Raw genomic sequence first — 113,163 nt, 5'->3', positions numbered from 1 at the left:
GAACCCTCTGTCACGGACGGGGGCGTTCCAGGCGAGTTCGCCCTGGACCTCGTAGGCCACGCCGATCCCCTCCAGAAGGTCCTGGCCCGAGGCGTCGACGACCTCGCCACAGGCGACGACGCTGGCGACGTTGTCGCTGGGGTGTGGCGTCTCCCCGGGCGCGAGAAACGAGTCCATGTAATCGAGATAGCGGGTGAGCGCCGTGTTGTGCATGGCTGCCTGCGGCGGTGAGGCAGTTCCGCTTCGACCCCAGAGCCGACACGGCCCGTCTTCGTCGAGGTCGAGCACCGTCTCGGCGACGACGTCGACCGGGTCCGCACCGAGCGCCCCGATGGCGATCCCGACCGAATCGAGGACGCGTTTCTCCAGTTCGGTCACTGCCTCGTCGCTGAAGTCGTCGTACGTGACCGACGCCACGAAATCGGCCAGTTCTGCCGTCGTTGTCATGCACCCCCATACTACGAAGCGTCCCAAAAGGCTCCTTGCAGGTTGGTCAGCCGGTACTCGGCGTGCAGCGCCGGGTTCGCGGGGTTTTCAGTCGGTCGGCCGGTGATCGGGCGTCGCCGATTGCGAGTTCACGATTCCGTCGACCGTTGCTGACTCGGACGCATCGGCCGCGTCCGACGGCCCGGACCCGGCGTCGTCGGAGACGCGCGGGAGTTGCAACCTGACGGTAGTGCCGTCGTCGTCGTTCTCGAAGGCCAGACGGCCGCCGAACTGTTCGGCGACCCAGTTGACGACCCAGAGGCCGACGCCGCTCCCGTGTCGAAGCGCCGTCTCTTTGCCCTCCGTAAGCACTTCCAGCTCGTGGTCTTCGATGCCGGGACCGTCGTCGCTGATCTCGAGGACGGCGAACTGATCGCCCGGGTAGCCGACGACGGAGACGACCGGCTGGCCGTCGTTGTGTTCGATGGCGTTGACCAGGAGTTCGTGGATCGCCACCGCGACGGCCAGGCCAACGCTGACGTCGAGGTCCGACGGGACGTCGACCGTGACGCTGGCCTGGGGGTACGTCTCGCGGATCTGTTCGACCTGCTCGACGACCGTCGCTTCGAGATTCAGTTCCACCCGTTCGGGGTCGTCGAGCAGCCGCGCGGCCTGGCCGACCTTGTCGCTTCGCGCCGTGATCTGGGTGGCAGTCGATTCGATCTGGTCGATCCGCTCGAGGAGGTCGCTGTCGGTGAGTTCGTGCTCGAGGAGTTCGGCGTTGCCGGCGATGACGTTCATCTCGTTGCGGAGGTTGTGTCTGAGTAGTCGGTTGAGAACGTCCAGTCGCTGGCGTTGTTGCCGTTGCTCCGTAACGTCCCGGAGGCTCACCAGTCGCCCGGCAACCATCCCTCGCGCTCGGTTGAGCGGGGAGACGCGCACGTCGTAGTACCGGACGCCGTCACCGCTTTCGAGGGACAGTTCCGTCTGCGTTCGCCCTTCCGTCGCCGAGTCGAGCAGTGTCGCGACCGCCGGCAGCACGTCGTCGATCGGCTGGCCGATCGCCTCGTCTTCCGGACGGTCGAGTAGCTCCGCGGCCGCCGGGTTCAGATCGGCGATCCGATCGTTCTCGTCCGTGACGATGACCCGGTCGTCCATGTTCTCCAGAATCTCGTCGCGGGCCACGTCGCGTGCGACGGGGACGATCTCCAGTAACTGTCGCCGGAGGATCGTCGCCGCGATGAGGAACCCAGTGAGCAGGAAGCCGACGTTCGTCGGATCGAGCCCGGCGGGGAACAGACCGAACGTGTAGAGGACGTTCCCGAGCACGGGGACGGAGCCAGCGACGAGCAGCGCCGTCGCCTGTGCTCGGTACAGCCCTTCGGCGAGGAGAATGACGCGCAACAGGAGCGCACCGGCGACGAGTATCGTCACGTAGGAGTAAATGATGTGGACGTAGTACGCGGGCCCGAAGGTCTCGGTGATTACCCGGAACCCGTTGATCGTCGTCACGCCGAGTCCTCTTCGGACGAGGTCGGGAACGAGCCAGACGGCGGCCGCGTTCATCGCCGGCTCGACGAGCAACGCGCCGAGCGACCACGACCGCAACCACTCCTCGTTGCCGGTGTATTCGAGCACCAGCAACAGAAAGGAAAGCGGAACGAGCCCGGAGATCGCGAGCTCCATCTTCGTCCAGAACACCATCCCCGCCAGATCGGCGTGAGCGAGGTTCATGCCCTCGGCGAACGACCAGACGCTCGCGCTGATCATGAACAGCGCCAGCGGACGCGCACCGGTCCGGTCACGGTGGAAGAAGGCGAACAGCGCGACCCCGAGACCCACGACTGCGGAGAGAAACACCGGCGCCGTGTACGGGGTGTACTGGAGGGCCATCTACTGTCCGTAGTAAACCATAACGAGCTGTCACGAATAAGGATTCGGGCCGGAATCCCGAGCCTGAGAACGGAAAGCCCGAACGTGTCCAGCAGTCAGGCCAGCAGTTATCGAGCGCGAGAACGCACGGCGGACCAGACTGCGATGGTTCCGAGCAGGAACGCGGGGACCAGTGGCAAGACGAGATACGTGTGTTGCAGGCCGAGGCCGAGGCTGGCGACGGCCTCCTGGACCGTGGGGAGCACGTACAGCATCCCGGGAACGACGAGGAACGCCAGCACGACGGCTCCGACGAGCAGCCAGCCGCGCCAGTCGAACTCCGCGTCGGTCTCCGCCGGGGTGTTCCGCGGGTATTCGTCGCGTCGGTCGGGTCCATCGTCGTCGCTGTCGGCGTCGGACGAGTCGGCGGCCGTCCGACCGGCACCCGGTTCGTGGACGTATGTATCGTCGGTCACGGTCGTCAGAGTTCGCTGTCGGGGACGACGACAACTTTGCCGAAGCCCTCGCGGTTTTCGAGCATCTCGTGTGCGCGATCGATCTCGCTCATCGGCAGCACGTCGCGGACGCGGGGTTCCATGTGGCCCTCCCAGACGAGTTCGAGCACGTCGTCGACCTCGCCGGGCGTGCCCATCGTCGAGCCGAGCACGTCGAGCTGGTTCCAGAAGATGCGGTTGATGTCGGTCTCGGGGTTCGGGCCGGTCGTCGCGCCGCAGGTGACGACGCGGCCGCCCTTCGCGAGGCTCGCCAGCGACTGCTGCCAGGTCGCGGCCCCGACGTGGTCGACGACGACGTCGACGCCGCGCTTGCCCGTGATGTCGCTGACCTCGTCGGCGAAGTCGTCCGTCTCGTAGTTGATGACCTCGTCGGCACCGAGTTCGCGCGCGTAGTCGAGCTTCTCCTCGCTGCTGGCGGTCGCGTACACCTCGGCGCCGGCGTACTTCGCGATCTGGAGTGCGGCGTGGCCGACGCCTCCGCTGGCACCGAGCACGAGCACGGTCTCGCCGGGCTGGAGCTCTGCTCGCGTCATCAGCATCCGCCAGGCGGTCTGGAAGACCAGCGACGACGAGCCTGCGACCTGCCAGTCGACGTGATCGGGGACGGGGACGAGATTGTCCGCGGGCACGGCTGCCTGTTCGGCGTGGACGCCACGGACGTGCTCGCCGAGGATGTGGTAGTTGACACACAGCGTCGGGTCGCCGTCGCGGCAGAACTCGCAGTGGCCACACGAGACGCCGGCGGAGACGGCCACGTGGTCGCCCGGTTCGAACCGCTGGACCTCGTCGCCGACTTCCGTGACGACGCCGGCGGCGTCACTCCCCGGGATGTGTGGCATCTCCAGGTTGATCCCAGGCAGTCCGCGCCGAGTCCAGACGTCGAGGTGGTTCAACGCAGCCGCCTTCACGTCTACGAGGACCTCATCCTCGGCCGGATCTGGGTCCGGGAACTCGCCGTACTCTAAGACGTCGGTGTCGCCGTGTTCCGAGAATTGGACTGCCTGCATACCAGGGGTGTTCGCGCGCGCGTGCAAAACGCTGGCGAATCTCGTGGGTTGCGTCCGCAGCCGTGGCGGAAAATAGGAGGCCGCGTACGGGGACGCCTGGACGGAGTGCAGTTCGAGCGACCCGCGCCGGGGGACGGTTTACAAGCACGGCAGCGTAAGTCACCGCATGGTCGACTTCCAGTCACGCGACACCCGATTTAGCGACGACGACGATGGCGGCGCGGACGAACCGGAGGAGCAAACAGACGACGAGACGCCCGAATCCACCGACCTCAGCCACGACCACGGCCACGACCACACGGACCACGAGCATCACGCACACGACGTGGAGACCCTGGGCGTCGGCATCGTGACGATCTCGTCGACGCGAACGCGAGACGACGACCCTGCAGGCGACGTGATCCAGGCAGCCATCGAGGACGCAGGCCACGAGGTGGCGGTACGGGACGTCGTTCGCGACAACTACGACGGCATCCAGAACGCACTGGACGCGCTGGTCGGCCGCAGTGACGTCGACCTCGTCGTCACGAGCGGCGGTACCGGCGTCACCCCCGACGACGTGACCGTCGAAGCCGCGGAGCCGCTGTTCGACAAGGGCCTCCCGGGCTTCGGCGAGCTGTTGCGACTGCTCTCCTACGAGACGGTCGGCACGAAAGCCATCTGCACCCGTGCGACCGCCGGCATCGCCGACGGCGTCCCCGTGTTCTGTCTCCCGGGGAGCGAGAACGCCGCCAAACTCGGCATCGAGAAGATCGTCGTCCCCGAAGCAGGTCACCTCGTCGGCCTCGCGACCCGCGAGTGAGCGGCTCTCTTGCCGGGGGCTGTCTCATCAGCCGGGAGCACCAGTGACGCACTCCCCGAGCGAGCGCTGGTGGCTGAACCCACACCCGCTCCCCGGGACGTGAGTGAGCGTCGTCCGGAGTCCGCCCGCAGCCGCCCGTTGTATCATGAGTGACGAGCCCTCGTTCACGGTGACAGTCGTCGTGGTCGAGTCGGCGTTGCCAGCAGCGTCGGTCACGGTCACCCGCGGCGTGTAGGTCCGGGCTCTCTCGTACGTGGTCGTGATCGTCGGCGTCGTCGTGTTGCGCTCGGTGACGCCGTCGCCGTCGACGTCCCACTGGTACGAGACGACGCCAGTGTCGTCAGTGGCATTGGCCGCCGACAGCGTCACTCGCTGGGAGACGCCGATAGTCGAGCGGTTCGTCGAGATGGAGGCCGTCGGCGGCGTCCGGTCGCAGCCACCGGGCCGAATCGTGACGGGTTCGTCCAGAGCGAGCGTAGCGACCGGCCACCCACCGCCCGAGAGCAGCTGCCAGGAGTCGATCCGTCCCCCCTCGCTCCTGGGCTGCCACGTTCCCCACAGCGCGGCCTCCTCGTTGAACGACGGCTTGATGGTGATGCCCGACTGCCCGGCGGCGCCGAGTCCGCGGAACGCTGCACCGTCGGTCCGCTCGTCCTGCCAGACCCAGTCGATCGTGCTCCGCGAGCCACGGTGGGCGAAGTTGTCGTCACGGCCGGTGTAGTGGTCGTCCTCGACGGCCCACGTCCCAGCGGCGGGCAGCCCGGTGATCGTAAACGAGACGGCACCGCCGCCGGATTCGTCGTACTGGTCGTGGAGGATCACCAGGCTGTCGCCGTTCGCACCGTCGTAGACGAACAGTCGGCTCTCCTGGTTTTGCTGAATACGTCGCGTCCCCGCAGAGCTGAAGCTGAAGTTCGGGCTGTAGTCGTAGAACTGCGAGACCGTCTGTGACCCGTCGCCCAGCGCCGTCACCTCGTAACAGGTCCCGTTCTGTGAGACCGCGTAGATCCCGTCGGCCGCCGGTGATGCGACGTCACCATGAGTTGGCGAACTCTCTATCCCCCTGACGGGAACAGGGACGACCCCGGCAGTCGTGACTGCCGCAACCACCACCGCCGTCAGGGCGAGAGTGCGGAGTTCGAGCGCGAGGCCGAAGCGGCCCATCACGCGACACCATCCACGGGCGTGTCACTGTGCGGAGTGCCCAGCATGCTACTCACCCCTCTGTTCGACGGAGTGGGTCATTGTTATCCGAGCGTTTTGGCGGTAAGCAGCCGCTTCCAGTCGGCGTCGCCGATCGAAAAAAGAGACGCGTCGCGGGCAGTCCTCAGCGCTGACGGGTCAGCGCCGCCACGGAGAGCACCAGCGCGACCAGGCCACCGAGAACACCGAATCCTGGCCCGTCGGAACTCGTCGTGGACGCCTCAGTGACAGTGGCCGTGTTCGCGGACGCCCCGTCGTCGTCGGCCGGCTCTGAGGGAGTCGGTTCCGGCGACGTCTGCGCGGTCGTCGTCTGTCCGTCCGAGTCGCTGTCGGACGAGTCCTCGCCCGGATCGGGGCTCGTGATGACTTCGTCGTCGCGGACGACGAACGATTTACTCTGGTTGCCGATGAGCGCACGGTACTGTCCGGGGTCCTCGAACACCAGTGCCGACGACGTGACCGACCCCTGGCCGCTGGCGACGGGAATCTCGGTCTCGTTGACGACAGTCGCGTTGACACCGTCTTCGCCAGTCCTGACGACAGTCAGGTTGAGGCTGTACCCGTCGGGGAGCTCGTCGGTGTCTGAGAGCCAGACGGTCGCCGAGACGGGATCGCCCGTCGTCACCGAGGTCGTGTTCATCTGGACGAGCAGCGGCGTGGGGCGCGTCTCCGTCTCCTCGTAGAAGTTCACCGAGGACTGGGTGATTCCGGCCATCGGCCCACCGTCCGAGTCTCCGTAATTGACGTCCGACCCATCAGAATCGTCAGAGCCGTCGTTGCCGTCGTCGCCGTCGTTGCCATCGTTCCCGTCGTCGCCGTCGTCGCCATCGTTGCCATCGTTCCCGTCGTTGCCGTCGTCGCCGTCGTTGCCGTCCTTCGCGACGACCTGGAACGTCTTTGTCAGTTCGTTGGCGTTGCCAGCGCTGTCCCTGATGTCCAACGTGACGCTGTGCGTGCCGGTGGTCGTGAAGGTCTCTTCGAACGACCGGCCGTCGGGGCCTTCCACGCCGTCGACGTACCAGCAGACGTGTTCGATCTCGCTTTCGTCCGAGATGTTCGTCGCACGAACGGTGATTGACTCGTCGACGACCACTGGGTCGGGCACCACGATGGTCGCAGTCGGCGGCTCCGTGTCAGCGCCGTCCGAGCCGTTGCCACCGTCCGATTCGCCTGTCACCGACACGGTCGCAGTCGCCGCGTCGGTCTGTCCGTCGGCGTCGGTGACCGTCACTTCCGCCGTGTACTCGCCGGCAGCTTCGTACGCGTGCGTGACGGTCGGATCGTTCGTCCTGTCGTCGACGTAGCCGTCACCGTCGAAGTCCCACGCGTAGGTGTCGATGCCGCTGTCGTCCTCGCTCCCGCCCGCGTCGAAGCTGACCGCCTCGTTGACCGCCGCGTCCGACGGCGACGCCGTGAGCGAGGCCGTCGGCGGGTCGTTCTCGTCCGATTCGTTGGTCACGGTCACTGCTGCGCTCGCCGTGGCGGTCTGTCCGTCTGCGTCGGTGACCGTCACGGTCGCAGTGTAGTCGCCCGCGGTCTCGTAGGCGTGCGTGACGGTCGAACTCTGTGTGGTTTCGTCGATAGTACCGTCGTCGTCGAAGTCCCAGGCGTACTCGGTGATGCCCTCGTCGTCCTGGCTGCCGCTCGCGTTGAAGGACACCGATTGACCGGGCGCCGCGTTCGACGGCGACGCCGTGAGCGAGGCCGACGGCGGCTCACTCACGTCCTCGGTCACGGACACGGACGCGGTCGCCGTGTCAGTGTTGCCGTCGGCGTCGGTGACCGTCACTTCCGCCGTGTACTCGCCGGCCGCGCCGTAGGTGTACTCGACGTTCGAGTCCTGAGTCGTCCGGTCGGTGCTGCCGTCGCCGTCGAAGTCCCAGGCGTACTCGGTGATGCTGGCGTCGTCGCTGCTTCCGCTCGCGTCGAAGCTGACCGATTCGTTCACTGCTGGGTTCGATGGCGACGCCGAGAGCGATGCGGTCGGCGCGGTCCCACCACAGGGTCCGCGCGTGATGGTGACGTCCTGATCCATCTGCAACGTCCGGTTCTCGCCGTCGGCGGTGTACAGCCGCCAGGCTTCGGTTCTGTTCTGACCACCGGACCAATTCCAGTCTCCCCAGTGGTTCGCCTCCTCGTTGAACTCGGGATCGATCGTGAGTTGCAGGTCGTCAGTGGTCGTGAGCCCGCGGAACGCGCCGCCATCGGTTCGGTCTCGTTTCCACTTCCAATCGACGTGCGCGGTGGTCCCGCCAGTATTCCAGTCGTCGTCGGTGTTCTCGCCGTAGTAGTCGTCCTGCACCACCCAGTCCCCGCCGCTGGGCAGGCCGGAGAAGTTCATGGTGATCGTGCTCCCGTACGGCGCCACGCCGTGTTCGTCGTGAACGAGACCGAGACTGTAGCGATCGTTCGTGCCGTGGTAAATGAAGAGGGAACTCTCCTGATTTTCCTGTACCGCAGTGGTGTTGATCGAGCTGTAATCAGTTTCCCGTCCCTGGTAGTTGAAATAGTCATCCACGGTTTCGGTCCCGTCCCCGAGCGGCGTGACCTCGTAACACTGGTCACCCTGCCTGACGGCGAACGTTTCGTGCGACCCGTTGCCGTCGTGCTGCAGCGCGGTCGCCTGGGCAGTGGCCGACGAGCTCGCACTGACAGGGCCGGCCATGGCGACGAGCGACCCCACCACGAGCACGACCAGTGCGAGACTCCGGACGCGGTGGCGCGTCCCGCTCATGCGAGTTCGCCCCCAGTCCCGGTCGATTGAGTCACTCGCACGCGACCCGAAGACGGGCGGACCCGTCCCGGCGTGGCCACCCCCTCGGGCCATCGATGTGATCTCACGCTGACCATCGGATTACGAGCAGGTAATCCAGTCATGTAGTTCGGTCAGAGCGTCCACGTTCTGTCCCATTGTTATAGACAGTCTGCGGGTCGCGTTCGATTGGTTGCGGAAAGGCTCGACTACGGGAACGATTATGCGTCCGTTATTAGGCTTGTGGCCAGCTATGCGGGCGAAACTCGCGACGCTGAGAAAACGGTGTTTACCGGCGGGTCAGCGGTGTGATTCCGTCTCCCGCCGGAACAAAACGAGTGGTTGGTGCGGTATTTCGAGGAGTAGCCGCCGACTTACCCCGGCAGCGGACAGAGGCTCGCAGTCAGCACAGCGACCTCGTCGGTCTCGTTTCGCGCCCCGTGGGTCGCCCCGCGTTCGTTGAGAACGACGCCGGGCGCCGCAATCGTCGCTTCCTCGTCGTCCCGGACGACTGTGACCGTCCCAGCCAGGACGTGAAACACGTTGGTCGCGTCGGCGTGTTCGTGGGGCGCGAGTTCGGCGCCGGGACCGAGCGCGAACACCTTCACCAGCACGTCGTCGGTCACCGCCAGTTCGTCGTCGATGACCTCTCCCTCGGCGGGGTCGAGGTCGGGAAGTCGATCGAGCGTCATGCCCACATGTCCGGCCGACTCGGCCTTATCGGTTCGGGCGGCGGTCGCGACGACCTGCCGCCACACGTGGGTTTTAGCGGTTCCAGTCCCGAGCGGCCACATGGTCTCTGCACTCGGGGACGACGTCTGGTGGTACGACCTGCGCGGGGTGAACGCCTATCTCGTCGACGACGGCGGGACGCTCACCCTCGTCGACGCGGGCAATCCCTGGGACGGGCGCACTCTGATGCTCGGCATCGAGGACGCCGGCTACGCGCTGCAAGACCTCGATCGAATCCTCCTCACCCACTACGACTTCGATCACGTCGGGGCTCTCGGCCGTCTCCCCGGCCTGGACGCGACCGTCTACGTCGGCCAGGGTGACGCGCCGTTCGTGACTGGCGAGCGGACGCCCCCACTGCGCAACCACAAAGGACTCCTCCAGCGCGTGCTCGGCCCCGTTCTCAAAGCCCCGGAACTCCCCGTCGAGACAGTCGCCGACGGCGACGAGATCGGTTCGTTCACCGCCTACCACACGCCCGGGCACACCCCGGGACACGTCGTCTACGTCAGCGAGGCCCTCTCGGTGGCGTTTCTGGGCGATCTCGTCGTCGAGTCCAACGGAGCGCTGCAGACGTCGCCGTGGCTACTGAGTTACGACGCCGACGAGGTCGAGGAGAGTATCCGCGAGCTCGTCGGTCAAATGCCGCGAGTCGAGATCGTTGGCATGGGACACGGCGTCCCGTTCCGACACGGGGGAAGCGAGCGACTAGACGTGCTCGCGAAGGCGCTCTGAGACGGTCACTCGGCAGCCAGTTCCTCGGCGACGGCGTCGGCGCTGAACAGTTCGGGATCGAGGAGCATGTCGGCCTGGCCCTTGGCGAACTCCGGGAGCGAGTCAGTGGCGTAGACGACGACGTGCAGGTCGTCGTTTAAGTCCTTGGCGACGGGGATCGACGTCGCCAGTCCCGTGTCGGTGAGCACGAGCAGTTCCGCGTCGACGATTCCGGCCTCTTCGAGCGCGGGGCGGTTCGCTGTTCCCGCGGCTCGGGTAACGTCGATACCCGCTTCGTCCAGTGCCGCTCCCAGGTCGTGCTCGTCGGGACCGGCGATGACTGCGTTCATATATCACTCCCTGACGCCCCTGGGGTTTGGCTCTCACGGTCCGGGGCCGTCCTCGGCGCGTCGAAAACCACCCGCGCCGACGAAAAGAAACGGCGGAGCGCTTACTCGTACTCGATCGTCGCCGGCGGCTTGTGGGTCACGTCGTAGAGGACGCGCGCGACGTTGTCGTTCTCGCCGGTGATGCGCGACTGGATGCGCTGGAGCGTCTGCCAGTCGATCTCCTGGGCGCGAGCGGTCATGCCGTCGCGGGATTCGACCGAGCGAACCGCGACGACCCAGCCGTGGACGCGGTTGTCGCCCTTGACGCCCGTGGCCTTCCCGATGACTGCCGCGAGCGCCTGCCACGGCTCGTACTCTTCGAGTTCCTCCTCGACGACGTGGTTGGCCTCGCGCGCGACCTCGAGTTTCTCCTCGGTGACCTCGCCGATGATCCGGACTGCGAGACCGGGGCCGGGGAACGGCATGCGCTCGGAGATGATCTCCTCCAGATCGAGTTCGCGTGCGACCTCGCGGACCTCGTCCTTGTAGAGGTCTCGCATCGGTTCGACGATGCCCTCGAAGTCGATGACGTCGGGCAGGCCGCCGACGTTGTGGTGGGACTTGATGGTCCCCTCGCTCTCGATGCGGTCGGGATAGATGGTCCCCTGGACGAGGTAGTCCGCGTCGACCTCCTTGGCGACCGTCTCGAACTCGCGGATGAACTGCTCGCCGATGATGTGCCGCTTCTCTTCGGGGTCGGTCTCGCCTTCGAGCGCGTCGAGGAACCGGTCCTGAGCCTCGACGATGCGCAGCGAGTCCATGTAGTCGAACGTCTCGCGGATCTCGTCGGTCTCGCCCTTTCGCATCAGTCCCGTGTCGACGTAGACGGGCGTGAGTTGGTCGCCGATCGACTCGTACGCCAGTGCGGCCGCCGTCGAGGAGTCGACACCCCCGGACAGCGCGATGATAGCGTGTCCATCGCCGACTGCCGCTGCGATTTCGTCTTTCTTCTCTTCGATGAAGGAATCGACGTCGACCATCAGGCCTCCACCTCCTCTTCAGTGCGACCGCGCGCCTCGTCACCGTCGAGAATCGCCTCCAGCAGACCGACGAACGGCGGTGATGCCCGGCCGGGTCGCGAGCGGAACTCTGGGTGGAACTGCGTCCCCAGGAAGTACGGGTGGTCGGGGAGTTCGAGAATTTCCATGCGGTTATTGGTGTGACCGGAGAAGACTAAGCCTGCCTCTTCGAGGTCGTCGATGTATTCGGGGTTGACCTCGTAGCGGTGGCGGTGGCGCTCCGTACAGGAGGTGTCACCGTAGATCTCGTGGGCGACGGTCCCGGCGTCGATGTCCGTCTCGTGGGCACCGAGGCGCATCGTGCCGCCCATGTCTTCGAGGTCGTACTGCTCTGGCAGCAGGTCGATGATGGGATGGGACGTGTCGGGTTCGATCTCTGCGGAGTGTGCGTCTTCGAGTCCCAGGACGTTCCGGGCGAACTCGACGACGGCCATCTGGAAGCCGAGACAGAGGCCCAGGTACGGCACGTCGTTTTCACGCGCGTAGCGGACCGCTTCGATCTTTCCTTCGATGCCGCGGGAGCCGAAGCCGCCAGGGACGACGACGCCGTCGACGTCGTCGAGTTCGCCGTCGTAGCCGTCGGCGAGTTCCTCGGAGTGAACCCAGATCGGGTTCACGTCCACGCCGGCCTCCAGGCCGGCGTGTTTCAGCGACTCGTGGATCGAGATGTAGGCGTCTTCGAGTCCGTACTTCCCGACGAGTGCGATGTCGATCTCGCCCGTCGTCTCCCGGGTCACGAGTTCGCGCCAGCGGTTGTCCCGTTCGTCCGCGGGGAGCGCTTCGTCGGCCAGGTCGAGCCGTTCCATGACGTACTCGTCGAGGCCTTCCTCCTCGACCATCAGCGGGACGTGGTAGATGTCGTCGACGTCCGGGTTCGAGAAGACGGCGTCCGTCGGCACGTCGCAGAACAGCGCGATCTTCTCCTTGACGTCGGGGTGGAGTTTGTCTTCACACCGACCGACCAGGATGTCCGGTTGGAGCCCGATCGAGCGCAGTTCCTTCACGGAGTGCTGGGTCGGTTTGGTCTTCTGCTCGCCGTTTTTCGAGTAGGGGACGAGCGTGACGTGCGTGAAGAGGATGTCGTCCTCGTCCTGTTCGTGGGCGAACTGCCGGAGCGCTTCGAGGAACGGCATGCCCTCGATGTCTCCGATGGTGCCGCCGACCTCGACGATACAGACGTCGTGGCCCTCGGCCGCCTCTCGGATGCGGCGCTTGATGTCGTCGGTGATGTGCGGGATGATCTGGACGGTCTTCCCGAGGTAGTCACCGGCACGCTCTTTCTCGATGACGTGCTGGTAGACCTTCCCCGTGGTGACGTTGTGGTCGAAGGTCATGTCGATGTCGAGGAACCGCTCGTAGTTCCCCAGGTCGAGATCGACCTCGCCACCGTCTTTCAATACGTAGACTTCCCCGTGCTGGTAGGGGTTCATCGTCCCTGCGTCCACGTTGAGATACGGATCGATCTTGACGGCGGTCACGTCGAACCCGGCGTTAGACAGCAGCCGTCCCGTACTCGCGGCTGTGATGCCTTTCCCAAGCCCTGACATGACCCCGCCGGTTACAAAAATGAACTTCCGGCCCTTCGAGGGGTCGTAGTTCCGCTCTGGTTCCGTCGGCATACCGACGGTGCGCGCGCGCCAGTCAAAACGATTTCGGAGCAGTCCCCCCGTGGCACTCGCTGGCAGCCGCCTCACCCCCGTTCGCGAGTGCACGAGAGTTTCTGACAACGCGCCAACAAACTAGCCAGGTTTAAGTACGAAACCGCGGGAACACCAGTTCACACGGGTATGAAATCGGTTCTGGTGGGGATTATAGTCTTGGTTGCACCGCTTACGGGGGTATCTGCCGCGGACGTCGACAGCGAGTTGCCGCTCGCGGACGCGGGGCTGGACCAGCAGACGCCGGTGGGTGCCACGGTGCAGTTGGACGCCACCGGGTCGCGCGACCCCGACGGGACGATCGCCGCGTACAACTGGACGATCGAGACGCCGAACGGCTCGACGGTCACGCCAGCGTGCCGCTCCTGCGGTCGGACCTCGTTCCGGCCGTACCGCATCGGCCAGTACAACGTGACCGTCACGGTCACCGACGACGAGGGCCACACCCACGCAGACACGTTACATCTCACCGCCGAGCCGGGACGTGGTCCGACGGTCGACGTATCTGGACCTGAAAACCCAATTGTCGGCGCCAACACGACCTATACAGCGGACAGCACAGCCGGCAACGTGCCGTTGGACCGCATCGAGTGGCAGCGAAACGGGAGTACGGCCGTCAACCAGAGCCTCAGCGGCGAGCAACAGACCGTCGATCACGGCTTCTCGTTTAGCGAGCAGGGAGAGACCAACGTGACCGCGATCGTCGTCGACGTGGCCGGTCAGCAAGCGAACGCCTCGATGACAGTTGATCCCCGGACCGCGAGTCGTGGTGGGAATGGTGGCGGAAATGCGCCACAGGGATATTACCAACCAAATTTGGACGGTGGAACGTACTTAGAATCGGAGGGATCGAGCACGGCCGTGAGCCCATTCACTGGCGAGAGCGTGGGAACAGTGGTATGTTGCTCGTCCGGTGGCCCAGGCGATAGTTTCGGTTCTCATGTCGATGACGGATCAGATAATTCGGGTACTGATGGCGGCCACAGTAACGGCGGATACAATAGTGGAGACAACAGTAATACAGGCATCAGCCTCTTTTGATATGTTTACTACCAGATAGAATTATTTGCCAATTTGATCAGCTTCATAGGCAATTTCTTTCCGAATGATATCAAATATCTCTGATGATGGGTCTTTAGACGAGATTCTTTCAACATCGGTATCATTGTACATATGCCAAGTTCGAATATCATAGGTTCTCGGGCTGGAGCGATATCTTTCTTCTAAAAACACATCTGTTACTCTGGAATATTTATCACGGGTGAGCTCGCTCCCGATACTATCTATTACTTTATACATCTCAATAGCACGTGTTTGATTTAATTGTGGTGAGGTTGAAGTAGAGTAGTCGACGAAGAGGACCGAACCATATATTTCCGCTCGGAGAAGGGAGACATTTTGCGGTAGTTTTTGGTTTCTTATATCTTCGAATGGCTCCACATTTCGAGCAGAACTAATATCTTCATATGAGTCCGCTGTTGCAGTTATTGCTTTTATGATAGTCGAATCATCCCAATCCCTAGAAGTGTAATAGAGTGACCATGCTTCGTCAATGACTAAAAGACCACTTGGCCGCTCAGAGCTATGGTTTTCATATTCGACTGCTTTTATTTCATCAAATGAAATATTGTCAGGAGACATTATTGATTGGTTTGAAACATGATTGTAGACAATAGATATGACTCTAATTTCATTTAACCCTTTACTGGTGTTATAGTATTCCACGCGAAGCCGCGTATCGTTCGCTGTTCCGGAGCCGTATTCCTCGATCTCGATCGATTTGATCTCGACCATCCCCGAGTGGAGCGTGTTGTTGTCGGGCAGTGGGGTGTCGAGCGAGGCCATCCGAGTCGAGTTCGAGCGGAGAATCCGACTCAGCATCGCCACGTATTTCGGCTGATCGTCACTCGAATTGTTGCTCGGGGGACGCTGCGGCTCCGACTCGTTCTCGTCCGGCGTGGGTGTCGGCGTTGCCGTCGTATTGGGAACTAGCGTCGTCGGCGTCGCCGTGGTCGGCGTCGCCGTCCCAGTCGAATTGTTCGCGGGCGTCTGCTCACCGGTGAGCACGTACAACCCAGCGCCACCGGCCGCAGCGGCCAGAAACACGGCCAGAACGGCGAGTACAGTTCGATTCATCGACCCTTCCCCCGTGACCGGTTGCGGTCCGCCATCGTGTTCGAGAGAGTGAACGTCGTCATCACGCTGGGATACATCTTTTCTCCCACATATTGTTTCGGAAACGAAGAGCGTGAAGCGAAGGATCGCTCCCAGCGACTCCACAGACGGCGGACCGGTCCGACGTTACTCCACGGTGTCCCAGCGCACGTCGTTGTACTCACGTTGTTGGCCGCTGGCGAACGTCTCTTCGAGTTGTTGCTGGAGTGCCTGTTTCTCCTGGCGACTGATCCGCGCGAGTTCGTCGGCCTTTTCGACCGCCAGCGGTGGGCCGGTCCGAGCGGCGACGTCCGTGAGAATCTGCATCGTCAGGTCCTCGCGGAGGTCCTCGTCGCGGGTGAACGCGTAGGGGGCTTCGACGCGATAGATCAACTCCTCGCGGGGGTCGTAGATGACGAAGAAGGTGACTTCGTAGGCGTCGGGGTCCAGTTCCTTGTCGAGGTCCAGATCGAGGTCGCCAGCGGTCGAGAGCGCGCGGTTGGCCCCGCAGCGGGAGACGAACCAGTTGGTGAACGTCAGCGCGTCCGTCTTCGTCTCGCCGTCGTCGTCGGTCCGGCGGAGCAGTTGCTCGAAGAAGGCCGCGTCGTTCACCCAGGGCGCGTTGTGCTTGCGGCGGACCGCGCGGGTGATCGCCTTCGAGGCCGTGCTCTTGACGAAGCCGACGAGGGGAATCTCGCGGGCGACGAACGTCTCGACGAGGTCGACGTAGTTCTGGACGACGTCCTTGGGACGCTCGTCCTCGACGAGGACTTCCGCCAGTGTAGGGTCCTGGTTCGTCCACTTCAGGAGGCCGGTGGGGTAGATGGGGCCGTCGAGGATCAGCAGGTCGTCGACCACCTCGGCCTGGAGTTCGGCGTGGTGACTCTCGGCGAGGTAGAGCGCGAGCGCGTGGACGACGGTCTGCTCGAAGCGGTCGACGCGGGGCGCTTGCATGATGCGGCCGCGGCTGAACCCGCGGTCGAACATCGTCCAGTCGTCTTCGCCGACGGCGACCGTGGCGTCGTTTGAGTGGACGGTACTCACGACCGAGCGCGCGCGATGGAGTTCCAGCTCGGAGGGGACCGAAGCCATCGCGGCCTGGGCCACGTCGATGACGAGCCCGTTCTTGAACGTCGTGGGATTGATCGTGCCCGAGTCGAGGCCGTGCTGGGTGGGAAAGCGGGGTTCCATGAGCGCGGCGTCCTCGACGTCGACGAGACGGCGGCGCTGCTCGCCGAGCGGTTCGAGGACGGGCGTTCCGTCCTCGTAGAGGGGGTCGAGGAACTCTTCCCAGACGGTGTTGGCGAAGTCCCGGTGATCGCTGGCGTCGACGCCGCTCTCGATGCGGCCAGCGAGTTGGGCGATGCCGTCGAAGTGCACCGGGTCGAGGGTCATATCCTGCCATCGAAGGGGGTCATCAAAAACTTCCGGGAGGCAGGGCGACGGCGACGCTATCGGGTGCGGACGCTATCGAAAGAAAACGGGCGAATCAGTCGTCGCGGCCGGTCTTCTCGTTTAAGACTTCCGTGATGGCTTTCTGATAGGAGTTGAAGTCCCGGATGGTCGCGCCGTCGGTCGTCATGAACACGCCGTCGCGGTCGCTGGTCACGCGGAGGAGGAAGCCGTTCTCGAACACGCGGATGGTGTACTTGTACTCGCCGAGTTCGGTGCCGCGGTAGGCGTCGGTCGTGTTCTTGAAGCCGCGCCACTCGTGGCCGATGAAGCTATCGAGGTCGGCGTCCCGTTCGAGGTCCTCACGGAGGTACAGTTGCTCGAAGTTCGAGCGCGTGAAGTACGTGAGCGAGCGCAGGCTGTCACCGGCCGCCGTCCGTGCGGTGGTAACGAGTTTGTCCGCGAAGTCCTCGTCCACGATTGAGGTCACCATGGCTTCACACTGGCTTCCCCTATATATAACACCGGTGGTCTCCGGCACCTGCTGCCGGGGCCGACGACGGCTGCAGGGAGTCCGACGGCTCTTTAGGCCCCTGTGTCGTCCCCTGGGATATGCAGGTGGGCCTGATCATCCTCGACGGCTGGGGACTCAATCCCGACGCGGACGCTCGCGACGCCGTCCGCGCCGCGGAGACGCCGAACTTCGACCGCTACCGCGAACAGGGCGCGTTCGGGACGCTCGAAACCCACGGCCGCCGCGTGGGTCTCCCCGAAGGCCAGATGGGCAACAGCGAGGTCGGCCACCTCAACATCGGTGCCGGCCGCGTCGTCAAGCAGGAAGCGACCCGCATCAGCGACGACATCGCCGAGGGCACCCTCGCGGAGAACGACGCCATCGTCTCCGCGTTCGGGCACGCCCAAGCCAACGACGGGCGCGTCCACTTCATGGGACTGGTCAGCGACGGCGGCGTCCACTCATACCAGGCGCACCTCCACGCGCTCATCGAGATCGCCGCCGACCAGGGCGTCGACGCCGTCACCCACGCGTTCACGGACGGACGCGACACCTCGCCCACGGGCGGCGAGTCCTACCTCGCGGACCTCCAGGCCCACGCCGACGAGCAGGGGACGGGCCACGTCGCGACCGTCACCGGCCGCTACTACGCGATGGACCGCGACCAGAACTGGGAGCGCACGAAGCGCGCCTACGACGGCATCGTGAACCGTGAGGCCGACCACACGGCAGCGACGGCGGTCGGCGCGACAACCGAGTCCTACGAACGGGGCGACACCGACGAGTTCGTCGAGCCGACGCTGATCGAGGGCGGTCCCGCCCTCCAGGACGGCGACGCCGTCGTCTTCTTCAACTTCCGCTCGGACCGGGCGCGCCAGTTGACCCGGATGCTGGCCGACATCCGCCCCGAGTGGGAGTTCGAGACGAACCCACCGGAGACGCGAGTGGTCACGATGACCGAATACGACAGCACGTTCGAGGTCCCGGTCGCCTACCCGCCGAACCAACCCGCGGACGTCCTCGGCGAGGTGCTCGCGGACACCGACCACACGCAGCTCCGGATCGCCGAGACCGAGAAGTACGCCCACGTCACCTACTTCCTCAACGGCGGCCGAGAGGTGGAGTTCCCCGGCGAGATCAGGGAGATCGTCGAGAGTCCCGACGTGCCGACCTACGACCTGCAACCGGAGATGAGCGCGCCCGAGGTCGCCGACACGGCCAAGGACGTCATTCAAACCGACGACCCGGACGCGATGGTCCTCAACTTCGCGAACCCGGACATGGTCGGGCACACCGGCGACCTGGACGCGGCGACCGCGGCCGTCGAAGCCGTCGACGACCAACTCGGTCGACTCGTCGACGCACTCGAAGCCGCCGGCGCACACACCATCATCACCGCCGACCACGGCAACGCCGACGACATGGGGACCGAGGAGAACCCCCACACTGCCCACACGCTCAACCCAGTCCCGTTCGTCTATCTCGACCGCGACGGGACCAGTGGCGGGCGAACTGTCAGAGACGGCGGAACGCTGGCGGACGTCGCGCCGACGATCCTCGCACTGATGGACATCGATCAGCCGGCTGCGATGACTGGCGAGTCCTTACTCGAGTAGTTCGAGACCCATCAGGAGAGACGCGCCGAGTCCGGGCTTCGCTGGCCGATCACTCGACCGGGCGCCACGTCGTTTCGACGGCCGTCACCGAACAGCCGTCCGGCAGGAGTAACGCACGCTGAGCGGCTGGCAAGGCGTTCTTTCGTCAGACAGCGCGTTGCTAACTAAGCGCTCTGAGCTCCTATCCGCGGGGATGAAGTCGACAGGAGAGCCAGAGACCGAGCAGATCGAACACCTCCCGGAAGGTGACGAACAGACGCTCCGTGCCTCGCTTGCGGGGACTCTCGTCACACCGGAGGACGAGGCGTACGACGAGGCGCGGCAGGTGTGGAACGGGATGATCGACAAGTTTCCCGCCGCCATCGCGCGCTGTACCGGGACGGCCGACGTGGTCGCAGCCGTCGAGTTCGCCCGCGACCACGACCTCCTGCCTGCGGTCCGGGGCGGCGGCCACAACGTCTCGGGCAACGCGACCTGTAACGGCGGGCTCGTCATCGACCTCTCGGAGATGGACGGCGTGCACGTCGATCGCCGCGAGCAGACGGTTCGCGCCGAGGGTGGCGCGACGCTCGGCGACGTCGATCGCGAAACCCAGCTGCACGGGCTCGCGACGCCGCTCGGCGTGGTCTCACAGACCGGAATCGGGGGGCTGACCCTGAGCGGTGGCATGGGGCACCTGCGACGCGAGTACGGCCTGGCCAGTGACAACCTCCGGTCCGCAGAGGTCGTGACCGCCGACGGCGAAGTGCGGACGGCCAGCGAGGAGGCCGACAGCGACCTCCTCTGGGCGCTGAAAGGGGGCGGCGGGAACTTCGGCGTCGTCACCTCGCTGGAGTACGACCTCCATCCCATCAGTCCCGACGTGTTCGCACTGTTCGTCTGGTACCACGGCGACGACGGGCGCGACGCGCTCCACGGCTTCCGCGAGTGGGCCGCCGACGCACCCAGGGAAGCCAGCGTCCTGCCGTTCACCGCCCACGTGCCCGACATTGAGGAGTTCCCAGAAGCTGCCTGGGGTGAGCCAGCCGTCGTCTTCCTCGGCTGTTACGACGGGAGCGAGGACGAGGCGACGGAGACGTTCGAGCCGCTCCGGAGCCTCGCCGAGCCGATCGCCGACCTGAGCGGGGCGATGGACTACACCGAGTTACAGACGATGCTCGACGAAGACTACCCCGACGGGCTGCGCTACTACTGGAAGTCGGTCTTCCTCACTGACCTCACCGACGCGGTCATCGACCAGATGATCGACCACGGACTGGCGAGTCCGTCGAAGCTCTCGACGGTCGACGTCTGGCATCTCGGTGGCGCGATCGCCGATCCGGACCAGGACGAGACGGCGTTCTGGCACCGCGACAAGCCCTACCTGCTCAATTACGAGGCCAACTGGGAGGACCCGGCCGACGACGACGAGAACGTCGCCTGGGTTCGCGAGGGAATCGAGACGGCACGAGACCTGGCAGTCGCCGGCGGTCAGTACGGCAACTTCCCGGGGTTCAACGAAGACCCCGCCCAGATCCTCTTCGGCGACAACTACGCCAGGCTATCCGCACTCAAAGCACTGTACGACCCCGACAACCTGTTCCGACGCAATCAGAACATCACGCCAAACCAGTAACGCTGCGTGAAAATACCGTCAGGTAGCGCGAGACTACCGCGGGCGCTCCGTCGGTCTCGAACTCTGCACGAACGCGTACAGCAGGACTGCGACGAGCAGCACTTGCACGACTTTGTCGGCGACGCCGATCGTGAACTCGTCCATCCCGCCCAGCACCCACAGCGGGACCTGCACAGCGGTGAATCCGGCCCCCAGGAGAGAGAGGAGGCGCCGTCGCTTCTCGGTGAACAGCAGCAGGGCGATGCCGAGGAAAAAGCCGATTCCCGCGAGCAGGAACGGCACTGCCTCCCCGGGTTCGCCCCACTCCTCGAGGGCGAGCAAGAGATGAATTCCACCCGAAATCGCTGCGAGGAGGACAGCCCCACCCAACAGTCCCGGATTGGACGTGAGCGTGATCGGTCGCTCCAACATCTGATGTGACATACAGGTTCGAGTTGCCCGCCACCGTAATTGACGGTTGCTTCCCAATTGTCGAATTATCGTACGTTCGTCGGCTTATCTCCGGAGAATGGTAAAATAGTTCGGTAGTCACGGAAGAATACGTATAGCCAGGATATGGTCTGCCGAAGTGTCACGCCGGCCGCCGTCCCGTTCCGACGGGGGCGGGCCGGTCGGCGTGTTCGGGCACGTCGAGGGTGGCAATGCCGGCACCGATCGCCAGGATCGCCACGGGAAGTGCGATCGGCGGCTGGGCGAACAGCCCCTGAACGAGGACGAGCGCCGCGAGTATCGTCCCGATCGCCAGGAGCGCCACGCCCGTCACCGTCTCTTTGATTGTCGTCATCGTCGTCACCTCAGGTGTAACTACGTCGCCAGCCAACATGAAGGAGGGGCTACATTCCCGGGTCGTGGGAACGGCAACCGAAACCAGGCTACAGACGGGACGGAACGTCAGCCAGTCCGGAACGAGTAGTCCAGCGCGTCAGCCGAGTGCGTCAGCGACCCCATGGAAATCACGTCCACGCCCGTGCCCGCGTAGTCGGGGACGTCGGCGATGGTGATCCCACCCGAGGCTTCGGCGAGCACCGACGAATCGGCGTCTCGGAGCAGTTCGACCGCCGCCTCGGTCTCGGCCGGCGTCATGTTGTCCAGGAGGACGACGTCCGCGCCAGCCTCGACGGCTCGCGGTGCGTCCGCGGGCTGTTCGACCTCGACTTCGACCTTCGTCGCAAAGGAGGCCCGTTCTCGAAAGTGGGCGATGGCCGCCTCCATGCCCATCTCGGCGACGTGGTTGTCCTTGACCATCACCATGTGCGAGAGGTCGAGCCGGTGGGTGTCGCCGCCGCCCGCGACGACGGCTCGCTTCTCGATCCCCCGAAGGCCGGGCGTCGTCTTGCGAGTGCCTGCGATCGACACGTCGTCGCTCACACCATGTGCGGCGTCGACGGCCCGTCGCGTCCGCGTTGCGATGCCGGAAGCGTGACCCGCGACGTTGACCGCCACCCGCTCGCCGCGCAGGACGTCCTGTGCAGGACCGTCTGCCGTGAGTAGGGTGTCGCCGGCCCGGATTCGGTCACCGGATTCGACCTGCTGCTGGGCGGTGACGCCCAGATACTCGAACACGGCGACAGCGGCGTCGAGACCGGCGGCGACGCCGTCGTCCTTGGCGACGAGCCGGCCAGTCGTCTCACCGGGGACGAGGTTCGTCACGTCGTGGTGGCCCAGGTCTTCCCGCAGCCAGTCTTCGATCTTCGAGTCGGGAATCATCAGTCGTCGGCGTGTGGTTCGGCCGTCTCCTGATCCGGTTCGACCAGGTGGTGACAGCCGACGGATTCGTCGTTCTCGGCGGCCTGCCGCGCGATCAGCAGCGAGGTGACCGCAGCCGAGCGGAGTTCGTACAGCGACCGCGAGGTCCGCGTCCGGGTGTAGGCGTCGACCTCACCCTTGAGTCGACGCAGGACGGCCATCGCGCGGGTGAGGTCCTCGGGTTCGCGTTCGAGGCCGATGTACTCGTCCATCACGCGACGGAGGCGGTGGAACTTCTCGCGGGCGAACTGCTCTGGCAGTTCCGGGTCGCGCTGGAGCAGGTCCGGCGCTTCGATCGTCTCGACGGGGGTGCCGGCGGCGTCCTCGCCAGCGCGGAGTCCCCAGACGAGTCCTTCGAGAAGCGACGTGGAGGCGAGGCGGTTGGCACCGTGGACGCCCGTCCGGGCACACTCGCCGACCGCGTAGAGGCGATCCAGCGACGACTGCCCGCGGTCGTCCACCTCGATGCCACCACAGAGGAAGTGTTCGGCGGGTGCGACGGGGATGCCGTCTTCCCAGTCGACGCCGTGGTCCTCACACTTGGCTGCGAGGTCCGGGAACTCACCCTCGAAGTCGAGCGGAGAGACGTCCAGCACCACCTCGCCCGTCTCGTCGCGTTCGGTCTTGACTGCGCGCGCGACCACGTCGCGGGGCGCGAGTTCGGCGTCCTCGTGGTAGTCGGGCATGAACCGCTCGCCATCCCCGTTCTGGAGGACGGCCCCCTCGCCGCGAACAGCCTCGCTGACGAGGAAGGGGCTGTCGCGCTCCGCGGTTCCACCGCTCCGCTTCGAGGTGCTTCGCACCTCGCTATCGACGCAGACGGTCGGGTGGAACTGGATGTACTCCATGTCCGTCACGTCCGCCCCGGCCAGCGCGGCCATGGCGATCCCGTCGCCCGTAGCGCCGTCGGGATTGGTCGAGCGCGGGTAGAGGTCGCCGATGCCACCGGTGGCCAGGATCGTCGCGCCGGCGTAGTACGGCTCGAACTCGCCCTCGGATTCGAGGACGGCGCCGTAGACGCGCCCCTCGTGGCGGACGAGTTCGAGCGCGGCGGTGTCGTCTCTGATCTCGACGTTGTCCTGCTCGTCGAGGTAGTTCAGGAACGGGACGTGGACGTGCTTGCCCGTCGAGGCGTCGACGTGCAGGATTCGGTTCTCCGAGTGTGCGGCCTCGCGGCCGAAGTCGAACTCCGCGTCGCCGTCTGCTTCATCGAAGTCGACGTCCAGCGTCTCCAGCAGGACGTCACGGACTGCCTCGTTCGCGTGTTCGACCAGCACGTCGACGGCCTCGGGATCGGCCGTGTCGCTGGAGGCCTCGACGATGTCGGCCTTGAACTGCTCGGGGTCGTCCCGCGCGATGGCGATGCCGCCCTGTGCCCACCACGAGGAGGCACCCTCCGGGCGTTTCGCCTTCGTCGCGACGGTCACGTCGGCACCCTCGCGAGCGGCGGAGAGTGCTGCCGCGAGCCCCGCGATGCCGGACCCGACGACGAGGACGTCAGTAGTCTTCTCGCTCATGGGTTAGATCTCCAGCATCCGGTCGAGTGCGACCTGTGCGAGTTCTTTCTCCTCGGGCGCGACCCGGATGACGTTCCGTTCGCGGCCCTCGACGAGCTCTTCGAGGACCCACGCCAGGTAGTTGGGATCGATCTGGCGCATCGCGTTGCAGTCCATGCAGGCGTCACCGCACAGCGGCATGACGTCGACCTCGGGATGCCAGCGGCTGAGGTGGTTCGTCAGGTGAATCTCGGTCCCGATCGCCCACTGCTCGCCGGGGTCGGCGTCGGCGACGGTCTCGGTGATCGTCGACGTCGAGCCGACGACGTCTGCGGCTTCGACGACCTCGCGGCGACACTCGGGGTGAACGACGACGTTCACGTCGGGGTGTTCTTCGCGGACGTCCTCGATATGGCTCTCGCGGAACCGTTCGTGGACCTGGCAGTAGCCGTCCCAGAGGATGATGTCGTTCTCGGCGGCAGCGGCGGCGTCCTTGCTTTCTGGATCCCACGGGTCCCACTCGACGATCTCGTCTTCCATGCCGAGCCTGTGGGCCGTGTTCTCTCCCAGGTGCTTGTCGGGGAGGAACAGGACCTTGTCGCCCTTGTCGAAGGCGTACTCGAAGGCCTTGTGGGCGTTCGAGGAAGTACAGACCAGGCCGCCCTGTTCCGCACAGAAGGCCTTGAGGTCCGCGTAGGAGTTCATGTAGGTGATCGGGATGATGTCGTCGTCCGTCTCGGCCGTGATCTCGGCCCAGGCGGCGTCGACCTGCAGCGCTTCGGCCATCCCGGCCATCGGACAGGACGCCTCCATGCTCGGGAGGATCACCTTCTGGTCGTCGTCGGTGATGATGTCCGCCGATTCGGCCATGAACGTGACGCCGCCGAAGACGACGTACTCGGCGTCGGCGTTGGCAGCCTCCTTCGAGAGCTGGTAGGAGTCGCCGATGAAGTCGGCGTGCTCGACGATCTCGCGGCGCTGATAGTTGTGGCCGAGGATGACCACGTCGTCGCCGAGTTCGTCCAGCGCGGCCTCGATGCGTTCTGTGCGTTCGTCCTCGTCCAAGTCCCGGTACGCCGGTGGGAGCTGTTCTAAGTTGTCGTACTTGAAGAGACTGAGGTCAGTCTCGAATTGGGCTGTTTCCATTTCCGGCACGGTCGGCCACCTTGTTGAGTATTGGAATGAACGAACGCACATATTGAAAAGATTTTGCCTTCAATATTCGGCTATGGTGGCTGATCTGGCAGATGTTGCCGCAGTAATCGAGATTTAATCACCCATGGAGAGTCGAAAGTGGATTCCTGTCTTCGATGGCGTCAGCGCCCGTCGTAGACGATCTCGCCGTCGATGACGGTCATCGCCACGTTGATTTCGCCGATCTCCGCGTCGGTCACCGCCCACGGGGAGCGCTCCAGGACGGTGAAGTCAGCCCGTTGTCCGACGTCGACGGTACCCAGGCGATCCTCGTCGAATCCCGCGTATGCTCCGCCGCGAGTGTACGCCCGCACGGCCTCGGTTACCGAGAGTTGCTGGCCAGTACCGGGCGCAGTGACGGCCTGCTGGATCCCGAACAGCGGATCGAGGGGCATGCAGTCGCTGCCGAACGCCAGGTCCGCGCCCGCGTCTAGGAGGTCGCGAAAGCGGTTCGTGGCCTGCCGGCGGTCTCGTCCGAGTCGTCTGTCGTAAAGCCCGTCGTCGCGCGCCCACTTCAGGAAGTTCGGTTGGGCGGACACGACCAGGTCCGACGCACCGAGCCGTTCGACGAGGGGGTCCGTGAGCACCTCCGCGTGTTCGATGCGATGCCGAGCCGTCCCATCGGTCTCGACGAACCCGTCCAGCGTGGCCCCGATGGCCTCGTCGCCGATGGCGTGGACGGCCGCCTGCAACCCGGCGTCGTCGACGCGGTCGGCAAACGCCCGGAGAGCGTCGGGGTCCCGGAGCCACTGGCCGGCCGCGTCCCCCTCGCCAGCGTCGCTCTCCTCGGCATCGGCGTACGGAGCCGAGAGTTTCGCCGTGCGACTCCCGATGGACCCGTCGCAGTAGGTTTTGATCGCGCCCACGCGCAATCGGTCGCTCCCGTGATTGGGTGCCAGTCCGGTCGCCTCGACGGCGTCGAGGTAGTCGTCCCAGTAGTTCAGTCGAACGCGGAGCGTGAGGTCGCCAGCACGGGCGAGGTCGTGGTAGGCCCGCGGAATCGGCCGTCGGCGGACCATGTCGTGGACGGTCGTCACGCCGACCTCGTGGGCTCGCGCCTGGGCCGCCCGGAGCAGGTCCCGGGCCGCCGACCGCGTCAGCCCCACCGCCTCCCAGACGGCGTCGGTCCCTGCCTCGGTCACGACGCCCGTCGGCCCCCCGTTTCGAGTGTGGACGTTCTCGTCGCGGACCGCCTCCCGGACCCGTTCGAAGGCGACGGAGTTGAGGGAAACCAGGTGGAGGTCCTCGCGGAACGCCGCGACCGGTCGCTCGTCACTCACGGCGTCGAGGTCCCGACTGGTGAGGTACCGGCGGTCGTCCCAGGCACTCTCGTCGTAGCCGAAGCCTAAGATCCACTCCTCGCGGGCGTCGCCGACCGCGCGAAGCCGATCGACACACTCGGCTGGCGTCGCGGCCGGCGAGAGGTCGGCGTCCACCAGGTAGTGACCGACGAGCGCGAGGTGGGTGTGAGCGTCCACGAATCCCGGCAGGAGGACGCGATCCTCGAGATCGACCACGTCGGTGTCGACGCCCTCCAGAAAGGCAGTCTCGTAGGCGCTGCCGACGCGAACGATCGCGCCGTCGCGGACGGCGACGGCCTCCGCGCGCGATGGGGAGTCGGTCAGCGTGTGAACCCGGCCGTTCGTGAAGACGCGATCGGCTGCCCCGGTCATGTCCACGACAGCGGTCGGCAGCGACCTAACCGTTGGGGGGTAAACGGCGTTTACCGAACGCGGCCGCGATCGACGACGGCGGGACTGTCAGCTGCCGTACCCACCACAGTCTATTTTTGGATCGTAGCCGTACACTACCAGTCGATGGACGTGCTTCGCTCGCCGCCGTCGTGCACCGTCCAGCGCAGGGAACCAGGGTCGGACCACGGACCGATGAGTGCCGGCTCTCGCCATCCCGCTGAGGTGAACCCGTGACGGAGGAACCGACGGCTGATCGGCGTGACGTGCTGCGGTCCCTGGGTGGCGTCCCCACCGGCGCCGCGCTCGTCGACGCACTCGGCAATGACCCGTCGGGCCGGTCACTGCCCACGGAGTCGCTGTCGGGGGAACCGGAGCCGGTCGAACCCGACCCTGACGCCGACCGGGTGTTCCCGCAAGGCGTCGCATCCGGCGATCCGATGAGCGACGGCGTCGTCCTCTGGACCCGCATCGCCCCGGACGCCTACAGTAGCGGTGGTCAGCTGACCCTGCAGATGACCGCCGCCAGTGGTTTCCACGCGTTCGGGCCGCTGTGGTCGATCGAGACGGACAGTCTCCCGGACAGGGATTACACCGTCAAGGTCGATCTCGCCGGCCACCTCGAACCGGATCGGGAGTACCACTACCAGTTCGTCTACGACGACGTGTACGGGCCGATCGGCCGCTGTCGCACGCTCCCGCGGGCCGGATCGTCGCCCGAGAGCGTCCGGTTCGGCGTCGTCACCTGCCAGAACTACCGGAAGGGCTACTACGGCGCCTTCAACCACCTCGCCGCCGAAGACCTTGACTACCTGCTCCACCTGGGCGATTTCATCTACGAGTGGGCGGGCGACTCGACGCACGACGGACGGTCGATCACGCTCCCGAGCGGGCACGGGCTCGCGTGGAACCTGGCCGACTTCAGACACCTCTATCGGACCTACCGCTCCGATCGGTTCCTCCAGCAGGCGCTCGCGCGCTACGCGATGATCGCCACCTGGGACGATCACGAAATCGTGAACAACCGCTACTGGGACTACGAGGCGGGGCGACCGAAGGCGGGAAAGGGCGCACATCCGCGAAACGACGACGCCGCGTTCATGCGCCAGTTGTTCGCCGACGGCATCCAGGCGTGGTGGGAGTACATGCCGGTCCGCGTCCAGTACGACCCCGACGCGGCGCACTTACACGACCGCCTGCGTCTCTGGCGGTCGTTTCGCTTCGGCGACCTGCTCGACCTGGTCGTGACCGACGAGCGACTGTTCCGCTCCCAGTCCGACGAGGACCCACGGGTCGATGTCTCCGACGCCGCCCTGTCAGCACCGGGGAGCGTCGACCTCGACCACACCATGCTGGGCGCCGCCCAGCGCGAGTGGTTCGCCGACGCCGTCACCGACGACGCGACGACCTGGACGGCCTGGGCCAACGAGGTGTTGAACATGCACCTCGACACCGAGTACAACGGGAAAAAGCAGTTCGACAACGGCGACGCCTGGGACGGCTACGAGACCGAGCGCCGGCTCATCATGCGCTATCTCGACCGCCAGGACGTCGACAACTTCGTCGCGCTGACGGGCGACCTCCACACTGCCCTGGCGGGCTACATGCGCACGGACTACGACGAGGCGCCCGACCCCGACGCCCGCGTCGGCGTCGAGTTGATGACGCCGGCGCTCACGAGCATGAATCTCGCAGAGGCCGGCGACATCTCGGACAACCCGTTCGCCCAGGATCTCGCCCGGAGTGCCATCCTCCGGAACAACCCGCACCTGCAGTTTTTCGATAGCTTCCATCACGGCTACGCGGTCGTCGAGTTCACGCCCGACGCCTGCGAGTACACCGCCTACGCCGTGGACAAGACCGTCGACTCCACCAGCGCCAGCAAGCACAAACTCGCAGCCTTCAGCGTCCCCGAAGGAGAAGTCCGGCTGAATCGCAGCTAGCCGACCGCGGTTGTGCCACCGAGTCGCACGAACCGCAAGCCCTCAAGCCGACAGCGCCGCTCCGTACTGGTACGGCGACGGAGCGACGTGCCACACCCGTCGTCGTCTTGCACGCTCCGGTCACAGCAAAGCCGTACCGCCACGCCAACCCGCAGTTCTCACTCGACGCATCCGGTGTGGGTTCGTCCCACACCACCAGTTTCGACGAATCGGCAATTGTTAGGAGGGCTGGGTGTGACACCACGTCCAATGACAGACCCGAGTGCCCTCGCCGACCGCGTCCGCGACGGTGAGCTCCGGCTCCACGAACTGGAGGCCCACGCAGACCACGAGACGGCAGCCGCCGCCCGGCGGGAACTGCTCGAAGCCGAGACCGGCGCCGACCTCTCGACGGTCGGCGAGTACGCCTTCGACGCCGAGGCCGCCGAACCGAACATCGAGAACATGATCGGCGGCGCGCAGGTCCCGATGGGCGTCGTCGGCCCCGTCCCCGTCGACGGCGAAGCCGCCGACGAGGAACACTACCTCCCGCTCGCCACGTCGGAGGGCGCGCTGCTCGCCAGCGTCAACCGCGGCTGCTCGGCCATCCGAGAAGCGGGCGGCGCGACCGCTCGCGTCCTGAAAAACGGGATGACCCGCGCCCCGGTGTTCAGCGTCGCCGACGTGGGCGAGGCAGCGACGGTCGCCGCCTGGACCCGCGAGAACGTCGACCGCCTGGCCGAGGCCGCAGAGTCAACCACGAGCCACGGCGAGCTCACCGACGTGACGCCGTACGTCGTCGGCGACTCCGTCTTCCTCCGGTTCGTCTACGACACGAAAGACGCCATGGGGATGAACATGGCCACCATCGCCACCCAGGAGGCCTGCGACCTCGTCGAGGACGAGACGCCGGCCTCGCTCGTCGCGCTCTCGGGCAACCTCTGTACCGACAAGAAGCCAGCAGCCATCAACGCCGTCGAAGGGCGCGGTCGCACGGTCGCAGCCGACGTGCTCATCCCGCACGACCAGGTCGAGGCGAAACTCAAAACGACCGCGGACGCCATCGCCGAGGCCAACACCCGAAAGAACCTGGTGGGGTCGGCCAAAGCGGGCAGTCTGGGATTCAACGCCCACGCGGCCAACGTCGTCGCCGCGGCGTTCCTCGCGCTGGGGCAGGACATCGCCCAGGTCGTCGAAGGCTCCAACGCCATCACGACGGTCGAAGCCCGCGAGGAGGGGCTGTACGCCAGCGTCACGATCGCGAGCCTCGAAGTGGGAACGGTCGGCGGCGGGACGAAGCTCCCGACGCAGGCCGAAGCCCTGGACGTCGTCGGGGTCCGCGGGGGCGGCGACCCCTCCGGCAGCAACGCCGACGCGCTCGCGGAGGTCATCGCCACGGGCGCACTCGCGGGCGAACTCTCCCTGCTCGGGGCACTGGCGTCGAGTCACCTCTCCTCGGCCCACGAAGAACTCGGACGATAGCGGGCCTGGATTCACCCGACGTCGTCGAGCGGTTCCGCGGTCGGCACCAGTACCTCCTGCGCCTGTTCGTCGGAGACGATTCCCACGAGCAGCAGCGCCATCCCGATGACGAACAGGACGACGAGCCCCGGGATGAACAGGTCGCCGAGTTCCGCACCGAGCAGTCGGTCGGCGAACAGCAGTCCCCACCCAGCCGCCAGGAACGCGAACCCGAACGTGTACCGACGGTAGCCGAGTTGCGAGAAGCCGACCGCGCCGATCACGAACGCCAGGAAAAAGAACAGCTGCCCGACGCGGTGGAATCGGAGGCCGAGCACCGTCGGCCGGGACAGGGACACGTCCGTCAGGACCGCCAGCGTCCCCAGCACCAGCAGCCCCCACAGTCCGTAGATCGATACGCTCACGGTCGATCCCGTCTGCTCGTCCATGACTACTGGTCCACAGTTTCACCGATAAATGTCGCAGTCTGGCCAGTGAAATTTTCTATCGGACAATCATGTCGCTGCGATTCGGCTGAACGCGTCAGCGAACCAGAGAGTGAAGCGACTGCCACGGGCCGACCGCGGAACGACAGCCGATCAGAGCAGCCGATACGTGCCGTCGCTCCGAGTCACCTCGCCGCGGCGGGCGAGTTTGTCGAGGGCGTCTCGGACGTAGTCGGCGGGGACGCCGCGGTCGGTGGCGTATCCGACCACGTCGTCCTCGGTCGGCTGGTCGAGGTCCCGCAGCGCACGCACGACGAGATCTTTCCGGCTCTGCCCGCCGCCGCTCCCCTGTTCGACGCGCTTCCCGGCGGCGGCGACCTCGTCGGCGTCGATCCCCGAGCCTTCGAGGTACTCTTCGTCGTCGACGCCGACCTCGTCGACGTACGTGTCCATCTCGGCGAACGAATCCAGTTCGGCGAAGGCGTCCTCGTGGCCCTGTCGCTTGGCGAGCATCGCCGCGCGGACCTCGCGGGCGTGGTCCGGGTCCTCGGTGGTGACGAACTGCTTGCGTTTGGCGTACTGGCGAGTCGTCCCGCACTGGGGACACTCGCTGCGCTCGGGCCGTCCCTCGACGACCCAGAGCGCGCTGCATTCGCTGCACCCGACCACGGCGTACATGGCAGGGGCTGGGAGGTGACGCCCATTGAATCCTCCGACGAGAGGTCGGGGGGTCGCAGCTCCCGCGGAAGGCTTAGGTGGTCGCCGTTCGATGTGGCGCTCCATGGATACACAGACGCTGTCCGCGGGGAACACGGTCGAAGTGGTCGAGGGCGTCCACCTCACGCAGCTCGTGGCGGGCGACCGAATGAGCATCCAGCACTTCCACGTCGAACCCGGCGCGACGGTCCCCGAACACAGCCACGAACACGAACAACTGGGCTACGTGTACGACGGCACGCTCGTCTTCGAGGTCGCAGGGGAGGAGTTCGTCATCGGGGCGAACGAGTCGTACGCCATTCCGAGCGAGGAGCCACATGCGGCCGTCAACCGGGGCGACGACCCGGTTCGCGGGCTCGACGTGTTCGCGCCGGCGCGGCCCGACCCCGACTGGGCACAGTAACGGCTGGTGGTCGGTGGGACCGCGGCAAAAAATCGGGGCGTGATCCGGTCGGTTTAGGCGAGGTCGCGGATGTTGTCGGCAACGCGCTCGGCGTACTCGCTGCAGGCGAGCTTGGTGCCGTTCTGGATCTGGCGCTCGATGTCGTAGGTGACGTGCTTGGACTTGATCGTCTCCTCGACGGCGTCGACGACGAGTTGGCCGGCGTCCTTCCAGCCCATGTACTCGAGCATGAGCTTCCCGGAGAGGATCATCGCGGTCGGGTTCACCTTGTCCTGGCCCGCGTACTTGGGTGCGGAGCCGTGGACGGGTTCGGCCAGACAGCGGCCGTCACCGAAGTTCGCACCGGGTGCGATGCCCAGACCACCGATCTGGGCGCCACAGGCGTCGGAGAGGTAGTCGCCGTTCAGGTTCGGCAGGGCGAGCACGTCGTAGTTCTCCGTGCGCGTGAGGATCTGCTGGAGCATGTTGTCGGCGATGCGGTCGTTGACGACGACCGCGTCCTCGGGCTGTTCGCCGTCGCGCTCCTCCCAGAGCGTGTCCTCGGTGATGACTTCCTCGCCGTACTCCTCTTCGGCGACCTCGTAGCCCCAGTCGCGGAACGCGCCCTCGGTGAACTTCATGATGTTCCCCTTGTGGACGAGCGTCACCGAGTCGCGGCCGTTCTCGAGCGCGTAGTCGATCGCTTTCCGGACGAGGCGCTTGGTCCCGAACTCGGTGATCGGCTTGATGCCGATGCCGACCGGACCGTCGTGGATGGTGCTGTCGAAGCCCATCTCGTCTTCGACGAAGTCACGGACTTTCTCGGCGCCCTCGGTGCCGGCTTCCCACTCGATGCCGGCGTAGACGTCTTCGGTGTTCTCCCGGAACGTGACCATGTCCATCTGGTCCGGGCGCTTGACCGGAGACGGGACGCCCTCGATGTGATACGTCGGGCGCACGTTGGTGTACAGGTCGAGCTTCTTCCGGAGCGCGACGTTCAGCGACCGGAAGCCTGCGCCGACGGGCGTCGTCAGCGGCCCCTTGATCGCGACGTTGAACTCCCGGATCGCCTCGGTGGTGTCGTTCGGGAGGTTCTCGTCGTACTTCTCGCGTGCACTCTCGCCCGCGTACACGCGCATCCAGTTGATCTCGCGTCCGGTCGCCTCCGCAGCGGCTTCCAGCACCTGCTGTGCTGCCGGTCCGACGTCCACACCGATGCCGTCACCGTAAATGATGGGGATGATCGGGTTCTCCGGCACGTCGAGTTCGTCGTTGTCCGGGTCTACGACCTCGATTTTCTGGCCGTCCGCGGGCACATCGACCTTCTCGTAGGACATATGGCCGAACTTCACACGTCGGGCTAAAAGGCCTACCGCTTCTAGGGAAACTCTCGACAACTTTCGGGAAGATTATTTGCAATGCGACCGACGACGCGGCGCATCCGACCAGTTTCCGCGTGGGCACCGACCCGTCGCTGCCGGCCGGAACCGCGCCGAACACAAGTCCTTTGCCGCCCTTCGCCGAACGAGCGTGTATGACAGACGTGGACCTCGACGCCGAGCAGTACGAGAAAAACCGGGAGGCCGGTGAGATCCTCGCGCAGGTACGCAACGAAGCCGTTGAGAAGGTCGAAGTCGGTGCCAGCCACCTGGAGGTGGCCGAGTGGGCCGAGGACCGCATCCGCGAACTCGGCGGCGAGCCGGCGTTCCCGGTCAACATCAGCATCGACGAGGAAGCCGCCCACGCCACGCCGAGCATCGACGACACCAGCACGTTCGGCGAGGACATGGTCAACCTGGACATCGGGGTCCACGTCGACGGCTGGCTGGCCGACACCGCCGTCACCGTCGACCTCTCCGGGAACCCCGAACTCGCAGAGGCCAGCGAGGAGGCGCTCGAGGCCGCCCTCGATACGGTCGCACCCGGCGTCGAAACCGGCGAGGTCGGCGCGGTCATCGAGGACGTCATCGAGGGCTACGGCTACAACCCCGTGGTGAATCTGACTGGCCACGGCCTCGGCCACTGGGAGCAGCACACGCCACCGAACATCCCGAACCGCGCGGTCGATCAGGGCATCGAGTTCGAGGTCGGTGACGTCGTCGCCATCGAGCCGTTCGCCACCGACGGCGCCGGGAAGGTCCGCGAGGGGAGCGACGAGGAAATCTTCGCCCTCGAAAACGACGGCTCGGTCCGCAACCGCCAGGCGCGCCAAGCGCTCAAGCAGATCACCGACGAGTTCCGGACGCTCCCGTTCGCGACCCGCTGGCTCGACACCTCGCGCGCGGAGATGGCCGTCCGCCGCCTGAAACAGCAGAACATCCTCCACGGCTACCCCGTTCTCAAAGAAGAGGACGGCTGTCTGGTGAGCCAGAAAGAACACACGATCATCGTCACCGAGGACGGCTGTGAAGTGACGACGGAGTTATAATGCGGCTGACGAGCAGCCACGGACCGTCCGCTATCGAGTCACACGGTGAGTCAACGATTTCGATGAGGACGGTAGTTGCGTAACGAAATCGCAACAGGGAGACACGGTAATCGGCGACCTCAATCTACCGATCGCGTTTCGGCTGACGAGTGTTCTTCCGGGACACTGTCGGTTTGCTCTCGGTTGAGAATCCGTCTCGGCCCCGTCCAATCGAGGTCCCTGCGAAGGCAGACCTCGAGGATGCTCTTGAAGACGAGCAGGTCGTGGAAATGTTTGTAGCCGATAACGAACAGCGGTGAGAGCGCTGACAGCGACAGGTCGTCCCGCTCGACGCTGACTGCGAAGACGGAGATGGCCAGGACCACGCTGGTGTAGACCGCGAACATCGCCACTGTTCTGACCACGTCGCCGGCGAGGAGACGTTGAACGAGAACGCCGAGGATAATCCAACTCGCCAGCGGCAACACGAACATTTCGACGACCTGCATCGGGTACGAGATTCGGTGAAGGTAGCCGTATCGGTGGTCGAGTGCAACACGCCAGTGTTTCAAGAGCGTCATGACGTTTCCCCGGTACCAGCGCATCCGCTGGAGATACAGGTCGTACCAGGTATCCGGTGCTTCAGTATACACGGTCGCCTCGCTCGTTCGAACCGACCAGCCAGCGCGCAGCAATTTCACGGTGAGATCGAAGTCCTCAGTGAGCGTCTCGGGGTCGTAGCCAGCGACGTCTTCGATCGCCTCCCGGCGAAAGGCACCGAGACAACCGGGAACGATCGGGACAGTCCCGAACGAATCGAGAACGCGCCGGTAGACGTTCAGGCCGACGATGTACTCCAACCGCTGCAGAGCGAGGATCAGCGATCCGCCGTTTTCGATCTTGACCCTCCCGGCGACGGCACCGATCGACTGATCAGCCAGTAACGGCGAGACCGCAGCTTTGAGCGCCGAGTCGGCGATGACGCTGTCGGCATCGACACAGACGACGACGTCGCCCGATGCGAACAACAGTCCGTAGTTGAGTGCTGAATACTTCCCGCCGTTCTCCTTGTGAACGGTTTGGACTCGTTCGTCACTGATTGAAAGGGCCTCCGAGAGTGTGTCGTCGGTGCTCCCGTCGTCGACGACGACGACCTCGACTTTTTCGGCCGGATAAGAGGCGTTGAGGATTGCCGACACGGTTCGTCTGATGTACCCGACTTCGTTGTACGCCGGAACGATGACGCTAATCGTCGGCAGTTGCTCGTCGGCGTCGAACGCGGTGTGGCTGGTGGTGGTGTGGATCGTCGCCAGTGGGAACATGAACCAGAGTGACGTCAGGACGAGAAACAGCGCCAGGAAGTGAACGAGGCCGGCAGCAGTTGTCGGAAGCCACCCGAGCCAGGCAGTGGTGATGCCACACCCGACGAGCGCGACGACGAGATGCGGGAACGTGAACAGACCCTGTAGTCGTCGAGTGTAGCGGACGACCACATACGACCAGATCAGGTACCCGATTAACAGTCCAGTGAACACGGCGAGTGCGAAGACGACGCGACGGTCCGTCTCTGCCAGCAGGAGCCAGCCGAGTATGATTAACGGCACGCTCACCACCAGTGAGGCCCAGTCGATGCGGTCTCTCCAGGTCCGAAGTGAGGCGAGAGAGCTCTCCATCCGGATCACCCCGCAGCCCCGGACCTCACAGTACGGTCACAGTCTGCGGTGCACGGAACGATCCACCCATCGTCGACGCGACGGATCGTCCCACGCTGAATGCCGTCTGTATACTGATCGACCGTCATGAACGCGACGCCCTCTTTCGACTGCATGTAGTCGATAAACTGGCGCAGTCGCTCCCGCTTGGCCGGAGTGTCGAACGTCGGATAGTGGATCATCTGTACATAGACAGTCCCGTTGCGATACGCGCGGTCGAAGTCGTCAGTGAGTTCGGTGTCGTTCCGAAATCGATTGGTCGACCAGTCTGCGACGAACGACGCCGAGTTCGGGACGTGGGACACTCCGTGTGCCCGGAACGGCGACGTCTTCCCGTAGTACTCGCGGGTGAACCAGCTACCACCAGAGATCGTTTGATAGCCGACCTGAGCGACTTTCTTCGCCGTCGTATTATCGTAGGTGTTCATTGGCGGGACGAACGTCTCTGGTCGCTCGCCAACACACTGCTTGACGATTTTCGTCCCCTTTTGGATGCGCTCGAGTTGGTTTCGGGGCGAGAGCCCGCCGAACTCACTACCGCTGTAGAACGCTGTCAATTTCTCGTGCGTGTAGCCGTGAAGAGCGAACTCGAACAGTTCAGGGTGGCGTCGGTGTCGTCGTCGCAGATACGTGCAGGTATCGTCTGTTTCGTCGATAGGACGGTCACCGGTCATCGGAATGATACCCTGCGTCACGGGAACGGATTCCTCCACAAAGATCCGGTCCACTGCGCGCATCGTCTCCGTCCGATAGTACGGTTGTATGTCGTCGTTCCGGAAGATAACGATCGTCTGAACCCGGTGCGTCGGCGGACTGGCATCGGCGGGAGCGTTCACGTACGGTCCAGCCACGAGCGTCCCTGTTATCGAGATCGTGAGGATGACGACGAGCACGACACCAGTAAGGAGACGGCGCCGGAGACTGACGGACGCGTCAGGAGAGAGCGGAAGATATCCACCACGTCCGTGGTCGCGGGGTTCCCCGTCGGGTAGTGACGCGTCGCCAGTGGCCTCCGGAGAATACTCTCCGACGGCTTCGACCACGTCGTCATTCGTCTCGTTCGGGGATTGAGTCACGATCTCTGCAACTCCGAACCGCTCGTCACACTTCGAGCAGACGAAATATGTGGCGACCTCGACAAACGCGTCAGTGGCAGCAGTGTAGTCGTCGCTGCATTCAGGGCACGCAGCCGCGGCCTGAAAGGCCGATTCTGGTTTGATACACCCGCAGACGGAGTGTTCGACTGCCGTGATCCGAACGAGTTCCGCCCCGCAGTCTCGACACGAGCGGATGCCACCGGGTTCCGACATTGAGGGGTGTTTGTACTACATACATTGTCGTTGTAATTTACTCCATGTACAACCTACAATCACTCACAGCAGAAATCACGTTGGCGAGTGAAGTGTAGAAGCGGTTGTCTATACAGCAGACGACTCCGGACAGACAGTCTTTACCCCAGCGTCGACGTCCGATTCCAATCACCGAGACGGGCCCGGAAGTCACAAAGTAGTTGAAGGAAGTGTCACTCAGCATACACTTCCCAGTTCGGGAATTGTTAAAAAAATGGTAACAGTCCGGACACAACTCGTCACCTGTAATCCCGGTAAGCGTCAGACATTACCACATTCATCCATTCCAGAAGTGTGCAAGGGGAGGAAGTTAGCGGGATGAACCGGATGTCAGCTCACGCGTTGTTCATGCGAAGCGCGGTTTGGGCGCCACAGATACGGCACTCGCTCACACGGTACGGTTCACGCGAGTACTCTGCGTTCTCGGGATTCGAACTCTCCGTCATGATCTGAACGGAGACGTCGTGTGGTGTCTCACGTCCACAGTGTTCACAGTGTTCGGTCATCCCATCGAACGTGCCGTCGGTGGCTGACATCACACCGTGGCGTACCGACGATGGGAGCATAAAAACCCCATTTCGTTCGGCTCCGTTCATACCGTTTTTCGGCCGCCTTCTTGCGGTTTTGTCCCTGAGACGTTGAGAGTCGTCGAAACTGTTCAAGGACCGTTCTAAGGCCCCCATCTGACTCCCAGCGATGAAAACGGCCGAACGATTTATAAGTCGCATTCGCCCAGAACCGGTCGATTGTTTTCAGACTTTGATTCTGGTCGGGTTTCGGCGCCAATACTCGGGGTATCCGATTCTCAGGAGCAATACTATCTCCGAGACGGAGTGTCCGTGGCCGTTATGCGAGTCGGGGTCACAGGACCCCTATGGAGCAGGTGTTCGCCCCCTGGCGAATCGACTGGATCGAGCGGTCGGACGAGAACGCGGACGTCGAGGAGTGCGTCTTCTGCGAACTCCCCGACTGGGAGGACGATCGCGAAAACCGGCTCGTCGCCCGGAGCGAGCACGCGTTCGTCCTGCTGAACAACTACCCGTACAACCCGGGGCACGCGATGGTCATTCCCCACCAGCACACCGGCGACTACCGGGACCTGGACGAGGCGGTCCTGCTCGATCACGCCAGACTCAAACAGCGAACGATCGAGGCGATGGAGACGGCACTGCAACCGGACGCGTTCAACGCGGGCCTCAACCTCGGCGGCGGGCCGGCCGGCGGGTCCATCGACGATCACCTCCACACCCACGTCGTCCCTCGCTGGGACGGCGACACCAACTTCATGCCCGTCATCAGCGACACGAAGGTGATCGTCGAGGCCGTCGCAGACACCTGGGAACGACTGCACGGAGCCTTTGGCGAGCAGGACGGCGTCACAGTCCCCGGCGAGGACCAGGCAGTGATCGTCGAGTGAGATCACTGCGCACGCGCAGACAGCCACGGGCGACTTTTAGTGCCACGTTTCGAAAGGGTGGGTAATGGCACGGTCTTCGGCCCTTCGACGAGTCGCCGTCGTCGTCCTCGGTGTCAACCTCTTGTTGGCGCTGGCGAAAGGTGCGACGTGGTACGTCACCGGCAGTCTCGCCGTCGGGTCCGAAGCCGTCAACAGCCTCGCAGACTCCGTCTACAGCGTCGTCATCCTCGCGGGGATCTACCTGACGACGCAGCCGCCGGACTTCGAGCACCCTCACGGCCACGAGCGCATCGAACCGTTCGTCGGCCTGTTCATCGCGCTCGGGATCTTCGCCGCCGGCGCGGCCGTCATCTGGCAGTCGGGGACTGCACTCCTGACGGGGAACGTGACCGTCACCCGGAACCCGATCGCGATCGGCGTCCTAGCGGGGGCGGCAGCCGCAAAGTACGTACTCTACCGGTTCTGTCTCAAGATCGGCCGCGAGCACCACTCGCCGGCCGTCATCGCGACGGCGAAGGACAACCGACTCGACATCCTCACCGCCGGGGCCGCGCTCGTCGGCGTGGCCGGTGCTGCCGCCGGTTTCCCACTGCTCGACCCGCTGGCTGCGACCCTCGTCGGGATCGGCATCCTCGCGACCGGCGTCGACGTGGTCCGCGACAATCTCGATTACCTCGTCGGTGCCGCGCCGCCGGAAGACCTCCGCGCCGAAATCGTCCGTCGGGCGCTCGCTCACCCAGAAGTCGAAGGCGCCCACGACGTCATCGCCCACTACGTCGGTCCGGAGATCGACGTCTCGCTCCACATCGAAGTCGAGGGCGACCGGACGTTACTAGAAGCCCACGACATCGAGACGGCCATCATCGAGTCGATCCGGGCGCTCCCGGAAGTCGACGACGTGTTCGTCCACGTCGACCCCAAGGAACTCGGCGAGTGGAAAGAAGACGCCGAGATCGACCGTCTCGTCGGCCGGAAACCGGAAGCAGACGGCGACTCGTGAGCGCCCCAGTGCGTTCGAGTTGCGCCACCAACACTTACCAGAGTGCCCGACTAACACCAGACTATGTCCCCGTCGCTGATCGACACCCCTCCATACACGTACGTGTTCTACGCCGTGTTCCTTGGATGGGTCTTGCTGAACGCACGACTGCTGGGCCGGGAACGAACGGGTGCGGTCCGGCGCGAACGCCGCCACTCGAAACTCGTACTCGGCACTCTCACCAGTGCAGGCATCGTGGCAGCTGTCGCCTTTCACTACGTCGCACCGTGGGCAGCGATGAGAGCTCCGCGACCGGCCTTCTGGTTCGGCATCGTGTTTCTGATCGCCGGCGGCGTACTCAGGGAGTGCGCCGTTCAGAAACTCGGACGGTACTTCACGGTCGACCTCGGTGTCGAGGACGACCAGTCCGTGATCGAAGACGGCCCGTACCACTGGGTCCGCCACCCGAGCTACCTCGGGAGCACGCTGTCTTATCTCGGAATCGGCGTCGTCTTCGCGAACTGGCTGAGTCTCGCGGTCGTTGCCGTCTCCCTCGCGGTCGGGTACTGGTACCGTATCACCGTCGAGGAGGAGCTATTGCGCGCGGAACTGGGCGACGCGTACGAGGAGTACGCCGAGCGAACGCCCTACCGGCTGGTGCCGGGACTCTGGTGACGCCGTCGACTCCGGAATACGACCGAATCGCTAGCTCGGCACCCCGAACGCGTAGACGGTGTTGTGGCTCGTGATCTCGACGTCGACGACGTCGCCGAGTTCGAGTCCGCGCTCCTCGCCGTCGGCGATGACGACCTGCCGGTAGGCCTCGTCGTAGCCCACCAGCGACTCGTCGGTGCCGTCCTCGATCAACAGTACCGACTGCTCGGTACCGACCATCTCCTCGTACGCCTCGCCGACGAGGTCCATCTTCAGTTCGCTCAGCTCCTTCGAGCGGTCCTTCTTGACCTGGCCGCCGAGGCCCTTCATGTTCGCGGCGTCGGTGCCCGGCCGCTTCGAGAACCGCGTGACGTTGATCTTCTCGGGGCGGGTTTCACGCATCAGCGCTATGCTCTGTTCGTGATCGGCGGGTTCTTCGGTCGGGAAGCCCGCGATGAAGTCAGTCGAGAGCGTCCAGTAGTCCAGCGACTCGTCGAACGTCTCGACGACCTCAACGTACTCGTCGACGTGGTGCTGGCGGCGCATGTCGGCGAGCACGTCGTCGCTGCCGGACTGGACCGGCGCGTGCAGGAAGTTGTACAGCTTCTCGTTCTCGGCGAACACTCGGGCCAGTTCCTCGCGAACGCCGTGAACGCCCTTCGGGTTGGCCATCCCGACGCGAACGCGGAACTCGCCGTCGATGTCACAGATGCGGTCCAGCAGTTCCGGGAGGAGACTCGTTCCCTGGTTGGTGTCCCAGCCGTAGACGCCGGTGTCCTGGCCCGTGATTCGGATCTCCTTTGCGCCCGCGTGCACGAGCGAGCGCGCCTTCTCGACGTTCTCCTCGACGGACGGGCTCTCGATGCGGCCGGTCGCCTGCTTGGTGATGCAGTACGAACAGTCGCTCATGCAACCGCGAGCGATCGGGAGGATGCCGACGACCCCGGAGAGCACCGGTTCGGTGTCCGGCGTGACCGTCGGGCACTCGCCGTTGAGAACGTGCTGTGGAACGTCGTCCCAGTGGAGTACCTCCGCGTCGATCTCCTCCTCGCGGAACAGCTCGCCCTGCGCGAGCGCCATACAGCCCGTGACGACGAGATCGCCCGGCGTCTCGGCGTCCAGTTCTTTGGCCCGCCGGAGCATGTTCTGCTCCGTCTTCTCAAGGACGGTACAGGTGTTGAGGATCGCCACGTCGGCCTCGTCGGGGGCGTCCGCCGGGTGGTGGCCCCCCTCGCGGAGCGCCTGCTCGATCTGCTGGGTCTCCCCGCGGTTGGAGGTACACCCGTACGTCTCGATGTGATAGCGGGCCATGCGACTCGTCTGCTACTCGCGGCTGGGCGAGCAAAAGCGCGACGGATTGCACTCCCGAATCCGGGTCGAACTCGGCATCGTTTTCCCGCTGGTCCCGGTACGACCGCGCGTGACGCAGGACCGTCAGGCAGCCGATTCGGCGCCGACGATTTCACGGACCGGAATCGCGGTGTTCATCGCCGGCGTCGCGAGCATGGGGCTCGAAATCCTCGCCGGTCGGCTCCTGGCACCGACGTTCGGCAGCGGCATCTACGTCTGGGGCTCGATCATCGGCGTCTTCCTGGCCGCCCTCAGCCTGGGGTACTGGATCGGCGGCGTCCGCGCCGCCGTCGAGGCGTCCCGAAGTGCGATGGCGTCAGTTCTGCTCGGCGCAGCGATGGGCGTCGCGGTGGTGATCGTCCTCGGCGAGCCGTTTCTCGATGCGATGGCGGGGCTCCCCGTCCCCCAGCGGTACGCGCCGGTGATTCCGATCACCGCCCTCTTCGGTCCGCCGACGGTGTTGATCGGGTTCGTCAGCCCGTACGCGGCCGAACTCGACAGAGCCGAAAGCACCGGTACCGCCTCGGGACGCGTCTACGCCCTGGGAACCGTCGGCAGCATCGTCGGTGCGTTCGGAACGACGTTCGTGTTGATCCCCTCGGTCGACGTGACCACGATCGGACTCGCGTTCGGTCTCATGCTGGTCGGTGCGGCTGCGACGGTCACCCCGAGATCGGACACCAGAAACTGGGGCGGCGCGGTGCTGGTCCTCGCGCTTCTGGTCGGTGCGTTCACCCTCGCGACCGTCGGGACCACGGTCGGCGACTCGACGGTCTACCAGACCCAGACCGCCTATCAGGACCTTCGCGTCGCCGACGACAACGGGATTCGGACGCTGTATCTCGACGGCTCACCACACGGCGCCCTGGACAAGGACCGGCCCGACAGGTACGTCTTCGAGTATTCGCGCTATTTCCACCTGCCACTGCTTCTGCGAGACGACCCCGAGGTCGACCGCGTCCTGTTCATCGGTGGCGGCGGGTTCTCGGGGCCGAAACGGTTCGTCGAGGAGTACAACGCCACCGTCGACGTCGTCGAGATCGACCCGGAAGTCGTTCGAGTCGCGAAAGAGTACTTCGACGTCGAGGAGAGCGATCGCCTCCGGGTCCACACGATGGACGGCCGGGTGTATCTCGACCAGACCAACAGGACGTACGATCTGATCGTGGTCGACGCCTACCGATCCGATCGAGCGCCACACCACCTCACCACGGTCGAGTTCATGCGCCTGGCCAGGACACACCTGACAGACGACGGCGTCGTGCTCGCGAACGTCATCTCCGCGCGGTCGGGCGTGGGGTCCGCGTTCTACCGCGCCGAGTACCGCACCATGAACCAGGTGTTCCCGACGGTCTACAGTTTCCCGACCGCCGACCGGAATTCACGGCAGAACATCGAGTTGATCGCGACGCAGACCGCGACTCGGGTGACGCGTGCGGAACTCGAGCGGCGGCAACGCGAACGCGACGTCGGAATCGAGCTCGCCGAACCCGTCTCGCAGTATCGGTCGAACGTGCCGGTCGGAGACGCACCGATCCTCCGCGACGACTACGCACCCGTCGACCGGTTACTCCGCTCCCAGGCCGGGGAGCGATACGTGGTCGAGCGGGCGAACGACACTACGGACTGATCCGGTCAGTTCCACAGCGACTCACCCCTCTTGCTCGGCCGCCGCTCGCCACTCCTCGACGATGGTGACGCCGCTACTGGCACCGATGCGCTCGGCGCCGGCGTCGAGCATCGCCTCGGCGTCCGCCCACGAGCCGATGCCGCCGCTGGCTTTGACCGGGAGGTGCTCGCTCATGCGTTCGACGTCGGCCACCGTCGCACCGCCGTCGGCGAAGCCGGTCGCCGTCTTCACCATGTCGGCGTCCGCCTCGGCGGCGAGCGCACACGCGCGGTCGATCTCCTCGTCGGTCAACAACGGCGCCTCGACGATGACTTTCACCGGGATCGGCACGGCTGCGACGACCTCGGCGACGTCGTCGCGATACGCGTCCTCGTCGCCGGCTTTCAGTCGGCCGGCGTTGGCGACCAGATCGATCTCGTCGACGCCGGCGTCCCACGCCCGTTCGGCCTCGGTCGCTTTGACGCGGGACGTGTGCTGCCCCTGCGGGAACCCCACGACCGTCGCGATCGTCGTCTCGGGCGCGTAGCTCGCGGCCAGTTCCGCGTAACACGGTGGGAGACAGGCGTTCATCCCGTGTTGGATGGCCTCGTCGAGCACTCGTAACACGTCCTCGTCCGTCGTCGTCGGCCCGAGAACCGTGTGGTCGATCCGTCCCGGCACGTCCATGCGCGCCCATACAGTCGCCTGGTTAAAAAGGTGGCCGGGAGTACCGGAAGGCTTTCGGCGGCCGGCCCGCCCCCTCCGATATGCTCCCGCGTGGCCTCACACCGGTTCCGTTGCAGGTGCTCCCCGAGGGTCTCGTCGTTCCACCACTCCCGTATCTGGCTGGGATTGTGGTGGGGCTCGCCGTCGTCGGTGGCAGCCTCTTCCGCCAACGACCGGCCGTTACACGGAGAGTAGTCGTCGCCTTCGGGCCGTGGATGGTCACCGGGGCGGCGTTACACGTTCTCTACCAGCTCGAAAGCGCACCGGCCGTCGTGGCACCGCTCCTGAGTGCCCCGACGGTGTACGCCACGACCTTCCTCGTCGCTGGCGGGGTCTGGACGACGCTCGTCGCCATCGAAGGCCTCACTGTGCCCACGCTACTGGGTGGCGTCGGTTTCGTCACGGCCATCCTCGCCAGTGCAGTCGTGCTGGCGGCCGGGGCAGCCAGCGGCAGCCTCTCACTGCAGTTCCCGGTACTCGGTCTGCTCCTCTCGATCGTCTTCACGGCCGTCGTGTACGTACTCGTCCGGTCGGTTCGACCGTCGATCACGACGGCGACCGGCAGTCTCGGTGCGCTCGTCGTGTTCGGGCACGTTCTCGACGGCGTCTCGACGGCGATCGGTGTCGATCTGTTCGGAACGGCAGAGCGGAGCCCGATTCCCCGCGCGATCATGGACGTCGCCGGGTCACTTCCGACAGCATCGGTCGTCGGGACCGGCTGGTTGTTCGTCCTCGTGAAGGTCGGCGTCGCCGTGGCAGTGCTCGCCCTGTTCGCCGATTTCGTCGAAGAAGACCCCGTTCAGGGAAACGTCGGTCTCGGCGTCGTCGCCGCTGTCGGCCTCGGACCAGGAGCGCACAACCTCTTGCTGTTCGCTGCCGCACCGATATAGGTAGCCGTTCGATCACCCCGACCGTCGTGCGTGTCGCTTCCGCCCGTTCCGGTGGACCATGAGAATTCTGACCCACCACTCACCGTAGCGACTGCGTCAGCGACTCGAAGAGGGGATCGCTGCCCGGCGATCCATAGGGGAAGCTAACGTCGGCGTTACGAACGCCAGGTCTCAGACGGAGGCCAGTGGCTATCAGGCCGGCGAGTGAGAGAACGTGTTGGGGGGTACGAAATGGGGGCGGAAGTGACCGCCCCGTGGTGTTGGGTTGGGGGTACGAGAGTGAGGTTCGGTGTTTGTGGGGTGAGGGGGTGTGGACGCGGCAGACGAAGACGGACACCGAACGGAACCGTCCACGTCTCCGCGTCCCTATCCGTTCAATACGCTCGGTGAATCATAAAGGTTACTGCTCGTGAACCTTACTTCGTAAGGGCGAAATTTGGAGTTAGAGCCTCTGAGCAGTAATGGTTAGAATCCCAAGGTTAATGCGTATGCACGAAATATGGATGTATATGTCCTCAGACTCCGACTCAGACGAGTATCCTCGGGCACCCGCCCAGAAGGCTCGTGACGAGAACATTCTCGGAGTCTTCGAGGCGACCGACGACCCGGTACTGACGACGTCGGAGGTCGCCGAGGAGCTACCCATCGGCAAGCGTGCGACGCTCAACCGATTGGAAGACCTGGTCGATCGGGAGGAGATCGACTCGAAGGACGTTGGCGTCGGACGTGTGTGGTGGCGTGCAACACCTGCCGAACCCGAAGAACCCGAGAGTGAGGCCGCTGAAGTCGACGTGCCAGCCGACGAACCAGCCGAGGTTTCACCGCCCCCGGGTGCACCGGTGACAGAGCCGATGAGCCGGCCACCACAGGCTTCGGAGATCGAGGAGAGCCCGAAGTGGGCCTTCATCGGGAGCCTCGGCCGGCACTCGATTTTCGCGGGGATTTTCCTGCTGGGACTGTTGATTACCGAGACGTCGACGCCGACTCAGCAGTTACTGCCCGTCTCCGTGGGCCGGCTGTTCCTGACGGCGTTCGTGTTCTTCCTCATCGGCTTCCCGTCGTACGTCACGTACCGGACGAAGCAGTACGTCGAGTCGACGGACCTCTCGCTGTCGCAGTTCCTCGGTCCGATATCGAGTGGCGGTGAGGATTCTGGAACGTGATCGTCGCACACGCAACGCACGTGACACCCTTGCCGGCACCGCTCTGGGTAGCCGTCGCGATCCTCTCCGGCTTGGCCGCAGCGATCTTCATGAACGTCCCGATGCTGGGCCTCCCGGAGGGGTACACGCCGGCAGTCGTCACCACGTCGGTGATCCAACAGACCGTTCCCTCGCAGGTGTCCAGCCGTGCTGCCGTGGCCGTTCACCACGCGTTCGGCCCGCTCGCAGGCGCCGCGTACGCTGTCTGTGGGATCGCCCTGGACGGCGTCTTCCCCCCGGTCTCCCGCGTGGCGGGTCTCTCTCTCGGCGCACACGCCGTCGCCGTCGCGCTCGTCACCGCGTTCAGCTTCGGGGTGTTCGCGTACAACATTCTCCCACAATACGGGGGTGCTGCCCGCGACCGGGCCGGAGCCGTCCGGCGGCACTGGCTCGCGTCGACGGCGGTGTTCGGTGCGTCGCTGGGGATCGTCGTGCCGCTGGCGGCGACCGCAGTCCGATGAAGTCCCCCGTGGTTTTGTAGTGGCCCTCCCAAGGGAGTCGCATGTCCAAGCAACCACATCTCCTGGTGAGCGAAGGGGACCTGGCCGACGTCGCACTGATTCCCGGTGACCCCGGTCGCGTCGACCGGATCGCGTCGCTCTGTGACGACTCGACCGTCGTCGCCGAGAACCGCGAGTACAAGGTCGTCAACGCCACCTTCGAGGGACGAGACCTGACGATCTGTTCGACCGGCATCGGCTGTCCGTCGGCAGCGATCGCCGTCGAAGAACTCCACGCGGTCGGCGTCGAGACGGTCATCCGCGTCGGGACCACCGGGGCGCTCCAGGCCGGCATCGAGATCGGCGACATGGTCGTCGCGACCGGGGCAGCCAAAGACGAGGGGACCTCGAAGCGCTACGAGAGCGAGACGCTCCCCGCCGTCCCCGACTACGACGTGCTGTCCGCGCTGGTCGACGCTGCGGAGGCAAACGGCGAGGACGTCCACGTCGGCCCGATCGCCACTGACGACGCCTTCTACGCCGAAACCGAGGCGTACGTCGACGACTGGGAAGCCGCGGGGATGTTGGCCGTCGAGATGGAGGCCGCAGCCGTGTTCTCGCTGGCTCGGCGAAAGGGAATGCGAGCAGGCGCTATCTGTACGGTCGACGGCAACCTCGTCGAGGGCACGCAGAAGGGCGAAACCGACGACGAGGAGCTGCCGACCAAAGCGAAGAACAACGTCGAGCGCGCCATCCGAATCGCACTGGCTGCGACGACGACGCTCTGAATCCGGGCACTGTCTCGTCGGAATTATTTTATTTGATCACCGGAAACGGAGAAATACTTGCCGGGGTGGTAGGATTCGAGATCACGTTATGGTACTGCACGTCGACGACGACGAGGAACTGCGGAAGCTGGTGTCCGCGTGGATGGGAGCGCACACCGAGGACATCGAGATCATCGCGAAACGGGACGCCGACGCAGCGCTCGCGACGTTGCGGTCGACGTCCGTCGACTGCATCGTCAGTGACTACGAGATGCCGGGCGCCGACGGCCTGACGTTTCTGGAGCGGGTTCGAGAATCCCACCCGAACCTCCCGTTCATCCTCTTTACGGGGAAAGGGAGCGAAGAGATCGCCAGCGAAGCGATCTCCGCCGGCGTCACCGACTACCTCCAGAAACAGAGCGGCACCGAGCAGTACGAGGTGCTCGTCAACCGCATCCGGAACGCGGTGGAGCGGCGACGCACACAGGCGGCCCTCGAAGAGAGCGAACAGAAGTACTCGACGCTGGTCGAAGAGGCGAACGACGGCGTCCTCATCGTCCAGAACGGAACGTTCACGTTCGCAAACGAGACGGCGGCGACGATCCTGGGCACGACAGTCGACGAGGTTCAGGGGGCGTCCATGCCCTCCTTCGTCGTCCCGGAGGACCGGGAAATCCTTGCCGACCGGTACGTGCGACGCGAAGACGGCGGCGACGTTCCGAACCGCTACGAGTTCACTGCCCTCCGGCCAGACGGCGAGCGCGTGCCCATCGAACTGACGTCCTCGCGGATCACCTACGACGGCGAGCCAGCAGTGATGGCCATCTGTCGGGACGTCTCAGAGCGCACGAGCCGCGAGCGCGAACTCGAACAGTACCGGACGCTCGTCGAGACCGTCGGTGACCCGATGTACGTCCTCGACACGGAGGGCCGGATCACCATGGTCAACGAGGGGTTCACTGACCACGCGGGCGTTCCGCGGAGCCAACTCGAAGGTGCTCACGTCTCGGAGTACATGAGCGAGGAGGCAGTCAGGAAGGGGACGACGCTCATCCAGGAGCTCCTCGAAAGCGATGGCCGAGACCGCGGCCGCTTCGAGTTCGAGACCGACCTGCGCGAGGACCGCCGTATCTTCGAGGACAACGTCGCCATCCTGACCGACGAAGACGACGAATACGTCGGGTCCGTCGGGATCCTGCGGGACGTGACCGAGCGCAAAGAGCGCGAGCGGGACCTGGCCATGTACCAGACGATCGTAGAGACCATTCCCGACGTGGCGCTCGCCATCGACGCGGGTGGGACTATCATCGAGATCAACGAGACCGGCGCCGAGATGATCGGCCGACCGAAATCCGAGCTCCTCGGCACGTCGATCCCGGAACTGGTCACGGACGGCGTCGTCGCGGAGTCGGCCCTCGAGAAACACGTCGATGCTCTCCGTGACCTCCTCTCTGCCGACAGCGACGCTGACGAGGCCGTGTTCGAGTTCGTCGCCTATCAGGACGACGGCGAGGAGCGGATCTTCGAGAACCGACTCGCCCTCCTCCCCTACGAGGACGCGTACCGGGGCACGACGGGGATCGTTCGTGACATCACCGAGCGCAAAGAACGCGAACGACAGCTCCAACGACAGAACGAACGCCTCGACGCGTTCGCCGACGTGCTCTCCCACGACCTGCGAAATCCCCTCGGAGTCGCGATGGGACGCGCCGAGCTCCTCCGCAGGGAACTGGCCGACCGATCGGCCCCCGGCGAAGGAACGCTCACGACCCACCTCGACCACGTCGATCGCGCGCACGACCGCATCGACGACATCATCGACGACGTCCTCACGCTGGCCAGACAGGGAGAAACCGTCGCTGACAGCGACCGCGTCGCCCTGACGACGGTCGCCGAAGACGCCTGGCTCCACGTCGAGACGCGAGAGGCGACGCTCCGCGTTCCCGACGCGGGGGCGATCCGGGCCGACCCGAACCGACTCACGCGCCTGCTGGAGAACCTCTTTCGGAACGCGGTCGAACACGGCGACTCGAACGTCACCGTGACGGTCGGCGTCACCGACGACGGGTTCTACGTCGCCGACGACGGGCCGGGGATTCCCCCAGCGGAACGGGATCGGATCTTCGAGTCCGGGTACTCCCGTTCGCCAGACGGGACCGGCTACGGACTCGCGATCGTCGCCGAGATCGCTGGCGCCCACGGCTGGGACGTCACCGCCACCGAAAGCGCGTCGGGTGGCGCGCGATTCGAGTTCTCCTCGGTCGAGACGAGGTAGCGGCGGATCGTTTTTATACGCTGGTCAGCATAGGCCACCCCATGCGCGACCGGTTGCGTGAGCGCTACCACGCCGCACTGACGCGAATCAGGCGGTTCGAGCGCCGCGAGAGCTACGAGATCCGTCGCTGGCTCGAGAATACGCGCAACCTCGTTCACCTCTCGATCGTGATTTTCGTGCCGCTGCTCATCGCGCTCGTGACCTGGCTGTCCAACGCAGTCGGGATTTTGCCGTATCTCCTCTTTCCGCCGCTGGCGTCAGGGACGTACACGCTCTTTGCCGAGCCCGAAAGCGAGTACGCCTCCCCCAGCCGGTTCATCGGCGGCCTCACGATCGGTGCGTTGTGTGGCTGGTTCTCCTACGAACTCCTGACGGGAAGCACACAGTCCGGCGGCTTTACCGTCTCGCCGACCGCCGCAGCGGTCAGTATCTTCCTGACCGGGCTGGTGACGTGGCTCCTGAACGTCGAGGAAGCGTCCGCGTACTCCAGTGCGCTCCTGGTCCACATCATCGACGTGGGAAACGTCGCCGACATCTCGGTCGTGCTCGTGTCGGGCGTGACGGTCACCGTCACGCCGCAACTCACGTACGTCGCCAGCGTGTTCGTCTCCTCGACGCTCGTCGCAGGCGCGTTCGTCGTCTGGTACCGCCAGTTCTACGAACAGCGTGCCCAGTACCTCTACGAATCGACGAAGGGGGACGACCACGTGCTGGTCCCGATGCGAACCGAGTCCGCGGACCAGACGGCGATGCTCGGCGCCCGACTCGCCGCGGCCCACGACGCCGGGAAGGTCGTCTTGCTCGACATCGTGGACAGTGAAGCGGTCGCGGCCGCCCAGCGGGAACTCCTCAGCCGTGACGCCGCCCGGCTCTCCCCGAACGTCGGCGCAGACGGCGGCAGTCCAAACTCCGAGGAGACGGTCTCGGAGGGCGCGACCGACTCGGAGCCGCGATCACCTGGTCTCTCTCCCGCCGACCTCATGGACAAGATCGCCGCCGACAGAGCGGTCGCGGCGGCAGCGACGCGGCTCGAAGAGCGGGCGGCCGAGATCGAAACACAAGTCGGCGTCCCCTGCGAGGTCGTCGTCGCCGTCGACACCGGGAACACCGCCTCGCTCGTCCTCGAGACGGCGCGGCAGGCGAACTGCGACCTCATCGCCACGCCCTACGAGGAACAGTACGGGAGCCTCTCGCCGTTCGTCCGCTCGTTGTTTCGGGGGAACGTGGACGTGCTCGTTCACCGCTCACAGAGCGGGCGAACCCGGTGGCGGCGCGTGATGGTCCCCGTCCGCCGGGCAGGAGACGTCGCCCACGCGATGATCGACTTCGCGATCCGACTGACGGGACAGACCGGACAGGTCAGCGTCTGTAACTGCGTCGAGCAGGGACGGAAGATGCGGCGCGCCCAGGAGATGCTCTCGGACCTGGTCGACCCGTTCGACGGGCCACTGGAGACGCTCGTCTCCCCCGACCCCATCGCCGAGTTCCTCGATCATCACGCCGCCGAGTACGACCTCGTGTTCATGGGCGCGAGCATGGACCGCAGCGCCGCCTCGCGGCTCATCTCGCCGCCGACCTTCGAGCGAATCCAGGACCTCGACTGCGACGTGGCCATCGTCGACCGCAAGTTCCGCCAGTGATTCTCACTCTTCGAGGAGTCGGTCGGCGAGCGACTCGACGTCCGCGTCGCCGAGCGCCGACTCGACGAGCAGGTGGCCGCCGATCAGCGCCGGACTGATGACCGCGTCCGCCCCCGCACGGCGCAGTTTGTCGACGTTCTCGCGTTCGGTCGCGGCCGCGACGATGCGAATATCGGCATTGAGTGATTTGGCGGTGAGGATCGCCAGCGCGTCGTCGGCGTCGTTGTTCGTCGCCGCGACGACCGCGCGAGCGTCCGCGATGCCGACCTGGTGGAGCGGGTCCTCGTCGCTGGGGTCGGCCGTGAGTACGTCGACGTCGCGGTTGCGGAGGTCCGCGGCCGCGGCCGTGTCGGTGGTCACGACGACGAACGGCGTCGCGCCCTGGAGCTCCTCGATGATCGGTTCCGTCAGGTCGCCGTAGCCGAGGACGACGACGTGGTCCTCGAGCAGTTCGAGCTGTCTGTCAGTCATGGTTCCGAGTGCATGTGCGAGTCTGGCCTCGATGGCCGGACCGAGCAGCGAGCCGAGTGCCAGCGCGAAACTGACCGTCCCGAGCAGGACGACCGACATGGAGAACAGTCGCGCCCGCGCGGACAGCGAGGGGACGACGTCCCCGTAACCGACCGTGCTCGCCGTGACGATGGTGTAGTAGATCGCGTCGGTGAGCGTGTTGACGCCGTCGAACTCCGCGCGCAGCGCGTAGGCTCCGACCGTTCCGTAAACGAGGGTCCCCGCGAGGGCGGCACCCGCGGCCAGTTGCGCCGTCGAGAGGTCGAGGTGTCGGTCGAACCGCCGGTAGTTGATGAGGACGGCCGGCAGTGAGAGCAGCGACAGCACCACGAGCGGGTACGACGCGACGTTCGACTGCGCGAGCCCCTGGAGCGCCGTCATCGGCAACAGCAGGACGGTCGAATACCAGGCCACGCGCAGTCCCCTGCGGAGGCCGAGGGCGCTCCCCAGCATCAGAAAGCCGGTGAGTGCGCCGGTGAACCCGGCGGTCTGGGCGACGGCCGTCGGGACGTGGGGCGCCAGTGGCCCCTGGACGTCGGTGGCACCGATTTTCAGGATGCCAGTCCCGAACGAGAGCAGCGCGACGATCGTCGTCGTGACGACGGCCGCGCGGGTGCGGAGCAGCGTCCCCCGGGGTGCCATGTCCACCGTTCGGAGGGGCGGCCGGATAAGTTCGCGGGACAGGCGAACATCGCCGGCGGTCGCCGGGCGAGTTTGTAACCGGAAACGGTGTCGCCAGTACTGGTTAGTGAGCAGGTGGCATGCTCCGGCGTATGGCGTCGGCACCAGTCGAGATCCTCCTCGGCATCTATCTCGGAATCCTCACCGGCATCATCCCGGCGCTCGTGTCGTGGGCGCTGGGATTCGGGTTTAAGTACTTCACCGGCGTGACCATCCCGCCCCTGGGCGTGTTGGTCCTGGCAGTCGCGCTCGCCGGAGTCAGCGGCGGCCTCCTCGCGCTGGCGAATCCGGCAGTGACCGAATCGGCGAATGCGCCCACGCTCGTCACCGGCATCCTCGTCGTGGCCGCGCTCTCGCTGTACGCACACGCGAAGGGCGATCAGATGGGCGAGACCGTGCCAAAGCGGCTCTCGCTGTCGACGCTCCGCGAGCGGACGCTCTCGCGTGACGTCGTCGAACTCATCGGCGGCCTCGACGAAGTCAGGATTCGCGTCACCGGCGACGTGGCGGACATGGAGGGGTTTCCACCGTTACCCGCCGACCTGCGGGCAGAGATCCGCGACGCCGAGTACACGTTCCCGGCGGACCTCCGGATCTCGGCGCTCGAAACGCGATTCGCCGAACGACTCCGGACCGAGTTCGACCTCGGCGACGTGGCCGTCAGCATCGACGAGCGCGGCCAGGCGTCGGTCGTCGCCGCCCCGCCGTTCTCGGGACTCTCGAAACGCGTCTCCATGGGAGAACGCGCAGTCTCCGTCGAGACGCTCGTTCCGACGGGACTCGCGCGCGGCGACGAGGTCCGACTCGTCACGGACGGCGGGCGACTCGTCGGAACCGTCGTCAGCGCGCAGTCGGACGAGAACGCGTCCGGCCGGGAGCAGCCGGCAGCGTCGACACGCGACGCGGCCAACCCGACTGAAGACGACGAGGAACCCGTCTCGTCGCCGGTCCGAGCGCCGACGACGACCGGCGGTCGCGGTCGGCTCACCGTCGCCGTCCCACACCGGGACGCGGGAGAACTGGTCGAGGCAGACGCCGTCCAGGTCGTCGTCGAGGCCCAGGGGAGCCGTCTGGAGTACGAACTCGTCTCGCTCCTCCGGCGAAACGGCAAGCTGTTCCAGCGGTTCACGGTCACGTCGGGCAGTCCGATCGAGGGCGCGACGCTCGGGACGGCAACCGTCCGGGAAGCCTACGGCGTCGCGGTGCTGGCGGTCAGACGGCAGTCCGGCTGGACGCTCGTGCCGACGGGAACCTTCGAGTTCACGGAGAGCGACGACGTGTTCGCCGTCGGCAGCCGCGACGCGCTCGACCGCTTCGCGGAGGCAGTCGCGTAGCGATGTCGATCGAGACGGCGGCGGGACTCGCGCTCCAGGACGTCTCGGTGATCGACAACCCGGTGATCGCCGTCACCCGACTGGTGGGGATGGCGCTCCTCTCGGGATCGCTCTCCGGCACCGTCGCGCTGGTGTTCCGGTGGTACGCCAACGAACGCGTCCAGCCCGGCCTCCCGGTTCTCGTCGGCCTCAGCGGGGTCGCTGCGTATCTCAACACCCGCCGCGCCCTCGGACACGTCATCACCGGGACGGGACCGGACCCGCTTTCGACGACGACGGCGCTGTTCAACGTCAGCGCGTTCCTCGTCGCCGGCGTCGCCGCGTACGGCGCGATCGCCGTCGGAGACCGCCTCGGCAAAGACGTGTTCGTCGCGGCCGGCGGTCGAAAGGTCAACGGCGAGGTGAGCCGCGTCGTCGAGGCCGTCGGCCGGGTCATCGCCGTCGAACTCCCCGAGGAGATCGACGACATCGTCGGCTACGATCCCGTCCCGGCGGAGACGAAAGCTCAGCTCGCCGGCCACACGTTCCTCTTTCCGAAGCGATTGACCGTCGGCGAGCTCGAACAGCGACTGCGAACCCGGCTCAAAGCCGACTACGACGTCGGCCACGTGGACGTCGACGTCGCAGCCGACGGCAGCGTCGAGTACCTCGCGCTGGGCGCGCGCGCCGCCGGGATCGGCCCGACGCTCCCGCCGGAAACGGCCGCCGTCGCGATCAACGCCGACCCCGCGTTCGCGGCCAGCGCCGGCGACGTCGTTCAGGTCTGGACGACCGACCCGATCGAGCACGTGACGACGGGCGAGATCCGCGGCATCGCCGACGACGTGGTGACCCTGGCGATCGACGCCGCCGACGCGGACGGACTCGATCAGACCACCCGGTACCGGCTGGTGACGCTCCCCGTCGAGCCACGCGCCGACCGCGAGTTCACGTCGCTGCTCCGGGCTGCAGACGAGACGATGAGCATCGTCACCGTTCGCGACGGGAGCCCGCTCGCCGGCCAGCCCCTCGGCTCGCTCGCCGTTACCATCATCGCCGTTCGGGTCGCCGACGGCGACGTCGAAACCCTCCCGAAACGCAGTCGTCTCGTCGATCCAGGCGACGCGCTCTACGCCATCGCTCGCCCGGAGGAACTCCGCAAGCTCGACGCGGCGGCTGCCGCTCGCGGCGACACTCCCGAGAGCGAGCCGACCGAGCCGCCCGCCGAAGGGGACTGAGCGGACCCGGAATCCTCTTTGTCGCCGCGGCCGCCTCTTCTGGTATGCAGTGGAAGCTCTTCGCCAATCTCGCGGAGACTGTCGGTACCAAGGAAGTCTCGGTGGACGTCGATCCCGGCGCGACGTTCGGCGACGCGCTGGACGCGCTCGTGGACGCCCACCCGGAACTCCGCGAGGAAGTGCTCGACGAGAACGGCGAGATCGAGGACCACATCCGCGTCCTCCACAACGGGGACAACCCGTTCGTCGAGAAGGACGGGTACGAGACGGAATTGGCAGAGGGCGACGAACTGGCGCTGTTCCCGCCGGTCAGCGGTGGCTAACTCTCACTCAGGTCTTTCTCCAGCACGAACTCGGGTGCCTCGCCGACGTTCGCCCGCGCGTACGCCGCGTCTGAGACGTGGCGCGCAGTTTCGGGGATGACGACCCGCGTCTCGTCCACGCCGAGCGCCGCGGCGTCGCGTTCGATGGCCGCGAACACCGTCTGCGCGGCCGGAACGTCCGTCCAGGTCGCGAAGCCGTACTCGGCGTACCGCGTCTCACCGTCCGTACTCTCGTAGTCACGCACGCGCACGGCCGCCGCGCGCGTCCCGTTCTCGCCCTGCACCGCGAACACGCGCTCGTCGTCGGCTACGTCCAACAGCTGCTGGCGAGACAGTTCCGAGACGGCCCACGTCTCCGTCGGATCGAGCATCAGGCCGCGAAGCTCCGCCGTCACCGCGGAGCGCTGCCAGCAACTCCAGGCGGCCGCGGCGTCGTCGGTGACCGACAGCTCCCCCGAGGTCTCGGCCGGCGCTTCGGCGTCGGCGTCAGGCTCCGGATGCGCGAAGCGAAACTGGGTCGCTGGTTCGAAGCCCACCGCTCGCGACTGCCCGAGGCCGGCGTCGTTCCACGAGAAAACGAGGTTGCGACACACCGTCGCGCCCCGGTCGCGCGCCCACTCGAACACGGCCTCGGTGAGCGCGACGGCGACGCCTTCACCTCGGAAGTCGGGGTCGACGCGCATCCCCTGTGCCCAGGCCTCGTGGTCGCTGAGCAGGACGCCCTGGCAGAGCCCGACCACGTCACCGTCGACTTCGGCGACGAGCGTCCGCTGGCTCGGACCGTCGGACGCTACCCACTCGCGGAACACGTCGGCGATGTAGTCGCCGACGTCGCGGTCGGCCCAGGTGTCCTCGGTGAACGCCGCGACCGCCTCGTAGTCGTCGGCCGCGGCCTGGCGGACGGTGGGCGCCATCGTCTCAGGTCCAGGGAACGGAGCGGTCGGTGATCTCGCCAGCGAGCGGTTCCTGCATCGTCTCGGCGACGTCCTCGGCGTTTGCGAGCGCCCACATCAGCTTGACTTTGGCCGTGCCGGGGAGCATGTCCTCGCCTTCGACGACGCCGGCGTCGAGCAGATCCCGGCCGGTGTCGTAGACGCGATCGCAGACGCGCCCGTCGAGACACTGGCTCGTCATCACGACGGCGGTGCCGGCGTCGGTCAGTTCGTCGATCGTCTCGATCCAGTCGGTGTTGACGTGGCCGAGACCGGTGCCCTCGATGACGACGCCCGCGGCGCCGTCGGCCGCGGCTTCGAGCAGCGCGGGGCTGGTGCCGGGCGTGAACTTCACGAGGTCCACGTCGGTTTCGAGGTCGTCGGCCAGCGCCAACTCGCGCTCGCCGCGCTCGACGTGGTCTCGGTTGAAGGTGACCTCCTCGGCGTCGTAATCGACCTGCCCGAGCGGTTCCGAGCCGACGGTCTCGAAGGCGTCGCGCCGAGAGGTGTGGTTCTTCCGAACGCGCGTCCCGCGGTGGAGCGCGCAGACGTCGTCGGACTCGCTTTCGTGCATGCAGACCAGCACCTCCGCGCAGTCGTCCTTGGCGGCCTCGACCGCGCAGACGGCGTTCATGACGTTGTCCGAGGACGGCCGGTCGGCCGAGCGCTGGCTCCCGGTGAACACGATGGGAACCGGCGTGTCGAGCATGAAGGCGAGCGCCGAGGCGGTGAACTGCATCGTGTCGGTCCCGTGCATGACGACGACGCCGTCCGCACCGGCTTCGATCTCTTCTTTCACTGCGTGGGCGAGGTCCTGCCAGACGTCGGGCGTCATGTTCTCCGAGAGGATGTTCGCGACGACGCGACCCCGGTAGTTCGCACGGCCGGCCAGGTCCGGGACGGCTCGCAGCACGTCCTCGGCGTCGAACTGAGCGGTCACTGCGCCGGTGCGGTAGTCGACGGTCGAGGCGATGGTCCCGCCGGTCGAGATGAGCGAGATGGTCGGCAGGTCCTCGTCGAACTCGATTTCGGACTCGCCGTCGGTGTCCTGTGCATCCTCGACGGCGTACACGTCAGATTCGAGTACTTCCACGTCCGCCGCGTCGCGGTCGACGCCGACGTTGTACCCGCTATCGAGCTTCACGACGAGGTTCTCCGTCGTCGTGGAGGGCAAGAGGACGCCCTCGTACGTCTGGTCCGCGCGGTCGACGCGGACCCGGTCCCCTGGGTTCATACGCTCGCGTACCGCACGCCCGGACTTGAAACCATCTTTTCGCGCACCGCGCCGGGAAAAGACTCACGTCCGCACAGGTCGAATTCTCACACACGATGGCTGAACGAACCGACCAGCGAGATCGGTCGGTCGACGACTCCGCAGACCTGCTCGACGACGCCGGCGTCAGAGCGGACGTCGATCCGGGCCCGGACGTCGACCGCGGACCGGGGCCGGACGAGCCGGCAGCAGCCGCCAGCGAGGCGACGATCACCAGCCGGCTCCGAGAAAGCCTGGCGTCGCCGTTCAGCGGCCTGTTCTCCGTGCGGGTGTTCCTGTTCGTTCTCGGACTCGTGCTGGTCGCGATGGTCGCCGCGGGGTCCGTCGTCCCGATCCCGTTCCTCGGCGGCCTCGCCGGGTTCGTCGGGATCGCGACGGTCGGGTTCGGCGTCGGACTCGCCGACGCCAGACCTCGGTACCTGGAGTTGCTGCTCGCCGGGGCGATCGCCGCCGGCCTCGGCACGCTACTCGACCACCTGATCCTCGCTGCGTTCGGGCTGGGACTGCCGCTGGTCGTGCTCGGCGTCGGTGCCGGGAGCCTCGCCGGACTCGTCGGCCACTACTTCGGTCGCGACCTGCGCGACGGCCTCACGAGAGACCTCTAGTCGCGGAGCCGCCACTGACCGCCGTCTTTGCCGACGATGCCACGCTCGGCGAGTTCCGACAGGGCCTCCCTGACGACCGGGTTCGGGGCTTCGGTGCGCCGGGTGAGCTCGTCGACGGTCTTCGGGCCATCGGCGAGCGTCCCCAGGAGGTCAGCGTACAGTCGCGTGTCGTCGGTCCCGAGTTCGTCGCTGAGTCGCTCCATCACGTCGGCGAGTCTGCCCTGAACCCACCGCTGGGCCATCGACAGCTCGTTCTCGAGCTGTTCGAGCGTGTTCAGCTCCGCGGCGAGGTCGGCGAGTTCGCTCGCGTCGTCCGTGTTGAACTCGATCTTGAGATGGCGGCAGGTCGATCCCACGTCGAGACTCTGGCTGGCCGGGTAGGCGCTTTTCATGCCGAACCCGTAAGGGGAGACGCTCACCTCCAGGCGGAGGTTCTGAGAGATGAAGTAGTACTTCCGGCGCTGGTCGTCGACGCGACTCTCGATGAGGCCCGCCTCCTCTAACTTCCGGAGGTGGTCGATGACTGCCTTGGGGCTCACACCGAGGTACTCGCTGATCTCCGTCACGTAGCAGGGCTTCCGTGCGAGCAGCCGGAGGATACGCCTGCGATTCTCGTTACCCAGGAGGTTGAGTAACTCGGCGGAGTCCATTTACCGGACGTAAGCGAAGGGTAGTGAAAAGGTTAACTGCAAGCCGCCGGCGCGTCACCGACCACGTGGGTTGCCGTTGCCGCCCGGTTGGGAGCCCCCATTGCCGCCCGGTTGGGAGCCCCCATTGCCGCCCGGTTGGGAGCCCCCATTGCCGCCCGGTTGGGAGCCTCCACCGCCGGCCTTCTGAGAGTCTCCGTCACCGGCCTTCTGGGAGTTGCCACGGTCGGCGTTCTCGTTGGGTTCATCGCCAGCGCTTCCACTGGACGGGTTCTCGTCGGCACTCGGGCTCCCGGCGCCCTGACCGTCACCGCTCTTCGGGTTTCCCGAACCACTGCCCGCGCTCTCGCTATCCTCGGAAGCGACGCCAGTATCGTCGTCAGGAGCGTTCGCTGCCCCGTTAGCTGCGTTTTCGGAGTCACCTGACCGCCTGGACTCGCCCGCGTTTGGAGTCCCGCTGTCGGACCCGTTGTTCCCAGGGCCTTCTGACGCGTCGTCGGCCCGTCCGGGCGCCGACTCTGACGGCCCCGTCTCGTCGGCCCCGGTCTCATTCGCGTTCGGGCCGGCCTTCGCCGGTTTCCCAGGAGCATCGGGCCCGTTCGTCTCGTTGGCTGGACCGACGTCCGCCGGTCGACCAGGTTCGGCTGGCTTCCCAGTGTCATCGGGTCGACCAGCGTTCTCCGGTGGGCCGGCTTCTTCCGGTTGGTCAGCACGGTCCGGCGGCCCACGCTCGTCGCGTCCAGGCGGGTTCACGACGGGGAGCCGCCTGGCGGTCTGTGCGACCTCGCGGCCGCTCACGTTTGCGGCTTCGGTTCGCAGTCGGTCGAGTCGCGTGTCGTTCACACCGGCGCTCGTCGCCGCGGTCTCGGTGTCGTTGATAGATTGCTGGAGCGAGTCGATCTGTTTCGTGAGATGAGTCGCCTGCGCCACGTAGGCGACCTCCGGAAGCGTGCCGTTCTCGTGTCTGGCCTCCAGGTCGCCCATCCGCGCTTCGAGACGGTCCAGTCGACGGTCGAGCGTCCGGATTCGGTTCTCGACGACGCGGTCCCGTTGGGAGCCGTTCGACGCGTTGAACTCCGCCCGCCACATGCCCGCGTCGATGGACCCGTTGACCTCGGCCGAGCTCGCCTGCATAAACGAGGAGATCTGCGTCCCCAGGCTCACGCCACCGCTACTCGATCCGTTCGTCTCGTTTGCCGCGAGCGCTGCCGCCGGGCCCGTGGCCCCGTCACTGGCCGTCGAGCCAGCAGCCGGGGCCACCGCGAGCGCAGTCCCCACAGCGACCAGTAGTACAACCAACGTAGCCTGACGGACGCTCATGTTACTCACCCCTTATCCAGAAAGACACAAAAAAGCGAACATCCGTTCGTACCGTTCAACCGACCACGTTCGCGGACTCACATCGTCTAATAGCGTTTACTTTCCGTTCTGACCCGGTAATCTATCGAGCGCGAGACCGGCGAGCGCGACTGAGAGCAGGGAGAGTATAACCGTCGAAACGACCAGTACGAGCGTCGGTTCGTACCGCAACGGCGGATGCAGGCCGAACCCGTAGTCGAGGATATCGTTTCCCACCGACAGGACGAGTGCGGCCGCCAGCGCGCCCCGAGTAGTCGCTCCATAATGGGGGATTAGGTACGCTTCAGCGACGAAACCGAGGTGCGTGAGGATGATACCGAAGTACGCCCACACCGCTGGAAAGTACGCCGTAAAGCCGAGATTGAGGGCGACGAACGTCCACAGTCCCATCTTCACGAGCCACACGAACGCGAGCGTGTGGAGGTACGCCAGGACCCGCGTCCGAGGCACGGCGTCGAGCGGCCGGCCGATGAACGGAAGCAACGTGGCGATCGACAGCGCCATCAGGAACACTGCGACCGGCGAGTCGACGTAGAACGGCCAGAGGAACGTCGAGACCCCGGGCATCGTCGCGACGTAGTATTGGATGCCGACCAGCACCGCGAACACGTTCGCCACGAGCAGCCAGACGAGGCTCGGCGCGTTTCCGAGATAGTACTGTGCCCACCGCGCGGGGATGACCCGCCCCTCACGTCGCCACATTACCCCATCCTGCCCGCCCGTCCCCAAAGCCGTGTCGCCTCCGACCGCCCGAACCCGCTGTTTGCACGACGGCATAAGTCCACTGGCCAAGGCTTTTATCCGATCGGTTGGTAGGCGTTATCGTATAGCATGTTCGAACGGTTTTCGAGCGGATACTACCTCGGCCGGTTGTACGTCGAGCCGGACGAGCGGGAAACGGCAGCCATGTGTCGCGAGCAACACGAGCGAGTCAACGAACAACTGTATACAGACGGCGAGGGCATCCAGCGCCTCGACAACCCGCTCGTGATGAAACTCGACGCGAGTCACTTTCCGGTGACGGGCGACGATGGGCTCCCGCCAAATACGCTCGCAGTCCCCGAAACCGTGCTCGAAGACAGTCGAATTCGGAACCCGCCCGCGCTCCGAGAGGTCCTGCTCGCAAAGGCCGATCGGGCCAAACAGCTCCTCGAACTGACGGGCCAGTTCGAGTTCGACGAGGAAAGCGACGGCAGCGGTTTCGGCGGGAATTTCGGCGGCCAGGCATTTTAAGCCCTCAGCGATTCCCTCTCCGGTGATGCTGGACCAGCTGCTCGGGCGCGCCGAACTGAAAGCGCGCATTGCGGACCTCGAAGACGAGAAGGAACACCTGGAACGACAGCTCGACGCCGAGCAGGAACGCCGCGCGGACGCGGCGAGCGCCCGCCAAGAAGCCGAAAAGCGCGTCAACCGGCTCGAAGACCGCATCGCCGAACTCGAGGGCACCGTCGACCGACTCGAAGGCGACGACGGCGGCCACCTCGACTTTCGTCGCACCGAACGGCTCCGCGGCGAGCGGCTGACCGAAGTCCTGGACAGACTCGACTCCGTCGAGACGGAACGCGAAGGCGCGCTGACGGCCTACGTCGACGCAGACGTCCCCGACCGCGTGCGGGACGCACTCGGTGAACGGGCGGCGCTCGTCTCGCGGGCCGCCCCCTGTCTCGTCTGCGTCGACGACGCGGGGCTCGTCAGCACGGCGCTTTCCGTGCCCGCACCGCCGGCCCCGTTCGCCGAGTGGAGCGCCGGCTTTTCGTTCGAGCGATCGTGGCTCGAACCGACCGGCGAGTTCACGCTCGCGCTGGTCCGATCGGACCTGTTCGCCATGGGGGAGTACGACGGCCGCGAGCGGACCGCCTTCCACGGGTTCGACTCCGAGCTGAAGAGCCAACACTCCAAGGGCGGGTTCTCCCAGGCGCGCTTCGAGCGGCTCCGCAACGAGCAGATCGACACCCACGTCGACCGCTGTCTGGAAGCGCTCGACGAGCGCGAGACCGAGCGGCTGTACGTCGTGGGCGAACGGACGGTTCTGGGCGAGTTCTCCGACGTGGCCGACGCCACGGCGACGGTCGACGCGACCGGCGATCCCGAGGACGCGCTGGCGGACGCGTTCCACGACTTCTGGACGGTCAAACTGCGCGGGCTCTGACCGTCAGCGCGACTCGACGCGACGACCCACGACAACCAGTCCCAGGAGCGCCGCGAGTGCGGCGATCGCAGTGAATCCGGGACCGTCGCCGCTGGAGGTCGTCTCGGTCGCAGTCACAGTCTCGGACGACTCTGCGTCGCTCCTTTCGGTCGCAGTCACAGTCTCGGTCGAGTCGGCGTCGCTCCTCTCGGTCGCAGTCTGCGTCTCTGTCGACTCGGTGTTGCTCCCAGCGGTGTTGTTCTGACGCGGTGACTCGGGCAGTTCGTCGAAGTCCAGCGGTGCCGGGAGCGCACCGGCACGAAGTGCGAGCGAGAGGTCCCGCGCTTCGGACATGTTCGCTGCCGTGATGACGAACTCGGGATCGTTCACGAAGTCACCCGTCTCGAACGTCTGGGCGAGTCCAGCACTCATCTGGGCCGCGGAGACGACCTCGCCGTCGTACACCGTGTACAGACAGTGGCCCGAGGCGTTGTCGGGGTCTTCCTTCGCAGTGTCGGTCTGGCAGTCCGCGATACCCTCGTCGCTCGTGAACCCGAAGTTCTGCATCGCGTTGGAGTAGTTTTGGGCGGCCTCGTCCGTCAGCGTGACCGGAACGAGAGGGGTGGTACCCGGCCGCCCCGACCGTGCCGAGCCGACGGTCTCGAAGTCTTCGTTCGTCAGCAGCGTCACGTCCCGATGGACGGTGTCGCCGTCGCGCTGGACCGGGAAGTGAGCGACCATCTCGACGCGTCCCTGGAAGGTGAGATTCTCCACGATCACGGCGGGGTCTGTATCGGTCGCCCTGATGCGGACACCACGAGCACCGCCGTCGGTCGTCACCGACGCAACCGTCGCGTCGATATCTGCGCCAGCGAGGCGCTCGTCGATGATCCTGACCGTCTCGGTCTGGGTATGTGCGCTCACGCCGTCGTGAACGGTCGCGGCCGACGCGTTCAGGCCGGCGGTTCGGAGCGCATCGCGCAGGGCCGTCGTCGAGACGTTGCCCTCGCGCACTTCGACCGCGGTCTCTTCGGGCGCGACGCGGACCGTTTGTTCGTCCACGTCGAGTTCGGCGGCGACAGTCGCGCGGATGTCGTCCACGTCTGCGTCCGGCGAAATCGTGACGTTCGTCGCTGTCGTCCCTTCGATCTCGGCCGTCAGGACGGTCTCGTTCCCGTTCGGGACGGTCGCTGCTCCGGCCGCCGAGCCGACCGTCATCGCGACGGCCAGCGCGGCGAACGCCAAGAGGACTGCAGGGCGGCGCATGACCGTAGATGACGCTCATCTAACACAAAAAGGAGGCGGTGGCGGTGTTTATGTCCGGGGACGCCGACACCCCGGCCATGAACGTCGCGATCCTCGCCCACGAGCAGTTCCCCGACCGGGCCAAGACTGCCGTGGGCATCCTCCGCTACGCGGACTACGACGTGGCCGCGGTCCTCGACCGGGAGACTGCGGGCGACCGCGTCGCCGACCACCTCGCCGACGAGCGCGTCCAGGACGCCCCCATCGTCGCCGGAATCGACGGCGTCGAGGGACCGCTCGACGCGCTCGTCATCGGCATCGCACCGATCGGTGGCGGCTTCGAGGAGTCCTGGCGGGCCGACGTCCGCGGCGCGCTCGGACGCGGCTGCGACGTCGTCTCCGGCCTGCACTACTTCCTCGAATCCGACGAGGAGTTCCGAACCCTCGCTGCAGAGCACGACTGCGACATCTGGGACGTCCGCAACCCGCCCGACGACCTCACCGTCTCGGCCGGGCGGGCGGCCGACGTGGACGCCGACGTCGTCCTGACGGTCGGGACCGACTGCTCGACGGGGAAAATGACCACCAGCGTCGAACTCGTCGAGGCCGCCCGGGAGCGCGGCGTGGACGCGGCCCTGATTCCGACGGGCCAGACCGGCATCATCGTCGAGGACTGGGGCATCCCCGTCGACCGCACGGTGAGCGACTTCACCGCGGGCGCGGTCGAGCGCATGGTCCGCGAGCGCGGCGCCGACCACGACCTGCTCGTCGTCGAGGGCCAGGGCTCGATCACGCACCCGGCCTACTCGGCGGTGACCTGCGGCATCCTCCACGGCGCGATGCCCGATCGACTCGTCCTCTGTCACGAGGCCGGCCGGGAAGCGATCCACGGCTATGAATCGTTCCCGATCCCGCCGCTTCCCCAGGTGGTCTCGCTGTACGAGGACCTCGCCGCACCGGTGTCGGCGGCGGACGTCGTCGCCGGCTCGCTGAACACCTCGCACCTCGACGACGGTGACGCGAACGAAGCGATCGTGGAGTACGCCACGACGCTGGACGCGCCAGCGACGGACCCCATCCGGTTCGGGACCGACGAGATCCTCGACGCCGTGCTATGACCCTCACCACGGACTTCACCTGGCACGACCTGCCGCTCGACGTTCCCTTCGGTATCTCCCGGGGGACGACCGAGCGGTCCGGCAACGTCGTCGTCCGCGTCACCGACGAGGACGGCACCGTGGGAATCGGCGGCGGCGCACCGGTGGAGTACTACGGCGAGAGCCGCGAGAGCGTCGAAAGCGTGCTGCCGGACTTGCTCTCGGTGGTCGAGGACGTGGACGACCCCTTCCAGCTCCAGCGCATCGAGCGACGGCTGCGAGACGTGGTCGGCGACGCGACCAGTGACCCCGCGGCCCGCAGCGCCGTCAGCGTCGCCCTCCACGACCTCGTCTGTAAGCGACTCGACGTGCCGCTGTATCGCTACTGGGGCCTCGATCCGGACCGGCCCGTCACGTCGTCGTTCACCATCGGCCTGGCCGACACCGAAGCGATGGCCGACCGCGCCGCCGAGACCGTCGACGCCGGCTACTCGGTCCTGAAAGTGAAGCTCGGGACCGACCGCGACAGGGAGGTCGTCAGGGCCGTCCGCGCGGCCGCGCCCGAGGCGACCGTCCGCGTGGACGCCAACGAGGCGTGGGACCCCGATGAGGCCGTCGCCATGACGGAGTTCCTGGCCGACCACGGCGTCGAGTTCGTCGAACAGCCGGTCCCAGCAGCCGATCCGGAGGGGCTGGCTCGCGTCCGCGAGGAGGGCGCGCTCCCCGTCGCAGCCGACGAGAGTTGCGTCACGGCCCGGGACGTGCCGGCAGTAGCCGACAGCGTCGACGTCGTGGTCGTCAAGCTCGCGAAGTGCGGCGGGCTCCAGGCGGCGCGCCGACAGATCCACACCGCTCACGCGCACGACCTCGACGTCATGCTGGGCTGTATGACCGAGAGCAACGCCTCCATCGCGGCCGCCGCCCACCTCACGCCGCTGGTCGAGTACGCCGACCTCGACGGCGCGCTCCTGCTGGCGGACGATCCCTTCGACGGCGTGCCGATGCCGGGCGGACGCATCGACCTCACAGCCAGCGTCGGGCCGGGCACGGGAGTCTCGGAGCGATGAGGGTCGGCGACGAGCGGGGCCGACGGGCGGCGCTCGTCCTGCTGCTCGTCGCCCTGCAGGTGGGGATGCTGTTCGATTACGGACGGTACGTCGAACGCCGACCGACCGCCGAGGACTTCGCCGACGACTACGGGACGTACGTCGGCCGGACAGTGCAGTTCGACGGTACCGTCGTCGCGACGGACCCCACAGTCGTCGCCGTCGACGGGACGAGCGACCGGCTCGAACTGACGTTGCACGGGTTCGATCGGTCCGTCGAGCGAGGCACGGCCGTCGACGTCTTCGGGACCTTGCACGCCGACCACACCGTGCAGGTCAAAAGCGGCGTGGCACAGCAGACGGCGAACAGAATGTACATGTACGGCATCAGTTTCGTCGCGCTCGTGTTCGTCGTCGGCCTCGGGCTGCGGGACTGGCGGTTCGACGCCCGGGCCCTCGTGTTCCGAAAGCGGAGGGACGAGTAGATGCCGGACTTCATGACGCACGTTCTCGTCGCGTACGTCGCGCTCCAGGTGAGCGCGTGGCGCGTCGACTGGCTCACGCGACCGCGGATCGTGACCGGGATGGCCGGCGCGCTCGTCCCCGACCTGGTGAAGGTCAAGCTGCTCGTTCCGTCCTATCAGGTCGAATCCGCCCTCGGCGTGGCGTTCTCGTGGGAGCCGCTCCACCGGCTCGGTGGTGCCCTGCTGACGGCGGCGATTCTGAGTCTCTTCGTCGAGCGGTCCGAGCGGCGCGTCGTGTTCCTGCTGCTGGTCGGGGGCCTCCTCTCGCATCTCCTGCTCGACGCGTTCCTCCTCCGCCCGGTGCCGTACACGTACGACCTCCTGTACCCACTGACGCACTGGCGAGCGCCGATCTTCGATCTGGACCTGTACCTGTCCAGCGATTACTGGCCGTCGATCGCGACGGGGGCGGTAGCACTGGTCGTGTTCGGCGTGACGCGGCGGCGGGAGTGAGAACGGGCCGGCCCTTACAGCCACTCGGCGAACGTGTCGTGCTCGTTCGAGCGCCGGACGTACTCTGTTTGCATCGTCGCCAGGGCGGCCTGGAGGTCGGCACCGTCGGCCAGCGCCTCGCGCACGCGCTCGATCTTCCACTGACTCGGCGTCGTCCGCGCCTCCCAGCGGGTTTCGAGGGGGCCGAGGTACGTCTCGACCGTCGACTCGGCCACGCCGAGGTCGTCGAGGCCGCGACGGGCGTACTCGAACACCTCGGCGAAGACGGTCTCGGGATCGTCGGTCCGCTCGCCGTCCGCGGTGATCCACGCGAACTCGGCGTCCAGCCCGTTCTCGACGACCGAGTAGAAACAGGCCTCGGCGGCGTCCCAGTCCAGGTCCGTAAGTGGGTGGTCGTCGACGACGAGGCCGTTGACGAGCCCGCCGACGAGACACTGGAACCCGACGATGTCGCGGATCGACGGTTGCGTCGGGAGGGGACGGTACTCGATGCGGAGCGAGCGCTCGTCGCTCAGTCCGTCGACGGGGTCGCCGCCGATGACAGTCCGGAGCCACCGCCAGTACGTCCCGCGCTTGTGATCGAGTTCCCAGAAGTTGTCCGCGTACACGTCGCCCTCCCCCTCGCCCGCGAGCCACTCCGAGAGGAACGGGGAGACGACCGGGTCCGCGACCAGGTAGTCCACCACGTCGGTCGCCGTCTCGACGTCGTCGGGCACCCGGACTTTCCGTTCTCCCGTCTGGTTGACCGACTGCTCGAAGGCGGCGATCCGGAGTTCGTGGTGGGTCTCGGTCAGGAGGCGCTCGGGGTCGACGTCCTCGTCGTACAGGTCACCGGGCAGGAACGGCGAGTTCGTCGCCAGCGCCAGCACCGGACCGAGCGTCCGGATGGCCGCGTTGTAGTATCGGGGGAACGCGTCCGTCGAGGGGATCTGGACGTGCGGTTGGATAGAGGTCGCGAGCGATTCGAACAGGATCGTCGGGAAACTGATCGACGCGCCCGGGACGTCGAACTCGATCTCGCCGCCGGCCTTCCGGACGCAGTCGCGGTCGATGCCCCAGTAGCGCGAGATCGCACGCATGTTCGAGGGGACGGTCACCCCGTCGCGTTGCTCGGTGGCGGCGAGGTACTGGTAGCTCCCCTCGTCCGGTGGGAGCGTCCACATGGCGTCGAGAACGAGGTCGCACCCCGCGTCGCGAGCCGCGTTCTGTGCCGCCGCCCACTGCGTCCGGAGCGCGTCGGCCTGGGCTTCGATCCCGGCAGTCGTGAACGGGTCCGGGTCGGTGTTCAGTTCCGCGTTGTGCAGGCCGAGTTCCTTGTTGCAGGCGTCGAAGACGTCGTCGGGAATCCGGGTCAGCGCGCCGTCGTCGACGGCGTACACTTCCAGTTCCAGCCCGACGGCGAACCCGTCGGTGTCGAGGGCGCCACGGGCGAGTTCCTCCCGCAGGAACGCCGCCTGCTCCTCGACGCGAGCCCCGAACGTCGGGTAGGTGTCGGCCGACAGCGACCGCTCCACCAGTTCCACGCGATCGGTCATTGCTCACAACCTACGAGAGCGGTCGGTTTAGCCTGTCGATTGTTCTCACCGTTTAAATTCCCGGAACATCGTCACGATATTTTTTTGATGGAGTGGCGAGAATTCAGTGGTACGAATGGTGGGGGACATAGTCACGGTCGCCGGGGGGAAAGGCGGTATCGGGAAAACGACGACGGCGATCAACGCGGGCGTCGCGCTCCAGGAAGCGGGCCACGAAACCGTCGTCGTCGACGCCGATCTCGGCATGACGAACCTGGGGAAGATTCTCGACTTGGATCACCAGCCGCGACTGCATCACGTGCTGGCAGGGGAAGCCGAGATGAGCGAGGCGATCACCGACGGGCCGGAGGGACTGTCGATTCTGGCCGGCCACGAGAGCCTCGAAGCGTTCGCCCACGGCGATCCGTCGAACCTCCGGCCGGTGTTGCACTCGCTGGCCAGGAACTACGACGTCGTCCTCGTCGACACCGGCGCGGGCGTCTCACAGGAGACGATGATTCCGATGGACGCCTCGGACGGCGTGCTCCTGGTCACGACGCCGAAATCGGTGTCGATCGTGGACGCCCGGAAGATGTCCGAACTCGCCGAGCGCGTCGAAACGGACGTCGTCGGGGCCGTCGTCACCAAAGCCGACAAGGACACGGCAGTGTCGGCCGTCGCCGACGAACTCGACGAGGAGATCCTGTCGGTGGTGCCCCAGGACGACGTGGCCGCGGCCGAGGAACCGCTCGTCGTGACCGCCAGCGAAAGCTACGCCGCACAGGCGTACCGCCGGCTCGCGATGAAGCTCACGGACTACGTCGGGACGCCCGTCAAACAGACCGCGGAGTCATAGGACGCACGCCGGTCGCACAGCGGCGCCGGCCTCTTCACCCGCTCCTGAAAGCGATCAGAAACGTCCTAAATAATTACACGCAAGGTATTTTTCCCTGTGAGTAGATATATCGGGTACGCAATGGGGGAAGTGTACGCCATCGCCGGGGGAAAAGGTGGTGTCGGGAAGACGACGGCCACCATCAACACCGGTATCGCGCTCGAACAGGAGGGACACGACGTCGTCATCGTCGACGCCGACCTCGGCATGACGAACCTGGGAGGGATGCTCGGCATCGAGCACACGCCGACGATCCACGACGTGCTGTCCGGTCGCGCACCGCTCAGTGAGGCGCTCGTCGAGGGACCGGCCGGCGTGACCGTGCTGCCGGGGGCCGACCGACTGGAGGCGTTCGTCGACGCCAGTCCGGAGAACCTGCGACCGCTGATCGACGAACTGCGCTCGTCGTTCGACGCCGTCATCGTCGACACCGGCTCCGGGCTCTGCCAGGAGACCGTCGTCCCGATGCGAGTGGCCGATTCGGCGCTGCTCGTGACCACGCCAGAAGAGGTCGCCATGGAGGACACGCGGAAGATGGCCGACCTGGCCGATTCGGTCGACACGGGACTGCTCGGGGCCGTCGTCGTGCAGGCCGAGCCGGACACGACGATCCCGGAGATCGCCGACGAACTCGGCGTGACGGTCCTGGCGGCGGTCCCGAAAGACCGCGACGCAGCCAGCGACGAACCGGTCGTCGTCAACTATCCGGACCACCTCGCGACGCAGGCCTACCGGACGCTCGCCCAGAAGGTCGGGAACTTCGTTACGGCCCGCGCGTCGGACTGAGACGGTCTGCTGGAAGGCAGTGACGCATGGACCACCCACCATCGGGTGATCGCCGCGGTACCCAGTGACGGCAAACCGTCTGAGCCGAGCCGCCGTGTCGCCCGGCTCTCAATACACTTATCCCATACGGTCGGCTTGCCACGGGTATGAGCGAGGTCACGGTCACGCTACCAGACGGTTCGACCCTCTCCGTCGCGGAGGGGTCCACCGTCGAGGACGTCGCCTACGAGATCGGACCGGGATTGGGGAGTGACACTATCGCGGGCGTCGTCGACGGCGAACTCGTCGACAAGCACGCGCCACTCACCGAGGACGTCGAGATCGAGATCGTCACGGAGTCCGCCGACGAGTACCTCGACGTGCTACGTCACTCCGCGGCCCACGTCTTCGCCCAAGCGCTCCAGCGGGAGTTCCCCGACGCGAAACTCACGATCGGCCCCTGGACGGACGACGGGTTCTACTACGACGTCACCGGCGTCGACATCGACGAGGACGATCTCGAAGACATCCAGGCGGAAGCCGAACGGATCATCGAGGCCGACTACGACATCGAGCGCGAGCTCGTCGACCGCGAGGAAGCGTTCGAGCGCTACGAGGACAACCCCTACAAACAGGACGTCCTCGAGACGGAAGCCGCCGGCGAGGACCCCGTCTCCTTCTACCAGCAGGACGATTTCTACGACCTCTGTCAGGGACCGCACGTCGACTCGACCGGCGAGATCGGCGGGTTCGAGCTGCTGGAGATTTCGGCGGCCTACTGGCGCGGCGAGGAGGAGAACGACACGCTCACCCGCGTGTACGGGACCGCCTTCCCCACCGAAGAGGGGCTCCAGGAGTTCCTCGAACAGCGCCGCAAGGCCGAGGAGCGCGACCACCGGAAGATCGGCCAGGAGATGGACCTGTTCTCCATCGACGAGACGACCGGGCCGGGGCTCCCACTCTATCACCCCAACGGGAAGACGATCCTGAACGAGCTGTCGGACTACGTCGCCGGGCTCAACCGCGACGCGGACTACCGCGAGGTTGAGACGCCCCACGTGTTCCGGACGGAACTCTGGAAGAAGTCCGGCCACTACGAGAACTACCGGGACGACATGTTCCTGCTGGACGTCAACGACGAGGAGTACGGCCTGAAGCCGATGAACTGCCCAGGCCACGCCACCATCTTCGACCAGGGCCAGTGGAGCTACCGCGACCTCCCCGTCCGGTACTTCGAGGACGGGAAGGTCTACCGGAAAGAGCAGCGGGGTGAACTCTCGGGGCTCTCGCGCGTCTGGGCGTTCACCATCGACGACGGCCACCTGTTCGTCCGCCCGGACCAGATCGAAAGCGAGGTCGAGGCGATCATGGACATCATCCTCGACATCCTCGACACGTTCAACCTCACCTACACGGTGCAGTTCGCGACCCGCCCGGAGAAATCCGTGGGCAGCGACGAGATCTGGGAGAGAGCCGAAGCCCAGCTCGAATCCGTCCTGGAGGACGCGGACATGGACTACGTCGTCGAGGAGGGCGACGGCGCGTTCTACGGCCCGAAGATCGACTTCGCGTTCGAGGACGCCCTCGGTCGCCACTGGGACGGCCCGACGGTCCAGCTGGACTTCAACATGCCCGAGCGGTTCGATCTGACCTACACGGGCGAGGACAACGAGGAACACCGGCCGGTGATGATCCACCGCGCGCTGTACGGCAGTTACGAGCGGTTCTTCATGGTGCTCACCGAGCACTACAACGGGAAGTTCCCGACCTGGCTGGCCCCCGAGCAAGTACGGATATTACCGATCAGCGACGACAACATCCCCTACGCCAAGGAAGTCAAGCACCGCCTGGGCGACTACCGCGTGACCATCGAGGACCGCTCCTGGACGGTCAAAAAGAAGATCCGCCAGGCCCACGAGGATCGGGTCCCCTACATGCTGATCCTCGGTGACGACGAAGAGGAAGCGAAGACGCTCTCCGTTCGCGACCGCAAAGAGCGCGAGACGAAAGACGTCGAGATCGACGCGTTCCGCGAGCACCTAGAGAGCGAAGTCGGCGAGCAGCGGCCGGACCCGGACTTCCTGGACTAGGCGTTCGAATCCATTTCTCGCAGCACGAACGGCCCGATGGCGAGCGTCCGCTTCGCGACGGTCGCGATGCGCAGGATGTACGCGACCAGCAGGACGAACGGCGTCAGTGCGACGACCGTCGCCGCGCTCGTCAGCCAGACGATGCCGTCGACGCCCAGGACGGTCCAGGCGACCGACGCGCCGTCGTCGACGTAGACGATCATCGCGACGGAGACGGCAAGGGCGGGGAGCGCCGTGTACAGGAGCACGCGCGAGAGGTCGATGAGTTCCCACTGGAAGTACAGCGTCTTGACGTGCTCGCGTGCGGGACCGAACAGCTCGAGGAGTTCCAGTAGTTCGTCGAGAGCGTTCGTCACGTCGTCCGGGAGTGCGTCGCCGTGCTCGGCACGGATGCGACGGGCCTCGTAGATCTTCACCGAGTAGTTGAAGTTCAGTGCGGCAGACACCACCGCGAACGTCCCGAACTGCGCGCCGTCGAGTTGCTGACTGACTCCATCGGCGTTTTGACGGATCTCCGCCGTGAGCGACTGAATCTCCTCGCGTGCCTGCGGGTCGCTGCTCTCGGTCGCGGCCGCCGCGAGCGTCTCGCTCCTGGCCGCCGCCGCGTCGACGAGTGCCCCCAGGAATGCACTGGGTTCGGCAGGCACGACGCCCACCGACAGCGTCGACGCCAGGTCCTGGCGGAACGAGAGCGCCCCCTCCATGCGGTCGCGCTGGTCGCCCAGCGGGCCGAGTTCCTGCGAGAGCACGAGCTGGTTGATCGTGACGACGAGCGTGACGCCGGTGATGATCGCCGTGGTGAGCGCCTGGAAGAGCGTATCGATCGGGTCCGTGGACGTGAGCGCCGAGCCGAGCGAAACGGGATCGAAATGCCCGAGCACGACGAACGTGAGAAACAGCCCGGCGAGCACCACGCCGGCGAGTACCCATCGATTGGCCTCCAGCAGGAGCCACAGTTTCAGCCGACTGCCCGGGACGCGACTCCGCATCGTGTCGGCGCCGTTGTCCTGATCCGCGTTCGAGGCCATGCGAAAAGGTCGCCCCACAGCCGGAAATCAGTACGCCCGGGCAATCGCCGGCCGGGCCACCGGTCCAGTGTCGTCAGCTCTTCTCTTCTTCTCTGAGTTCTTCGAGTTCCGCGTCGAGTTCCTCGTCGCTGACCTCGCTGTCGCCGGTCTCGGTGTCCGTCGTCTCCACGTCGGTCTCGACGTCGTCCGCTACCTCCCCGTCGCCTTTGCCCATCTCCTCTTTGAGCGTGTCGAGTTCGGCGTCGACCTCGCCTTCGGTGCGCATCTCTTCGAGTTCCCGGTCCAGTTGGTCCTTGTCCGAGAGGGCGTCCTCGAAGGCGCCGCTCTCCTGGAGTTCGTCCATCGCGGCCGCGCGGGCTTCCATCTCGTCGGTGCGTTCCTCGGCGCGTTCGATCGCCCGCCCGACGTCTTCCATCTCCTCGCCGGCCCCAGTCATGGCTTCGGAGACGCGGTTGGAGGCCTCGGCGGCCTTGTACCGGGCTTTCATCGTCTCTTTCTTGGTGCGGAACTGCTCGATGCGGCTCTGGAGCTGATCTTTCTTCTCGATGAGCTGATCCTGTTGGCGCTGGAGCTGCTGAATCTGGGACTCCAGATCCTCGATCTGGTTCATCTTCTGCTTTTTCTTCTCCAGTGCGCGGCGAGCGAGGTCTTCGCGATCCTGTCGCACTGCTTCCCGGGCCTGCTCGTTGTGTTTGTCGACGTTCTCTTCGAGGCGGCGCTGCTGAATCTCCAGGCGCTTTTTCTGGGTCGTGAGGTCGGCGATGCCCTGCTTTACCTCCTGGAGTTCGTCGCGGAGCTGCTCGTAGGAGTAGTCCAGCGTCTCGGCTGGGTCCTCCGCCCGGTTCAAGACGGAATTGATCTTCGACCGGATGACGTAGGAGGCGCGCGAGAGGATACCCATGTCGGCCCGTTGGGCACCGTCGACCTTAAAACACTTACACGCATCGAGGTCGAGAAACAAATATGAGCGACGAGATCCGCATCGCGGGCGCCCGAGACGTCCGCGCGACGGTCGATACGCCCGACGCCGACGCTGCAGTCGTCGCCTGCCCGCCGCACCCGCAGATGGGCGGCTCCCGGACCGATCCGCGACTCCGGGGCGTCGGTGACGCGCTCGCCGACCACGGCATCGCCTGCCTCCGCCTGGACTACGGGCCGTGGGACGAGGGGAAGGGAGAACGACTGGACGCGCGGAACGCCCTCGCGTACGCCCGGGACCGCTACGAGCCGGTCGGGCTCTTCGGCTACAGCTTCGGCGCGGCCGTCGCGCTGCTCGCCGCGGCCGACAGCGACCCCCAGCCGGCGGCCCTCGGCGTGTTGTCACCGCCAGCGGCCGCCGGCCACGAGTTCGAGACCGTCGCTGCCCTCGACGGCATCGACTGTCCAGTCCAGGTACTGTACGGTGAGCGCGACGAGACCGTCGACTGGGAGCCGGTGGTCGAGCGGGCTCGCGAGCGTGGCTGTGCCGTCGATTCCTACCCCGCCGATCACTTCTTCGTCGGACAGACGGAGCAGATCGCCGCGCGCGTGGCCGACTTTTTCGCCGAGGCGCTGTAAGCTCAGGAGCGACGGCGCCACTGCGGGTCGGCGTCGAGTTCCGGGAGCGCCGCTTCGAGGTCGGTCTGCGTCGCACCGTAGAACCGTTTCCGACCGACGGGCGTCCGGACGCGGACGATGACGGTGTTGCTCGTCGCCGCGTAGAACGAGAGTCGCCGCGGCGTTTCCGTGTGCGTCCACTCGCTGTGGAGCGTCGATTCCCCGTCCTCGACGATTCGAGCACCCAGTTCCCAACTCAAGCGAGTCAGAGCCGAGAGGGCAGACGGCACAGCAGGCGGCAGATCGACTGTGTCCGTGTCAGCGTCCCTCGGGGCATGAGTCGCCATACCACAGGACTAGACTGACGTGATTAAGAATGTACCTATTTCGACGAGAGCCGGGGCGTCAGTTCGCTTCGGATTCGGCCTGGACGACGTCGATGTCGACCTCGGCAGGGTCGAGGCCGACGCGGGCGAACTGGGTGCGGATGTGCTCCTCGGCGGCGTCGATGGCCTGCTCGCGGGTCTCGAACCCGTGGGGCATCGGCGACTCGAACGCGACGTTCAGTTGCCGACCGTCGATCTCGGTCTGTTGTCCGCCGCTTTCGACCTCGTAGAAGGAGTCACAGACCCAGATGTAAGGGGCGTCCTCGTCGGGCGCGCCCTTGAACGACGGGGAGCGCTCGCCGCGCTCGTACAGCGTGCCGGTCAGGTCAGTGCCGCCGGCGTGGCCGCTAATGAGTAACATACCCACACGTACGTGACGAGCAGGGAAAAAGTCACCTGTGGGGGTGGTCGAGCACCCTTCTTCCTGGCAGGCCCGGAGACGGAGATCAGCGTTCGGCTTGGCGACGCAGGGCAGGACCAGATCGGCCTGTCGGTCGACGTCATAGCATTTCGCGTCGGACTGGTCGACGCCCCCGCTCGCGTGTTGCCTGTCGTCGGACATGGCAGGTAAGGGTACCACGGCGACCCGTTTGACCGTCGTGGCGGGCTCCTGCGTGGAGACGGACGATCGGTTTCGCGGTGCCCGTCTCAGTCGAGCGAACGTATCGCCGAGCGGCGACAGGGGAAACGCGTTTGACCCGGGGGTCCGATGGAGCCAGTATGTCAGATCTGGGTGACTTTACGGATTTCGACGCAGACGACGGGGGTGACGAGGACGACGACGCGCCGAGCGAGGAGACGGTTGCAGACGACGCGTCGCCGACTGAGCCGACGACCACCGACGCGACGGACGCCGACGCGGAGACGCCGGAGTTCGAGACGGTCGACGTCTCGCCGGCGGGCAGCGACCGTGGCATCGGCGTCCTCTCGGCCTCCGAAGGACTGACGATCAGCGAGGACCCGGACGACACGGCCCTGCGCGCGTACGTGACGGTCCAGAACCGCTCGCAGGTCCGCATCGGCAAGTACCTGCTCGTCCCGTATCCCGACGACGAGCGGTTGTTCTGTCGGATCACGGCGCTGGAGTACGCCCAGGAGTTCCGGACCGACGACGCGACCGAGATTCACGCGCGGCGCGCGATGCGCTCCCGGGGCATCGACGAACAGGACTTCAAGTTCATCGCCACGCTGGAGCCAGTGGCGGTACTCTTCGAAGAAGACGGGGAACTCAAGCGCCGGATGACCGACCGGGTTCCCAAGCCCGAAACAGTGGTCCGGGCCGCGACAGACAAGAGCGAGATCAAGACCGGCCTGAAGATCCCCGAGGACGGCGTCTTCCTCGGGCACCTCGCAGTGGGCGGCGAGCGCGTCCAGACCGCCGCCGAACCGCCGACCATCGACTACCGGCTCAAAGACGACTACGACGCGGGCGACCCGCTCGTGTTCCGCCACACCCTCGTCGCCGGGGGGACTGGCTCCGGGAAAACCCACGGCTCGAAGAACATCCTCCGGCAATACCTCGACGAGGACCGCAGCTATCCGGTCGCCTCGGGGAGCGACCGGGAAGTGCAGACCGCCGTCGTGCAGTTCGACCCCCAGGACGAGTACGCCCAGATGCACGACGACAACCCCGACATGACCGACGAGGACCGGCGACGACTCGAACGGGAAGGCGTCGCCTACGGCGGCCACGACGACACCGTCGCGTTCGTCCCGAAAGTCGGCGGCAGTTCCTACGCCGCCGACCACCACCGCGCCGAGCAGGTCGAGTTCACCATCCCGTTCTCGATGGTCCGGGGCAACCCCTGGCTCGTCTCCGGCGGCGGCCTCAACGACAACCAGTACTCCGCGTTGCGCTACCTCCTGAAGCGCTTTTTCGACAACTACGGCTCGAACGGGAGCTACGAGCAGTTCATCTCGTTTCTCGACGACCCCGCGCTCAAGGAGGAACTCGACGAGAGCGGGCGCGTCCACGAGGCGACGTTCGACGCCGTGCGCCGGCGTGCGCGGGGCTTCGGCGACGTGTTCGACCAGGACGCCCGGCCGATCACCGAGCTGATCCACGAGTTCGTCCGTCCCGGTGGTCTCACGGTCGTGCCGACCTACCACATCAACGAGAGCCGGACCACCGAAACGATCGTCCTGGCGCTGTCGAGTCTCCTGGTAGACGAGAAGCTCTCGAACGATCCGCACTTCGACCGGATCAAAGAGACGCCCCTCGTCGTCGGGATGGACGAGGCCCACAACTTCCTGACCGACGCCGACAGCGTCCAGGCCCGGAAGGTCATCGGGAAGTTCACCGAGGCGGCGAAACAGGGCCGCAAGGAACGGCTCGGCCTCTTCCTCATCACCCAGGACCCCCAGGACATCGCCGAGCCGGTGTTCAAGCAGATCAACACGACCGTCGTCCTCAATCTCGGCGACGACGACGCGATCTCCGCGGTGAACATCCCGTCGAACCTCGAAGCCAAGGTCCCCTACATGGAGAAAGGCCAGATGGTCGTCTACTCGCCGGACAACTCCGAACCGGTGGAACTCATCGGCCTCCCGGTGTGTGTCACCAAACACGGCCGCGACTGAGCACCCGACGGTCCCCGTCGAGCACGAACTATTTAATCGTGGTAGATGTTATGGAATACCATGAGCAAGCGAATCTTGGTTCCGCTGGACGGGTCGTCGCAGGCCTGGGAAGCCTTCGAGTTCGCCATCGACGAATTTCCGGACGACGAACTCGTCTTGCTCAACGTCATCAATCCCGCCGAGGCGGGCTACAGCGCGCAGGCGTCCATCCCGAGTTTCTCGGAGGAGTGGTACGAGCACGCCCAGTCCGAGGCCGAGCATCTGTTCGAGCGCGCACGAGACCGGGCGAACGGCCGCGACGTCGTCGTGACCGAGGACACCGTCGTCGGCAAGCCCTCGCGTGCGATCGTGCAGTACGCCGAGGAACACGACGTCGACCAGATCGTCATGGGGAGCCACGGCCGCTCGGGCGTCACGCGCATCCTGTTGGGCAGCGTCGCCGAGAACGTCGTCCGCAGTTCGACGATTCCCGTGACCGTTGCACGGTAAACCACTTTTTTACGTCGGGGGGTCGCTCCCAGCGACCCCCATCGCAAAAACCTGGACTAAAAACTGCTGCCGGCTCGCTTCGTCGCCGGACTACGTCCGGCTGCCAGCGGGACCTTCGGTCCCTCCCTGCTCGCGGATGCTTGTCTGCTCAATAGATGATCTTATTGATTGGATTGAGACTACATCCTGGTTAGGAGTCGTGATGTCACCAATCCGTTCATACTCCATGACACTCTGTTGATTAGGTATGCCCAATCAGTGGATACTAGCTGGACGGTATCTATGGCACCTCTTTGTTGGAAAGCCAACCCGTTCACGTACTGCGTTCCTCGTGGGGGCGGTCTGTCTCACAGTGGTCGTCATGATATTCGGACGCATCGTGCTGCCAGCCGCATGGTTCCAGTTTCATCCAGAGGCAGTCATCCTGATCAGCATTGTTGTCGGTGTCATCGCTGGCTGGGGAAGATACGGTTTGGGAACGGGGTTCATTGGCACTGCAATTTTCGTTAGTGGATTCTACTTGTGGTACTTACCGACAGCTAACACATTTCCTCAAAGTACAGTTGGCTCGGTAAGTCTTCACACCGCGGGAGTGATCTGCACGCTCAGTACGATTACTGGTAGTATCGGCTATTTTGTCGGTGCTGGTGAATACCGTCCTGTGACCGAAGACCTCAATGCGTAAGTCAATACACCGTTCCCACAGGAATGTGCGATAAGTCCGTCTGTAGACTTTCAGCGTACGTCCTTGACTATCGACCTACCGACTCCTCAACGATATTTTAGGCCAATAATTCTGCCCTCTAACTACTGTGGCACCGTGCTGACTATGCGCCCTGTACTGCCCACCAGCATCCGCGAGCAGGGAGGAACCGGAGGTCCCGCTGGCAGCCGGCGCGAAGCGCCGGCGTTCACGAGAGCTACGCTCTCGTGCGCCAACCAGAACGCTTCGCGTTCTGGTGACGACGAAGCGAGCGGTTCACCAGAAGACTCGCTTTGCTCGTCTTCTGAGCCATTCGCTCGTTCCCTGCGGTCACTCACGAAGACACCGGACGCGCCGTCGGCGCGTCCGGCTTTTTTGGTCCAGATTTTTTGCGGGAGTGGTGCGCTTCGCGCACCCGACCGCAAAAAAGGTGGTTAGAAAATATTCGCCTGCTGATACACGGAGATGCCGTCGCCGGTGATCTCGTAGGGTTTGGTCTCGCGGGAGTGGTTGGCGTTCCGGATCTTCTGGATGGAGACTGCAGTACGGGTCTCGCGGGTCTCCTCGCGGACGTACCGGAGGTGGATCACGGCGTCGGTGAGGTACTCGATGATGCCGTGGCGGGACGAGTACTCGTGGTCCTCGCTGGCCTCGGAGGTGAGCATCGTCGTGACGCCGGATTTCTTCAGCGACCGGGTGAAATCGAACACCTGAGTGCGCCGTTTCGCCTGGTCGTTGTACATCATCTCCAGCAGGGAGACCGAGTCCAGGACCAGTCGATCGGCGCCGAAATCCTCGATGAGGGTGGGAAGTTCCGCCCTGATGTTGTCGAGGCTGTTCGCCATCTCGACGGGATCCAAGTCGACGATCGCGAGTTTGTCCTCTTTCTCGTACTGCTCGAAGTTCCAGTCGCGCTCGGCCGCGGTGGCCATGATGGCGTCGCGGCTCTGTTCGAGCGTGATGAACACGGCCTTCTCGGGGTCGTCTTTCTGGAGGCCGTGGTGGAGAAACTGCAGGCCGAACGTGGTCTTGCCGGTCCCGGCCGATCCGATGGTGACGATGAGGTGGCGTTCGGGAATGCCGCCCTGGATCATGTCGTCTAGGCCTTCGATCCCGAGTTTGATCCGCGGGAGGTCGGAATCTAAGTCCTCGTCGTCGAAGTCGCCGCCACCGCTGTCACCGCCGCCACCGCCGAACGCAGAGGCGAAATCGTCGTCGAACAGGTCGCCGTTGCCGTCACCGCTCTTGCCACCGCCGAACGGACTGTCGCCGCCGTCGCTCCCACCGAAGGGGCTGTCACTGCCAGCGTCACCGTCTCCCCCACCGAAGGGGCTGTCCGTGTCCCCGTCCGCAGTATCACCGAACGAGCTGTCGCTGTCAGTGTCCGCTGCACCGAACGGGCTGTCGTCTGCATCGTCGGCGGAGGGACTGTCGCCGTTCGCGTCGTCGCTGCCGAACGGGCTCTCCCCGTCGCCAGTACCAAACGGGCTGTCGCTGTCAGTGTCCGCTGCGCCGAACGGGCTGTCGTCTGCATCGTCGGCTGGGTCCCCAGCGTCAGTGTCACCGTTCTCGGGAGACTGCGGGTCGTCGGCCGAGGCCTCGGGCTCGTCGTCGTCGCCGAGCGCGCTCTCGAACCAGTCGTCGTCGGCGGATTCGTCCTCGCTCATCGAACAACACTCGCTCCCGGCCGGGGGGCCATGGATAGCAGTTGGGATGCGGATAAATTAAGGTTGCCTGTATTTGACGTCGTCACAGTGCCGAACTGACTGGCAGGAATCGCGGGACGGACGCCGCTCGTGGGCGGATTCGAGTGGGTTTATACTTTCGGGGGGGCAAAGCCCGACGAGATGAAAGTCGGGATCGTCGCCCAGCGGGACAATCCCCGCGCTGCGACGCTGGCGGGCGATATCGTCGAGCGACTGCGGGCCGACGACAGCGCAGTCGTGGTCGACAGAGAGACGGCCGCGCATCTGGCTGCCGAAACCGACCACTCGGTGCCGGGCGTGGCGATCGAGGAGATGGCGACCTGCGACCTCGTCGTCTCCATCGGGGGCGACGGCACCTTCCTCTTTGCCGCCCGCGGGGCCGGCACGACGCCGGTGATGGGCATCAACCTCGGCGAAGTCGGCTTCCTGAACGCCGTCTCACCTGCCGACGCCGTCAGCGCCGTCAGCGACGAAGTCGACACGCTCCGCGAGGAGGGGCCGGCCGCCACACGGGCGATGAGTCGGCTGGCGGCCGGCGGCGAGGACTGGACGCTCTCCCCGGCGATCAACGAGATCGCTATCCTCGGACCCCAGCGCGGCCACGGCCAGGGGCTCGACCTCGAGGTGACCGTCGACGGGGCGATGTACACGAGCGGGCACGCGGACGGGGTCCTCGTGGCGACGCCGACCGGGAGCACGGCCTACAACCTGAGCGAAGACGGCCCGCTCGTTCATCCGGGCGTGGACGGGTTCGTCATCACGGAGATGGCGGGCGAAGAGCCCATGCCGCCGCTGGTGGTCGACGAGGAACGCACCATCGAGGTGACGGTGTCCGAGGCGGACCACGCGGTGGTGGTGAGCGACGGACGGGAGGATGAGACTGTCACGCCGCCGGCGACCATCGAACTGCGGCGTGCAGGTGAACCGGTCCACGTCGCGGGACCGCCGTTGGATTTCTTTGCTGGACTCGGGAAACTGGACTGACTACTTGCGAGCGGTCACGTACACCATCGGACCGATCACCAGCAGTGCGATGCCGAAGAACTTCCAGTGAGGCTTTGCTAGCATGCTCTGTGGGGTGAGCAGGTAGATGACCCCGAACGTCATGAACTGGAGTGCGATGACTTTGCGCGATTTCAGCGGCAGCGCTGCCAGGAACCCAAGGACGAGAATCAGGAAGATCGCCTGCCCGATGTTGTACTGGAGCAGGAAATTGTCGATCACCTGGAGCGGTAACGCGTACATTCCTATTGCGAGAGTCCTCCTGTAGCAGCCTAAAAACTTCCGTTACGCGTTCGAGAGCGAAAACGACCCCACGGCGCGGTCACGACGGGCCCGTCATGTCCAGCGGGCGCAGCCAGACGTACCAGATGAGCACCATCGCGCCGAGATAGCCGCTGACCCACACGACGATGCCCAGCAGCTCGTAGCCCGCCTGTGCGAGGGCGTAGTCCGCCAGCCCTGGCAGGATTATTCCGCCAGCCAGTACCAGCGCGAACTTCAGCCGTTCGGACAGCGCCATCACCGCCCACCTCCGGACGTGTCGATCATACAGAGTGGAACGGGCTGGACCGGGGAGAAAGGTGCGGTTTCAGTTCGGCAACCGACCGCCAGCGGCCGGCCGACCACCCCTCGGCGATGTGATTCGTCGCGCGCAAAGTATAACCCGTCGCCACAAAAACAGGGATGCATGGCGAACGATTCGGAGGCTACCCTCCTGGTCGTCGACGACGAGAAGGAGGTCGCAGACGTCTATGCGCTCAAGCTAGAGCGCGAGTACACCGTTCGCGTCGCGTACGGTGGCGAGGAAGCCCTCGAAAAGGTCGACGACGAGGTCGACGTGGTCTTGCTCGACCGTCGGATGCCGGATAAATCGGGCGACGACGTGCTCGAGGAGATCCGGGAGCGCGAGTTGGACTGTCGGGTCATCATGATCACGGCAGTCGACCCGGACTTCGACATCATCGAGATGCCGTTCGACGACTACCTCTGCAAACCCGTCGAGAGCGACGACCTGCTCGGTGCCGTCGAACAGCAACTCAGCGCGAGCGAGTACGACGACCGTCTCAGCGAGTACTACGAGGTGACCTCAAAGCTGGCGCTCCTGGAAGCCGAGAAGACCCCACAGGAACTTCAGACGAACGACGACGTCGTCGCCCTCCGCGAGCGCGCCGAGGAGCTGAAATCGGAGATGGACGACGCGCTGACGGACTTCGACGACTTCGAGATGGCGTTCCGGGAGATCGGTCGCCATCCCGGACGCTGACGACGTGCGGGCGCTTGCACTGGGAGAGACCACCGGTGAGCATCGACCCGTGACACAAGTTATAACTCAGCGAGCCTCCGAACTCGGAGTATCGTGGGTCGTTCTCGTCCACACGTCGTAATCGTCGACGACGAGCGTGACATCGCCGACATCTACGCGAAGAACCTCGAGGGGAGCTACGAGACGTCCGTCGCGTACGGCGGCGAGGAAGCGCTCGACGTGATCGACGACGGCGTCGACGCCGTGTTGCTCGACCGCCGCATGCCCGATATGTCGGGTGACGAGGTGCTCGCCGAACTTCGCGAGCAGGGCATGGACTGCGCAGTCATCATGGTGACCGCCGTCGATCCCGACCTGAACATTCTCGACATGGGGTTCGACGACTACCTCTCGAAGCCGGTCGACGAGGAGACCCTCGAGTCGACGCTCGAACGGCACGTCGATCCGGTCGCAGACTCCGAGCGCGTCGAGGAGTACTTCTCGCTGCTCTCGAAACTGGAGGTGCTCGAAGCGGAACTGTCCGGCGCCGAACTCCAGGAGAGCGACGAGTTCAAACGAACCGCGCGCAGAGCCCGAGAGATGACCGAACAACTCCGCGAGGAGATCGACGACTTCGAGTCGCTCGTCGAAACCTACCGGAACATCGACCGCTCGCCCGGCGACGACGGACGCTGACGTGCGGAGCAGAGTGAATTTCTAGCTAGTTTATTAGAGTTTACAAACCGGTTAAGCGGAGAGCGGCCAATAGGGTCGGCATACCAGTTGCCGCCCGAACGCTGGTGGGGGACCTCCATGGACGCGTACCAACGAGTGATCGATTGGGTCGACGACCGTATCGTCAACAGCCCCGGGAAAATCATCCTCCTCTTTCTCGGGCTGACAGTCCTGTTCGTCGGCGGGCTCGGGAACATCGAGACCGAGACCGGACAGAACCAGTTCATCGAGGACTTAGAGTCCTTCGAGGCGCTGGAAGACATCCAGCGCGACTTCGGCGCGAGCTTCACCAGCGGGAGCACGTCGAGCACGACGCTGCTGCAGGACAGTCAGAACGTCCTCTCGAAACCGACCATGGTGCGGCTATTACGGGCCCAGGAGCGGGTCGAGAACCAACACGGGATGCGGGTCGAGTCCACGTCGAGTCCGGCCGGCGTCGTCGCGCGGACGCTCGACCCGAACGCGACCACCCTGCAGGAAGAGATCGACGCCATCGAGGGCGCGACGCCGGCGGAGATCGACGCCGCCGTCCGGACCGCCGCCGAGCGGAACCCCGGCTTTACGAACCAGTTGAGCGACGACTTCAATCGCAGGGCAGCGTCGGCCGCGGCCGCGCAGGCGACGATCACGCACGGGACGAGCGACATCCCGGACCGGGCCGACCGGGTTCGACGCGTCGTCTCGACCGCCGGGCAGGACATTCGCGTGCTCGGGAGCCAGCCGGACACCATCTCGGACTCGCTGGTGTTGGTCTTGCCGGCGGCGTTCGTCCTCATCGTCGTCTTCCTCGTCGTCGCTTACCGCGACCTGGTGGACCTGCTGCTCGGCATCGCGACCATCGTCATCGCACTGCTGTGGACGTTCGGCTTCCTCGGCCTGGCCGGCATCGCCTTCAACCCGCTGCTCGTCGCCGTGCCGCCGCTGCTGATCGCCGTGGGAATCGACTTCGGCATTCACGCCGTCAATCGCTACCGCGAGGAGCGCGCCCAGGACCAGGACATCGAGCGGTCGATGCGCATCACGACCGACCAGCTGCTCGTCGCCTTCTTCATCGTCACCGGGACCACCGTCATCGGGTTCCTCTCGAACCTGGTGAGCGCGTTCCCGCCGACCCAGGACTTCGGGCTGGTCGCGGCCATCGGCATCGTGTTCACGTTCCTGTTGTTCGGCGTGTTCCTGCCGGCCCAGAAGGTGTACGTCGACCGGCTCCGCCGAAAGTACCCACTCCCGACCATCAGCGAGCGACCGCTCGGGGCGGCGGACTCCGCACTCGGCCGAGCACTCGGCGGCGGCGTCACCATCGCGAAGCGCGCGCCCCTGGCGTTCATGCTCGTCGTCCTGGTCGTCACCGGCGGCGTCGGCTACTACGCGACGGGGATCGGGACCGGCTTCTCGCCGGAGGACTTCATGCCCGCCGAGGAGACGCCAGAGCCGCTCCAGTCGCTCCCCGAGCCGTTCCGCCCGCCCGCGTCGTACCAGTACGTCGAGAACTACAACTTCCGCGAGGAGAAGTTCGACCAGGACGGCCAGGTGTTGCTGTACGTCGAGGGGCCGATGACACGCGACACTGCCCTGGAGTCCATCTATCGGGCGGGTGCAGACCCACCGCCGACGTTCCGACGCGACGATCGGCGAGCGAAGTCCCAGAGCATCGTCACGGTCATCGAGTCACGGGCAGCGGCCGATCCCGAGTTCGCGCGGCTGGTCGCGCGCAACGACCGCAACGACAACGGCGTGCCGGACGACAATCTCGACGAGATCTACGACGCGTTGCTCGACTCACCCGCGCGCGAGCAGGCGCTGTCGTTCATCGGTGAAGACCGCCGGAGCGCCCGCGTCGTCTACACCGTCGACGACAGCGCCGACGACGTGGCGACGACCGTCGACGCGCGGGCGGTCGCGGCCGATCACCGCTTCGACGCGTCGGCCACCGGTTTCGCGGTCATCTTCCAGGACGCGACGGCCGTGCTGTTCGAGGGCGTCGTCCAGAGTTTAGCGCTCTCGCTGCTGGGAGCGTCGGTGTTCCTGATCTTCATCTACTGGGTGCTCGAAGGACGGCCGTCGCTCGGGATCGCCAACGTCGTCCCCATCGCGGTGAGCGTCGCGTTCGTCGTCGCGTCGATGCGAGTGCTGGGCGTGAAGTTCAACGCCTTCAACGGGACGATCCTGGCGATCACGATCGGCCTGGGGATCGACTACTCCGTCCACGTCGTCCACCGCTTCGCCGACGAGTTCGAGGAGCGACCGCTCATGCCCGCGCTCACGCGAACCATCGTCGGAACCGGCGGCGCACTGACTGGGAGCATGCTGACGACGGTGTTCGGCGTCGGCGTGCTCTGGCTCTCGTTGAACCCCGCGATCGGCGTGTTCGGCATCCTCACGGCATTGAGCGTCGTCTACGCCTACCTCGCCTCGCTGTTCGTGCTGCCCTCGACGCTGGTGCTGTGGGACCGGGTGGCCAACAGCTCACGATCCGCCGACCCGATGGCAGGCGGCGAGTCCAGTACGTCCACGCCACACGAATCGCTCACGGAAGACTGAGGCCGAAAAGCACCGCGGGATGCCGCCTGAGGAACGGCATCGCGGTTAAGCTGGCACGTGGTGCTTGCGGGACGGCCGTTGAGGAGACGTGGGCTCGTCTCCCGCCGGTGAGAGACCGGAAGCGATGTACCACCCACCCACCGGCACCAGATACTTCACACAAAACGGAAATGAAAATTGCCCCGGTGATACGTGGGGATTTAAGTTTGTCAGAAAGCGACAGGCCTGGCGGTCGCCGGCTCAGTCCTCGTCTTCTTCGTCGGTGTGGGCGATCAGAACCGATCGGTCCGTATCAAGCAGGACGCTCTGGGTGACGCTCCCGAACAGGACCTTGCCCGCCGGGGAGCGCTTGCGACCGCCCAGACAGACGAGGTCGGCGTCCAGTTCCTCGGCGACGTCGAGAATTTCGGTGGCAGGCTGCCCGCTGCTTTCGTCCATCGTGTACTCGATGCCTGCCTCCTCCAGAACGTCACGCGCGCGCCGAGCGGACTGGAGCTGGGAAACCGACGCCCCGGAGGGGTTGTCGGTGAACGAGTGGAAGATCGTCACGTGGATCTCGTCCGCATCGCCCGGAAGGTCCGTGATCGCCGTTGCCTGTGCAGTTGCGCGCTCGTCGCTCTCGTCGACCGGGAGGAGTACCTCGTACATACCCGGTGGTCGAGGGCACGTCTCATAAATTCCCACGTCAGTTACCAACTGTGGAGAACGACTGGCCGGCAGCGTCGCCTAGTCGACTAACCCGACGTCGTGAACGTGGCGCGTGAGGGCTCTTTCCGTCTCGAACGTCACACCGCAGGCGTCACATCGGTAGTCGTCGTCTCGGTCCATAGGCGAAACTACCACACGACGCAGGAAGAACCTGGCGGCGACTGTGTGCGGTCGACGCACGCGAGTCTGTCGCGGGGGGTACCGCAGGAAACCGACGACGGACAGGTAACGGAGAGTAATCAGGTTCGAGAAGGTGACTATATACCGCCGGCTGTCGAACGGCACGCCATGAGCGAGGACGGACAGGAAGGCGACCCAGTGGAGATCTGGTGTGCGGGCGAGGAGTGGTGTGCGGTGACGGCGACGGCGTCGCTGATCGGCAAGAAGTGGCATCCGGTCATCGTCGACCGATTGCTCACGAACGGCCCACTGGGATTCAACGCGCTCAAAGAGGCCGTCGACGGGATTTCGAGCAAGGTGCTCTCGGACAGCCTCGAAGACTTAGAAGAGCGCGGCATCGTCACCCGGGAGGTAATCAGTGAGAAACCGTTCCGCGTCGAATACGACCTGACGGAACGGGGTCGAGATCTCGGGCCGGTCATCGACGCGATGCGGACGTGGGGGAAGGCCCACCTCGTCCCGGCAGACGAAAGAGAGTCGTAACTACTCTTCTTCGACGACGGCCGACGGCAGTTCGGGGTCGTCGGACTGGAGCACGTCAGTGACGCCGCTGGCAGCGAGCACGTCGATGCGGTCTTCGACGGTGCACACCGAGCCGTCGTCAGAGCAGGGGGCGACGAACGCCAGGTCACCGTCGCGGTACTCGGCGAGAGTCAGACTGGGGAGGACCAGCGCGGCGTACTCCTCGTCCATGATCTCGGATTCGACGCGTCGCGTCTCGAAGAACGAATCGACGGACCGACCGGTCTCGGCGGCCCACGAGCGGAACTGCTCGACGCGGTCGAGGACGAACTGCCCGGCGTCGGTGTTGGCGGCAGCAGTCGAGAGACTGATCTGATGGCCCCAGACGTGGACGTTGAAAGCCTCGATCCGGTCCGCCGACTCGAGGTCGTCGAGTCGCTCGATGGCGACGTTCTGTTGGGCGTGGCCGGCCCGCGGCGCGAGCGAGCGGACGTGCAGATCGACGGTCACCGCCTCCTGTGAGGTGTCTGCGTTCATGTTGACCCCGGCTGTTGAGATAGACTTGATGATGAACGATAAAGATTTTGTGCGCTCGTAGGAATCGCCGGACTGCTCGGTGATACTCCCCGATTTCAGTCGTGAAATTGACAACCACGAACCGGTTTCAGTTACCCGTCGAGTTTCTCGGTAGCGGTTCTGAACAACCCGTCGAGGATTTCGGGCGTGGTCGGATGGAACGCGCGGTCGGGGACCGCGCGGACGTCCATCCCGGTCTCGACGACGACCTGCATCGTTTTGGCCATCACGTCCGCGTGGTAGTGCAGCCCCTGGTAGCCCAGTACCGTTCCGTCGGTGGCGTCGACGACGAGCGACGCCCGGCCGGCAGCGGCGTCTTTGGTCTTGAAGACGCCGTCGCTGCTCGCTTCTCGGGAGACGGCGACGAAATCGAGGCCGGCGGCCTCGGCGGCCGCCGCCGAGTAGCCCACGCGGGCGTACGGGTACACGCCGAGCGCCGAGAACACGACGTGGTGATGGACGTTCTCGTAGGGGACGAGCGGTTCGCCAGCGGCGTGGCGACGGACGTTCGCCGCCGCGGTGAACCCCTGCTCTTTGGCGACGTGGAGGATCGGTTCCTTCCCGTTGACGTCGCCCGCGACGAAGACGCGCTCGTCGTCGCGGGCCTGCATCGTGTCCAGTACCCACCCGGGATCGGGATTCAGTCGCGTGTGTTCGAGCCCGAGCCCGTCGAGATTCGGCCGACGGCCGGTAAACAGGAACAACTGGTCGGCGTCGACGGTGGCGCGTTCGTCGTCGCGATCCGTGTGCAGCCGGACGCCGCCGTCGTCGGTCGGCTCGACGCGCTCTTCGTAGGTCTCGGTGAGGATCTCGATACCGAGTTCGTCGCGGTAGATGTCGAGGAGCGCCTCGCCGAACGCTGGGTCGGCCTCGTCGAGCGGGCGCGCGTCGTGTTCGACGACGGTGAGGTCCATCCCGCCGGCCTCGGCGAGGTACGGGACGAGTTCCATCCCCACGTACCCGAAGCCCATGACGACGCCCGAGTCGGGTAACGCGGTCGCGTCGAGGACGTCGGCGCTGGTCATGAACTCGACGTCGTCGATCCCGGGGAGGCCGGGGACGTTGACCACCGAACCGGTCGCGACGACGACGTAGTCGGGGACGTACTCGCGATCGCCGACGCGGACGGTCCGGTCGTCGACGAAGCGCGCGGTGTCGTGGACGAACTCGACGTGGTCGCGCTCGGTCAGCATCTCGACCGCAGCGCGTCGGTGTTCGGCGAAGTTGTGGATGTGCTCGTCTTTCGTCCCGACGACCGCGTCGAGGTCGACGTCGGGCGCGTCGGTCACCCGGTGGTCCGCGCGGGCCTGGAACCGATGGGCGCCCGCCGAGAGCACCTCCTTGGACGGCATGCAGCCGTCGAGGATGCAGAGGCCGCCACCCGGGTCGCCGTCGTCGACGAGCGTGAGCCGGTCGATTTCCGGGGCGTCGACGAGGTCAGTAGCCACGGCGACGCCCGCGCTCCCGTACGCGCCGATGATGAGGACGTCCATATCCACCACACCATGACCGGCCCATTCAGTGTTGTCCCGCTCTGGTTTCCGGGCCACACAGTCGCCACGTATTGATCGACCAGCCACAGACTGATTGGCCACGCAGTGGAAGACGAGCGTAATGACCGAACCACTGCACGTGGAGGCGGGCGAGCTACACGCAGACGAGTTCATCGAGGCGCTCACCGACGGCCGCCGCGTCGTCGTCCGGACGGAACTCCTCGGAACCGAGCAGGAGGTCACGCTTCGGTGGGACGGCGAGGTGTTCTACTGCGACACGCCCACCCGACTCCACAAACACGAGAGTGAAGCGGAAATGCGCCAGTGCATCGAGAACCAGGGGTACGGCCGGACGGGAGAGTGACCCCAAACGACCGATGGGGACGGACCGAGGGCCATCCACGATACGTGGTAACACTTAACAATGTCGTGGCGTGTAGGTATCATCGTCGGACGAAAACAGCCCATCCCATGTCAGTAGAACCAATGGACGATACGAATCCCCAGACCGCCGGAGTCGCTGAGCAAGACGATCGATTCGCAGAACTGGAAACCGGTGACGGCGTCATCATCTACGACCGACAGAATCACCGCGCCTGGGTCCAGGCGGACGACGCGGTCATCGTCACAGACCGGCGGTAGCCCACCCACCAATCACGGAGCCACTTCGACCGCAGCCCGTTTTCCCGGCCGAGCGGCGAGACGTGTCACGCGACGCGATCCGCCTCGTCTTTTATGAGCGTCGACCACCAGCGTAGTCGTATGCCCGACCTCGTGACCTTCGGGGAGACGATGCTCCGGCTCTCGCCACCGGGAGACACGCCGATCGAGACGGCCGACTCGTTCGACGTCCACGCCGCCGGAGCCGAGAGCAACGTCGCCGCCGCGGCCGCCCGACTCGGCGCCGACGCCGCCTGGCTGTCGAAACTCCCGGACTCACCGCCCGGCCGGCGGGTGACAGGTGCACTCCGACGCCACGGCGTCGAGCCAGCAGTGGTCTGGACCGACGACGGCCGGCAGGGGACCTACTACCTCGAATCCGGGGACCAGCCCCGTGGCGCGACCGTCGTCTACGACCGCGACCACGCGGCCGTCCGGACGGCCACGCCCGACGAACTCGCGACCGACCGCGTCGAATCGGCCAGCGTCTTCCACACGACCGGCATCACGCCGGCGCTCTCGGACACGCTCGCGCGAACGACGGGCGATCTCCTGACGCTCGCACGGGAAGCCGGCACGACGACGACGTTCGACCTGAACTACCGGTCGAAGCTCTGGGAGCCGGCCGAGGCGCGGGAGACGCTGACCGATCTCTTTCCCCACGTCGACGTGCTCGTCGTCGCCGAGCGGGACGCCGAGACGGTGCTCGGACTGTCGGGGCCGGCCGACGAGCAGGCCCGGCACCTCGCCGGCGAGTACGACTTCCAGACGACCATCGTCACGACGGGCAGCGAGGGCGTAGTCGCGCTCCACGACGGCGAACTCCTCGAACAGCCGGCGTTCACGGCCGGGGACTCCCACCCCGTCGGCACGGGGGACGCCTTCGTCGGGGGATACCTCGCGAAGCGACTGCAGGACGGAACTGTCGCCGACGCGCTGACGTACGGCGCGGCGACGGCAGCGCTGAAGCGCACCATCCCCGGCGACGTCGCGGTCGTCACGCCGGCAGCAGTCGACCGCGTGGTCGCCGGCGACGACACCGACATCTCCCGATAGCCGCGTTCCAGGGAGAGACAACGACGCCGCGAAACCGCACCGGCGACGCCGAACCGATCACTTCTCCGGACACTTGCTGCAGAGTCGCACGGCCGGGTGTCCGATACGCCACTGCGGCGGGCCCAGACCGGTCGATCCACGCCCACATTTCCCGCGACAATAGTGTGATAAAACTTGCCACACCAAATTGATAGATATTAATTCGATATTGAGTAAACTCTTTACAGGAGTACCCCGTACGGGTACGTATGGCCACGTCACGACAGTATCCGGACGACATCTTCGTGGAGGGGAAGTTCCAGACCGACGAGGTGCTCGAGGTCACGGACCTCGCAGCGGGCGGGACGTTCGCGCAGGTCGGTGCGGCGGGACCCGACGAGGCGCGGGACGCGATCGACGCCGCGCACCGCGCACAGCGGGAGATGCGCGAGACGACGCTCGTCCAGCGCGCCGAGTGGCTCGAAACCATCGCCGACGAGATCGAATCCCGGAAGGCGGAACTCGCGGACATCATCGTCCGCGAGGCCGGCAAGCCGATTTCGAGCGCGCGCGGCGAAGTCGACTCGGCAGTCGAGCGGTTCCGCCGCGCCGTCGAGGAGGTCCACGACCTCCAGGGCGAGTTCCTCGAAGGGACGACCGCGGGCCACGAAGGCTGGAAGGCCATCGTCAAGCCCCAGCCGGTCGGGACCGTGCTCGCGCTGACGCCGTACAACTACCCTCTCGCGACGACCGCGCTCCAGGTCGCGCCCGCGCTCGCCGGCGGGAACAGCGTCGTCCTCAAGCCCGCGACGAAGACGCCCGTCAGTGCAGCCGTCCTCGCGGACTGCATCGAGGCGGCCGACCTTCCCGACGGTGCGTTCAACTACGTCGCCGGCCGGGCCAGCGACATCGGTGACGTGCTGGCCGGCGACGACCGCATCGACGCTATCGCCATGACCGGCTCCTCGGCGGCGGGCAAACACGTCGCCCGCGAGAGCGGCATGGTGAACCTCCACATGGAACTGGGCGGCAACGCGCCGGCCGTCATCTTCCCCGACGCCGACCTCACCGACGCCGTCGGCCAGTGTGCCAAGGGCTCGTTCAAGTACGCCGGCCAGCGCTGTTCCGCCGTGAGCCGCGTCCTCGCCCACGAGGACGTCCACGACGAGATGGTGGACCTCCTCGACGCGGAGATGGACAACTGGGAGGCCGGCGACCTCTTCGACGAGGAGACCACGTTCGGCCCGCTCATCAGCGAGGAGCAGGCCGACTACGTCGAGGAGCTCATCGCGGACGCCGTCGAGAAGGGCGCCGACCTCGTGCGCGGTGGCGAGCGCGAGGGGCAGTTCGTCGAGCCGACGCTGCTGGCGAACGTCCCCCACGACGCCCGCCTCATCCACGAGGAGCAGTTCGGGCCGATCGCCGTCGTGACGAAGTTCGAAGACGAGGCCGAGGCCCTGGAACTCGCCAACGCTGGTGACATGGGACTCGACGCGGCAGTGTTCACGGCGGACTACGACCGTGCGATGGACGTGGCCGAGCGCATCGAGGCCGGCGCGGTCCGCATCAACGGCGCGCCGTCCCACGGTCTCGGCGACATCCCCTTCGGTGGCGTCAAGGACTCGGGAATCGGTCGGGAAGGCCTCGGCTACAGCATCGAGGCGTTCGTCACCACCAAGAGCATCGTCCTGTAGTCCGAGTCCCCGGCGTTCTCCCGGATTCGGACAGACGTATCCCCCTGTAGTTTCAATCACCAGCAAACGCGCCTGGGCCGTTCGCCAGCGGCCCAGTCCCGGAGGAATCCTGTATGCGAAACGCAAAAATCGTCTGTACGATCGGTCCGGCATCGGAGTCGCGCGAACAGCTACGGGCACTGATCGAGGCCGGCATGGACGTCGTCCGGATGAACGCCAGCCACGGCACGCCCGAGGAACGCGCCGATCTCATCGACCGCGTCCGCGAGGTCAGCGGCGAACTGTCGGCGCCGATCCCGGTCGTCCACGACATCGCCGGCCCCGAGGTCCGGACCGCACCGATCGACGAGCCGATCCACGTCGACGCCGGTTCGACCGTCCGGTTCGTCGCCAGCAACGACGCCACGTCCGACGAGATCGGCCTGTCGATGTCCATTTCGGCCGTCGAACCTGGCGACCGCGTGCTCTTAGACGACGGTCGCATCGAGACCACCGTCGAATCCGTCGCGGACGACGTCGTCGTCGCCCACGTCGAGGACGGCGGCGAACTCGGGGGGAGAAAAGGCGTCAACGTCCCCGGCGTCGACCTCGACCTCCCGACGATCACCGACCAGGACCGCCGGGAACTCGAAGTCGCCGTCGAGAAGGACGTGGACTTCGTCGCCGCGAGTTTCGTCCGCGACGGCGAGGACGTCTACGAGATCGGCAAACACATCGACGACCTCGGCGGCGACGTCCCCATCATCGCCAAGATCGAACGGTCGGGCGCCGTCGAGAACCTGGACTCGATCATCGACGAGGCCTACGGCATCATGGTCGCCCGGGGCGATCTGGGCGTGGAGTGCCCGATGGAGGAAGTCCCGCTCATCCAGAAGCGCATCATCAAGCAGTGCCACGCCGAGGGCGTACCGGTCATCACCGCCACGGAGATGCTCGACTCGATGGTTCACGCGCGCCGCCCCACCCGTGCGGAGGCCTCCGACGTGGCCAACGCCGTGCTGGACGGCACCGACGCGGTCATGCTCTCCGGGGAGACGGCCATCGGCGACCACCCGGCCCGCGTCGTCGAGACGATGGACCGCATCATCCGCGACGTGGAGGGGAGCGAGGAGTACGCCGAGTCACGGGAACAGCGCGTCCCGGCCGCGGGCGAGACCAGCACCGACGCCCTGGCGCGGTCGGCCCGCTACCTCGCGCGGGACGTCGACGCCAGCGCGATCGTCGCCGCCTCGGAGTCCGGGTACACCGCATTGAAAGCCGCGAAGTACCGCCCGGACATGCCCGTGATCGCCGCCACGCCCAGCGAGCGCGTTCGACGGCAACTGGCACTCTCGTGGGGGATTCAGCCCAGATACGTGCCCTACACGAACGGCGGCGCCGACGCGGTCATCCAGACGGCAGTCCAGTCGGCGCTCGACGCCGGCGTGGCCGAGGCCGGCGAGACCGTCGTCGTCCTCTCGGGGATGATGACCGAACTCGAAGGGCTCGACACCGCGAACATGCTCAAAGTCCACGTCGCCGCCGAGACGCTGGCGTCCGGCCGCTCGGTCGTCGAGGGGCTCGTCTCCGGGCCGCTCGTCCGCGTCGGCGACGGCGACCTCTCGGCGGTGCCCGAGGGCGCGATCCTGGCCGTGCCCGACGAGTTCGACGGGGAGTTCGACGGGGACGTCTCGAAACTCGGGGGCATCATCGACGGCCATCAGGGCGTCACCGGCTACGCCGCCATCGTCGCCCGCGAGATCGACGTGCCGATGATCTCGGACGCCGACCTGCCCGACGTCGGCGACGGGACCGTCGTCACTCTCGACGCGGAACGCGGCGTCGTCTACGAGGACACGGTCGGCGACCGAGCGGACGCGACGGAGTAGCAGCCACCATTTTCCGCGTGCACTCACGTCCAGCGAACGGGCTTAAGTGTGCCAGCGCCCTCAGTGCCCTGCATGTACGCGGGAGTCGACCTCGGCGCGACGAACGTCCGAGCCGTGGTCGCGGACGACGACGGGACGATTCTCGGGGAGGACCGACGCGGGACCCCCCAGGGACCGGGCGGCATCGCCGTGACCGAGGCCGTCCTCGACTCGCTCCGAACGGCCTGCGAGACTGCCGGGGCCGACCCGACCGAGATCCGCGCGGTCGGCATCGGTTCCATCGGCCCGCTCGACCTGGCGGCCGGGGAAGTCCAGGACCCCGCGAACCTCCCCGAAACCATCGACCGCATCCCGCTGACCGGCCCCGTCGAGAACCTCGTCGAGAGCGACCAGGTCTACCTCCACAACGACACCACGGCCGCGGTCATCGGCGAGCGGTTCCACAGCGACCGCAACCCCGACGACATGGTGTATCTCACCATCTCGACGGGCATCGGCGCTGGCGTCTGCGTCGACGGCCACGTCCTCACCGGCTGGGACGGCAACGCCGGCGAAGTCGGCCACCTGACGGTCGACCCCGCGGGACGGCTCGTCTGTGGCTGCGGCCACGCCGGCCACTGGGAAGCGTACTGTTCCGGGTCGAACATCCCGCACTACGCCGAGTTCCTCGCCGAGACCGAAGGCGTCGAGACCGAGATGGCCGTCGCCGACCCGAACTTCACCGCTGCGGACGTGTTCGCCGCCGCGGGCGGGGACCCGCTGGCCGATCTGGTGCTGGAGCGAGTGACAGAGTGGAACGTCATCGGCGTCGCGAACGTCGTCCACGCGTACGCGCCGCTGGCGATCTACGTCGGCGGCGCGGTCGCCCTGAACAACCCCGAGCAAGTCCTCGATCCGGTTCGCGACCGGCTGGACGACGCGGTCGTGTCGAACGTGCCAGACCTGCAGCTGACGAATCTGGGCGACGACGTCGGGGTGAAGGGAGCGCTCGCGAGCGCGCGGACTGGGGGAACTGGTGACCGGTCCCGAATCCGTCGGTGAGGGACCGCAGCAGAGCCGCCGCAGGTGGTACAGGCGACCGGTCCCGAATCCGCAGGTGAGCGCTTCTCCAGTGGGTTTTCGCGGCATTCCTCGCACTACCATTTCGCGACCGGCTGCGCGCACGTGGCCACACCCCAGAGTAACCGATTTACGTTACAGTTTCGCGACTGTCAGCGATGCCGAATTCGAGACATATCACGTCCAAAACGACATCGCGCGGCCGAGAGACGTGACGACGCACCCAACCCAGACGTTACTATAACCGTTTGCATCCAGAGTTAGATTTATTTCGACAAAGGCCGAGACTGTAGTACAGAGTTCGACAATTCATGGAGAAGATCAGACCAGTGAATCCGGCGACTGGGGAACAGATCGACGCGTACGAGCAGGCAGACGAGGACGACGTCGAAGCGGCGCTCGCCCGGGCGTCGGACGCGTTCGAGTCCTGGCGACAGCGACCGATGCGCGAGCGCGAGCAGTTACTGCTGAACGCTGCGGACGTGCTCAGGGATCGCAAGGCGGAGTACGCCGAGTTGATGACCCGAGAGATGGGGAAACCGATCTCGCAGGCGACGGCGGAGATCGAGAAGTGCATCTGGGGCTGTGAGCACTACGCCCAGCACGCGAGCGCGTACCTCGCCGACGACCACTACCCGAGTCCGGCCGGCTCGACCGTCAAGACGGCGTACGATCCGCTCGGGGTCGTCCTGGCGGTGATGCCCTGGAACTTCCCGTTCTGGCAGGTGTTCCGGTTCGCCGCGCCGTATCTGACGGCGGGGAACGTCGGGGTGCTGAAACACGCCTCGAACGTCCCGGGGTGTGCGCTCGCCATCGCGGACGTGTTCCGGGAGGCCGGCTATCCCGAGGGCGTCTTCCAGTCCGTCCTGGCGCCGTCGAGCCTCGTCGACGACATCATCGCCGACGAGCGCGTCGAGGCAGCGACGTTGACGGGGAGCGGCCCGGCCGGGAGAGCCGTCGCGTCGACCGCCGGCGAGCACCTCAAGAAGACCGTGCTCGAACTCGGCGGCAGCGATCCGTTCGTCGTCCTCGAAGACGCCGACGTCGAGCACGCAGCGGAGCGCGGAGCGTGGGCGCGCAACCAGAACGGTGGCCAGTCGTGCATCGCCGCCAAGCGGTTCGTCGTCCACGACGCCGTCTACGACGAGTTCGTCGACCAACTGGTCGAGGAAGTCGAGGCGCTGACCGTCGGCGACCCGATGGACGAGTCGACCGACGTCGGGCCACAGGCGCGCCAGCGGTTCCTCGAAGAGCTCCACGAGCAGGTCACCGCCAGCGTCGAGGCCGGGGCGACGGTCCTCACGGGCGGTGAACCACTCGACCGCGATGGAGCGTACTACCCGCCGACGGTCCTCGCGGACGTGCCCGCGAACTGCCCGGCCGACTCCGAAGAGCTGTTCGGTCCCGTCGCGACCGTCTACCGCGTCGACGACGAGGCCGAGGCTCTCGAGGTCGCCAACGACACTCGGTTCGGTCTGGGCGCGAGCGTCTGGACCGCCGACCGCGAGCGCGGCGAGCGACTCGCCGGCCAGATCGACGCCGGCTGCGTCTACGTCAACCAGCTCGTGAAGTCGGACCCACGAGTGCCGTTCGGCGGCGTCGGCGATTCGGGGTACGGTCGGGAACTCTCCGCGATCGGCATCCAGGAGTTCGTCAACCGGAAAACCGTCTGGATCGAGTGATCGCCAGCGGCGGCGTCAGTCCGCCCTGGTGTCGTAGAGGCGTTTGAACACGGTGGTGGGGAACCGGGGTTCGACGCGGCTGGGCGGGCGGCCGTGCCCCTCGCTCGCGGCCTCCTGCCGAACGCGTTCGACGATGCCGGTCTCGGCGAGTTCGTAGAGGAACCGCTTGACGGTGCCCGAAGTGAGATCGACCGAGGCCGTCTCGACGATGGCGTCAGTCGTGCGCTCGACGGATTCACGGGCGTCGTCGTCCAGGTCGACGAGCGTGCGAAGAACGAGCTGGCGGTTCTGCGGAAGTGCCACGACGCGGCCCAGCGAGCTACAGGGCCGCGGGACGTCCATCATGCCCGCAGTGATGTCCTCGCTGTGGATTCGCGACCGACCGTGGCTCGCGGCGCGGTCGGCGGCCCCGAACAGGGCCGCCAGGGCGTCGTGGGCGTTTCCCTCGGCCCAGTCGGCGATCTCGCGGGTCTGCTCGTGCTGGAGCGCTCGCTCGGAGAGGCCCTCGGACGCGCGGCCGGTGAGGATGTCGACCAGGTCGTGGCGGCGGTACGCCGGCACCTCGATGCGTTCCGGCGGGAGGTCCGCCGACAGTTCGTCCGGGTCGGGCCGGCCGATGGCGACCCAGGTGAGCGACGAATCGAGCGGCGCGAGTCGCTCGGCGATCGTCGCCAGTTCACAGGTCTCGGGCTCGCCGACGTGGTCGATGGCGACGATCACGTTCTCGCCCGGCGGTCGGAGCGAGTCTGCGAGCCGAGCGCGGAGGGTGTCGGTGCCGATGCCTTTCTCCGGGATGGACTCCGCGGAGACGGCGTCGAGGATGGTGCGGTACTGTGCGAAGGCGCTCGCGGCCTCGCGGCTGTCGACGTAGACGAACTGCGGGGCGTTCGTCGGCTGGGAGCGCGTCGTCGTGTGGATGACCGACTGGGACTCCGAGAGCTGTGCCGAGAGGTTCGACCACAGCGCGGTGACGACGGCCGACTTCCCGGCGCCCATCGGTCCCCAGACGTAGGCATTCGGCGGCAGGCCGCCGTCGAACACCGGATCGAGGTAATCCAACAGGCGTTCGAGAACGGGACCACGGCCGGTCGGCTCGGACACGTGGGCGATCGGACTGATCGCCTCGTAGTCGAGCACGAGGGGAGCAGTGTTACCGGTGCGACGGCGTCGGCGGATGCGAGCTTTCAGATCCATCGGCGTTGTGTTCGGTGAACGATCATTCGTCGGGGAAGCGACGACCGGACGTAACGTTCGGTTGGCAGTACAGTAAGGAAAGTGATGTGATTCGGTCAGACCCCGGCCGGGAGCGGGACCCAGACGCTCGTCGGGAACACGCCGGCGATCGTCAGGACCCCGATCAAGAAGGTACAGAAGACGATCGCTGCGGCCGGCGGGTCCCAGTGCGTGTCGCCGTGAGCGTAGAAGACGCGCTGGAACGTTTCGCCGAACAGTGCTCCGATGACGCCGAAGGCAGCGCCGACGAGGACGGCGACCGCAGCGCCCTGCCCGGCGAGTGCGGCGTCCCCGGAGGCCATCACTGCGAGCGTCGCCGTGCTGGCCGGCAGAGTGATGTGATGCGTGACCGGGATCTGCTCGACGCCAAGGTTCAGGAAGGTCAGCGTCGCTGCGCTGATGCCGAACGCCAGGAACGCGCTGCCAGTGACGACGGCCGTGTAGGCACCGAGAATTCCGGCGACGAGGCCGATCATGGCGACGTTGGCCCACTTGTACTGGTGGCCGAGCCACGGCTCGACGGCGAGTCGCTCTTTCACCGTGCCACCGTCGGTGGCCGCGGCGGCCGTGCTACGAGCAGGGCGCATCTCTTCGCGTGCGAACGGCGTCATGTCCAAGATGCTGTCGCCCCGAACCTCGCCGATCAGCGGGTACCCGAAGGCCAGGCGGTGGAACAGCGCCGAGAGCACGACGCCGATGGCGATCGGGTCCCACGGGACGCCGAAGTTGAACGAGACCTGCCGGATCAGCATTCCGAGAATGCCGAACACGCCGCCGACCGCGAGCACGTCGGGCTTGGTGCCGAGCGCGTAGGCGATGTTCTTGGCCTCGTGATAGTCGAAGCCGGAGTCCATGTACCCTTTCCGCGCCGCGTAGGCAGCCGCGGCCGCACCGCCCGCAAAGGAGATGTGCGGACCGAACACCGGCCCGAACGCCACGCTACCCGTGATGCCGGTCCCGATCTGGCCCTGGATCGCGCCGAGTTCGCCCGCGATCGCCTTCGTCGCGAGGTTGGACGCCTCGCCGGCGATCACCATGAACCCGGTGAAACAGAAGGCCGGGAGCGCGCCCAGTGCCGCGCCGAACGCGCCACCGGCGAACGCGGCAATCCAGAGCGCCGGATTGCTGAGCGCTTCGACGAGCGCTTCGACGGCCATCCTCAGTCACCTCCGTCTGTGGCCCAGTTCTTCGAGCGCTCGACCGCCTCGGCCCAGCGCTCGTACTTCTCGTCGTACCCGTCTGGGTTCTCGACCGCGAACTCCCGGTCGACCTGCCAGTTGTCCCGGAGTTCGTCCAGCGTCTCCCAGTAGCCGACGGCGAGGCCGGCCGCGTAGGCCGACCCCAGCGCGGTCGTCTCGTCGACTTCCGGCCGGACGATCTCCGTGCCGATGATGTCCGACTGGAGCTGACAGAGGAAGTTGTTCTTGACCGCCCCGCCGTCGACGCGCAGACTCGTCGTCTCGACGCCGGAGTCGGCCTCCATGGCTTCTGCCACGTCGCGCGTCTGGTACGCGATGGACTCCAGGGTCGCGCGGACGATGTGTTCGCGGCGCGTGCCGCGGGTCATCCCGACGATGGTGCCGCGTGCGCGGCCGTCCCAGTGGGGGGCGCCGAGGCCGGTAAAGGCGGGGACCAGGTAGACGCCGTCCGTGGAGTCGACCGAGCGCGCCATCTCCGCGGTCGCGGCCGCGTTGTCGATGAGATCGACGTCTTCGAGCCACTCGATCGCGGCGCCGGTGATGAAGATCGCGCCCTCCAGCGCGTACTGGACGGGTTCCCCCGAGCGCTGGAAGCCGATCGTCGTCAGCAGGCCGTGATCGGACTCGACGGCCTCGTTGCCCGTGTTCATCAGGTAGAACGAGCCCGTCCCGTAGGTGTTCTTCGCGTCGCCCTCGTCGAAACAGGTCTGGCCGAACATCGCGGCCTGCTGGTCGCCGAGCGCCCCCGCGACCGGAACGGCTTCGCCGAGGAAGCCGTCGGCGTCGGTGTACCCGTAGTAGTCCTCGTCGGACGACGGGCGTACCTCCGGGAGCATCGACGCGGGGACGTCGAACTCCTCCAGGAGTTCGGCGTCCCACGCCAGGTCGTGGATGTTGAACAGCATCGTCCGTGAGGCGTTCGAGACGTCCGTGATGTGGTTGCCGGTGAGGTTGTAGATGAGCCACGCGTCGATCGTCCCCATCATCAGCTCCCCGTTCTCGGCGCGGTCGCGGATGTCCTCGGTTCGAGACCGATCCATCTTGATCGGATCGGCGTTGTCGAGGATCCACTCCGTCTTGGTCGCGGAGAAGTACGCGTCGCACTCCAGTCCCGTCTTTTCCCGGATCCACTCGACCTTGCCGGCTTCCTGGATCTCCTCGACCCGGTCCGTCGTCCGACGGTCCTGCCAGACGAGCGCGTTGTGGACCGGCTTCCCGGTCTGGGCGTCCCAGACGATCGTCGTCTCGCGCTGGTTCGTGATACCCAGCGCTTCCAGCTGACTCGGTTCGAGACCGGCCTCGGTGAGACCGGTCGTCACGACGTCTTTGGTGTTCTCCCAGATCTCCATCGGGTCGTGTTCGACCCACCCGGGTTCCGGATAGATCTGTTCGTGCTTCTGGTAGGCGTTGGCGACGACCTGGCCGCTATGGTCGAAGACCATGAACCGGGTCCCGGTCGTCCCTTGATCGATCGCACCGACGTAGGTGTCTGTTGGCATATGGCGTTCACCACTCTGGTGTCGACGACGGCTTTCTTTACTGCCAAAGCCGTCTTAGCGGTAAAAATTATAGTCTATGATGATAAGTGTTACGCAGTAACGCACCTCTAGAACCGGATATAAGCAAAGAGAGGTGACGAGGAGGTGATGCCAGTGGCCCGAAGTTCCAACAGGTAGTAGTGCTCGAAGGCGGTGGTCCGGACCCGGACAGACCGAGCACCGCAGCTCGGTGAGCCACAGCACGGAAAGCGTGATCTCCTGCCCGGGACAGAACCCGACACGGGGGCGGAATTCCCGTCGCTCGTTTAGAAAAGCGGACAGTTCGGGACGCGCGGAGCGACTCGGTTCCCCGCCGCGTCAGCGCTGGGTTGGTGGCTGGCGGGCGATCAATCATGACGAGTGAGTAGAGTATTTTACTGATAGTGATTCCCCTGCGGTAAAAATATGTATACGCAGTCCAATGTGGGGACAGTGCGATGGCTGACACACCGAGCGTTCTCGTGATCGGCGGTGGGTCGACGGGCTGTGGCATCGCCCGGGACCTGGCGATGCGCGGCGTCGACGTCACCCTCGTCGAGAAGGGGAACCTGACACACGGAACGACGGGGCGGATGCACGGGTTGCTCCACAGCGGCGGCCGGTACGCCGTCGCTGACCAGGCCAGTGCCAAAGAGTGCATTCAGGAGACGCGCGTCCTCGAAGACATCGCGAGCCACTGCGTCGAGGAGACGGGCGGGCTGTTCGTCCAGCGCCCCGAAGACTCCGACGAGTACTTCGAGCGGAAGCTCCGGGGCTGTGACGAGTGCGACATCCCCACGGAAGTTCTCTCCGGGCGGGAGGCACGCAAGCGCGAACCGTACCTCGCGAAGGACGTCAAGCGAGCGATCGCCGTCCCCGACGGGGCCGTCGACCCCTTCAGGCTCTGCGTCGCGAACGCCCGCAGCGCGGAGAACCACGGCGCCCGCATCGAGACCCACGCCGAGGTGACCAACCTGCTCGTCGAGGCCGGCGAAGTCGTCGGCGCCGAGGTTCGACACCGGAGCGGCCCGGGAAAGCGCGACCACGGCGCGGCCGGAACGACCGAAGAGATCGCGGCCGACTACGTCGTCAACGCCACGGGCGCGTGGGCCGGCCAGATCGGCGAGATGGCCGGCGTCGACATCGAGGTCCGCCCCTCGAAAGGCGTGATGACCGTGATGAACGTCCGGCAGGTGGACACCGTCATCAACCGCTGTAAGCCGAAGGGCAACGCCGACATCATCGTGCCCCACGAGACGACGGCCATCCTCGGGACCACCGACGCCGAGGTCGACGATCCCGAAGACTACCCGGAAGAGCAGTGGGAGGTCGACCTGATGATCGACGAACTCTCGAAACTCGTCCCGGTCCTCCAGGAGGCCCGAACCATTCGGTCGTACTGGGGCGTTCGTCCGCTGTACGAACCGCCGGGCGCCGGCACCGAGAACCCCGAGGACATCACGCGGGACTTCTTCCTGCTCGATCACACCGAGCGCGACGATCTCCCGGGCATGACCTCGATCGTCGGCGGGAAGTTCACGACCTACCGGATGATGGCCGAGGACATCAGCGACCACGTCTGCGCAAAGCTCGGCGTGTCAGCCACCTGTCGAACCGCAGACGCTCCCCTGCCGGGCAGCGAGGACTTCCGCGTCCTGGAGGACGCGATGGACGACTACGGGCTGACCTCGCCCATCAAGAAACGATCCGTCCAGCGCCTCGGCGACCGGGCCGACGAGGTGCTCTCGACGACCGACCCCAACCCCGTCGTCTGTGGCTGTGAAGGCGTCACCCGCGCGGAACTCCAGGACGCCATCAGCCAGGCCGGCACTGACCTGAACGCCGTCCGCATTCGGACCCGTGCTTCGATGGGGAACTGTCAGGGCGGGTTCTGTACCCACGCAATCGCCCAGGAACTCCACCCGGAGTACGACGCCGAGCAGTCGTACGCGGCGCTGGACGAACTCTATCAGGAACGGTGGAAGGGCCAGCGCCACGCGCTGTGGGGCGAACAGCTCTCGCAGGCCATGCTCACCTACGCGCTCCACGCGACCACCATGAACCGAGACGCTGATCCCGCCCGGCGGGAGGACACCATCGACTTCGCGGCGTTCGACGACGGGAGGGGGGCAGGTGCCAGCGCGAATCGAACGAGTGCGGCCACGGACGGAGGTGAGCGGCGTGGCGATTGAACAGGACGTTCTCGTCGTGGGCGGCGGACTCGCCGGAATCACGGCAGCCATCTCGGCCGCGCGGTCGGGCGCCCACGTGCGCCTGGTCTCGTACAAGCAGTCCACGCTCCGCCACGCCAGTGGACTCGTCGACGTCCTCGGGTACACGCCGGACGGCGAGGGGCCGCTCGTCGATCCGTTCGACGCCATCGACGACCTCCCGGAGGGGCACCCATACGAGCGCGTCGGCACCGACGCCGTCGCGTCGGGACTCGCCCTGTTCGACGAGATCACGGCCGGTACCTACGAAGGCAGCCACACCGACGCGAACGCGCTCGTGCCGACGCACGGTGGCACGATCAAACCCACGGCCCGCTATCCAGACAGCGCTGCCGCCGGACTGGCCAGCGACGGCCGAGACGCACTGCTCGTCGGGTTCGAGCGCCTGCCCGGGTTCGACGCGCCGCTGGCGGCGACCCACCTCGGTGCGACGGGTGCGCCGTTCCGGGCGCGGGGCGTCACCGTCGAGTTCCCGGTGAAACTCAGCGCGGACCCGAAGGTGACCCGCTTTGCCCACCTGCTCGATCAGGACGAGGGCATCGACGGCGGGACCCGTGGCGTGCGACGTGCGCTCGCGGAGCTGGTGAAAGGGCACCTCGACGGCGCCGAGCGGGTCGGCTTCCCCGCAGTGCTGGGCGACGACCATCCCCGCGAAGTCCGTGCCGACCTGGCCGAGTACATCGGCGCCGACGTGTTCGAGGTCCCGATGGGGCCGCCGAGTCTCCCGGGCATCCGGCTGGAAGACCGACTCTTCGCGGCCCTCGACGAGGCCGGCGTCAGCATCGAGACCGGCAACCCCGTCGTGGGCTTCGAGCGCGACGGCGACACCGTCGCGTCAGTCACGGTGAGTCGAACGGGCAACGAGGTCCCCTATGCGGCCGAGCAGTACGTTCTGGCGACCGGCGGCCTGGTCGGGAAGGGTCTCGACTCGGACCGCGAGGGCGTCCGCGAGCCCGTTTTCGACTGCCACATCGCACAGCCACCGGACCGCTACGACTGGTTCGGGGACGACGCCTTCGGCGACCACCCGTTCGCCCGCTTCGGCGTCGATCCCGACCGGGAGTTGCGGCCCGTGGACGCCGGCGGCACAGCGGAGTTCGACAATCTCCGGGCTGCCGGTGCAGTGCTGGGCAACTACGACTTCGCAGCGGAGAAATCAGGCAGCGGCGTTTCGCTGGCGACCGGCTACCACGCAGGCACACTGGCAGGAGAGGAGGCGACATGAGCGACGCAGAATCACCCCCAGACGACGACGTACCGTCCGTCCCCGACGACGAGATACCCGCCGGCGACGAGTTCGAGCCGGTCCAGGTGTTTCCGGACAGCGACCTCGACCTCCGGGAGGGCGCCGACGACTGTTACAAGTGCTCGACGTGCGATACGAACTGTCCGGTCGCGGAGGTCGACGACGACTTCCCCGGCCCGAAGTTCCAGGGGCCGGAGCAGTGGCGGCTCAAGCGCAAGGACGACGAGGACATCGACGCCTCGATCATGGACTGCTCGAACTGCATGCGCTGTGACACCGCCTGCCCGTCGGACGTGCCCCTCAGCCAGATGCACAACGAGGCCCGCGGCGAGTACGTCGACGAGCAGATGGACACGTGGTCCGTCGAGTACTGGCGCAACCGCGTCCTCGCGAACTACCGCATCAGCGCCTGGTTCGCGAGCAAGATGCCCCGCCTCGCCAACGCGGTGATGAGCAATTCGCTCGTCCGGCAGGTCGGCGAGAAACTGTTCGGCGTCACAGCCGAGCGGGAGTTCCCCGCCTTCGCCGAGCAGACCTTCCGCGAGTGGTGGGCCGAGCGCGGCGGCCCGAAAGTGCAGAGCGAGGACAAGCGCGTCGCGTACTTCCACGGCTGTTATTCGAACTACAACACGCCAGAGGTCGCCAAGGCGATGGTCCGCACCTTCGAGCACTTCAGCTACCAGATCGCGGTCCCCGACCAGGGCTGTTCGGGCACGCCGATGTTCGCCAATGGCATGTTAGACGACGCCCGTCGCGACGCCGAACTCAACATAAAGGAGTTCTCACAGCTCGTCGAAGAAGGGTACGACGTCATCTGTTCCTGTACCTCCTGCTCGATGGCGCTCCGTCAGGAGTACCCGGAGCTCTTTTCCTTCGAGGGTACCGCGAAAGTCTCCGCGAGCACCTACGAGGCCGTCGAGTACCTCCGGATTCACGAGGATCTGGGGAGTGCGATCTCGGACGCCGAGGTCGAGTTCCCGGACCTGGCGTACCACGCGCCGTGTCACGCCCGGAGCCAGGGCCTCGATCGGCAGGCGGTCGAGTTGTTCCGCGACCTCGACGGCGTCAAGATCGAGGACGTGGGCGAGTCCTGTTCGGGGATTTCGGGCACGTACGGCTGGAAGTCCGAGAAGTACGAGAAGTCGATGGCCATCGGCGAGGAGATGTTCGAGCACATGGACGAAGCCGAGGGCGAGACCGGCATGACCGAGTGCCCGACCTGCGCGATGCAGATGGAACACGGCTCTGGCTACGAGATTCGCCATCCGCTGGAAGTGCTGGAGGCGGCGCTCGTTTCGCGGTGAGCTGCCCCACCGTCGTTCGGGACGACGCCACTCAGCGCGGAATGCCGTAGGTCTCGTCGTCGAGGTCGATCATGTAGACGCGCTTTTCGGTGTCGATGTCGTCGATGCGGGCCACGTCCTGGTCGTCGAGTTCCCAGTCGGCCACCTGGAAGTTCGAGCGGATGTGTGCGGGCGTCGAGGACTTGGGAATCGTCACGACGCCCTTCTGGATCTGCCAGCGGAGGACGACCTGGGCCGGCGTCTTCTCGTAGGACGCGGCCACGTCCTGCACGACGGGATCGTCGAGCACTTCGGTGCGGGCGAGCGGCGCGGCCGCGGTGAGGACGACGTCGTTATCCTCACAGTACGCCAGGAGGTCGTCCTGGTTGAGCCAGGGGTGGTACTCCACCTGGTTGACGGCGATGGGGACGTCGCTCACTTTCTGCGCGAACGTGAGCTGGTACTTGCTGAAGTTGCTCACGCCGATATTGCGGACTTTCCCCTCCTCGTGGAGGCGTTCGAGGGCGTCCAGCGTTTCCCGGAGCGAGATCGTCGGGTTCGGCCAGTGGATCAGATAGAGGTCGAGGTAGTCCGTTCCGAGCCGGTCGAGGCTGGCCTCGCATGACTCCAACACGGACTCGTAATGGAGGTTCTTCGGGAGGACTTTCGAGGTGAGGAAGACGTCCTCGCGGTCGTACTCGGACAGCGCGGCGCCGACCTCGGCTTCGTTTTTGTAGCCTTCGGCGGTGTCGACGTGGGTGTAGCCCGCGTCGAGCGCCGTCCGAACTGCGTCGGTCACGGTCTCGCCGGAGATGTTCCACGTCCCAGCGCCGAGTTGCGGCATCTCGTCGCCACTGGGCAGCGTTCGCGTCGGAATAGACATACGAGTCTGCCTTCACAGGGGTCGTCTAAAGGGCTGCCGACTTCCGGGACGCCGGTCGTGACCAGCCGACAACAGCCGTCTCACCCCGTATTCTTCATCCCGGCAGCGATCCCCTGCACAGTCAGGCGGAGCGTCCGCTCCTGTTGGGGCGAGAGGTCGGCCTCACCGAGCAGGCGCACCTGTAGCAGGTTCAGCGGGTCGACGTAGGGGTTTCGGCGCTGGAGGTTCTCCTCGAGCCACTCGCGGGTCAGCAGGCTGTCGCGACCGGTGATCTCGCAGACTAAGTCGACGGCGGCTTCGTACTCCTCGCGGATGCGCGGGAAGATGCGCTCCCGGAGGTCGTCGTCCGCGAGGTCGGCGTACTCACTGGCGATCTCCACGTCCGTGCGGGCCAGCGCCTGGGACGCGTTGTCGAGCACCGTCCGGAAGAACGGCCACTCGCGGTACATCTCGGTGAGCGTCTCGACGTCGCCGCCCTCGTCGAGGTAGTGCTGGAGGCCAGACGCCAGCGAGTACCAGCCGGTGATGATACACCGGGATTGGGTCCAGGAGAACACCCACGGGATCGCCCGGAGGTCCTCGACGCTGCGCTCTTCCGACCGGGAAGCCGGGCGCGACCCGAGGTTGAGGTCCTCGATGACGGTGATGGGCGTCGCCTGCTCGAAGTACTGGACGAACCCCTCGGTTTCCAGCAGGTCCTGGTACTCCGCGCGGGCGGCGTCGCTCGCGATGTCTAGCGCGTCCAGCCACTCGTCGGGGATGGTCTCGGCGCCCTCCTGGAGGGCTTCGTACCGCGCGCGGATCTGGGCGTTAGCCATCTGTTCTAAGTTCCGCTCTGCGATGTCGTCGTTGGCGTACTTCTCGGAGATGGCTTCGCCCTGTTCGGTGAACTTGATCTGGCCCGACACCGTCTCCCGGGGGAGCGCGAGCATCGCGTCGTTCATCGGGCCGCCGCCGCGGGAGATCGACCCGCCGCGGCCGTGGAACAGGCGCATCTCCACGTCGTAGTCGTCTGTGATCTCGGCCAGGCGCTTCTGGTTGCGGTGAAGGCTCCAGTTCGCGGCGAGATAGCCGTTCTCCTTGTTCGAGTCGGAGTAGCCCAGCATGATCTCCTGGAGGTTGCCCCGCGCCTCGAGCGCCTGCGAGTAGGCCTCGTTCTCGAACAGCGTCCCCATGATGCGCCGCGCCCCGGAGAGGGCGTACTCGGTTTCGAGCAGGGGGACGACGTCCAGCCCGCAGTAGCCCGGGAGGTCCACGATGCCGGCCTGATCGGCCAGGAAGAGAACTTCCAGCACGTGGCTGGGTTCCTCGGCCATGCTGACGGCGTAGGTGTCGATGGCGTCGACGCCGAACTCCCGCTGCCAGTCGGCGAGTTTCTCGAACCGCCGGAGAACGCGACTGGCCGTGTCGCCGAGGTCAGCCCTGTCCTCGACGTCCACGACGGCGTCGTCCTGGAGGATCGCCTCGGTCAGCACCTCGGTCCGTTCGTCCTCGTCCATCTCGGCGTAGTCGATGCTCTCGCGAGCGAGCGCCTCGGAAACGGCCGTGGTGTGCTGTTCCTGGTGGTCGCGCACGTCGAGGCTGGCCATCGCGAAGCCGAACGTTTCGACCTTGCGGACGAGCGGGTCGACCTGCGTCTCGGCGACGTCGGCGGCGTCGTTCGCGCGCAGACTGTCTGCGATGACCCGCAGGTCCGTCGCGAGTTCGTCGGCGTCCCGGTAGCCACCCTGGCGGACGTCCCCGACCCTGAGGACGCGTTCGCGCATCAGTTTGAGCTTCTGGCGGTACGGTTCCTCGGGGTAACGCGCCTCGGCCCCGCTGGCGACGCCGGGGAGTCGCTCGCGGTCGGCGGCGAGCCGGTCCTCGAAGGCCGAGCCGGGGTCGATCTGACTGGCGTCCTGGCTGAGGACGCCGGACAGCGCCTTGAGTTCGTTCCGGTACATCGGGAGGACGGTCTCGCGCTGGCGCTCCAGGGTCTCCTCGGTGATCTCTGGGGTGACGTAGGGGTTGCCGTCGCGGTCGCTGCCGGCCCACGAGCGGAACTCGTAGAGCTTGGGGACGTCGACGTCGGCGTCGAACTGCTCGTCGAGATGGCGTTCGAGTTCGTCGTACACCTCACTGATGACGTCGAAGAGGACGTTCTCCAGGTACCACTGGACGTTCAGCGCCTCGTCGGTCACCTCCGGCCGTCGCCGGCGGACCTGCGGGGTCTGCCAGAGGCTCGTCACCTCGGCGTGGAGGTCCCGCTCGACGGCCCGTTGCTCCCGGTCGGTCAGTCGGACTTCGTCGAGCGTTTCGAGATCGTCGGCGACCGACCGGAGTTTCGCCTTGACGGTCTTCCGGCGCGCTTCGGTCGGATGGGCGGTGAAGGTCGGCTGGATCAGCACGTCCGTCAGCACCTGCTCGACGGTCTCGGGGTCCGCGTCGGCGTCGGCGAGTCGGCTGACCGCCGCTTCGATGCTGTCCGAGAGCATCCCTCGCTGGCTGCCCTCGCGGATCTCCCGCACCCGGTGGCGTTCCTCCGCGAGGTTGATGAGCTCGAAATACGTCGTGAACGCCCGCGCGACGACGTCCTGGCGATCCGCCTCCAGTCGGTCGAGTTCCCTGTGGACCGCCTCCCGCGACGCCGCCTCACCGCGCCGGTAGGCGATCGCCGACGTCCGCAATCGCTCGACGGTCTCCAGCGCGTCGGTCGACGCCTGTGCCGCCAGTATCTCTCCCAGTAGCGACCCCAGTTCCTGCACGTCCTGGGTCACGTCCCTGGCGTGTAAATCCATACCATATCACCACACAGCGCCACGTAAAACACTGACGAAAATTCCCAAATTACAACTCATACTCGAGTAAATATCTATTACATATCGGCGCGGCGCGGTGAGTGTGAGTGACGGTCGCGAGTCGAACTCCGGGAACGAGTCGCGCAGGAACACTGCGCCGTCGGGACGGTCCGGACGGTCGAGGCCGTCTCAGCCGTCGAAATTCGCCCGGAGTTTAAGACAGAGACCACGGTATCGGTTGGCATGGGGCTTCTGAATTGGTTCACCGGGCTGTTCGAGGCGGACGAGGCGTCGGGAGACGGCGGCGGCGCCGCCGATGCGCCAGCGGAACTGGACCTGCAGGTCGACGTCGAGCGTCGCGCGGGAGCGATCATGGAACACTACGAGCTGGCGAGCGAAGACGCCCGGCGGATCGCCGAGATTCTCGACGCGGCAGTGAGTCGCGAGGACGGGTACGCCAGAACGATGATCGTCGACCAGCTGGTTCGCGAGGTCGACGTCGACGAGGACCGCGCCCGGACAATCGTCGACACGGAAGTCGGGTCCATCCGCAACCTCGCTCGCGTCCGGAAGTTCACTGCACAGAGCGACGACGAGGTCAGCGTCCGCTGGGTCGACTCCGTGGGCAGGGACGACTCGCCTGTCTGTGCCGACGTCCGGTCGGCGATCGACGCGGAGGGCCCCGTGACGCCCGACCGCCTGCGCGAACTGATCCGCGAGGCGGCCAGCGATCACGACGGCGGCACGCCCGAGCGCGCCGAGGACCTGATCCCCCACGAGTCCTGTCGTCACACTGTCGTCAGGCACTTCGAGACGAGCTAAGCACCCCGGGCCAGCCAAACGTCTTTTTCAGTCCGGCGTGAACCCACGGTATGGACATCCACCGGTACTTCGACGAGTTCACCGAGCGAGACTGGCAGGCCACGAGCGGTGACCAGGAGCCAGTCCGCTTCGCCATGATCGGCCTGGGATGGTGGACCCGTGAGGAGGCCATCCCCGCCGTCGCCGACTCGGCGCTCTGCGAGACGAGCGTCGTCGTCAGCCGCGACAAAGAGAAGGCCCAGTCGGTCGCCGACAGCGTCGAATCCGTCGAAGCCGGCATCACGGACGAGGAGTTCCACGACGGGGTCGCCCGGGACATCTACGACGCCGTCTACGTCGCGACGCCGAACGCCACGCACCTGCCGTACGTCAAATCCGCCACCGAGTTCGGGAAGGCCGTCCTCTGTGAGAAGCCGATGGAAGCTACCGTCGATCGAGCCGAAGCGATGGTGACTGCCGCCGAGGACGCCGGCGTCACCCTGATGGTCGCCTACCGAATGCACACGGAACCGGCCGTTCGACGGCTCCGCGACCTCGTCGAGGAGGGGCTGCTCGGTGAGCCCGTGCAACTCCACGGGCACATGTCCCAGCGGCTCATGGAGATGATCCCGAATCCGGATCAGTGGCGACTGAATCCGGACCTCGCAGGCCCGGGCGCGAGCGTCACCGACATCGGCCTCTACCCGCTGAACACCGCTCGCTACGTCCTCGACGCCGATCCGGTCGCGGTCCAGGCGAGCATGGACTCGACGAGCGACGCCTTCGACGCCGTCCCCGACGAACGGGCGGCGTTCACGATCGAGTTCCCGGGCGGCGTGTTTGCTGCCTGTACCGCCAGCCAGAACGCCGTCCAGTCGAGCCACCTCCAGGTGATCGGAACGGAGGGAACAGCGACGCTCGACCCAGCGTTCTTCGCCACGGAGCCTCGGGAACTCACGGTCTCTCGCGCCGGGACGCGCGTCGACACCACCTTCGAGCAGGTCGACCAGATGCGCGAAGAGTTCGACTACTTCGCGGACTGCCTGCACACCGACCGGGAGCCGGTCGGCGACGGCCGCCACGGCCTCGTCGACATGCGTGCCCTCGAAGGCATCTACGAGGCTGCCGAGCGCACCGAACGCGTCGAGTTGTAAGGTCGAGAACGCTCAGGTCTGCACCTCGAACCGCACGCCGCCGGCGTCGCTCTCGGTGAGCCGGACGTCCCACCCGTGGGCGGAGAACACTTCCTCGACGATGGCCAGCCCGAGCCCGGTTCCGGTCTCGGTCGTCGAGTACCCGTACTCGAAGACGGCGTCGCGTTCGTCGGCGGGAATCCCCGGACCGTCGTCGGCGACGAAAAAGCCAGACGGCGTCGTCCCGACGCGGAGCGACACGTCCGGCCCGGCGTGTTCCAGGGAGTTCCGGAAGAGGTTCTCGAAGGCCTGGAGCAGCCGCTGGGGGTCCGCGTCGAGGCGCCCGTCGGCGTCGATCGTCAACTCGCCCGTCGGCGCGTCGACGTGTTCCCAGGCGTCTCCGGCGACGGTCGCCAGGCTCACGGGTTCGGTTTCGTCGACGGTCTGGCCCTGGCGAGCGAGCGCCAGCAGGTCGTCGATGAGTTCTTCCATGCGCTCGTGGGCGCCGTCGACGGCCGCGAGGAGGTCCGAGTCGCACTCGTGGCGCGCCATGTCCAGGTTCGACTCGGCCATCCGCAGCGGGTTCCGGAGGTCGTGCGAGACGGTGCTGGCGAACCGCTCCAGTCGCTCGTTCTGGCGATGGAGTTCCCGTTCGCGTTCGAGTCGGTCGGAGACGTCTCGGCCGATGCCGACGATGCCTTCGACGGTGCCGTCGGCCTCGGTCACGGGTGCGCCGGTGAACTCGTAGGGGATGCGATCGCCGTCGCTGGTGACGATTCGGGCCTCGGCGCGCGCACGGCCGCCGTCGAGAATCGCCTCGATCGCCCCGGTTATCGCCGCCACGTCCTCGTCGGCGATCAGTTCGAGCGGGCCCATGTTCTCGATCTCGCGCTCGCTGTAGCCGGTCGCCTCGAGCAGCCGGTCGTTCCAGCGGATGTAGTTCAGGTCCTCGTCGAGCGCGTACATGATGTCCGGGATCGAGTCGACGAGGCCGTCGATAAACGCGCGCTCCTCGCGGAGTTCCGCCTCCCGTTCGGCGCGATTGCAGGCGGTTGCGGCGCTCGTCGCGAGCACCTCGGCGACCTGGCGGTCGAGATCGTCGATTCGATCCGGTTCCGTGGCCCCGAGCACCAGCACCCCGTACTCGCCGATCGGGACGTACATCGCTGACTGCACCGGCGATCGGTCGGCGTCGTCGTCGATCGCAGCGAGGTCATCGGCCATCAGGATCTCGCCGGTCTGGAACGCGTCGCCGACCGGCGGTTCGTCGACGGCGTAGGTCGGACGGTCGTCCATCCGCTCGCGAACCATCTCGGTCGACGCGACGGGGACGAGTGCGTCCGCCTCGTCGTCGTAGAGCCGGACGGTGCTGAGTTCGAACCCGAGGACGTCGCGCGCGGCCGCCAGCGTCGTCTCGGCGACGGTCCGGTGGTCCGGCGCGTCCATCAGGTCCTGCGTCGTCTCGACCAGTCCCGAGAGCTTCCGCTGGCGTTCCTGCTGGGCCGTGATGTCCCTGATGACCCCGGCCGTCCCGGTGAACGAACCGTCGTCGTCGTAGACGATCGTCATGTGGTCCTCGGCGGGGATGTCGGAGCCCTCCTTGGGCTGCAGTGGGAACTCGAAGGTGGTCTCGACGGACTGGCCCGCCAGCAGCGACCGGAGCTTCTCCTCTGCCGACTCGACGGTCGCGTCGTCTTTGATGATCCCGACGTGTTCGCCCAGCAACTCCTCGCGGTCGTAGCCGGTCAGGTCTGCGGCGGCGTCGTTGACCAGTTCGAAGCAGCCGTCGTCGTCGAGAGCGTACACGACGTCGTCGACGGCGTTGATCGTCTCCTCGAACCGTTCGAGTTCGCGCTGGCGTTTCCTGCGTTCCGTGACGTCGCGACCGACGCCGACCGTGCCGGCGAAGGCACCGTCCTCGCGGAGGATTTCGAGGTTCGTCTCCACGGGGACGCGTTCGCCATCGGCGCACTGTACCTCGAACTCGATGGGGGCCGGCGAGTC

Annotated in this window: 104 protein-coding genes (2 of these 104 cut by a window edge); 53 read left to right on the top strand and 51 right to left on the bottom strand. The window is 66.0% G+C overall.

Annotation, left to right across the window (positions count from 1 at the left end; all coding sequences use genetic code 11):
• The 4 genes from MU553_RS07680 to MU553_RS07665 form a co-directional block, all read right to left on the bottom strand.
• Positions 1 to 447: the 5' end (the start) of an MmgE/PrpD family protein gene (locus MU553_RS07680; protein ID WP_247377354.1), read on the bottom strand. It extends 906 nt beyond the left edge of the window; the window shows 447 of its 1,353 coding nt (coding positions 1-447); the start codon lies at positions 445 to 447; its stop codon lies off the left edge, out of view.
• A gap of 87 nt (positions 448 to 534) precedes the next feature.
• Positions 535 to 2,319 carry a histidine kinase N-terminal 7TM domain-containing protein gene (locus MU553_RS07675; RefSeq protein WP_247377351.1) on the bottom strand — a complete coding sequence of 595 codons (1,785 nt, stop codon included), beginning with the start codon at positions 2,317 to 2,319 and terminating at the stop codon, positions 535 to 537.
• 107 nt (positions 2,320 to 2,426) lie between these two features.
• A complete protein-coding gene (locus tag MU553_RS07670) occupies positions 2,427 to 2,774 on the bottom strand; it encodes a DUF7977 family protein (RefSeq protein ID WP_247377349.1) in 348 nt (115 codons plus the stop codon).
• Between the two features lie 5 nt (positions 2,775 to 2,779).
• Positions 2,780 to 3,820 (bottom strand): zinc-binding dehydrogenase, encoded by a 1,041-nt coding sequence (locus MU553_RS07665; RefSeq protein ID WP_247377347.1) that lies wholly within the window; start codon positions 3,818 to 3,820, stop codon positions 2,780 to 2,782.
• 166 nt (positions 3,821 to 3,986) lie between these two features.
• Between MU553_RS07665 and MU553_RS07660 the strand changes: the two genes are divergently transcribed.
• The gene (locus tag MU553_RS07660; RefSeq protein WP_247377345.1) at positions 3,987 to 4,622 is read left to right on the top strand and encodes a MogA/MoaB family molybdenum cofactor biosynthesis protein; all 636 of its coding nucleotides are present in this window, start codon (positions 3,987 to 3,989) and stop codon (positions 4,620 to 4,622) included.
• Between the two features lie 27 nt (positions 4,623 to 4,649).
• Here the strand turns inward: MU553_RS07660 and MU553_RS07655 are convergent, their stop codons facing one another.
• The 3 genes from MU553_RS07655 to MU553_RS07645 all read right to left on the bottom strand — a co-directional run bounded on the left by MU553_RS07655 (position 4,650) and on the right by MU553_RS07645 (position 9,269).
• A complete protein-coding gene (locus MU553_RS07655; protein WP_247377343.1) occupies positions 4,650 to 5,786 on the bottom strand; it encodes a PKD domain-containing protein in 1,137 nt (378 codons plus the stop codon).
• A gap of 163 nt (positions 5,787 to 5,949) precedes the next feature.
• Entirely contained in the window at positions 5,950 to 8,559 is a 2,610-nt protein-coding gene (locus MU553_RS07650; protein ID WP_247377341.1) for a PKD domain-containing protein, read from the bottom strand.
• Between the two features lie 392 nt (positions 8,560 to 8,951).
• Positions 8,952 to 9,269: a cupin domain-containing protein gene (locus MU553_RS07645; RefSeq protein WP_247377339.1), complete on the bottom strand. Its 318-nt coding sequence runs from the start codon at positions 9,267 to 9,269 to the stop codon at positions 8,952 to 8,954.
• A gap of 100 nt (positions 9,270 to 9,369) precedes the next feature.
• Here MU553_RS07645 and MU553_RS07640 point away from each other — a divergent pair, with 100 nt between their 5' ends.
• Positions 9,370 to 10,044 carry an MBL fold metallo-hydrolase gene (locus MU553_RS07640; RefSeq protein ID WP_247377337.1) on the top strand — a complete coding sequence of 225 codons (675 nt, stop codon included), beginning with the start codon at positions 9,370 to 9,372 and terminating at the stop codon, positions 10,042 to 10,044.
• 5 nt (positions 10,045 to 10,049) lie between these two features.
• On the opposite strand, the gene MU553_RS07635 is transcribed toward MU553_RS07640, so the two are convergent.
• The 3 genes from MU553_RS07635 to pyrG all read right to left on the bottom strand — a co-directional run bounded on the left by MU553_RS07635 (position 10,050) and on the right by pyrG (position 13,050).
• A complete protein-coding gene (locus MU553_RS07635) occupies positions 10,050 to 10,373 on the bottom strand; it encodes a DUF7126 family protein (RefSeq protein ID WP_247377335.1) in 324 nt (107 codons plus the stop codon).
• Positions 10,374 to 10,474: 101 nt separating this feature from the next.
• Positions 10,475 to 11,392 carry a glutamine-hydrolyzing GMP synthase gene (gene guaA / locus MU553_RS07630; protein WP_247377334.1) on the bottom strand — a complete coding sequence of 306 codons (918 nt, stop codon included), beginning with the start codon at positions 11,390 to 11,392 and terminating at the stop codon, positions 10,475 to 10,477.
• The gene (pyrG, locus tag MU553_RS07625; RefSeq protein ID WP_247377331.1) at positions 11,392 to 13,050 is read right to left on the bottom strand and encodes a CTP synthase; all 1,659 of its coding nucleotides are present in this window, start codon (positions 13,048 to 13,050) and stop codon (positions 11,392 to 11,394) included. The genes guaA and pyrG overlap by 1 nt, the downstream gene beginning before the upstream one ends.
• A 198-nt stretch (positions 13,051 to 13,248) precedes the next feature.
• Between pyrG and MU553_RS07620 the strand changes: the two genes are divergently transcribed.
• Positions 13,249 to 14,130: a PKD domain-containing protein gene (locus MU553_RS07620; protein WP_247377329.1), complete on the top strand. Its 882-nt coding sequence runs from the start codon at positions 13,249 to 13,251 to the stop codon at positions 14,128 to 14,130.
• Between the two features lie 21 nt (positions 14,131 to 14,151).
• On the opposite strand, the gene MU553_RS07615 is transcribed toward MU553_RS07620, so the two are convergent.
• The 3 genes from MU553_RS07615 to MU553_RS07605 form a co-directional block, all read right to left on the bottom strand.
• A complete protein-coding gene (locus tag MU553_RS07615; RefSeq protein ID WP_247377327.1) occupies positions 14,152 to 15,369 on the bottom strand; it encodes a hypothetical protein in 1,218 nt (405 codons plus the stop codon).
• Positions 15,370 to 15,390: 21 nt separating this feature from the next.
• Positions 15,391 to 16,638 carry a DNA double-strand break repair nuclease NurA gene (locus MU553_RS07610; RefSeq protein ID WP_247377325.1) on the bottom strand — a complete coding sequence of 416 codons (1,248 nt, stop codon included), beginning with the start codon at positions 16,636 to 16,638 and terminating at the stop codon, positions 15,391 to 15,393.
• Positions 16,639 to 16,732: 94 nt separating this feature from the next.
• Entirely contained in the window at positions 16,733 to 17,128 is a 396-nt protein-coding gene (locus MU553_RS07605; RefSeq protein WP_247377323.1) for a DUF7522 family protein, read from the bottom strand.
• A 119-nt stretch (positions 17,129 to 17,247) separates the two neighbouring features.
• On the opposite strand from MU553_RS07605, the gene gpmI reads away from it, so the two are divergent.
• Complete coding sequence (gene gpmI / locus MU553_RS07600; protein ID WP_247377321.1) at positions 17,248 to 18,765, top strand: 2,3-bisphosphoglycerate-independent phosphoglycerate mutase; 1,518 nt, start codon at positions 17,248 to 17,250, stop codon at positions 18,763 to 18,765.
• A gap of 193 nt (positions 18,766 to 18,958) precedes the next feature.
• A complete protein-coding gene (locus tag MU553_RS07595) occupies positions 18,959 to 20,380 on the top strand; it encodes an FAD-binding oxidoreductase (RefSeq protein WP_247377320.1) in 1,422 nt (473 codons plus the stop codon).
• Positions 20,381 to 20,413: 33 nt separating this feature from the next.
• Here the strand turns inward: MU553_RS07595 and MU553_RS07590 are convergent, their stop codons facing one another.
• The 6 genes from MU553_RS07590 to MU553_RS07565 form a co-directional block, all read right to left on the bottom strand.
• Complete coding sequence (locus MU553_RS07590) at positions 20,414 to 20,803, bottom strand: DUF7475 family protein (protein ID WP_247377317.1); 390 nt, start codon at positions 20,801 to 20,803, stop codon at positions 20,414 to 20,416.
• Positions 20,804 to 20,951: 148 nt separating this feature from the next.
• Positions 20,952 to 21,164 (bottom strand): hypothetical protein, encoded by a 213-nt coding sequence (locus MU553_RS07585; RefSeq protein WP_247377316.1) that lies wholly within the window; start codon positions 21,162 to 21,164, stop codon positions 20,952 to 20,954.
• Between the two features lie 107 nt (positions 21,165 to 21,271).
• A complete protein-coding gene (nadC, locus tag MU553_RS07580) occupies positions 21,272 to 22,087 on the bottom strand; it encodes a carboxylating nicotinate-nucleotide diphosphorylase (RefSeq protein ID WP_247377314.1) in 816 nt (271 codons plus the stop codon).
• Positions 22,087 to 23,643 carry an L-aspartate oxidase gene (locus MU553_RS07575; protein WP_247377312.1) on the bottom strand — a complete coding sequence of 519 codons (1,557 nt, stop codon included), beginning with the start codon at positions 23,641 to 23,643 and terminating at the stop codon, positions 22,087 to 22,089. The genes nadC and MU553_RS07575 overlap by 1 nt, the downstream gene beginning before the upstream one ends.
• Positions 23,644 to 23,646: 3 nt before the next feature.
• On the bottom strand, positions 23,647 to 24,768 hold the full coding sequence (gene nadA / locus MU553_RS07570; RefSeq protein WP_247377310.1) for a quinolinate synthase NadA: 1,122 nt from the start codon (positions 24,766 to 24,768) through the stop codon (positions 23,647 to 23,649).
• A gap of 170 nt (positions 24,769 to 24,938) precedes the next feature.
• The gene (locus MU553_RS07565; RefSeq protein ID WP_247377308.1) at positions 24,939 to 26,489 is read right to left on the bottom strand and encodes an amidohydrolase; all 1,551 of its coding nucleotides are present in this window, start codon (positions 26,487 to 26,489) and stop codon (positions 24,939 to 24,941) included.
• 251 nt (positions 26,490 to 26,740) lie between these two features.
• Between MU553_RS07565 and MU553_RS07560 the strand changes: the two genes are divergently transcribed.
• Both MU553_RS07560 and hmgA read left to right on the top strand, forming a co-directional pair.
• Positions 26,741 to 28,450: an alkaline phosphatase D family protein gene (locus tag MU553_RS07560; RefSeq protein ID WP_247377307.1), complete on the top strand. Its 1,710-nt coding sequence runs from the start codon at positions 26,741 to 26,743 to the stop codon at positions 28,448 to 28,450.
• Between the two features lie 249 nt (positions 28,451 to 28,699).
• Entirely contained in the window at positions 28,700 to 29,911 is a 1,212-nt protein-coding gene (gene hmgA, locus MU553_RS07555; RefSeq protein WP_247377305.1) for a hydroxymethylglutaryl-CoA reductase (NADPH), read from the top strand.
• Positions 29,912 to 29,922: 11 nt separating this feature from the next.
• On the opposite strand, the gene MU553_RS07550 is transcribed toward hmgA, so the two are convergent.
• Positions 29,923 to 30,339 carry a hypothetical protein gene (locus MU553_RS07550; protein ID WP_247377303.1) on the bottom strand — a complete coding sequence of 139 codons (417 nt, stop codon included), beginning with the start codon at positions 30,337 to 30,339 and terminating at the stop codon, positions 29,923 to 29,925.
• A 150-nt stretch (positions 30,340 to 30,489) separates the two neighbouring features.
• Entirely contained in the window at positions 30,490 to 31,014 is a 525-nt protein-coding gene (locus tag MU553_RS07545; protein ID WP_247377301.1) for a DUF5817 domain-containing protein, read from the bottom strand.
• Between the two features lie 103 nt (positions 31,015 to 31,117).
• Between MU553_RS07545 and MU553_RS07540 the strand changes: the two genes are divergently transcribed.
• Complete coding sequence (locus MU553_RS07540; protein ID WP_247377300.1) at positions 31,118 to 31,456, top strand: cupin domain-containing protein; 339 nt, start codon at positions 31,118 to 31,120, stop codon at positions 31,454 to 31,456.
• Between the two features lie 53 nt (positions 31,457 to 31,509).
• On the opposite strand, the gene icd is transcribed toward MU553_RS07540, so the two are convergent.
• The gene (gene icd / locus MU553_RS07535) at positions 31,510 to 32,772 is read right to left on the bottom strand and encodes an isocitrate dehydrogenase (NADP(+)) (protein WP_247377298.1); all 1,263 of its coding nucleotides are present in this window, start codon (positions 32,770 to 32,772) and stop codon (positions 31,510 to 31,512) included.
• 197 nt (positions 32,773 to 32,969) lie between these two features.
• On the opposite strand from icd, the gene map reads away from it, so the two are divergent.
• Positions 32,970 to 33,863, top strand: coding sequence for a type II methionyl aminopeptidase (map, locus tag MU553_RS07530; RefSeq protein ID WP_247377296.1), 894 nt, complete (start codon positions 32,970 to 32,972; stop codon positions 33,861 to 33,863).
• Between the two features lie 119 nt (positions 33,864 to 33,982).
• On the opposite strand, the gene MU553_RS07525 is transcribed toward map, so the two are convergent.
• From MU553_RS07525 to MU553_RS07515, 3 genes are all read right to left on the bottom strand, one after another.
• Positions 33,983 to 35,446 (bottom strand): glycosyltransferase family 2 protein, encoded by a 1,464-nt coding sequence (locus MU553_RS07525; RefSeq protein ID WP_247377294.1) that lies wholly within the window; start codon positions 35,444 to 35,446, stop codon positions 33,983 to 33,985.
• Positions 35,447 to 35,520: 74 nt separating this feature from the next.
• Positions 35,521 to 36,630 (bottom strand): DUF2334 domain-containing protein, encoded by a 1,110-nt coding sequence (locus MU553_RS07520; protein ID WP_247377292.1) that lies wholly within the window; start codon positions 36,628 to 36,630, stop codon positions 35,521 to 35,523.
• Between the two features lie 608 nt (positions 36,631 to 37,238).
• Complete coding sequence (locus MU553_RS07515; RefSeq protein ID WP_247377290.1) at positions 37,239 to 37,439, bottom strand: DUF7835 family putative zinc beta-ribbon protein; 201 nt, start codon at positions 37,437 to 37,439, stop codon at positions 37,239 to 37,241.
• A 338-nt stretch (positions 37,440 to 37,777) separates the two neighbouring features.
• On the opposite strand from MU553_RS07515, the gene MU553_RS07510 reads away from it, so the two are divergent.
• The 3 genes from MU553_RS07510 (at position 37,778) to MU553_RS07500 (ending at position 39,974) form a co-directional block, all read left to right on the top strand.
• Positions 37,778 to 38,320 carry an HIT family protein gene (locus tag MU553_RS07510; protein WP_247377288.1) on the top strand — a complete coding sequence of 181 codons (543 nt, stop codon included), beginning with the start codon at positions 37,778 to 37,780 and terminating at the stop codon, positions 38,318 to 38,320.
• Positions 38,321 to 38,384: 64 nt separating this feature from the next.
• Entirely contained in the window at positions 38,385 to 39,320 is a 936-nt protein-coding gene (locus tag MU553_RS07505) for a cation diffusion facilitator family transporter (RefSeq protein ID WP_247377287.1), read from the top strand.
• 63 nt (positions 39,321 to 39,383) lie between these two features.
• Positions 39,384 to 39,974: a methyltransferase family protein gene (locus tag MU553_RS07500; protein ID WP_247377285.1), complete on the top strand. Its 591-nt coding sequence runs from the start codon at positions 39,384 to 39,386 to the stop codon at positions 39,972 to 39,974.
• A gap of 30 nt (positions 39,975 to 40,004) precedes the next feature.
• Here MU553_RS07500 and MU553_RS07495 read toward each other — a convergent pair whose 3' ends face one another.
• Positions 40,005 to 41,264, bottom strand: coding sequence for a tRNA (N(6)-L-threonylcarbamoyladenosine(37)-C(2))-methylthiotransferase (locus MU553_RS07495; RefSeq protein ID WP_247377283.1), 1,260 nt, complete (start codon positions 41,262 to 41,264; stop codon positions 40,005 to 40,007).
• Here MU553_RS07495 and MU553_RS07490 point away from each other — a divergent pair.
• Positions 41,263 to 42,933, top strand: coding sequence for a spermidine synthase (locus MU553_RS07490; protein WP_247377281.1), 1,671 nt, complete (start codon positions 41,263 to 41,265; stop codon positions 42,931 to 42,933). The genes MU553_RS07495 and MU553_RS07490 overlap by 2 nt on opposite strands.
• Positions 42,934 to 42,954: 21 nt before the next feature.
• Here the strand turns inward: MU553_RS07490 and deoC are convergent, their stop codons facing one another.
• Positions 42,955 to 43,599 (bottom strand): deoxyribose-phosphate aldolase, encoded by a 645-nt coding sequence (gene deoC / locus MU553_RS07485; RefSeq protein WP_247377280.1) that lies wholly within the window; start codon positions 43,597 to 43,599, stop codon positions 42,955 to 42,957.
• Positions 43,600 to 43,679: 80 nt separating this feature from the next.
• On the opposite strand from deoC, the gene MU553_RS07480 reads away from it, so the two are divergent.
• The 6 genes from MU553_RS07480 (at position 43,680) to MU553_RS07455 (ending at position 50,852) form a co-directional block, all read left to right on the top strand.
• Positions 43,680 to 44,528, top strand: a complete 849-nt coding sequence (locus tag MU553_RS07480) for a DUF63 family protein (protein ID WP_247377278.1) — start codon at positions 43,680 to 43,682, stop codon at positions 44,526 to 44,528.
• Between the two features lie 509 nt (positions 44,529 to 45,037).
• Positions 45,038 to 45,691: a hypothetical protein gene (locus MU553_RS07475; protein ID WP_247377276.1), complete on the top strand. Its 654-nt coding sequence runs from the start codon at positions 45,038 to 45,040 to the stop codon at positions 45,689 to 45,691.
• Positions 45,688 to 46,191 (top strand): hypothetical protein, encoded by a 504-nt coding sequence (locus MU553_RS07470; protein ID WP_247377275.1) that lies wholly within the window; start codon positions 45,688 to 45,690, stop codon positions 46,189 to 46,191. The genes MU553_RS07475 and MU553_RS07470 overlap by 4 nt, the downstream gene beginning before the upstream one ends.
• 41 nt (positions 46,192 to 46,232) lie before the next feature.
• A complete protein-coding gene (locus MU553_RS07465) occupies positions 46,233 to 46,958 on the top strand; it encodes a guanosine phosphorylase (RefSeq protein WP_247377273.1) in 726 nt (241 codons plus the stop codon).
• 88 nt (positions 46,959 to 47,046) lie between these two features.
• Entirely contained in the window at positions 47,047 to 49,212 is a 2,166-nt protein-coding gene (locus tag MU553_RS07460; RefSeq protein WP_247377271.1) for a hybrid sensor histidine kinase/response regulator, read from the top strand.
• A 41-nt stretch (positions 49,213 to 49,253) separates the two neighbouring features.
• Complete coding sequence (locus tag MU553_RS07455) at positions 49,254 to 50,852, top strand: HPP family protein (RefSeq protein WP_247377269.1); 1,599 nt, start codon at positions 49,254 to 49,256, stop codon at positions 50,850 to 50,852.
• 3 nt (positions 50,853 to 50,855) lie between these two features.
• Here the strand turns inward: MU553_RS07455 and MU553_RS07450 are convergent, their stop codons facing one another.
• Positions 50,856 to 52,004, bottom strand: coding sequence for an NAD-binding protein (locus tag MU553_RS07450; RefSeq protein WP_247377266.1), 1,149 nt, complete (start codon positions 52,002 to 52,004; stop codon positions 50,856 to 50,858).
• 131 nt (positions 52,005 to 52,135) lie between these two features.
• Between MU553_RS07450 and MU553_RS07445 the strand changes: the two genes are divergently transcribed.
• From MU553_RS07445 to MU553_RS07435, 3 genes are read left to right on the top strand one after another with little or no spacing between them, the layout of a single operon-like run.
• A complete protein-coding gene (locus MU553_RS07445) occupies positions 52,136 to 53,377 on the top strand; it encodes a potassium channel family protein (protein ID WP_247377264.1) in 1,242 nt (413 codons plus the stop codon).
• A 2-nt stretch (positions 53,378 to 53,379) separates the two neighbouring features.
• Entirely contained in the window at positions 53,380 to 54,594 is a 1,215-nt protein-coding gene (locus tag MU553_RS07440) for a TrkA C-terminal domain-containing protein (protein WP_247377261.1), read from the top strand.
• A gap of 44 nt (positions 54,595 to 54,638) precedes the next feature.
• Positions 54,639 to 54,917 carry a ubiquitin-like small modifier protein 1 gene (locus tag MU553_RS07435; protein WP_247377259.1) on the top strand — a complete coding sequence of 93 codons (279 nt, stop codon included), beginning with the start codon at positions 54,639 to 54,641 and terminating at the stop codon, positions 54,915 to 54,917.
• Here the strand turns inward: MU553_RS07435 and MU553_RS07430 are convergent.
• Positions 54,914 to 55,831, bottom strand: a complete 918-nt coding sequence (locus MU553_RS07430) for a GNAT family N-acetyltransferase (protein ID WP_247377257.1) — start codon at positions 55,829 to 55,831, stop codon at positions 54,914 to 54,916. The two genes, MU553_RS07435 and MU553_RS07430, sit on opposite strands and share 4 nt — an antisense overlap.
• A 4-nt stretch (positions 55,832 to 55,835) precedes the next feature.
• Positions 55,836 to 57,083, bottom strand: a complete 1,248-nt coding sequence (gatD, locus tag MU553_RS07425; RefSeq protein ID WP_247377255.1) for a Glu-tRNA(Gln) amidotransferase subunit GatD — start codon at positions 57,081 to 57,083, stop codon at positions 55,836 to 55,838.
• A 95-nt stretch (positions 57,084 to 57,178) separates the two neighbouring features.
• Here gatD and MU553_RS07420 point away from each other — a divergent pair, with 95 nt between their 5' ends.
• Entirely contained in the window at positions 57,179 to 57,727 is a 549-nt protein-coding gene (locus tag MU553_RS07420) for a hypothetical protein (protein WP_247377253.1), read from the top strand.
• Here the strand turns inward: MU553_RS07420 and MU553_RS07415 are convergent.
• From MU553_RS07415 to MU553_RS07405, 3 genes are all read right to left on the bottom strand, one after another.
• Complete coding sequence (locus MU553_RS07415) at positions 57,724 to 58,377, bottom strand: metalloregulator ArsR/SmtB family transcription factor (protein ID WP_247377251.1); 654 nt, start codon at positions 58,375 to 58,377, stop codon at positions 57,724 to 57,726. The two genes, MU553_RS07420 and MU553_RS07415, sit on opposite strands and share 4 nt — an antisense overlap.
• A gap of 54 nt (positions 58,378 to 58,431) precedes the next feature.
• The gene (locus MU553_RS07410) at positions 58,432 to 59,694 is read right to left on the bottom strand and encodes a hypothetical protein (RefSeq protein WP_247377249.1); all 1,263 of its coding nucleotides are present in this window, start codon (positions 59,692 to 59,694) and stop codon (positions 58,432 to 58,434) included.
• A 96-nt stretch (positions 59,695 to 59,790) separates the two neighbouring features.
• On the bottom strand, positions 59,791 to 60,435 hold the full coding sequence (locus MU553_RS07405; RefSeq protein WP_247377247.1) for a DUF1405 domain-containing protein: 645 nt from the start codon (positions 60,433 to 60,435) through the stop codon (positions 59,791 to 59,793).
• A 129-nt stretch (positions 60,436 to 60,564) separates the two neighbouring features.
• On the opposite strand from MU553_RS07405, the gene MU553_RS07400 reads away from it, so the two are divergent.
• On the top strand, positions 60,565 to 60,966 hold the full coding sequence (locus MU553_RS07400; RefSeq protein ID WP_247377246.1) for a DUF5802 family protein: 402 nt from the start codon (positions 60,565 to 60,567) through the stop codon (positions 60,964 to 60,966).
• A gap of 25 nt (positions 60,967 to 60,991) precedes the next feature.
• A complete protein-coding gene (locus tag MU553_RS07395) occupies positions 60,992 to 61,882 on the top strand; it encodes a Vms1/Ankzf1 family peptidyl-tRNA hydrolase (protein WP_247377243.1) in 891 nt (296 codons plus the stop codon).
• 3 nt (positions 61,883 to 61,885) lie between these two features.
• Here the strand turns inward: MU553_RS07395 and MU553_RS07390 are convergent, their stop codons facing one another.
• Complete coding sequence (locus MU553_RS07390) at positions 61,886 to 63,127, bottom strand: SecDF P1 head subdomain-containing protein (RefSeq protein WP_247377241.1); 1,242 nt, start codon at positions 63,125 to 63,127, stop codon at positions 61,886 to 61,888.
• Positions 63,128 to 63,204: 77 nt separating this feature from the next.
• Here MU553_RS07390 and MU553_RS07385 point away from each other — a divergent pair, with 77 nt between their 5' ends.
• From MU553_RS07385 to MU553_RS07370, 4 genes are read left to right on the top strand one after another with little or no spacing between them, the layout of a single operon-like run.
• Complete coding sequence (locus MU553_RS07385) at positions 63,205 to 64,224, top strand: N-acetyltransferase DgcN family protein (RefSeq protein WP_247377571.1); 1,020 nt, start codon at positions 63,205 to 63,207, stop codon at positions 64,222 to 64,224.
• Entirely contained in the window at positions 64,221 to 65,270 is a 1,050-nt protein-coding gene (locus MU553_RS07380) for a dipeptide epimerase (RefSeq protein ID WP_247377239.1), read from the top strand. The genes MU553_RS07385 and MU553_RS07380 overlap by 4 nt, the downstream gene beginning before the upstream one ends.
• Positions 65,267 to 65,734 carry an OB-like fold-containing membrane protein gene (locus MU553_RS07375; RefSeq protein ID WP_247377237.1) on the top strand — a complete coding sequence of 156 codons (468 nt, stop codon included), beginning with the start codon at positions 65,267 to 65,269 and terminating at the stop codon, positions 65,732 to 65,734. The genes MU553_RS07380 and MU553_RS07375 overlap by 4 nt, the downstream gene beginning before the upstream one ends.
• Positions 65,735 to 66,226: a metal-dependent hydrolase gene (locus MU553_RS07370; protein ID WP_247377235.1), complete on the top strand. Its 492-nt coding sequence runs from the start codon at positions 65,735 to 65,737 to the stop codon at positions 66,224 to 66,226.
• 14 nt (positions 66,227 to 66,240) lie between these two features.
• On the opposite strand, the gene MU553_RS07365 is transcribed toward MU553_RS07370, so the two are convergent.
• On the bottom strand, positions 66,241 to 67,761 hold the full coding sequence (locus MU553_RS07365) for a glutamate-cysteine ligase family protein (RefSeq protein WP_247377233.1): 1,521 nt from the start codon (positions 67,759 to 67,761) through the stop codon (positions 66,241 to 66,243).
• Positions 67,762 to 67,876: 115 nt separating this feature from the next.
• Here MU553_RS07365 and MU553_RS07360 point away from each other — a divergent pair, with 115 nt between their 5' ends.
• The 3 genes from MU553_RS07360 (at position 67,877) to thrS (ending at position 71,490) form a co-directional block, all read left to right on the top strand.
• Positions 67,877 to 68,596 (top strand): MinD/ParA family ATP-binding protein, encoded by a 720-nt coding sequence (locus tag MU553_RS07360; RefSeq protein ID WP_247377231.1) that lies wholly within the window; start codon positions 67,877 to 67,879, stop codon positions 68,594 to 68,596.
• A gap of 120 nt (positions 68,597 to 68,716) precedes the next feature.
• Positions 68,717 to 69,421 carry a MinD/ParA family ATP-binding protein gene (locus MU553_RS07355; RefSeq protein WP_247377229.1) on the top strand — a complete coding sequence of 235 codons (705 nt, stop codon included), beginning with the start codon at positions 68,717 to 68,719 and terminating at the stop codon, positions 69,419 to 69,421.
• A gap of 146 nt (positions 69,422 to 69,567) precedes the next feature.
• Entirely contained in the window at positions 69,568 to 71,490 is a 1,923-nt protein-coding gene (gene thrS / locus MU553_RS07350; RefSeq protein ID WP_247377227.1) for a threonine--tRNA ligase, read from the top strand.
• Here the strand turns inward: thrS and MU553_RS07345 are convergent.
• Positions 71,487 to 72,518, bottom strand: coding sequence for a DUF7972 family membrane protein (locus tag MU553_RS07345; RefSeq protein WP_247377225.1), 1,032 nt, complete (start codon positions 72,516 to 72,518; stop codon positions 71,487 to 71,489). The genes thrS and MU553_RS07345 overlap by 4 nt on opposite strands.
• Before the next feature lie 73 nt (positions 72,519 to 72,591).
• Positions 72,592 to 73,419: a PspA/IM30 family protein gene (locus MU553_RS07340; protein WP_247377223.1), complete on the bottom strand. Its 828-nt coding sequence runs from the start codon at positions 73,417 to 73,419 to the stop codon at positions 72,592 to 72,594.
• A 62-nt stretch (positions 73,420 to 73,481) separates the two neighbouring features.
• Here MU553_RS07340 and MU553_RS07335 point away from each other — a divergent pair, with 62 nt between their 5' ends.
• On the top strand, positions 73,482 to 74,075 hold the full coding sequence (locus MU553_RS07335; RefSeq protein ID WP_247377221.1) for an alpha/beta hydrolase: 594 nt from the start codon (positions 73,482 to 73,484) through the stop codon (positions 74,073 to 74,075).
• A 2-nt stretch (positions 74,076 to 74,077) separates the two neighbouring features.
• Here MU553_RS07335 and MU553_RS07330 read toward each other — a convergent pair whose 3' ends face one another.
• On the bottom strand, positions 74,078 to 74,401 hold the full coding sequence (locus MU553_RS07330; protein WP_247377219.1) for a hypothetical protein: 324 nt from the start codon (positions 74,399 to 74,401) through the stop codon (positions 74,078 to 74,080).
• A gap of 58 nt (positions 74,402 to 74,459) precedes the next feature.
• Positions 74,460 to 74,801, bottom strand: a complete 342-nt coding sequence (locus tag MU553_RS07325) for a YfdX family protein (RefSeq protein WP_247377217.1) — start codon at positions 74,799 to 74,801, stop codon at positions 74,460 to 74,462.
• 359 nt (positions 74,802 to 75,160) lie between these two features.
• On the opposite strand from MU553_RS07325, the gene MU553_RS07320 reads away from it, so the two are divergent.
• From MU553_RS07320 to MU553_RS07310, 3 genes are all read left to right on the top strand, one after another.
• Positions 75,161 to 77,020, top strand: coding sequence for an ATP-binding protein (locus MU553_RS07320; RefSeq protein WP_247377215.1), 1,860 nt, complete (start codon positions 75,161 to 75,163; stop codon positions 77,018 to 77,020).
• Between the two features lie 60 nt (positions 77,021 to 77,080).
• Entirely contained in the window at positions 77,081 to 77,509 is a 429-nt protein-coding gene (locus MU553_RS07315; protein WP_247377213.1) for a universal stress protein, read from the top strand.
• A 247-nt stretch (positions 77,510 to 77,756) separates the two neighbouring features.
• The gene (locus tag MU553_RS07310) at positions 77,757 to 78,194 is read left to right on the top strand and encodes a hypothetical protein (protein WP_247377211.1); all 438 of its coding nucleotides are present in this window, start codon (positions 77,757 to 77,759) and stop codon (positions 78,192 to 78,194) included.
• Between the two features lie 452 nt (positions 78,195 to 78,646).
• Here MU553_RS07310 and MU553_RS07305 read toward each other — a convergent pair whose 3' ends face one another.
• Positions 78,647 to 79,879, bottom strand: a complete 1,233-nt coding sequence (locus tag MU553_RS07305) for a KaiC domain-containing protein (protein ID WP_247377209.1) — start codon at positions 79,877 to 79,879, stop codon at positions 78,647 to 78,649.
• A gap of 180 nt (positions 79,880 to 80,059) precedes the next feature.
• On the opposite strand from MU553_RS07305, the gene MU553_RS07300 reads away from it, so the two are divergent.
• Entirely contained in the window at positions 80,060 to 80,902 is an 843-nt protein-coding gene (locus tag MU553_RS07300) for an NAD(+)/NADH kinase (protein WP_247377207.1), read from the top strand.
• Here MU553_RS07300 and MU553_RS07295 read toward each other — a convergent pair whose 3' ends face one another.
• Together MU553_RS07295 and MU553_RS07290 are read right to left on the bottom strand one after the other, a co-directional pair.
• Positions 80,903 to 81,163, bottom strand: a complete 261-nt coding sequence (locus MU553_RS07295; protein WP_247377206.1) for a DUF8006 family protein — start codon at positions 81,161 to 81,163, stop codon at positions 80,903 to 80,905. It abuts the gene before it with no gap.
• Positions 81,164 to 81,242: 79 nt separating this feature from the next.
• A complete protein-coding gene (locus MU553_RS07290; protein ID WP_247377570.1) occupies positions 81,243 to 81,440 on the bottom strand; it encodes a DUF7996 family protein in 198 nt (65 codons plus the stop codon).
• Positions 81,441 to 81,608: 168 nt separating this feature from the next.
• Here MU553_RS07290 and MU553_RS07285 point away from each other — a divergent pair, with 168 nt between their 5' ends.
• The 3 genes from MU553_RS07285 (at position 81,609) to MU553_RS07275 (ending at position 85,439) form a co-directional block, all read left to right on the top strand.
• The gene (locus MU553_RS07285) at positions 81,609 to 82,184 is read left to right on the top strand and encodes a response regulator (protein WP_247377204.1); all 576 of its coding nucleotides are present in this window, start codon (positions 81,609 to 81,611) and stop codon (positions 82,182 to 82,184) included.
• 93 nt (positions 82,185 to 82,277) lie between these two features.
• A complete protein-coding gene (locus MU553_RS07280; RefSeq protein WP_247377201.1) occupies positions 82,278 to 82,859 on the top strand; it encodes a response regulator in 582 nt (193 codons plus the stop codon).
• 117 nt (positions 82,860 to 82,976) lie between these two features.
• Positions 82,977 to 85,439, top strand: coding sequence for an efflux RND transporter permease subunit (locus MU553_RS07275; RefSeq protein WP_247377200.1), 2,463 nt, complete (start codon positions 82,977 to 82,979; stop codon positions 85,437 to 85,439).
• Between the two features lie 240 nt (positions 85,440 to 85,679).
• On the opposite strand, the gene MU553_RS07270 is transcribed toward MU553_RS07275, so the two are convergent.
• Entirely contained in the window at positions 85,680 to 86,087 is a 408-nt protein-coding gene (locus MU553_RS07270) for a universal stress protein (protein ID WP_247377198.1), read from the bottom strand.
• A gap of 348 nt (positions 86,088 to 86,435) precedes the next feature.
• Between MU553_RS07270 and MU553_RS07265 the strand changes: the two genes are divergently transcribed.
• Positions 86,436 to 86,810, top strand: a complete 375-nt coding sequence (locus MU553_RS07265) for a winged helix-turn-helix transcriptional regulator (protein ID WP_247377196.1) — start codon at positions 86,436 to 86,438, stop codon at positions 86,808 to 86,810.
• Here the strand turns inward: MU553_RS07265 and MU553_RS07260 are convergent, their stop codons facing one another.
• Both MU553_RS07260 and MU553_RS07255 read right to left on the bottom strand, forming a co-directional pair.
• A complete protein-coding gene (locus tag MU553_RS07260) occupies positions 86,811 to 87,326 on the bottom strand; it encodes an HTH domain-containing protein (protein ID WP_247377195.1) in 516 nt (171 codons plus the stop codon).
• Positions 87,327 to 87,457: 131 nt separating this feature from the next.
• Complete coding sequence (locus tag MU553_RS07255; RefSeq protein ID WP_247377192.1) at positions 87,458 to 88,858, bottom strand: FAD-dependent oxidoreductase; 1,401 nt, start codon at positions 88,856 to 88,858, stop codon at positions 87,458 to 87,460.
• A gap of 121 nt (positions 88,859 to 88,979) precedes the next feature.
• Between MU553_RS07255 and MU553_RS07250 the strand changes: the two genes are divergently transcribed.
• The 7 genes from MU553_RS07250 to MU553_RS07220 all read left to right on the top strand — a co-directional run bounded on the left by MU553_RS07250 (position 88,980) and on the right by MU553_RS07220 (position 96,856).
• On the top strand, positions 88,980 to 89,222 hold the full coding sequence (locus MU553_RS07250) for a DUF8001 family protein (protein WP_247377191.1): 243 nt from the start codon (positions 88,980 to 88,982) through the stop codon (positions 89,220 to 89,222).
• A 107-nt stretch (positions 89,223 to 89,329) separates the two neighbouring features.
• Positions 89,330 to 89,500 carry a DUF7331 family protein gene (locus MU553_RS07245; protein WP_247377189.1) on the top strand — a complete coding sequence of 57 codons (171 nt, stop codon included), beginning with the start codon at positions 89,330 to 89,332 and terminating at the stop codon, positions 89,498 to 89,500.
• A 120-nt stretch (positions 89,501 to 89,620) separates the two neighbouring features.
• On the top strand, positions 89,621 to 90,574 hold the full coding sequence (kdgK1, locus tag MU553_RS07240) for a bifunctional 2-dehydro-3-deoxygluconokinase/2-dehydro-3-deoxygalactonokinase (protein ID WP_247377187.1): 954 nt from the start codon (positions 89,621 to 89,623) through the stop codon (positions 90,572 to 90,574).
• Positions 90,575 to 90,822: 248 nt separating this feature from the next.
• Positions 90,823 to 92,247, top strand: a complete 1,425-nt coding sequence (locus MU553_RS07235) for an aldehyde dehydrogenase family protein (protein WP_247377184.1) — start codon at positions 90,823 to 90,825, stop codon at positions 92,245 to 92,247.
• A 113-nt stretch (positions 92,248 to 92,360) separates the two neighbouring features.
• A complete protein-coding gene (gene pyk / locus MU553_RS07230) occupies positions 92,361 to 94,115 on the top strand; it encodes a pyruvate kinase (RefSeq protein WP_247377182.1) in 1,755 nt (584 codons plus the stop codon).
• Between the two features lie 72 nt (positions 94,116 to 94,187).
• Entirely contained in the window at positions 94,188 to 95,156 is a 969-nt protein-coding gene (locus MU553_RS07225; RefSeq protein ID WP_247377180.1) for an ROK family protein, read from the top strand.
• A 338-nt stretch (positions 95,157 to 95,494) separates the two neighbouring features.
• Positions 95,495 to 96,856, top strand: a complete 1,362-nt coding sequence (locus MU553_RS07220) for an NAD-dependent succinate-semialdehyde dehydrogenase (protein ID WP_247377569.1) — start codon at positions 95,495 to 95,497, stop codon at positions 96,854 to 96,856.
• Between the two features lie 15 nt (positions 96,857 to 96,871).
• On the opposite strand, the gene MU553_RS07215 is transcribed toward MU553_RS07220, so the two are convergent.
• The 3 genes from MU553_RS07215 to glpK all read right to left on the bottom strand — a co-directional run bounded on the left by MU553_RS07215 (position 96,872) and on the right by glpK (position 100,787).
• Positions 96,872 to 98,050, bottom strand: a complete 1,179-nt coding sequence (locus MU553_RS07215; protein ID WP_247377178.1) for a Cdc6/Cdc18 family protein — start codon at positions 98,048 to 98,050, stop codon at positions 96,872 to 96,874.
• Between the two features lie 95 nt (positions 98,051 to 98,145).
• On the bottom strand, positions 98,146 to 99,246 hold the full coding sequence (locus MU553_RS07210) for a DUF7973 family transport facilitator (RefSeq protein ID WP_247377176.1): 1,101 nt from the start codon (positions 99,244 to 99,246) through the stop codon (positions 98,146 to 98,148).
• Between the two features lie 2 nt (positions 99,247 to 99,248).
• On the bottom strand, positions 99,249 to 100,787 hold the full coding sequence (gene glpK, locus MU553_RS07205; protein ID WP_247377174.1) for a glycerol kinase GlpK: 1,539 nt from the start codon (positions 100,785 to 100,787) through the stop codon (positions 99,249 to 99,251).
• 476 nt (positions 100,788 to 101,263) lie between these two features.
• Between glpK and glpA the strand changes: the two genes are divergently transcribed.
• From glpA to MU553_RS07190, 3 genes are read left to right on the top strand one after another with little or no spacing between them, the layout of a single operon-like run.
• Complete coding sequence (gene glpA / locus MU553_RS07200) at positions 101,264 to 102,997, top strand: anaerobic glycerol-3-phosphate dehydrogenase subunit GlpA (protein WP_247377172.1); 1,734 nt, start codon at positions 101,264 to 101,266, stop codon at positions 102,995 to 102,997.
• The gene (gene glpB, locus MU553_RS07195; RefSeq protein ID WP_247377170.1) at positions 102,987 to 104,261 is read left to right on the top strand and encodes a glycerol-3-phosphate dehydrogenase subunit GlpB; all 1,275 of its coding nucleotides are present in this window, start codon (positions 102,987 to 102,989) and stop codon (positions 104,259 to 104,261) included. The genes glpA and glpB overlap by 11 nt, the downstream gene beginning before the upstream one ends.
• The gene (locus MU553_RS07190) at positions 104,258 to 105,586 is read left to right on the top strand and encodes an anaerobic glycerol-3-phosphate dehydrogenase subunit C (protein ID WP_247377168.1); all 1,329 of its coding nucleotides are present in this window, start codon (positions 104,258 to 104,260) and stop codon (positions 105,584 to 105,586) included. Before glpB ends, MU553_RS07190 begins: the two co-directional genes overlap by 4 nt.
• Before the next feature lie 31 nt (positions 105,587 to 105,617).
• Here MU553_RS07190 and MU553_RS07185 read toward each other — a convergent pair whose 3' ends face one another.
• Positions 105,618 to 106,448: an aldo/keto reductase gene (locus MU553_RS07185; protein WP_247377166.1), complete on the bottom strand. Its 831-nt coding sequence runs from the start codon at positions 106,446 to 106,448 to the stop codon at positions 105,618 to 105,620.
• An 80-nt stretch (positions 106,449 to 106,528) separates the two neighbouring features.
• Positions 106,529 to 109,225: a phosphoenolpyruvate carboxylase gene (gene ppc, locus MU553_RS07180; RefSeq protein WP_247377165.1), complete on the bottom strand. Its 2,697-nt coding sequence runs from the start codon at positions 109,223 to 109,225 to the stop codon at positions 106,529 to 106,531.
• A gap of 243 nt (positions 109,226 to 109,468) precedes the next feature.
• On the opposite strand from ppc, the gene MU553_RS07175 reads away from it, so the two are divergent.
• Both MU553_RS07175 and gfo6 read left to right on the top strand, forming a co-directional pair.
• Positions 109,469 to 110,047: a hypothetical protein gene (locus MU553_RS07175; protein WP_247377163.1), complete on the top strand. Its 579-nt coding sequence runs from the start codon at positions 109,469 to 109,471 to the stop codon at positions 110,045 to 110,047.
• Positions 110,048 to 110,097: 50 nt separating this feature from the next.
• Entirely contained in the window at positions 110,098 to 111,180 is a 1,083-nt protein-coding gene (gene gfo6 / locus MU553_RS07170) for a D-xylose 1-dehydrogenase Gfo6 (RefSeq protein ID WP_247377161.1), read from the top strand.
• A gap of 12 nt (positions 111,181 to 111,192) precedes the next feature.
• Here gfo6 and MU553_RS23750 read toward each other — a convergent pair whose 3' ends face one another.
• A protein-coding gene (locus MU553_RS23750; RefSeq protein WP_247377159.1) for a PAS domain S-box protein crosses the window boundary here: on the bottom strand, positions 111,193 to 113,163 show its 3' portion. It continues 603 nt past the right edge of the window; only the last 1,971 of its 2,574 coding nucleotides appear in the window; its start codon lies off the right edge, out of view; the stop codon is at positions 111,193 to 111,195.

The organism is Halorientalis brevis, assembly GCF_023077655.1.
Note: the sequence above shows the minus strand (reverse complement) of the source record. Positions and strands in the feature narration are given on the sequence as shown.

Excerpts from the sequence above, each read along its gene's own strand:
- MU553_RS07675 (WP_247377351.1), bottom strand. The coding sequence starts at position 2,319 with ATGGCCCTCCAGTACACCCCGTACACGGCGCCGGTGTTTCTCTCCGCA.
- MU553_RS07665 (WP_247377347.1), bottom strand. The coding sequence starts at position 3,820 with ATGCAGGCAGTCCAATTCTCGGAACACGGCGACACCGACGTCTTAGAG.
- MU553_RS07660 (WP_247377345.1), top strand. The coding sequence starts at position 3,987 with ATGGTCGACTTCCAGTCACGCGACACCCGATTTAGCGACGACGACGAT.
- MU553_RS07655 (WP_247377343.1), bottom strand. The coding sequence starts at position 5,786 with ATGGGCCGCTTCGGCCTCGCGCTCGAACTCCGCACTCTCGCCCTGACG.
- MU553_RS07650 (WP_247377341.1), bottom strand. The coding sequence starts at position 8,559 with ATGAGCGGGACGCGCCACCGCGTCCGGAGTCTCGCACTGGTCGTGCTC.
- MU553_RS07645 (WP_247377339.1), bottom strand. The coding sequence starts at position 9,269 with ATGACGCTCGATCGACTTCCCGACCTCGACCCCGCCGAGGGAGAGGTC.
- MU553_RS07640 (WP_247377337.1), top strand. The coding sequence starts at position 9,370 with ATGGTCTCTGCACTCGGGGACGACGTCTGGTGGTACGACCTGCGCGGG.
- MU553_RS07635 (WP_247377335.1), bottom strand. The coding sequence starts at position 10,373 with ATGAACGCAGTCATCGCCGGTCCCGACGAGCACGACCTGGGAGCGGCA.
- guaA (WP_247377334.1), bottom strand. The coding sequence starts at position 11,392 with ATGGTCGACGTCGATTCCTTCATCGAAGAGAAGAAAGACGAAATCGCA.
- pyrG (WP_247377331.1), bottom strand. The coding sequence starts at position 13,050 with ATGCCGACGGAACCAGAGCGGAACTACGACCCCTCGAAGGGCCGGAAG.
- MU553_RS07610 (WP_247377325.1), bottom strand. The coding sequence starts at position 16,638 with ATGACCCTCGACCCGGTGCACTTCGACGGCATCGCCCAACTCGCTGGC.
- MU553_RS07605 (WP_247377323.1), bottom strand. The coding sequence starts at position 17,128 with ATGGTGACCTCAATCGTGGACGAGGACTTCGCGGACAAACTCGTTACC.
- gpmI (WP_247377321.1), top strand. The coding sequence starts at position 17,248 with ATGCAGGTGGGCCTGATCATCCTCGACGGCTGGGGACTCAATCCCGAC.
- MU553_RS07595 (WP_247377320.1), top strand. The coding sequence starts at position 18,959 with ATGAAGTCGACAGGAGAGCCAGAGACCGAGCAGATCGAACACCTCCCG.
- MU553_RS07590 (WP_247377317.1), bottom strand. The coding sequence starts at position 20,803 with ATGTCACATCAGATGTTGGAGCGACCGATCACGCTCACGTCCAATCCG.
- MU553_RS07585 (WP_247377316.1), bottom strand. The coding sequence starts at position 21,164 with ATGACGACAATCAAAGAGACGGTGACGGGCGTGGCGCTCCTGGCGATC.
- nadC (WP_247377314.1), bottom strand. The coding sequence starts at position 22,087 with ATGATTCCCGACTCGAAGATCGAAGACTGGCTGCGGGAAGACCTGGGC.
- MU553_RS07575 (WP_247377312.1), bottom strand. The coding sequence starts at position 23,643 with ATGAGCGAGAAGACTACTGACGTCCTCGTCGTCGGGTCCGGCATCGCG.
- nadA (WP_247377310.1), bottom strand. The coding sequence starts at position 24,768 with ATGGAAACAGCCCAATTCGAGACTGACCTCAGTCTCTTCAAGTACGAC.
- MU553_RS07565 (WP_247377308.1), bottom strand. The coding sequence starts at position 26,489 with ATGACCGGGGCAGCCGATCGCGTCTTCACGAACGGCCGGGTTCACACG.
- hmgA (WP_247377305.1), top strand. The coding sequence starts at position 28,700 with ATGACAGACCCGAGTGCCCTCGCCGACCGCGTCCGCGACGGTGAGCTC.
- MU553_RS07550 (WP_247377303.1), bottom strand. The coding sequence starts at position 30,339 with ATGGACGAGCAGACGGGATCGACCGTGAGCGTATCGATCTACGGACTG.
- MU553_RS07545 (WP_247377301.1), bottom strand. The coding sequence starts at position 31,014 with ATGTACGCCGTGGTCGGGTGCAGCGAATGCAGCGCGCTCTGGGTCGTC.
- MU553_RS07540 (WP_247377300.1), top strand. The coding sequence starts at position 31,118 with ATGGATACACAGACGCTGTCCGCGGGGAACACGGTCGAAGTGGTCGAG.
- icd (WP_247377298.1), bottom strand. The coding sequence starts at position 32,772 with ATGTCCTACGAGAAGGTCGATGTGCCCGCGGACGGCCAGAAAATCGAG.
- map (WP_247377296.1), top strand. The coding sequence starts at position 32,970 with ATGACAGACGTGGACCTCGACGCCGAGCAGTACGAGAAAAACCGGGAG.
- MU553_RS07515 (WP_247377290.1), bottom strand. The coding sequence starts at position 37,439 with ATGTCAGCCACCGACGGCACGTTCGATGGGATGACCGAACACTGTGAA.
- MU553_RS07510 (WP_247377288.1), top strand. The coding sequence starts at position 37,778 with ATGGAGCAGGTGTTCGCCCCCTGGCGAATCGACTGGATCGAGCGGTCG.
- MU553_RS07505 (WP_247377287.1), top strand. The coding sequence starts at position 38,385 with ATGGCACGGTCTTCGGCCCTTCGACGAGTCGCCGTCGTCGTCCTCGGT.
- MU553_RS07500 (WP_247377285.1), top strand. The coding sequence starts at position 39,384 with ATGTCCCCGTCGCTGATCGACACCCCTCCATACACGTACGTGTTCTAC.
- MU553_RS07490 (WP_247377281.1), top strand. The coding sequence starts at position 41,263 with ATGCGACTCGTCTGCTACTCGCGGCTGGGCGAGCAAAAGCGCGACGGA.
- MU553_RS07495 (WP_247377283.1), bottom strand. The coding sequence starts at position 41,264 with ATGGCCCGCTATCACATCGAGACGTACGGGTGTACCTCCAACCGCGGG.
- deoC (WP_247377280.1), bottom strand. The coding sequence starts at position 43,599 with ATGGACGTGCCGGGACGGATCGACCACACGGTTCTCGGGCCGACGACG.
- MU553_RS07480 (WP_247377278.1), top strand. The coding sequence starts at position 43,680 with ATGCTCCCGCGTGGCCTCACACCGGTTCCGTTGCAGGTGCTCCCCGAG.
- MU553_RS07475 (WP_247377276.1), top strand. The coding sequence starts at position 45,038 with ATGTCCTCAGACTCCGACTCAGACGAGTATCCTCGGGCACCCGCCCAG.
- MU553_RS07465 (WP_247377273.1), top strand. The coding sequence starts at position 46,233 with ATGTCCAAGCAACCACATCTCCTGGTGAGCGAAGGGGACCTGGCCGAC.
- MU553_RS07460 (WP_247377271.1), top strand. The coding sequence starts at position 47,047 with ATGGTACTGCACGTCGACGACGACGAGGAACTGCGGAAGCTGGTGTCC.
- MU553_RS07455 (WP_247377269.1), top strand. The coding sequence starts at position 49,254 with ATGCGCGACCGGTTGCGTGAGCGCTACCACGCCGCACTGACGCGAATC.
- MU553_RS07450 (WP_247377266.1), bottom strand. The coding sequence starts at position 52,004 with ATGGCACCCCGGGGGACGCTGCTCCGCACCCGCGCGGCCGTCGTCACG.
- MU553_RS07445 (WP_247377264.1), top strand. The coding sequence starts at position 52,136 with ATGGCGTCGGCACCAGTCGAGATCCTCCTCGGCATCTATCTCGGAATC.
- MU553_RS07440 (WP_247377261.1), top strand. The coding sequence starts at position 53,380 with ATGTCGATCGAGACGGCGGCGGGACTCGCGCTCCAGGACGTCTCGGTG.
- MU553_RS07435 (WP_247377259.1), top strand. The coding sequence starts at position 54,639 with ATGCAGTGGAAGCTCTTCGCCAATCTCGCGGAGACTGTCGGTACCAAG.
- MU553_RS07430 (WP_247377257.1), bottom strand. The coding sequence starts at position 55,831 with ATGGCGCCCACCGTCCGCCAGGCCGCGGCCGACGACTACGAGGCGGTC.
- gatD (WP_247377255.1), bottom strand. The coding sequence starts at position 57,083 with ATGAACCCAGGGGACCGGGTCCGCGTCGACCGCGCGGACCAGACGTAC.
- MU553_RS07420 (WP_247377253.1), top strand. The coding sequence starts at position 57,179 with ATGGCTGAACGAACCGACCAGCGAGATCGGTCGGTCGACGACTCCGCA.
- MU553_RS07415 (WP_247377251.1), bottom strand. The coding sequence starts at position 58,377 with ATGGACTCCGCCGAGTTACTCAACCTCCTGGGTAACGAGAATCGCAGG.
- MU553_RS07410 (WP_247377249.1), bottom strand. The coding sequence starts at position 59,694 with ATGAGCGTCCGTCAGGCTACGTTGGTTGTACTACTGGTCGCTGTGGGG.
- MU553_RS07405 (WP_247377247.1), bottom strand. The coding sequence starts at position 60,435 with ATGTGGCGACGTGAGGGGCGGGTCATCCCCGCGCGGTGGGCACAGTAC.
- MU553_RS07400 (WP_247377246.1), top strand. The coding sequence starts at position 60,565 with ATGTTCGAACGGTTTTCGAGCGGATACTACCTCGGCCGGTTGTACGTC.
- MU553_RS07395 (WP_247377243.1), top strand. The coding sequence starts at position 60,992 with ATGCTGGACCAGCTGCTCGGGCGCGCCGAACTGAAAGCGCGCATTGCG.
- MU553_RS07390 (WP_247377241.1), bottom strand. The coding sequence starts at position 63,127 with ATGCGCCGCCCTGCAGTCCTCTTGGCGTTCGCCGCGCTGGCCGTCGCG.
- MU553_RS07385 (WP_247377571.1), top strand. The coding sequence starts at position 63,205 with ATGAACGTCGCGATCCTCGCCCACGAGCAGTTCCCCGACCGGGCCAAG.
- MU553_RS07380 (WP_247377239.1), top strand. The coding sequence starts at position 64,221 with ATGACCCTCACCACGGACTTCACCTGGCACGACCTGCCGCTCGACGTT.
- MU553_RS07375 (WP_247377237.1), top strand. The coding sequence starts at position 65,267 with ATGAGGGTCGGCGACGAGCGGGGCCGACGGGCGGCGCTCGTCCTGCTG.
- MU553_RS07370 (WP_247377235.1), top strand. The coding sequence starts at position 65,735 with ATGCCGGACTTCATGACGCACGTTCTCGTCGCGTACGTCGCGCTCCAG.
- MU553_RS07365 (WP_247377233.1), bottom strand. The coding sequence starts at position 67,761 with ATGACCGATCGCGTGGAACTGGTGGAGCGGTCGCTGTCGGCCGACACC.
- MU553_RS07360 (WP_247377231.1), top strand. The coding sequence starts at position 67,877 with ATGGTGGGGGACATAGTCACGGTCGCCGGGGGGAAAGGCGGTATCGGG.
- MU553_RS07355 (WP_247377229.1), top strand. The coding sequence starts at position 68,717 with ATGGGGGAAGTGTACGCCATCGCCGGGGGAAAAGGTGGTGTCGGGAAG.
- thrS (WP_247377227.1), top strand. The coding sequence starts at position 69,568 with ATGAGCGAGGTCACGGTCACGCTACCAGACGGTTCGACCCTCTCCGTC.
- MU553_RS07345 (WP_247377225.1), bottom strand. The coding sequence starts at position 72,518 with ATGGCCTCGAACGCGGATCAGGACAACGGCGCCGACACGATGCGGAGT.
- MU553_RS07340 (WP_247377223.1), bottom strand. The coding sequence starts at position 73,419 with ATGGGTATCCTCTCGCGCGCCTCCTACGTCATCCGGTCGAAGATCAAT.
- MU553_RS07335 (WP_247377221.1), top strand. The coding sequence starts at position 73,482 with ATGAGCGACGAGATCCGCATCGCGGGCGCCCGAGACGTCCGCGCGACG.
- MU553_RS07330 (WP_247377219.1), bottom strand. The coding sequence starts at position 74,401 with ATGGCGACTCATGCCCCGAGGGACGCTGACACGGACACAGTCGATCTG.
- MU553_RS07325 (WP_247377217.1), bottom strand. The coding sequence starts at position 74,801 with ATGTTACTCATTAGCGGCCACGCCGGCGGCACTGACCTGACCGGCACG.
- MU553_RS07320 (WP_247377215.1), top strand. The coding sequence starts at position 75,161 with ATGTCAGATCTGGGTGACTTTACGGATTTCGACGCAGACGACGGGGGT.
- MU553_RS07315 (WP_247377213.1), top strand. The coding sequence starts at position 77,081 with ATGAGCAAGCGAATCTTGGTTCCGCTGGACGGGTCGTCGCAGGCCTGG.
- MU553_RS07310 (WP_247377211.1), top strand. The coding sequence starts at position 77,757 with ATGCCCAATCAGTGGATACTAGCTGGACGGTATCTATGGCACCTCTTT.
- MU553_RS07305 (WP_247377209.1), bottom strand. The coding sequence starts at position 79,879 with ATGAGCGAGGACGAATCCGCCGACGACGACTGGTTCGAGAGCGCGCTC.
- MU553_RS07300 (WP_247377207.1), top strand. The coding sequence starts at position 80,060 with ATGAAAGTCGGGATCGTCGCCCAGCGGGACAATCCCCGCGCTGCGACG.
- MU553_RS07295 (WP_247377206.1), bottom strand. The coding sequence starts at position 81,163 with ATGTACGCGTTACCGCTCCAGGTGATCGACAATTTCCTGCTCCAGTAC.
- MU553_RS07290 (WP_247377570.1), bottom strand. The coding sequence starts at position 81,440 with ATGGCGCTGTCCGAACGGCTGAAGTTCGCGCTGGTACTGGCTGGCGGA.
- MU553_RS07285 (WP_247377204.1), top strand. The coding sequence starts at position 81,609 with ATGGCGAACGATTCGGAGGCTACCCTCCTGGTCGTCGACGACGAGAAG.
- MU553_RS07275 (WP_247377200.1), top strand. The coding sequence starts at position 82,977 with ATGGACGCGTACCAACGAGTGATCGATTGGGTCGACGACCGTATCGTC.
- MU553_RS07270 (WP_247377198.1), bottom strand. The coding sequence starts at position 86,087 with ATGTACGAGGTACTCCTCCCGGTCGACGAGAGCGACGAGCGCGCAACT.
- MU553_RS07265 (WP_247377196.1), top strand. The coding sequence starts at position 86,436 with ATGAGCGAGGACGGACAGGAAGGCGACCCAGTGGAGATCTGGTGTGCG.
- MU553_RS07260 (WP_247377195.1), bottom strand. The coding sequence starts at position 87,326 with ATGAACGCAGACACCTCACAGGAGGCGGTGACCGTCGATCTGCACGTC.
- MU553_RS07255 (WP_247377192.1), bottom strand. The coding sequence starts at position 88,858 with ATGGACGTCCTCATCATCGGCGCGTACGGGAGCGCGGGCGTCGCCGTG.
- MU553_RS07250 (WP_247377191.1), top strand. The coding sequence starts at position 88,980 with ATGACCGAACCACTGCACGTGGAGGCGGGCGAGCTACACGCAGACGAG.
- MU553_RS07245 (WP_247377189.1), top strand. The coding sequence starts at position 89,330 with ATGTCAGTAGAACCAATGGACGATACGAATCCCCAGACCGCCGGAGTC.
- kdgK1 (WP_247377187.1), top strand. The coding sequence starts at position 89,621 with ATGCCCGACCTCGTGACCTTCGGGGAGACGATGCTCCGGCTCTCGCCA.
- MU553_RS07235 (WP_247377184.1), top strand. The coding sequence starts at position 90,823 with ATGGCCACGTCACGACAGTATCCGGACGACATCTTCGTGGAGGGGAAG.
- pyk (WP_247377182.1), top strand. The coding sequence starts at position 92,361 with ATGCGAAACGCAAAAATCGTCTGTACGATCGGTCCGGCATCGGAGTCG.
- MU553_RS07225 (WP_247377180.1), top strand. The coding sequence starts at position 94,188 with ATGTACGCGGGAGTCGACCTCGGCGCGACGAACGTCCGAGCCGTGGTC.
- MU553_RS07215 (WP_247377178.1), bottom strand. The coding sequence starts at position 98,050 with ATGGATCTGAAAGCTCGCATCCGCCGACGCCGTCGCACCGGTAACACT.
- MU553_RS07210 (WP_247377176.1), bottom strand. The coding sequence starts at position 99,246 with ATGGCCGTCGAAGCGCTCGTCGAAGCGCTCAGCAATCCGGCGCTCTGG.
- glpK (WP_247377174.1), bottom strand. The coding sequence starts at position 100,787 with ATGCCAACAGACACCTACGTCGGTGCGATCGATCAAGGGACGACCGGG.
- glpA (WP_247377172.1), top strand. The coding sequence starts at position 101,264 with ATGGCTGACACACCGAGCGTTCTCGTGATCGGCGGTGGGTCGACGGGC.
- MU553_RS07190 (WP_247377168.1), top strand. The coding sequence starts at position 104,258 with ATGAGCGACGCAGAATCACCCCCAGACGACGACGTACCGTCCGTCCCC.
- MU553_RS07185 (WP_247377166.1), bottom strand. The coding sequence starts at position 106,448 with ATGTCTATTCCGACGCGAACGCTGCCCAGTGGCGACGAGATGCCGCAA.
- ppc (WP_247377165.1), bottom strand. The coding sequence starts at position 109,225 with ATGGATTTACACGCCAGGGACGTGACCCAGGACGTGCAGGAACTGGGG.
- MU553_RS07175 (WP_247377163.1), top strand. The coding sequence starts at position 109,469 with ATGGGGCTTCTGAATTGGTTCACCGGGCTGTTCGAGGCGGACGAGGCG.
- gfo6 (WP_247377161.1), top strand. The coding sequence starts at position 110,098 with ATGGACATCCACCGGTACTTCGACGAGTTCACCGAGCGAGACTGGCAG.